The organism is Aeromonas sp. Y311-2 (genome assembly GCF_027706025.1).
Taxonomy (GTDB): domain Bacteria; phylum Pseudomonadota; class Gammaproteobacteria; order Enterobacterales; family Aeromonadaceae; genus Aeromonas; species Aeromonas veronii.
On record NZ_JAPDCL010000014.1, the window covers coordinates 1 to 111,221 of the forward strand.

At 57.0% G+C, this 111,221-nt stretch carries 96 protein-coding genes and 2 pseudogenes; 38 read left to right on the forward strand and 60 right to left on the reverse strand.

All coding sequences use genetic code 11. The features are described 5' to 3' along the window. Positions 1–115: 115 nt before the first annotated feature. The 5 genes from htpX to bioB form a co-directional block, all read right to left on the reverse strand. On the reverse strand, positions 116–988 hold the full coding sequence (gene htpX / locus OKC42_RS13850; protein WP_005337890.1) for a protease HtpX: 873 nt from the start codon (positions 986–988) through the stop codon (positions 116–118). Positions 989–1,101: 113 nt separating this feature from the next. Further along, complete coding sequence (bioD, locus tag OKC42_RS13855) at positions 1,102–1,779, reverse strand: dethiobiotin synthase (protein WP_005337893.1); 678 nt, start codon at positions 1,777–1,779, stop codon at positions 1,102–1,104. A gap of 59 nt (positions 1,780–1,838) precedes the next feature. Next, positions 1,839–2,654, reverse strand: a complete 816-nt coding sequence (gene bioC, locus OKC42_RS13860) for a malonyl-ACP O-methyltransferase BioC (RefSeq protein ID WP_257124643.1) — start codon at positions 2,652–2,654, stop codon at positions 1,839–1,841. Further along, positions 2,647–3,843, reverse strand: coding sequence for an 8-amino-7-oxononanoate synthase (gene bioF, locus OKC42_RS13865; RefSeq protein WP_270657332.1), 1,197 nt, complete (start codon positions 3,841–3,843; stop codon positions 2,647–2,649). The genes bioC and bioF overlap by 8 nt, the downstream gene beginning before the upstream one ends. Beyond that, positions 3,840–4,928, reverse strand: a complete 1,089-nt coding sequence (bioB, locus tag OKC42_RS13870; RefSeq protein ID WP_270657331.1) for a biotin synthase BioB — start codon at positions 4,926–4,928, stop codon at positions 3,840–3,842. The genes bioF and bioB overlap by 4 nt, the downstream gene beginning before the upstream one ends. 193 nt (positions 4,929–5,121) lie before the next feature. Between bioB and bioA the strand changes: the two genes are divergently transcribed. Next, the gene (bioA, locus tag OKC42_RS13875) at positions 5,122–6,396 is read left to right on the forward strand and encodes an adenosylmethionine--8-amino-7-oxononanoate transaminase (protein ID WP_201936832.1); all 1,275 of its coding nucleotides are present in this window, start codon (positions 5,122–5,124) and stop codon (positions 6,394–6,396) included. A 176-nt stretch (positions 6,397–6,572) separates the two neighbouring features. Then, on the forward strand, positions 6,573–7,385 hold the full coding sequence (locus tag OKC42_RS13880) for a HAMP domain-containing protein (protein ID WP_075115475.1): 813 nt from the start codon (positions 6,573–6,575) through the stop codon (positions 7,383–7,385). A gap of 9 nt (positions 7,386–7,394) precedes the next feature. Here OKC42_RS13880 and OKC42_RS13885 read toward each other — a convergent pair whose 3' ends face one another. After that, positions 7,395–7,739: a hypothetical protein gene (locus OKC42_RS13885; RefSeq protein ID WP_005359354.1), complete on the reverse strand. Its 345-nt coding sequence runs from the start codon at positions 7,737–7,739 to the stop codon at positions 7,395–7,397. Positions 7,740–7,939: 200 nt separating this feature from the next. Here OKC42_RS13885 and asnS point away from each other — a divergent pair, with 200 nt between their 5' ends. From asnS to OKC42_RS13905, 4 genes are all read left to right on the forward strand, one after another. After that, a complete protein-coding gene (asnS, locus tag OKC42_RS13890; RefSeq protein WP_058055992.1) occupies positions 7,940–9,340 on the forward strand; it encodes an asparagine--tRNA ligase in 1,401 nt (466 codons plus the stop codon). 110 nt (positions 9,341–9,450) lie between these two features. Then, positions 9,451–10,206 (forward strand): substrate-binding periplasmic protein, encoded by a 756-nt coding sequence (locus tag OKC42_RS13895; RefSeq protein ID WP_270657330.1) that lies wholly within the window; start codon positions 9,451–9,453, stop codon positions 10,204–10,206. Positions 10,207–10,580: 374 nt separating this feature from the next. Further along, the gene (locus OKC42_RS13900) at positions 10,581–11,924 is read left to right on the forward strand and encodes an anaerobic C4-dicarboxylate transporter (RefSeq protein ID WP_005337916.1); all 1,344 of its coding nucleotides are present in this window, start codon (positions 10,581–10,583) and stop codon (positions 11,922–11,924) included. 174 nt (positions 11,925–12,098) lie between these two features. Then, entirely contained in the window at positions 12,099–12,755 is a 657-nt protein-coding gene (locus OKC42_RS13905; protein WP_270657329.1) for an adenine nucleotide alpha hydrolase, read from the forward strand. A 138-nt stretch (positions 12,756–12,893) separates the two neighbouring features. Here OKC42_RS13905 and OKC42_RS13910 read toward each other — a convergent pair whose 3' ends face one another. Both OKC42_RS13910 and dcuC read right to left on the reverse strand, forming a co-directional pair. Further along, complete coding sequence (locus OKC42_RS13910; protein WP_270657328.1) at positions 12,894–14,033, reverse strand: M20 family metallopeptidase; 1,140 nt, start codon at positions 14,031–14,033, stop codon at positions 12,894–12,896. Positions 14,034–14,167: 134 nt separating this feature from the next. Beyond that, positions 14,168–15,544, reverse strand: coding sequence for a C4-dicarboxylate transporter DcuC (gene dcuC / locus OKC42_RS13915; protein ID WP_270657327.1), 1,377 nt, complete (start codon positions 15,542–15,544; stop codon positions 14,168–14,170). Between the two features lie 285 nt (positions 15,545–15,829). Between dcuC and OKC42_RS13920 the strand changes: the two genes are divergently transcribed. The 8 genes from OKC42_RS13920 (at position 15,830) to OKC42_RS13955 (ending at position 23,188) form a co-directional block, all read left to right on the forward strand. Continuing rightward, positions 15,830–16,144 carry a hypothetical protein gene (locus tag OKC42_RS13920; protein ID WP_005337929.1) on the forward strand — a complete coding sequence of 105 codons (315 nt, stop codon included), beginning with the start codon at positions 15,830–15,832 and terminating at the stop codon, positions 16,142–16,144. A gap of 320 nt (positions 16,145–16,464) precedes the next feature. Continuing rightward, positions 16,465–16,815 (forward strand): ArsC family reductase, encoded by a 351-nt coding sequence (locus OKC42_RS13925; protein WP_064341502.1) that lies wholly within the window; start codon positions 16,465–16,467, stop codon positions 16,813–16,815. A 19-nt stretch (positions 16,816–16,834) separates the two neighbouring features. Beyond that, a complete protein-coding gene (gene dapE / locus OKC42_RS13930; protein ID WP_270657326.1) occupies positions 16,835–17,962 on the forward strand; it encodes a succinyl-diaminopimelate desuccinylase in 1,128 nt (375 codons plus the stop codon). Next, positions 17,959–18,648, forward strand: a complete 690-nt coding sequence (locus OKC42_RS13935; protein WP_270657325.1) for a M15 family metallopeptidase — start codon at positions 17,959–17,961, stop codon at positions 18,646–18,648. Before dapE ends, OKC42_RS13935 begins: the two co-directional genes overlap by 4 nt. Further along, the gene (locus OKC42_RS13940) at positions 18,645–18,791 is read left to right on the forward strand and encodes a hypothetical protein (protein WP_005337933.1); all 147 of its coding nucleotides are present in this window, start codon (positions 18,645–18,647) and stop codon (positions 18,789–18,791) included. The genes OKC42_RS13935 and OKC42_RS13940 overlap by 4 nt, the downstream gene beginning before the upstream one ends. A gap of 279 nt (positions 18,792–19,070) precedes the next feature. Further along, positions 19,071–20,798 (forward strand): potassium/proton antiporter, encoded by a 1,728-nt coding sequence (locus tag OKC42_RS13945; RefSeq protein WP_270657324.1) that lies wholly within the window; start codon positions 19,071–19,073, stop codon positions 20,796–20,798. A gap of 43 nt (positions 20,799–20,841) precedes the next feature. Further along, complete coding sequence (locus tag OKC42_RS13950; protein ID WP_257124634.1) at positions 20,842–21,945, forward strand: protein O-GlcNAcase; 1,104 nt, start codon at positions 20,842–20,844, stop codon at positions 21,943–21,945. Between the two features lie 34 nt (positions 21,946–21,979). Continuing rightward, entirely contained in the window at positions 21,980–23,188 is a 1,209-nt protein-coding gene (locus OKC42_RS13955; RefSeq protein WP_270657323.1) for a cation:proton antiporter, read from the forward strand. Positions 23,189–23,281: 93 nt separating this feature from the next. Here OKC42_RS13955 and OKC42_RS13960 read toward each other — a convergent pair whose 3' ends face one another. After that, entirely contained in the window at positions 23,282–23,914 is a 633-nt protein-coding gene (locus OKC42_RS13960; protein ID WP_005344345.1) for a LysE family translocator, read from the reverse strand. A gap of 232 nt (positions 23,915–24,146) precedes the next feature. Between OKC42_RS13960 and OKC42_RS13965 the strand changes: the two genes are divergently transcribed. The 3 genes from OKC42_RS13965 (at position 24,147) to OKC42_RS13975 (ending at position 26,768) form a co-directional block, all read left to right on the forward strand. Further along, positions 24,147–25,769, forward strand: a complete 1,623-nt coding sequence (locus OKC42_RS13965) for a methyl-accepting chemotaxis protein (protein WP_257124632.1) — start codon at positions 24,147–24,149, stop codon at positions 25,767–25,769. Between the two features lie 175 nt (positions 25,770–25,944). Beyond that, positions 25,945–26,475, forward strand: coding sequence for a DUF1523 family protein (locus tag OKC42_RS13970; RefSeq protein ID WP_005350438.1), 531 nt, complete (start codon positions 25,945–25,947; stop codon positions 26,473–26,475). Continuing rightward, positions 26,472–26,768, forward strand: a complete 297-nt coding sequence (locus tag OKC42_RS13975) for a winged helix-turn-helix domain-containing protein (protein WP_139463226.1) — start codon at positions 26,472–26,474, stop codon at positions 26,766–26,768. Before OKC42_RS13970 ends, OKC42_RS13975 begins: the two co-directional genes overlap by 4 nt. A gap of 86 nt (positions 26,769–26,854) precedes the next feature. On the opposite strand, the gene OKC42_RS13980 is transcribed toward OKC42_RS13975, so the two are convergent. Both OKC42_RS13980 and rihA read right to left on the reverse strand, forming a co-directional pair. Continuing rightward, the gene (locus tag OKC42_RS13980; protein WP_179903520.1) at positions 26,855–27,322 is read right to left on the reverse strand and encodes a hypothetical protein; all 468 of its coding nucleotides are present in this window, start codon (positions 27,320–27,322) and stop codon (positions 26,855–26,857) included. Between the two features lie 33 nt (positions 27,323–27,355). Next, on the reverse strand, positions 27,356–28,291 hold the full coding sequence (gene rihA, locus OKC42_RS13985; protein WP_270657322.1) for a pyrimidine-specific ribonucleoside hydrolase RihA: 936 nt from the start codon (positions 28,289–28,291) through the stop codon (positions 27,356–27,358). Positions 28,292–28,513: 222 nt separating this feature from the next. Between rihA and OKC42_RS13990 the strand changes: the two genes are divergently transcribed. After that, positions 28,514–29,242, forward strand: a complete 729-nt coding sequence (locus OKC42_RS13990; RefSeq protein ID WP_263719190.1) for an RluA family pseudouridine synthase — start codon at positions 28,514–28,516, stop codon at positions 29,240–29,242. Positions 29,243–29,396: 154 nt separating this feature from the next. Here OKC42_RS13990 and udp read toward each other — a convergent pair whose 3' ends face one another. Next, entirely contained in the window at positions 29,397–30,152 is a 756-nt protein-coding gene (gene udp / locus OKC42_RS13995) for a uridine phosphorylase (protein WP_005337975.1), read from the reverse strand. Between the two features lie 382 nt (positions 30,153–30,534). Between udp and yiaY the strand changes: the two genes are divergently transcribed. From yiaY to OKC42_RS14010, 3 genes are all read left to right on the forward strand, one after another. Next, the gene (gene yiaY / locus OKC42_RS14000; RefSeq protein ID WP_270657321.1) at positions 30,535–31,686 is read left to right on the forward strand and encodes an L-threonine dehydrogenase; all 1,152 of its coding nucleotides are present in this window, start codon (positions 30,535–30,537) and stop codon (positions 31,684–31,686) included. A 136-nt stretch (positions 31,687–31,822) separates the two neighbouring features. Further along, positions 31,823–32,161, forward strand: coding sequence for an outer membrane protein assembly factor BamE (bamE, locus tag OKC42_RS14005; protein WP_005337980.1), 339 nt, complete (start codon positions 31,823–31,825; stop codon positions 32,159–32,161). 184 nt (positions 32,162–32,345) lie between these two features. Then, the gene (locus OKC42_RS14010) at positions 32,346–32,975 is read left to right on the forward strand and encodes an NAD(P)H-binding protein (protein WP_270657320.1); all 630 of its coding nucleotides are present in this window, start codon (positions 32,346–32,348) and stop codon (positions 32,973–32,975) included. A gap of 133 nt (positions 32,976–33,108) precedes the next feature. Here the strand turns inward: OKC42_RS14010 and OKC42_RS14015 are convergent, their stop codons facing one another. Continuing rightward, positions 33,109–34,803 (reverse strand): pyridoxal phosphate-dependent decarboxylase family protein, encoded by a 1,695-nt coding sequence (locus tag OKC42_RS14015; protein WP_270657319.1) that lies wholly within the window; start codon positions 34,801–34,803, stop codon positions 33,109–33,111. Positions 34,804–35,027: 224 nt separating this feature from the next. After that, on the reverse strand, positions 35,028–36,044 hold the full coding sequence (locus OKC42_RS14020; RefSeq protein ID WP_270657318.1) for a lipoate--protein ligase A: 1,017 nt from the start codon (positions 36,042–36,044) through the stop codon (positions 35,028–35,030). Between the two features lie 430 nt (positions 36,045–36,474). Here OKC42_RS14020 and OKC42_RS14025 point away from each other — a divergent pair, with 430 nt between their 5' ends. Then, positions 36,475–38,937, forward strand: a complete 2,463-nt coding sequence (locus OKC42_RS14025) for a diguanylate cyclase domain-containing protein (protein ID WP_429154439.1) — start codon at positions 36,475–36,477, stop codon at positions 38,935–38,937. Between the two features lie 50 nt (positions 38,938–38,987). Here the strand turns inward: OKC42_RS14025 and OKC42_RS14030 are convergent, their stop codons facing one another. From OKC42_RS14030 to OKC42_RS14070, 9 genes are read right to left on the reverse strand one after another with little or no spacing between them, the layout of a single operon-like run. Then, on the reverse strand, positions 38,988–40,187 hold the full coding sequence (locus tag OKC42_RS14030; RefSeq protein WP_270657317.1) for an ABC transporter permease: 1,200 nt from the start codon (positions 40,185–40,187) through the stop codon (positions 38,988–38,990). Further along, the gene (locus OKC42_RS14035) at positions 40,187–41,401 is read right to left on the reverse strand and encodes an ABC transporter permease (RefSeq protein ID WP_236382151.1); all 1,215 of its coding nucleotides are present in this window, start codon (positions 41,399–41,401) and stop codon (positions 40,187–40,189) included. Before OKC42_RS14035 ends, OKC42_RS14030 begins: the two co-directional genes overlap by 1 nt. Continuing rightward, positions 41,402–42,091 carry an ABC transporter ATP-binding protein gene (locus OKC42_RS14040; RefSeq protein WP_167564744.1) on the reverse strand — a complete coding sequence of 230 codons (690 nt, stop codon included), beginning with the start codon at positions 42,089–42,091 and terminating at the stop codon, positions 41,402–41,404. It abuts the gene before it with no gap. Then, complete coding sequence (locus tag OKC42_RS14045) at positions 42,084–43,223, reverse strand: efflux RND transporter periplasmic adaptor subunit (protein ID WP_270657316.1); 1,140 nt, start codon at positions 43,221–43,223, stop codon at positions 42,084–42,086. Before OKC42_RS14045 ends, OKC42_RS14040 begins: the two co-directional genes overlap by 8 nt. A gap of 27 nt (positions 43,224–43,250) precedes the next feature. Then, positions 43,251–46,415 carry an efflux RND transporter permease subunit gene (locus OKC42_RS14050; RefSeq protein WP_270657315.1) on the reverse strand — a complete coding sequence of 1,055 codons (3,165 nt, stop codon included), beginning with the start codon at positions 46,413–46,415 and terminating at the stop codon, positions 43,251–43,253. Then, positions 46,408–47,448, reverse strand: coding sequence for an efflux RND transporter periplasmic adaptor subunit (locus OKC42_RS14055; RefSeq protein WP_270657344.1), 1,041 nt, complete (start codon positions 47,446–47,448; stop codon positions 46,408–46,410). The genes OKC42_RS14050 and OKC42_RS14055 overlap by 8 nt, the downstream gene beginning before the upstream one ends. 41 nt (positions 47,449–47,489) lie before the next feature. Then, a complete protein-coding gene (locus tag OKC42_RS14060; RefSeq protein ID WP_270657314.1) occupies positions 47,490–47,960 on the reverse strand; it encodes a YeeE/YedE family protein in 471 nt (156 codons plus the stop codon). 13 nt (positions 47,961–47,973) lie between these two features. After that, entirely contained in the window at positions 47,974–48,387 is a 414-nt protein-coding gene (locus OKC42_RS14065) for a YeeE/YedE family protein (RefSeq protein WP_064336897.1), read from the reverse strand. Then, positions 48,387–48,701, reverse strand: coding sequence for an ArsR/SmtB family transcription factor (locus OKC42_RS14070; protein WP_005338008.1), 315 nt, complete (start codon positions 48,699–48,701; stop codon positions 48,387–48,389). The genes OKC42_RS14065 and OKC42_RS14070 overlap by 1 nt, the downstream gene beginning before the upstream one ends. A gap of 88 nt (positions 48,702–48,789) precedes the next feature. Here OKC42_RS14070 and OKC42_RS14075 point away from each other — a divergent pair, with 88 nt between their 5' ends. The 3 genes from OKC42_RS14075 to OKC42_RS14085 all read left to right on the forward strand — a co-directional run bounded on the left by OKC42_RS14075 (position 48,790) and on the right by OKC42_RS14085 (position 50,753). Then, positions 48,790–48,975 carry a YgaP family membrane protein gene (locus OKC42_RS14075; protein WP_201936886.1) on the forward strand — a complete coding sequence of 62 codons (186 nt, stop codon included), beginning with the start codon at positions 48,790–48,792 and terminating at the stop codon, positions 48,973–48,975. Positions 48,976–49,401: 426 nt separating this feature from the next. Continuing rightward, positions 49,402–49,806: a hypothetical protein gene (locus OKC42_RS14080; protein WP_201936887.1), complete on the forward strand. Its 405-nt coding sequence runs from the start codon at positions 49,402–49,404 to the stop codon at positions 49,804–49,806. Positions 49,807–50,024: 218 nt separating this feature from the next. Then, the gene (locus OKC42_RS14085) at positions 50,025–50,753 is read left to right on the forward strand and encodes an MgtC/SapB family protein (RefSeq protein ID WP_201936888.1); all 729 of its coding nucleotides are present in this window, start codon (positions 50,025–50,027) and stop codon (positions 50,751–50,753) included. A 91-nt stretch (positions 50,754–50,844) separates the two neighbouring features. Here OKC42_RS14085 and OKC42_RS14090 read toward each other — a convergent pair whose 3' ends face one another. From OKC42_RS14090 to grpE, 8 genes are all read right to left on the reverse strand, one after another. Next, entirely contained in the window at positions 50,845–51,855 is a 1,011-nt protein-coding gene (locus OKC42_RS14090; RefSeq protein ID WP_064336901.1) for a LacI family DNA-binding transcriptional regulator, read from the reverse strand. A 27-nt stretch (positions 51,856–51,882) separates the two neighbouring features. Then, positions 51,883–53,298 carry a glycoside hydrolase family 32 protein gene (locus OKC42_RS14095; RefSeq protein WP_201936890.1) on the reverse strand — a complete coding sequence of 472 codons (1,416 nt, stop codon included), beginning with the start codon at positions 53,296–53,298 and terminating at the stop codon, positions 51,883–51,885. Further along, complete coding sequence (locus OKC42_RS14100; protein ID WP_042657031.1) at positions 53,298–54,662, reverse strand: sucrose-specific PTS transporter subunit IIBC; 1,365 nt, start codon at positions 54,660–54,662, stop codon at positions 53,298–53,300. The genes OKC42_RS14095 and OKC42_RS14100 overlap by 1 nt, the downstream gene beginning before the upstream one ends. An 83-nt stretch (positions 54,663–54,745) precedes the next feature. After that, a complete protein-coding gene (locus tag OKC42_RS14105; RefSeq protein ID WP_270657313.1) occupies positions 54,746–55,702 on the reverse strand; it encodes an aminoimidazole riboside kinase in 957 nt (318 codons plus the stop codon). Positions 55,703–55,817: 115 nt separating this feature from the next. Continuing rightward, positions 55,818–57,308, reverse strand: a complete 1,491-nt coding sequence (locus OKC42_RS14110; RefSeq protein ID WP_270657312.1) for a carbohydrate porin — start codon at positions 57,306–57,308, stop codon at positions 55,818–55,820. A 264-nt stretch (positions 57,309–57,572) separates the two neighbouring features. After that, positions 57,573–58,715, reverse strand: coding sequence for a molecular chaperone DnaJ (dnaJ, locus tag OKC42_RS14115; protein WP_005338032.1), 1,143 nt, complete (start codon positions 58,713–58,715; stop codon positions 57,573–57,575). A 101-nt stretch (positions 58,716–58,816) separates the two neighbouring features. After that, positions 58,817–60,745, reverse strand: a complete 1,929-nt coding sequence (gene dnaK / locus OKC42_RS14120; RefSeq protein ID WP_005338034.1) for a molecular chaperone DnaK — start codon at positions 60,743–60,745, stop codon at positions 58,817–58,819. Between the two features lie 297 nt (positions 60,746–61,042). Next, on the reverse strand, positions 61,043–61,618 hold the full coding sequence (gene grpE / locus OKC42_RS14125) for a nucleotide exchange factor GrpE (protein ID WP_005338036.1): 576 nt from the start codon (positions 61,616–61,618) through the stop codon (positions 61,043–61,045). Positions 61,619–61,909: 291 nt separating this feature from the next. On the opposite strand from grpE, the gene nadK reads away from it, so the two are divergent. After that, positions 61,910–62,794 (forward strand): NAD(+) kinase, encoded by an 885-nt coding sequence (gene nadK, locus OKC42_RS14130; protein WP_270657311.1) that lies wholly within the window; start codon positions 61,910–61,912, stop codon positions 62,792–62,794. On the opposite strand, the gene OKC42_RS14135 is transcribed toward nadK, so the two are convergent. Beyond that, a complete protein-coding gene (locus tag OKC42_RS14135) occupies positions 62,791–63,723 on the reverse strand; it encodes a LysR substrate-binding domain-containing protein (protein WP_270657310.1) in 933 nt (310 codons plus the stop codon). The genes nadK and OKC42_RS14135 overlap by 4 nt on opposite strands. A gap of 162 nt (positions 63,724–63,885) precedes the next feature. Between OKC42_RS14135 and OKC42_RS14140 the strand changes: the two genes are divergently transcribed. From OKC42_RS14140 to OKC42_RS14165, 6 genes are all read left to right on the forward strand, one after another. Further along, complete coding sequence (locus OKC42_RS14140) at positions 63,886–65,199, forward strand: 6-phospho-beta-glucosidase (RefSeq protein WP_270657309.1); 1,314 nt, start codon at positions 63,886–63,888, stop codon at positions 65,197–65,199. 158 nt (positions 65,200–65,357) lie between these two features. Next, positions 65,358–67,022 carry a DNA repair protein RecN gene (recN, locus tag OKC42_RS14145; RefSeq protein WP_270657308.1) on the forward strand — a complete coding sequence of 555 codons (1,665 nt, stop codon included), beginning with the start codon at positions 65,358–65,360 and terminating at the stop codon, positions 67,020–67,022. Positions 67,023–67,343: 321 nt separating this feature from the next. Then, entirely contained in the window at positions 67,344–68,234 is an 891-nt protein-coding gene (locus OKC42_RS14150; RefSeq protein ID WP_270657306.1) for a manganese-dependent inorganic pyrophosphatase, read from the forward strand. Positions 68,235–68,484: 250 nt separating this feature from the next. Then, a complete protein-coding gene (gene macA / locus OKC42_RS14155; RefSeq protein ID WP_270820096.1) occupies positions 68,485–69,648 on the forward strand; it encodes a macrolide transporter subunit MacA in 1,164 nt (387 codons plus the stop codon). After that, positions 69,645–71,618, forward strand: a complete 1,974-nt coding sequence (locus tag OKC42_RS14160; RefSeq protein ID WP_270820097.1) for a MacB family efflux pump subunit — start codon at positions 69,645–69,647, stop codon at positions 71,616–71,618. Before macA ends, OKC42_RS14160 begins: the two co-directional genes overlap by 4 nt. A gap of 2 nt (positions 71,619–71,620) precedes the next feature. After that, complete coding sequence (locus tag OKC42_RS14165) at positions 71,621–72,985, forward strand: efflux transporter outer membrane subunit (RefSeq protein ID WP_270820099.1); 1,365 nt, start codon at positions 71,621–71,623, stop codon at positions 72,983–72,985. A gap of 537 nt (positions 72,986–73,522) precedes the next feature. Here the strand turns inward: OKC42_RS14165 and OKC42_RS14170 are convergent. The 27 genes and pseudogenes from OKC42_RS14170 to OKC42_RS14300 all read right to left on the reverse strand — a co-directional run bounded on the left by OKC42_RS14170 (position 73,523) and on the right by OKC42_RS14300 (position 106,794). Next, positions 73,523–73,933, reverse strand: coding sequence for an H-NS family histone-like protein (locus OKC42_RS14170; protein WP_100646375.1), 411 nt, complete (start codon positions 73,931–73,933; stop codon positions 73,523–73,525). A 601-nt stretch (positions 73,934–74,534) separates the two neighbouring features. Next, entirely contained in the window at positions 74,535–76,274 is a 1,740-nt protein-coding gene (locus OKC42_RS14175; protein WP_270820128.1) for a PglL family O-oligosaccharyltransferase, read from the reverse strand. Between the two features lie 122 nt (positions 76,275–76,396). After that, on the reverse strand, positions 76,397–78,475 hold the full coding sequence (locus tag OKC42_RS14180; RefSeq protein WP_270820100.1) for a YjbH domain-containing protein: 2,079 nt from the start codon (positions 78,473–78,475) through the stop codon (positions 76,397–76,399). Then, positions 78,472–79,218, reverse strand: coding sequence for a capsule biosynthesis GfcC family protein (locus OKC42_RS14185; protein WP_270820101.1), 747 nt, complete (start codon positions 79,216–79,218; stop codon positions 78,472–78,474). Before OKC42_RS14185 ends, OKC42_RS14180 begins: the two co-directional genes overlap by 4 nt. Next, positions 79,215–79,886, reverse strand: a complete 672-nt coding sequence (locus OKC42_RS14190) for a YjbF family lipoprotein (RefSeq protein WP_270820102.1) — start codon at positions 79,884–79,886, stop codon at positions 79,215–79,217. The genes OKC42_RS14185 and OKC42_RS14190 overlap by 4 nt, the downstream gene beginning before the upstream one ends. A gap of 90 nt (positions 79,887–79,976) precedes the next feature. Beyond that, positions 79,977–80,216 (reverse strand): hypothetical protein, encoded by a 240-nt coding sequence (locus OKC42_RS14195; protein WP_270820103.1) that lies wholly within the window; start codon positions 80,214–80,216, stop codon positions 79,977–79,979. A 93-nt stretch (positions 80,217–80,309) separates the two neighbouring features. After that, complete coding sequence (locus OKC42_RS14200; protein ID WP_270820105.1) at positions 80,310–81,275, reverse strand: Wzz/FepE/Etk N-terminal domain-containing protein; 966 nt, start codon at positions 81,273–81,275, stop codon at positions 80,310–80,312. A 73-nt stretch (positions 81,276–81,348) separates the two neighbouring features. Continuing rightward, positions 81,349–83,922, reverse strand: coding sequence for an SLBB domain-containing protein (locus OKC42_RS14205; protein WP_270820106.1), 2,574 nt, complete (start codon positions 83,920–83,922; stop codon positions 81,349–81,351). Positions 83,923–84,119: 197 nt separating this feature from the next. Then, a pseudogene (locus tag OKC42_RS14210) lies at positions 84,120–85,155 on the reverse strand (IS630 family transposase). Positions 85,156–85,513: 358 nt separating this feature from the next. Next, the gene (locus OKC42_RS14215) at positions 85,514–86,413 is read right to left on the reverse strand and encodes a glycosyltransferase (protein ID WP_270820107.1); all 900 of its coding nucleotides are present in this window, start codon (positions 86,411–86,413) and stop codon (positions 85,514–85,516) included. 30 nt (positions 86,414–86,443) lie between these two features. Next, complete coding sequence (locus OKC42_RS14220) at positions 86,444–87,457, reverse strand: EpsG family protein (protein WP_257686687.1); 1,014 nt, start codon at positions 87,455–87,457, stop codon at positions 86,444–86,446. A gap of 247 nt (positions 87,458–87,704) precedes the next feature. Next, positions 87,705–87,911 carry an integrase core domain-containing protein gene (locus OKC42_RS14225; RefSeq protein ID WP_443111668.1) on the reverse strand — a complete coding sequence of 69 codons (207 nt, stop codon included), beginning with the start codon at positions 87,909–87,911 and terminating at the stop codon, positions 87,705–87,707. 643 nt (positions 87,912–88,554) lie between these two features. After that, the gene (locus tag OKC42_RS14230) at positions 88,555–88,707 is read right to left on the reverse strand and encodes a hypothetical protein (RefSeq protein ID WP_257686689.1); all 153 of its coding nucleotides are present in this window, start codon (positions 88,705–88,707) and stop codon (positions 88,555–88,557) included. A 299-nt stretch (positions 88,708–89,006) separates the two neighbouring features. Further along, a complete protein-coding gene (locus OKC42_RS14235; RefSeq protein WP_257686690.1) occupies positions 89,007–89,924 on the reverse strand; it encodes a glycosyltransferase family 2 protein in 918 nt (305 codons plus the stop codon). A gap of 80 nt (positions 89,925–90,004) precedes the next feature. Further along, positions 90,005–90,865: a glycosyltransferase gene (locus OKC42_RS14240; RefSeq protein ID WP_257686691.1), complete on the reverse strand. Its 861-nt coding sequence runs from the start codon at positions 90,863–90,865 to the stop codon at positions 90,005–90,007. 101 nt (positions 90,866–90,966) lie between these two features. Beyond that, entirely contained in the window at positions 90,967–92,127 is a 1,161-nt protein-coding gene (locus tag OKC42_RS14245; protein WP_270820109.1) for a polysaccharide pyruvyl transferase family protein, read from the reverse strand. A 60-nt stretch (positions 92,128–92,187) separates the two neighbouring features. Then, entirely contained in the window at positions 92,188–93,546 is a 1,359-nt protein-coding gene (locus OKC42_RS14250) for a Coenzyme F420 hydrogenase/dehydrogenase, beta subunit C-terminal domain (RefSeq protein WP_270820110.1), read from the reverse strand. 27 nt (positions 93,547–93,573) lie between these two features. Next, the gene (locus OKC42_RS14255) at positions 93,574–94,587 is read right to left on the reverse strand and encodes a glycosyltransferase family 2 protein (RefSeq protein WP_270820111.1); all 1,014 of its coding nucleotides are present in this window, start codon (positions 94,585–94,587) and stop codon (positions 93,574–93,576) included. Positions 94,588–94,589: 2 nt separating this feature from the next. After that, the gene (locus OKC42_RS14260; RefSeq protein ID WP_270820112.1) at positions 94,590–96,107 is read right to left on the reverse strand and encodes a hypothetical protein; all 1,518 of its coding nucleotides are present in this window, start codon (positions 96,105–96,107) and stop codon (positions 94,590–94,592) included. 44 nt (positions 96,108–96,151) lie between these two features. Beyond that, positions 96,152–96,700 carry a dTDP-4-dehydrorhamnose 3,5-epimerase gene (gene rfbC / locus OKC42_RS14265; RefSeq protein ID WP_270820114.1) on the reverse strand — a complete coding sequence of 183 codons (549 nt, stop codon included), beginning with the start codon at positions 96,698–96,700 and terminating at the stop codon, positions 96,152–96,154. 62 nt (positions 96,701–96,762) lie between these two features. Continuing rightward, positions 96,763–97,641 (reverse strand): glucose-1-phosphate thymidylyltransferase RfbA, encoded by an 879-nt coding sequence (gene rfbA, locus OKC42_RS14270; protein ID WP_270820115.1) that lies wholly within the window; start codon positions 97,639–97,641, stop codon positions 96,763–96,765. A 112-nt stretch (positions 97,642–97,753) separates the two neighbouring features. Next, positions 97,754–98,641 (reverse strand): dTDP-4-dehydrorhamnose reductase, encoded by an 888-nt coding sequence (rfbD, locus tag OKC42_RS14275; protein ID WP_270820116.1) that lies wholly within the window; start codon positions 98,639–98,641, stop codon positions 97,754–97,756. Next, complete coding sequence (rfbB, locus tag OKC42_RS14280; RefSeq protein ID WP_270820117.1) at positions 98,641–99,762, reverse strand: dTDP-glucose 4,6-dehydratase; 1,122 nt, start codon at positions 99,760–99,762, stop codon at positions 98,641–98,643. Before rfbB ends, rfbD begins: the two co-directional genes overlap by 1 nt. A 146-nt stretch (positions 99,763–99,908) precedes the next feature. Continuing rightward, a complete protein-coding gene (locus tag OKC42_RS14285) occupies positions 99,909–101,003 on the reverse strand; it encodes an exopolysaccharide biosynthesis polyprenyl glycosylphosphotransferase (protein ID WP_270820118.1) in 1,095 nt (364 codons plus the stop codon). A 488-nt stretch (positions 101,004–101,491) separates the two neighbouring features. Further along, positions 101,492–102,260: pseudogene (locus OKC42_RS14290) on the reverse strand (IS1595 family transposase). 173 nt (positions 102,261–102,433) lie between these two features. Next, positions 102,434–105,583, reverse strand: coding sequence for an efflux RND transporter permease subunit (locus OKC42_RS14295; RefSeq protein WP_184232417.1), 3,150 nt, complete (start codon positions 105,581–105,583; stop codon positions 102,434–102,436). A 17-nt stretch (positions 105,584–105,600) separates the two neighbouring features. Beyond that, complete coding sequence (locus OKC42_RS14300; RefSeq protein WP_270820122.1) at positions 105,601–106,794, reverse strand: efflux RND transporter periplasmic adaptor subunit; 1,194 nt, start codon at positions 106,792–106,794, stop codon at positions 105,601–105,603. A gap of 140 nt (positions 106,795–106,934) precedes the next feature. Here OKC42_RS14300 and OKC42_RS14305 point away from each other — a divergent pair, with 140 nt between their 5' ends. The 6 genes from OKC42_RS14305 (at position 106,935) to OKC42_RS14330 (ending at position 110,980) form a co-directional block, all read left to right on the forward strand. Further along, a complete protein-coding gene (locus tag OKC42_RS14305) occupies positions 106,935–107,573 on the forward strand; it encodes a TetR family transcriptional regulator (RefSeq protein WP_139732523.1) in 639 nt (212 codons plus the stop codon). Positions 107,574–107,678: 105 nt separating this feature from the next. Further along, on the forward strand, positions 107,679–108,230 hold the full coding sequence (locus tag OKC42_RS14310) for a hypothetical protein (RefSeq protein ID WP_270820123.1): 552 nt from the start codon (positions 107,679–107,681) through the stop codon (positions 108,228–108,230). Positions 108,231–108,422: 192 nt separating this feature from the next. After that, positions 108,423–109,604, forward strand: a complete 1,182-nt coding sequence (locus OKC42_RS14315; protein ID WP_005359180.1) for a dicarboxylate/amino acid:cation symporter — start codon at positions 108,423–108,425, stop codon at positions 109,602–109,604. Positions 109,605–109,829: 225 nt separating this feature from the next. Further along, the gene (locus OKC42_RS14320) at positions 109,830–110,144 is read left to right on the forward strand and encodes a DUF134 domain-containing protein (RefSeq protein WP_005338107.1); all 315 of its coding nucleotides are present in this window, start codon (positions 109,830–109,832) and stop codon (positions 110,142–110,144) included. Beyond that, positions 110,141–110,722: a NifB/NifX family molybdenum-iron cluster-binding protein gene (locus tag OKC42_RS14325; protein WP_270820124.1), complete on the forward strand. Its 582-nt coding sequence runs from the start codon at positions 110,141–110,143 to the stop codon at positions 110,720–110,722. Before OKC42_RS14320 ends, OKC42_RS14325 begins: the two co-directional genes overlap by 4 nt. A 42-nt stretch (positions 110,723–110,764) precedes the next feature. Continuing rightward, positions 110,765–110,980, forward strand: coding sequence for a hypothetical protein (locus OKC42_RS14330; RefSeq protein ID WP_270820125.1), 216 nt, complete (start codon positions 110,765–110,767; stop codon positions 110,978–110,980). A 55-nt stretch (positions 110,981–111,035) separates the two neighbouring features. On the opposite strand, the gene OKC42_RS14335 is transcribed toward OKC42_RS14330, so the two are convergent. After that, on the reverse strand, positions 111,036–111,221 hold a 186-nt coding region (locus OKC42_RS14335; RefSeq protein ID WP_270820127.1), incomplete at its 5' end, for an integrase core domain-containing protein.

Sequence of the window (111,221 nt, forward strand, 5' to 3'; positions counted from 1 at the left end):
GGGTATCCATGATGGTTGACCTCAAGGTGATGGCCTACTTCAAGATTAGCCTTTCAACACGTAATTGGGACAGAGCCTTTTTTATGCGGGGTTATCCCCCGTCATTCAGCATCTATCAACCACGCAGGGCGGCGATGCGCTGCTCGATGGGCGGGTGGCTCATGAACAGCTCGCTCATGGAGCGCTTGCCGTTGATACCAAAGGCCATCATGGAGCCTTCCAGCTGCGGCTCGGCACCGCGGGAGAGGCGCTCAAGGGCGGCAATCATCTTGTCGCGACCGGCCAGCTTGGCGGCACCGGCATCGGCACGGAACTCACGCTGACGGCTGAACCACATGACGATGATGGAGGCCAGAATGCCGAACAGCATCTCCAGCACGAACACGGTGATCATGTAGGCAAAACCGCCGGTACTGCTGCTCTCTTCCTCGTTGTTGGAGCTGAAGAAGTTGCTGATGACGCCAGCCACGATCCGGGCGAAGAACATCACGAAGGTGTTCACTACCCCCTGGATCAGGGTCAGGGTCACCATGTCGCCATTGGCCACGTGGCTCACCTCGTGGGCCAGTACCGCTTCCGCCTCGTCACGGCTCATGCTGTAGAGCAGGCCGGAGGAGACCGCCACCAGCGAATCATCGCGGCGGGCGCCGGTTGCAAAGGCGTTCATCTCGGGAGAGTCGTAGATCCCCACTTCCGGCATCTTGATACCCGCTTCGCGGGCCTGACGGGCCACAGTGCTCACCAGCCAGTGCTCGGTCTCGTTACGGGGTTGCTCGATGACCTGGACGCCATAGCTGCGCTTGGCCATCCACTTGGACATCAGCAAGGAGATAAAGGAACCCCCAAAACCGAACACGGCACAGAACACCAACAGCCCGGAAATGCTGGACTTGTTGATCCCCAGAACCGAGAACAGGATATTGAGTACCACCCCCAGCACCAGCATGACGGCCAGGTTGGTCACCAGGAATAGCATAATTCGCTTCATATAGACTCCTTGTGAAGATAAGGGACATGACCGGGGATCACTCGGGATCCCCACCTGATCATGTTAATGTCGACATTCTAGGGAGATTCGATGAATGTTCGCTGAATATGCCGTCAAAGTAGCGGCGAGATATCGAGACGCCCCTGCAAATCGGCTTCAAGTGGATTGTTTATAAACGGAATTTCGCCGAGGAAGGGAGCTGGCAGCAAGCCCCTCAGGGTGTCCAGATTTTCCTGATAATGGCTCATGGAACCATGGAGCCGATTAATTACCCACCCCGCCACCGGCAGCTGATCATTGCGAATGGCGGCAAAGGTGAGCAACGCATGGTTGAGGCAACCCAGCTTGGCCCCCACTACCATGATCACCGCCATGTTCTCCTGCTTGACCCAGTCCGACAGCAGATGCTTGCGATCGAGCGGCAAATACCAGCCCCCCGCCCCTTCCACTACCGCCAGTTCGGCCCCAGCCTGTTCAATCTTGCGTAGCCCCTCGCTCAACCCCTGCATGGTGATAGGCTGGCGCGCCTCGCTGGCGGCGATGTGGGGCGCAATCGGCGGCTCATAGGCGAACGGATTGACCACCTCATAGGGCAGCGGCAGACTCGCCGCCTCCTGCAACAGAACGGCATCCAGGTTGCGCAGCCCGTCCGGAGTGCGAGCACATCCGGCCGAGACCGGCTTGTAACCCGCGCACTTGATTCCCTGTGCGCTGAATTCGCGCAGCAGGGTGCGCGCCACCAGCGTCTTGCCCACATCGGTATCGGTGCCGGTGATAAAGAATGATTTCATACGGTTCTCTCCTTGGCAGGGCCCGTTGACTACCCTGCACACAATGCGATTCCCGGCGCTCAGCGAGGCTTGCTGAGGCGGCCGAGGCACACCCGATAACTGGCGACCAGCCTGCCATCGGGCTGGCGAAACACCTCATACGCCTGCGCCAGCTGCTGCAATCTGGCGCGACCACTCAGACCGGCCGGGGCGGCACTCCCCTGATTGTCATTGATCTGATTGGCCCCAATCCCCTTGAGATCGCGCAACAACTGCGGCAATTCAAGATAGGCGAGATCCCAGGTGATACAACGCAGCTCGGGAGCAGATACCCCGGCGCTAGCCAGCGCCTGCTCCAATTGTGGCAGGCTGAGGAAGCGATTGACATGGGCGCGACCATCAAGCTGCTGCCAAGCGGCTCGCAACTGCCAGAGCGACTCATCGAGCAGGGTCGAGAAAAAGATCTGGCCGCCCGGTTTGACCACCCGCAGCAACTCGCCAAAAGCCTGGGCCGGACGCTCGCACCACTGCAACGCCAGACTGGAGAAAACCCAGTCGAACGCGCTGTCGGCGAAAGGAAGCTGCTCCGCATCACCGCAGAGCAGGCGGGCGCCGCTGCCACGCAAGGCGGCCTGCGCCAGCATGCCGGGGGCGAGATCCAGCCCCACCAGCTGGTGACAACGGTTCGCCAGCTGGGGCAAGAAAAAGCCGGTGCCGCAGCCCAGATCCAGCCCGCTCACCGTCAGATCAGTGCCAACCAGCCTGTCTGGCATCCATTCCAACAGCGCCTGACCCACCTCCTGTTGAAAGCGGGCGTGGGCATCGTAATGACGAGCGGCGGCGCCAAAACGGCGAGCAAGCTGCGCCTTGTCGACCGTTTGAAAACGCTCAGCCATAGTGAGCCTCCCCAAGCGTTGTAACTGCAGGGCAGACCCCCAAGGCATCGAGCAGGCGCTCCACATCCTGCTCGCGGTGAGCCGCGCTCAGGGTAATGCGCAGCCGGGCCGTACCGACTGGCACCGTTGGCGGGCGGATGGCGCTCACCCAGACGCCGCGTTCCCGCAGCCGTTCTGCCAGTTGCAGGGCAACACTGCTCTCCCCCACCAGCAGCGGCTGGATCGGGGTATCGCTCGCGCCAAGCTGCCAACCCTGATCCTTTGCCCCTTGCCGGAAGCGAGCGATCAGCTGGCCAAGATGGGCGCGGGACTCATCAGCCGCGCGCACCAGTTCGATGCTCTTGCTCACCGCGCAAGCCTGCGCGGCGGGCATATGGGTGCTGTAGACATAGTGGCGAGCGAAGTTGACCAGATACTCCACCAGCTCGCGGCTGCCGCCGACAAAGGCGCCAGCGACGCCAAGCGCCTTGCCAAAGGTGCCCATCTGGATATGCACGTTGGCAGGATTTACTCCCTGCGCCGCCAGGGTGCCGCGCCCCTCAGGCCCCAGCACACCAAGACCGTGGGCATCGTCGATCATCAACCAGTTGCCGCTCTGGGCTGCGAGGGTTGCGAGCTCGCGCCAAGGGGCCTGATCCCCGTCCATGCTGAACACCCCTTCCGAGACAATCAGTCCACGATTGGGCTCAAGCTGCCGTTCAAGGGCCGCCATATCGTTGTGGGCAAAACGCTTCATCTTGCAAGGGAGCTGGCTGCCCATCTCCTGCAAAGAGGCGTGGTTGAGTTTGTCCTGCCACAGCAGGTGTTCCTTGCCAAGCAGGGCTTTGAGCACCGCCTGATTGGCCGAAAAGCCGCAGTTGAACAGCAGTACCGCTTCCACCCCGAGCCACTCGGCCAGGGTCTCCTCAAGCTCTTGGTGGGCACGGCTGTAACCGGTCACCAGCGGTGAGGCGCCGGAGCCCGTGCCATAACGCTCAATCCCCGCGTTGAAGGCAGCCTTGATGGCGCCGTGATCTGCCAGTCCCAGATAGTCGTTGGCGGAAAAATTGAGGTATTCGCGCCCTGCAACCCTGAGCCGCCCGCCACTCGCCCCGTCGGTCGCGATGCGGTTGCGCAGCAGACCCACCTGCTCGCGCTCGGCCAGCGCCGCGCCCAACCCAAAGGGGCCCGTTACTGCAGGGCCGTTCATGACCGCGCAGCCCCTGCACGGGGGCGGGTGGCGTCATAAAACATTTCGGCAGGTTCGCTCTGGCGACTCACCTCGGCCAGCAGCTCCTCTTCTTGAACCTGATCAGGCTTCTGGACCCGTTGGGCGGGACGAATGCCGAGCCGCTTGAACAGCTGCATGTCGCTGTTCTCGTCCGGGTTGGGGGTGGTCAGCAGTTTGCAGCCGTAGAAGATGGAGTTGGCCCCGGCCATAAAACACATGGCCTGCATCTGCTCGTTCATCTTCTCCCGCCCGGCAGAGAGGCGCACATGGGAGGCGGGCATCATGATCCGCGCCACGGCGATGGTGCGGATAAATTCGAACGGATCGAGGTTCTCCTCGTTCTCCAGCGGCGTTCCCTTCACCTTGACCAGCATGTTGATGGGCACACTCTCCGGGTGGCGCGGCAAGTTGGCGAGCGCCATCAAGAGGCCCGCACGGTCTTTGGCCTGCTCGCCCATGCCGACGATGCCGCCAGAGCAGACCTTCATGCCGGCGCTGCGCACATGCTCCAGCGTATCGAGCCGATCCTGATAGGTGCGGGTGGAGATGATCTCGCCGTAGAACTCCGGCGAGGTGTCGAGGTTGTGGTTGTAGTAATCGAGCCCCGCAGCGCCAAGACGGGCGGCCTGATCGGCGGTCAGCATCCCTAGCGTCATGCAGGTCTCCATACCGAGCCCGCGCACCTCCTCAATCATCCGGATGATGTAGGGCATGTCCTTCTCTTTGGGGTTGCGCCAGGCGGCCCCCATGCAAAAGCGTGACGAGCCGTTGGCCTTGGCTTCGCGGGCCCGCTCCAGCACCTTCTCCACCTCCATCAGCCGCTCGGCCTCAAGACCGGTGTGGTAACGGGCGCTCTGGGGGCAGTATTTGCAATCTTCCGGGCAGGCGCCGGTCTTGATGGAGAGCAAAGTACTCACCTGCACTTCATTCGGGTCAAAGTGGGCGCGGTGGACGGTCTGGGCCTGAAACAGCAGATCGTTGAACGGCAGGGCAAACAGGGCCTGAACCTCGGCGAGGGTCCAGTCATGACGAAGGGCGTGACCGCCCGCGGTGAGAGCATTCATACATGGCTTCCGGTTGTTATTAGTGGGATCCTGCGCCCGCCATCTTGGGATGGACGGCCACAAAACCCGCCGCCGGGCCTGCGCGCTCAGGGTGATGCGCAGTGCCAAGTGGCTGAAATTGTTGGCTAGTGTAGAGAGCACGCGTAGACTGTCAACACCGACCAGATCAAACCAATTGACAACAGAACAACAAATGACCAATCAAGAATTCGACCTGCACCACATCTGGCACCCCTATACCTCCCTCACTCACCCCCTACCCTGCTATGAAGTGGTCAGCGCCAAAGGGGTGAAGATCACTCTCAGCGACGGCCGTGAACTGGTGGATGGCATGAGCTCCTGGTGGGCTTGCGTGCACGGCTATCAGGTGCCGGAGTTGGACGCTGCCGCCACCTCCCAGCTCGGCAAGATGTCCCACGTGATGTTTGGCGGCCTCACCCACGCCCCGGCGGTCGAGCTCTGCCGCAAGCTGGTGGAGATCACTCCAAAGGGGCTTGATCGGGTCTTTCTGGCCGATTCCGGCTCGGTGGCAGTGGAAGTGGCGCTGAAGATGGCCCAGCAGTACTGGCACGCCAAGGGAACGCCAAGAGCCAAATTTGTCGCCCTGCGCAGCGGCTATCACGGCGACACCTTTGGCGCCATGAGCGTCTGCGATCCCGATGGCGGTATGCATGAGCTCTACAAGGGATTCCTGCCGGAACACTATTTTGTCGATGCGCCCAGCTGTCGCTTCCACGCCGAGTGGGATGAACAGTGCGTGGTGGAGCTGGCGACACTCATGGCCGATCATCACGAAGAGATCGCCGCCATCGTGCTTGAGCCCATAGTGCAGGGCGCTGGCGGCATGCGCTTCTATCACCCCCGCTACCTGCAGTGGGTGCGCGCCCTGTGCGACGAGTTCGGTGTGCTGCTGATTGCCGACGAGATCGCCACCGGCTTTGGCCGCACCGGCCAGCTGTTTGCTTGCGACTGGGCGGGGATCAGCCCCGACATCATGTGTCTGGGCAAGGCGCTCACTGGCGGCTACCTCACCCTCTCGGCGACCCTGACCACCGAGCATGTTGCCCGCACCATCTGTGACGGCAAGGCGGGGGTCTTTATGCACGGCCCCACCTTTATGGGCAACCCGCTCGCCTGCGCGGTGGCCAACGCCTCTATCGATCTGCTGCTCGCCTCACCGTGGCAGGAGCGAGTGCGCACCATCGAGCATCAGCTGCGTACCGAACTGGTAGAGCTGACCCTGCACCCGGCGGTCGCGGATGTGCGAGTGCTCGGCGCCATCGGGGTGGTGGAGATGAAAGAGCGGGTGGATGTAGCGCGCATCCAGCGCAAGTTTGTCGAACTGGGCGCCTGGATCCGCCCCTTTGGCAAGCTGATCTACCTGATGCCCCCGTTCGTCATCACCCCTGAAGAGCTGCGGGTATTGACCGGCGCCATCCGTCAGGCCATTACCGAAGGCGAGTTTTAAGGCATGCAGCGGGCGGCCATCGCAGCCGCCCGTTTGACTACCCGCATTTGATATATAAAGAGGGCAACTTTATCCACTTCAGTGCAGTTTCACTTGCCGTAATGTGAGCAAAACACCAGACCTGAGGCCCCAAGAGGGGTAAACTGCTGCGGTTTTACCATCAAGAAAGACTGCTCATGCGCCTCTCCATTGCTGCCAAAATCAACTTTTTCCTGCTCTTCATCTTCTCCATGGTACTGGTCTTCTCCGCAGCCTATCAGGCGGTGCGCGAGCGCGATCTCATCCTGACCCTCATCAAGGAGCAGAGCCGCGAGCAGACCGAAGCCTATTTCGACGGCCTCAACATGCTGATGCTGACCGGCAAGATGGATGCCCGCGATACCCTGCGCGGCAAATTTCTCGACCATGCCCATGTGGAGGATGCCCGCATCGTCCGTGGCGACGCGGTGAGCAAACAGTTCGGGCCGGGACGGGAGACCGAACAGGTAAAGGATGAGTTTGATGAGCTGGCTCTGGTGGGCAAAGGGAGTCTGGAGGTGGTGCACAACGGCATGCACAGCCGTCTGGTGGTCACCCGACCGCTGCTGGCCAAGAAGGATTTTCGCGGCACCGACTGCACCAGCTGTCATCTGGTGCCGGAGAACACCGTGCTTGGTGCGGTACGCTTTGACTACTCCCTCGATTCGCTGTTTACCCGGGTCGAGCAGAATATCCTCACCTCGGCGCTGATCCTCACCGGCATCTTCGGGATGGGACTGCTGCTGACCCTCTGGGTCATCCGCACCTGGATCGTGCGCCCTCTCAACCAGTTGACCCGCTCCATGGAAGAGGCCACCGACCTGCACGACTTCGGTCACCGGCTGGAGGGGGATGACGGCGACGAGATTGGCCGGGTGGCGGTGGCCTACAACCAGATGCTCGACAGCGTGGAGCGCCAGCTCGGCAAGCGCACCAAGGCCAGCAGGCAGGAGCCGGATCAGCCCCGCTGAGGCGGGCGCTTAACCGACGTAGTAGAAAAGCAGACTGGCGATCAGCACCAATAGCAGGATGGCCAGATTGACATGCCGGGAGTCATCCTGACGGCGGCTGCGCTTGCGCTCCAGCAGCAACACCGCCAGCGTCAGGGCGCAGCAGCTCCAGAGCCCGTAGACCAGCCAGGGGGTAAGGGCCGGGTCCCAATAATCGCGCACCTCGATCCCGCCATAGACCAGAAAACCGTAGGCAATTTCGGGCCGGGCATAGTGGTAAAGGGAGAGCAGCACGATAAAGCCGCCCCAGCAGAGCATCACCAGCCCCTGCAACACCCGTGTCAGCCAATCTGGCCCATGCCGCCGATCTTTCACCCACCTCTCCTGCGCCCGTGACACTCTTGTTGAGTGAACCATGCCGAAAACCCCACCAGAGTCCGACATTTTTGCTTGTTTATCAAACCCGCGCGGGTAAGATTAACGGCTTAGTCTGCCATGGTGGGCCATCTGTGCCCGGGCCAGACTCCCTAGTGTTGCAAATAGCGCTGCAAGAACAAGCTGGAGACAATATTTCGATGACGCACGCATCCGTAGTAGATGTGCTGGCCGGTAAGTATCCGGTCGGCACCACCCAAACTGTCAAAGGGTGGATCCGGACTCGCCGTGATTCCAAGGCGGGGATCTCATTTTTGGCCATTTCCGATGGCTCCTGTTTCCATCCGGTACAGGCAGTTGTCCCCAATACCCTGGCCAATTACGAGAATGAAGTGCTGCGTCTGACCACTGCCTGCTCCGTGGAAGTGACTGGCGTGGTTGCCGCCTCTCAGGGCAGCGGCCAGGCTTTCGAACTGCAGGCGACCGAGGTGAAAGTAGTCGGCTGGGTCGAAGATCCGGACACCTACCCGATGGCCGCCAAGCGCCACAGCATCGAATACCTGCGTGAACAGGCCCACCTGCGCCCGCGCACCAACATCGTTGGCGCCGTGACCCGCGTTCGTCACTGCCTGGCGCAAGCCATCCACCGCTTCTTCCACGAAGAGGGTTTCCTCTGGGTTGCGACCCCGCTCATCACCGCCTCTGACACCGAAGGTGCCGGCGAGATGTTCCGCGTCTCCACCCTGGACATGGAAAACCTGCCGCGCACCGACGCCGGCAAGGTGGACTACAACGAAGATTTCTTCGGCAAAGAGGCTTTCCTGACCGTATCCGGCCAGCTGAACGCCGAAACCTATGCCTGCGCGCTCTCCAAGGTCTACACCTTCGGCCCGACCTTCCGCGCTGAAAACTCCAACACCAGCCGCCACCTGGCCGAGTTCTGGATGGTTGAGCCGGAAGTGGCCTTCAACGATCTGGAAGATAACGCCGCACTGGCCGAAGCCATGCTGAAGTATGTCTTCAACGCCGTACTGACCGAGCGTCGCGACGATCTGGAGTTCTTCGCCCAGCACGTGGACAAGGATGCCATCGGCCGTCTGGAGCGTTTCGTCTCCTCCGACTTCGCCCAGATCGACTACACCGACGCCATCGAAGTGCTGCAAAAATGCGGCAAGAAGTTCGAGTTCCCGGTCTCCTGGGGTATCGATCTCTCCTCCGAGCATGAGCGCTATCTGGCCGAGGAGCACTTCAAGTCTCCGGTGGTGGTGAAGAACTACCCGAAAGATATCAAAGCCTTCTACATGCGCCTCAACGACGACGGCAAGACCGTTGCCGCGATGGACGTACTGGCACCAGGCATCGGCGAGATCATCGGTGGTTCCCAGCGTGAAGAGCGTCTGGACGTGCTGGATGCCCGCCTGGCCGAGATGGGCCTGAACAAGGAAGATTACTGGTGGTATCGCGACCTGCGTCGCTTCGGTACCGTGCCGCACTCCGGCTTCGGTCTGGGCTTCGAGCGTCTGGTGGTCTACGTGACCGGCATGGGCAACGTCCGCGACGTGATCCCGTTCCCGCGTACTCCGCGTACCGCCGAGTTCTGATCAGCGGCATCTTGCCACTGCACTACAAAAGCCGACCTGTGGGTCGGCTTTTTTATTGTCACCGTTATGGGTGATACTCAGGATCAACCGGCACAAGGAACTCGTCGCCTATGGGATACCGCCTGCTGCTCTCGCTATTGCTGTCCTGCATACCTGTTCAACTGTGGGCCGAGCCCGTTCGTCTGACCACCCTGGAGTGGCCACCCTACACTAGCCAGAGCCTGCCCGATGGCGGCCTCACCGGTCATATCGTCAAACGCGCCTTTGCCGAAGCGGGACTGGAAGTGACGTTCGACTTCTATCCCTGGCAGCGGGCGGTGCGGCTGGCGGCCGACCCGACCCAGCCTTATAGCGGCTATTTTCCCGAGTACCTCTCCGACACCCTGCCGACCCTGTGGCGCAGCTCCCCCAGCGTGGGCGACAGCGTGCTGGGCATGGCGCAGCGTTCAGGCCCCCCCATCCCCTGGCAGCAGCTCACGGATCTCGCCCCCTACCGGATCGGCGTGGTGGAGGGATACGTCAACACCCGTGAATTCGATGCCCTGATGGCCAGCAAGCGCCTCAACACTGCCGCCGTCGATGCAGACCTGCTCAACCTGCGCAAATTGCAGCGCGACCGGCTCGATCTGGCGGTGATCGACCGGGATGTCTTTCACTGGCTCATCAACCATGATCGCAAGCTGAGCAGCGCCGGATTGCAATTTCACCCGAAGATCCTCGAACACAAGAGCCTGCACATCATGTTTCGTCCCGATCAGCAGGCGTTGCAGCAACGGGTGGCGCAGGCCATTGTCAGATTGGATATTGCCAAGCTGAGCGAAGATTATCAGCGCCGCTATCTGCAGCAAGCACCTGCGGCCAAGTGAGCCAACCCGCCGAAGTCAGCCCTTGCTGGCAAAAATAGCCTGAGCGCTTGCTTTTTCATCCTCTTCTGCCGCAATCGAGCCCTTTTTATGCCCCTCCCCTGTAGCCCTGTTGCCGCACTGTGCTGCCACCATGACCACCGGATGGCTTGGCCCCGAGTGATACCACTCGGTGACAAAAATAATGTTTTTGTTAGTACGTGGTTTTTAAGTGGTTTAATCAAAAATTCATCGAGTTATTGAAGTAACTCAATTTTTTCACTTTTTCAGGGGAGCAGAATAGCAACTAACCCTTTTGGGCTAAATAAAACAGACAATGACAATTCATGGTTCAGGCTACCCGCGGCAATATGGGTTGAATCACACGAGGTAACGGAATGATCTTGATGGAATTTTTAGTGGTACTCGGCTGCTTGCTGCTGGGTACCCGCTTTGGGGGCATGGGACTCGGTCTCATCAGTGGTATCGGTCTCTTCCTGCTGACCTTCGTCTTCGGCCTGGTGCCGGGCGAACCGCCTGTTCAGGTAATGCTGACCATTCTGGCGGTGATCGGCTGTGCCGCCACCCTGCAGACTGCCGGTGGCCTCAACCTGATGATGCAAGTGGCCGAGCGTCTGCTGCGCCGTCACCCGCAATACATCACTATCCTGGCGCCGCTCACCACCTGGACCCTCACCTTCCTGTGCGGTACCGGCCACGTGGTCTACACAATGTTCCCCATCATCGCTGACATCGCGCTGCAGAAGAACATCCGTCCCGAGCGCCCGATGGCTGTCGCCTCCGTTGCCTCCCAGATGGCCATCTGCGCCTCCCCGGTCTCCGTTGCCGTGGTCTCCATGGTCTCCATTCTGGCGGCCGGTCACGGTATCGGTCAGGCTTACGGCCTGCTCGACATCCTGATGATCGCCATCCCCTCCTCCCTGACCGGTGTCATCGTGGCTGCCCTGTGGAGCCTGCGTCGCGGCAAGGATCTGGACAAGGACGAAGAGTTCCAGGCCAAGATAAAAGACCCGGAGCAGCGCGCCTTCATCTACGGTGGTGGCGAAACCCTGCTTAACACCAAGTTCCCGAAAGAGGCCTACTGGTCAACCTGGATCTTCTTCGCAGCCATCGCTGCCGTGGTATTGCTCGGCGCTAACGAAGGTCTGCGTCCGGTGTTCACCATCAAGGACAAGACCGGCCCGCTCTCCATGAACCTGGTGATCCAGATGATGATGCTGATCGCCGGTGCCATCATCCTGATGCGCTGCAAGGTCAAGCCGGGCGAGATCGCCAACGGTGCCGTCTTCAAGGCAGGCATGGTCGCCATCTTCTCCGTATTCGGGGTTGCCTGGATGAGTGAGACCTTCTTCCAGGCCCACATGCCGCTGCTCAAAGAGACCCTGGCCCATGTGGTACAGGCCCAGCCCTGGACCTACGCCCTGGTGCTGTTCCTCATCTCCAAGCTGGTAAACAGCCAGGCCGCCGCCCTCACCGCCATCGCCCCCATGGGTCTGGCGCTGGGTGTCGAGCCGAAACTGCTGATCGCCTTCCTGCCGGCCAGCTACGGCTACTTCGTGCTGCCGACCTACCCGAGCGATCTGGCCTGTATCGGTTTCGACCGCTCCGGCACCACCCGCATCGGTAAGTTCATCATCAACCACAGCTTCATCATTCCGGGGCTGATCGGGGTGGTGACCTCCTGCTCGCTGGGCTTTATCCTCACCAGCATCCTGCTCTAATCGCAGCGGCGTTTACCACGCTATTGCAATACAGGCCCCCGCTTCGGGGGCCTGCTTTTTTCCCCGCTCAGTTACCTCAACCACTTCCCCGCCGCCATTTCCGGACACTATGCCTTTACCTCTGCCCCCGCCGCTGGGTAGCATGCCCCCTCGTTCACCACTGGAATCTCATCCATGTCTCGCGTCATCCTGCTCTGGAGCGGTGGCAAAGATGCCATGCTGGCCCTCTGTCATGCCCGCCAAGCGGGCCATCAGCTGGTGGCACTGGCCACCTTTGCGCCGCCAGAGCCCCGATTTCTGGCTCACCCCTTGCCGCTGGTGCGCCGTCAGGCGGAAGCCCTCGGGCTGCCCCATTTGCTGGTCACCATAGAAGCGCCGTTCGAGCAGAGCTATGAGACGGCGCTGAGCCGCTTGCAGCAGGAGTGGAACCTCGACGGGGTGGTGACCGGCGATATCGACAGCGTGGGCGGTGCGCCTAACTGGATCCGCGAACGCTGCCAGCCGCTGGGGCTCACCGTCCACACCCCGCTCTGGCAGCAATCTCGTCAAGCCTTGCTGGCGGATCTGCTGACACGCGGCATCGTCGCCCACCTCTCCTGCGTCGATACCCGGGTGCTGGCTCCCGAGTGGACTGGACGCCCCCTCGATGCCGCCACCCTCGCTGAGTTGCAACAACTGGCCGAGCGCGAAGGCTTCGATGCCAGCGGCGAGCAGGGGGAGTACCACACCATGGTGACTGACGGCCCGGGCTTTGCCGCCCCGCTGCGCCTTGATGGCTGGCTGGTGGCGCGGCAGGATCACCTGGCCTATCTGGCCGAACCGCAGGGGTAACGGCCGCAAGCCATCTGGCCCGCTCACTCAGCGCGCGAAAAATCGAGATAAAAAAACGGGAGGCAACAGCCTCCCGTTTGGATTTGAGCGGACCAGTTTTGAGCGGGCCATGGCGACCCGAACAAGGGATAAACCGGCTTATTTCGCCAGCTTGCCCAGCACCCGCTGCAGCAGGCGGATGCGCGGCTCGATGCTCTCCAGCAGCAGGAACTCCGCCTCCGAGTGGAAACCGCCCCCCATGGGGCCGAAGCCATCGAGGGACGGTACACCTGCGGCTGCTGTGAAGTTGGCATCCGAGCCGCCACCGGCTTCCAGCCAGTTGAAGGGGATCCCCTCCTCCTTGGCTGCCGCCTCCACCAGCGCCATCAGCGCCTCGGTGTCACCACTCGGTCGCATCGCCGGCTTGAAGGTCTGGCGATCCACCTCGACCCGACAACCGGCGAGGAAGGGATTGTTGGCCATAAAGGTGAGCCGGTCGTGCACCGCAGCAGCCTCTTCGTTGCTCCAGAAGCGCAAATCCACGATCGCCTCGGCAAAGTCCGGCACCACGTTGACACCGGTGCCGCCCTGTACCACGCCGACGTTCATGGTGGTGCCCGTGGTCATGTTGACCTGCTCGTTGATGGCCAGTACCCAGTGCGCCAGCTCGGTGATGGCGGAGATCCCCTCGGTCAGGGCCGAACCGGCGTGGGAGGCCTTGCCGTGGAAGGTGATGCGGTACTTGGCATTGCCCTTGCGGGCGCTGATGAGATCCCCATTGGGACGGGCTGCCTCGGCCACCAGCACGCAGCCACTCTGTTTGGCTTTTTTCACCAGCCAATCCTTAGACCAGGGGGAGCCAATCTCTTCGTCGCAGTTGTAGCAGACCAGCACCTTGAGCTTGGCAAGCAATGCCGGATCCATCTCTTTGAGTGCATACCAGATAGAGAGCAGGCCGCTCTTCATGTCCGAGACGCCGGGGCCAAAGGCTTGATTGCCTTCGATTTTCAGCGGGCGCTTGGCCGCCGTCCCCTCGGGGAAGACGGTATCCATGTGGCCGCACAGCATCACGTCGTAGTGATCGGCACCCGGCGCATTGGTGATCTCGAGGCAGGGGCCGCACTCGGCAGCAAACTGGTGGCGAGTCACCTGCCAGCCGATGGCCTCATATTTCTCGGTCATGATGTCGGCCACTTTCGCTACCCCGGCCGGGGTGCGAGTACCGCAATCGAGGTTGATGAGCGGGGCCAAATCGGCCAGATAGTTATCGAGGGAAAACGGGCTCTTTACAACTGTCATTATCTTCTCCATGCAACAATCAGCGTTGATGGCCGATCGTCTATTGCAACAAAGCGACACAGTGAGAAAAAGGCGGGCAGCCATGCCACCCGCCCGACCGGTAAATTCCAAACACCACTACATAACCCACATCACTACATAAACAGCAGATAGTTGAGGGTCAGCGCCGTCACCAGCGCCCCCGCCATCGGCACGCTGGTGCGTTTGACCACGGTAAAGGGCGATACCTTGGCAATCCCCGCACAGGCGATCAGTACCGCTGCGATGGGGGAGACGGTGCGGCCGATACTGGAAGCGAGCTGCATCGGCAGCAGCATGGTCACCGCAGGTACGCCAAACTTGGCCGCCACCGCCGGTGCCAGGGTCGAGAAACTGAGGAACGCCGCGTTGCCGGAGCCCATGATGACCGCCGCTACCATGATCAGCGCCACCATCACCAGGGTCATCAGACCGCTGCCGATACCGGCATTGCTGGCAGAGTGCAGCAGGGTATCGATGGCGCCGATGGCCTTGAGAGATTCGGCAAACAGCTCGGCACAGACGATGAGCGCCACCACGGGGCCAAACACCTTGCCCATGCCATCGAGGAAGCTCGACAGCCCGGCAAACGCGTTACGCACCGAGCGGCTACGCAGCAGCTCGCACAGCATGCCGATAAAGACCGACAGCAGCATGGCCACCTCCACGCTCATCTTGATGTCGCTCACCAGCAGCTTGGAGAAGGTCATCATCAGCACGAAGGGGATGATCGGCAGCAGGGCATACCAGGTAGGCGCCTGCACGCTCTCGGTGCCCTGTTCGTCCAGCTCGGCATGATCGCCGCGATGGAGCGCAGGATCCCAGCCATCCTTGCGATCGCAGTGACGCTGCCAGAAGAAGTGCAGCACCATGGTCACCAGCAGCATGGGGGCCACCAGCCAGATCTGGTAGTCAACAAAATAGCTGGTCGGATCCATGCCGGATTGACCGGCGGAGAAGATGGCGTTGGTCTGGGTCGGGCCAATTTCAAACGCCTGGGAGGTGGCGATGACACCACAGGCGGAGGCCGGGCTGATGCCGAGGTTGCGCATCACCGGATACATGGTGACCATCAACAGCAGGCCAAGGCCGGTAGCGGAGGTAACGAACAGGGAGACGAATACCGCCACCAGATAACAGATGGAGAGCATCAGGTAGCTGGACTGGATGCCTGCCACCGGTTTGACCGCCACTCGCACCAGCGCCTGGGAGGCCCCGATATGGGACATGTAAGTGGCAAAACCCGCCACCGCCATGATGGTGAGGCCGAGGCCCGCCGCGCGGTAGGAGAAGATCCCCTTGAACACTTCGAACAGGTCGAACAGGGCGAAGCCGGTGCTCTTGTCAGCGGGGAGAATGGGGTGCAGCCCCAGCCAGTAGGCCACCGCAAAAATGGCCATGCCCGCCAGCGCCAGCACCGCCTGCGGGTTGTAATCCTTGATAATGCCGTAAACCACGGCCACCAGAACGAGCAAGACGAATAAAAGTTCCAATATTCACTCCTGATAAATTTATCGAAGAGCGAAATCTAGTGATCTGACCACTGTTTGCCTTTGATCCCTATCAATAAAGGTGCCGTCACCGTGATTCATTAGCATAATATGTCGGCCATGTAACAATTTTTCGTTATTTCAACTGCCGGAAAACCTTTATCACCCCATATCCGGGAATTGTGTGACGCGACTCCCCTCTTTTTTGCGTTGGATCAACATATGACGGCGCCGAACTGGCGAAGATGCGCTTCGACATATAGCGACCATTTCGCGCCGGAGAGAGTTATGACAAGCCAAGCCACCGCAGGTGCTTCGACCTGCGACTACAAGCTGTGGGACATCCTCGTCGAGTCTGCAAAGGAACGCACTACCATTCGTTACTCCAAACTGGCCAAGCAGGCCGGGCTGGAGCAGTGCCAGGATGAACTGCGCACCCTGCTGCAACGCATCCGCATGTACTGCACCGAAAACAACCTGCCGATCCTCTCCGCCATCGTGGTGGACGACGTGGGCAAATACACTGGCCTCTCTTCCAGCCTGCCTGATGCTCCCTGGGAACGGGCCCGGGTCTTTGACCATGAGTGGACCACCCTGCACTGATTGAGGTGCTTGATGATGCCGACCAAAACGCGCCCGCTGGCGCGTTTTGGTTATCTGGCGTTTGCCCCCTTCTCTTTTTCTCCTGCAATAGTCGATCTTCTCCCGCAATACCCAACCCCATCGGGCATGCCAGCCCCACTGCTTCTGACCTTGTGCTCAAAATCGCCGTTCAGGTGTGACCAGTTCCGGTAAAACCCGCGAGCCGGACCATCGGCGTTGCCATGGGATTGCCACAATGCCAGAATCGGGCCCTTGCACTCTGTTGATTCGGATTTTCGGGACGCGGCCCACGGCCAGCGCCCACAAGAGAAGGACTCCCCATGGCCATCACCCTCTATGGCATCAAGAACTGCGACACCATCAAGAAAACCCGCAAGTGGCTGGATGAGGCCGGTATCGACTACCGCTTTCACGACCACCGCGCCGACGGCCTGAACCCGGACGATCTGGACAGCTGGTTGGCAAAACTCGGCTGGGAAGCCCTGCTCAATAGTCGCGGCACCACCTTCCGCGCCCTGCCGGATGAGGCCAAACAGGGGCTCGACACCGCCAAGGCGCGCGCCCTGCTGCTGGAGCACCCGGCCATGATCAAGCGCCCGCTGCTCGACCGTGACGGCGAACTGACTCTGGGTTTCAAGGCTGATCACTATCAATCCCTCTTCTCCCGTTAAGGACAACTAAGGACAACTGATGTCGGATGTCATCGCACTGGCCAAGGATCTGATCCGCCGCCCCTCCGTTACCCCCCTCGATGAAGGGTGCCAGACCCTGATGGCGGAGCGCCTCGCCAAGCTCGGGTTTGTCATCGAGCCCATGGTGTTTGAGGACACCACCAACCTCTGGGCCCGTCGTGGCAGCGAGGGGCCGCTGTTCTGCTTCGCCGGTCACACCGACGTGGTGCCCGCCGGGCCGCTGGACAAATGGCACACCCCGCCGTTCGAGCCGACCATCAAGGATGGCGTGCTCTACGGCCGTGGCGCCGCCGACATGAAGGGCTCGCTGGCTGCCATGGTGGTGGCGGTCGAGCGCTTCGTGGCCGAGCATCCGGATCACTCCGGGTCGATCGCCTTTCTCATCACCTCCGATGAGGAGGGGCCCTTTATCAATGGCACCACCCGGGTGATCGACACCCTGGAGGCCCGCAACGAGAAGATCCGCTGGTGCATCGTCGGCGAGCCCTCCTCTACCGCCGTGGTCGGAGATGTAGTGAAAAACGGCCGCCGCGGCTCCATCACCGGCGATCTGCTGGTACGCGGGGTGCAGGGCCATGTCGCCTATCCCCATCTGGCTGACAACCCGATCCACAAGGCGGCGCCAGCGCTGGCGGAACTCGCTGCCACCGTGTGGGATGAGGGCAACGCCTACTTCCCCCCCACCAGCTTCCAGATCGCCAACATCTCGGCCGGCACCGGCGCCTCCAACGTCATTCCGGGCGAGCTGCAGGTGCAGTTCAACTTCCGCTTCAGCACCGAATTGACCGACATGGATATCCGCGAGCGGGTCGAAGCGTTGCTGGATAGACATGGCCTCGATTATCAGCTGAGCTGGACCCTCTCCGGCCAGCCGTTCCTCACCGACACAGGCAAACTGCTGGCGGCGGCAGTCTCTGCCATCGAGGCGGTCAATGGCCAGCAGCCAGCCCTGCTCACCACTGGTGGCACCTCCGACGGGCGCTTTATCGCCCCCACCGGCGCCGAGGTGATTGAGCTCGGTCCCGTCAACGCCACCATTCACAAGGTGAACGAGTGCGTGAAGGCGGACGATCTGGATCTGCTGGCGGACATGTACCAAGGGGTGCTCGAGAGATTGCTGGCATGACGCAGGAACAACTGCTGGGGCTCGACGAGAGCCACCTTATTCTGGTGGGGCGCGGCCCCCATCGTCTAACTGCCGCCACCGCGGCGGCCTTCAACGACATGCAGGTGGCGGCCGCCTATGAGGGGTTCAACCTGCAGGCGGCCTCCAGCTGGCGCAGCTTCGAGCGCCAGCTCGCCATCTGGAATGGCAAGTGGCGCGGCGAACGGCCTCTGCTCGATGCCAACAGCCAGCCCATCGATGCCCTGCAACTAAGCGAGGTGGAGCGGCTGCACGCCATCCTGCGCTGGAGCTCCCTGCCCGGCACCAGCCGTCACCACTGGGGGACCGATCTCGATATCTACGACCCGGACTGCCTGCCCGCCGATACCAAACTGGCACTGGAGCCGTGGGAGTATGAAGCCGGGGGCTGGTTTGCAGATCTCAGCGAGTGGCTCAGCGATCATATGAGCGACTTCGGCTTCTTCCTCCCTTATGCCAAGCCGGTCGGGGCAGAGAGCGGGGTCGCCTACGAGCCCTGGCATATCAGCTTCTCGCTGGAGTCCGATGAGCAGCGGCTCGATCCCGCGGCACTGGCGCTTTGTCTGCAACAGGCGGATATTGAAGGCAAGTCGACCATATTGGCCAACCTTGATGAAATTTTGGCCCGTTATGTCACCACCTGTCCTGACGAAAGGAAAATCCCATGAATCTCTGGCTGTGGATAGGGTTGCCGCTGCTGTTCCTGCTCGGGCTGTTTCTCAATGCCATCAAAGACATGAAACGGCTGGAGAAGCAGTTGCCCAACTACAAGGACAAGATCCGCGAAGTGAAGGATGACGAGGACGACTGAATCCCGCCCCATCCCGTGGGGAGCGCCCTTGTGCTCCCCTCTCCCTCTGCTGTGCCGTTTCACTTTTACCCGCCCTCTCCTCCCTGCGCATCCTGAAATCGACGCTCCTTTGACTCCGCTTTCGTTAACCCCGTCACAGTCAGAATATGGCGCGACCATGCTGAAAAAAGGGATGAAAAATGTAAGAAAGTGCAAATTGATGCACAAATAAGCCACACAAGGGGGGCCTAACTGCATATAATGTGCCTACTTTGCACATTACCAGGAAGGAGTTCGCCCTTGGATGCCGCTACCATCAACAGTTTCTTCTTTGTCGCTGCCCTGTTGGTGGGAGCCAGCGTACTGTTGAGCGCCCTCTCTTCCCGCCTCGGTATTCCCATTCTGGTTATCTTCCTCGCCGTCGGCATGCTGGCCGGTGAGGATGGCCCAGGTGGCATCCACTTCGCTGACTACTCCATCGCCTATCTGGTGGGCAACCTGGCGCTTGCCATCATTCTGCTCGACGGCGGCATGCGCACCCGGGTCTCCTCGTTCCGGGTGGCGCTCTGGCCTGCCTTGTCGCTGGCGACGGTCGGGGTGGCTATCACCACCGGCCTGACGGGGCTCGCCGCTGCCTGGCTGTTTGACCTCAACCTGATGCAGGGGATGCTGATCGGCGCCATCGTCGGCTCCACCGATGCGGCGGCGGTCTTCTCCCTGCTTGGCGGGCGCAGCCTCAACGAGCGGGTGAGCGCGACGCTGGAGATAGAGTCAGGCAGCAACGACCCCATGGCGGTGTTTCTCACCGTCACCCTGATCGAGGTGCTCGCCACCGCCCAGCAAGGGCTGGATGGGGGCTTCCTGCTGCTGCAACTGGTCAAGCAGTTTGGCCTTGGCGCCGGGATTGGCCTTGGCGGCGGCTGGCTGCTGTGGCGCCTCATCAACACCGCCCGCCTGGCGCCGGGGCTCTATCCGCTGCTCACCGTCAGCGGCGGTCTGCTGATCTTCGCCCTCACCACGGCGGTGGGTGGCAGCGGCATTCTCGCCATCTATCTCACCGGTCTGTTGCTCGGTAACCTCGCCCTGCGCAGCCGCAGCACCACATTGTCGGTGCTGGACGGTCTGACCTGGCTCAGCCAAATCGGCATGTTTCTGGTGCTGGGGCTGCTCGCCTCACCCCACAAGCTGCTGCCCATCGCCCTGCCCGCGCTGGCGCTGGCGATGTGGATGATCCTGTTTGCCCGCCCGATGTCGGTCTGGATCGGGCTGCTGCCGTTCAAGAACTTCGCCCCCCGCGAGCGCTGGTTTATCTCCTGGGTTGGCCTGCGCGGCGCGGTGCCCATCATTCTGGCGGTGTTCCCCATGATGGCGGGGCTGCCCAACGCCCAGCTCTACTTCAACGTCGCCTTCTTCGTGGTGCTGGTCTCGCTGATTTTGCAGGGCAGCTCGCTGCCGATGGCCTCAAAACTGGCGCGGGTGGAGGTACCGGCACCACCGTCCCCCATCAACCGCTCGGGGCTCGAGATCGATCTCGACAGCCAGTGGGAGACCTTCGTCTACCAGCTGGGGGAGGAGAAGTGGTGCATCGGCTCGCCACTGCGGGATCTGCAGATGCCCGCCGGCACCCGGATCTGCGCCCTGTTTCGAGGCCGCGAGCTGCTCCACCCCTCGGGCAGTACCTGTCTTCAGGCCGATGACATCCTCTGCGTCATCGGTCACGAACGTGACCTCCCCGCCCTCGGTCAGCTCTTTAGTCAGGCACCGGAGCAAGATCTCGGCCCCCGCTTCTTCGGTGACTTCCTGCTGGAAGCGGCGGCACGGCTGGTGGATCTCGCCCCTCTTTACGGGCTGGATGTGAGCGAGGTGGCGGATCAGACACTGGGCGATTTTATTGCCAGTCAGTTGGGCGATAATCTGGTGGTCGGTGACAACATCGAATGGCAGGGCCTGATCTGGACCGTGGCCGAAATGGACGAGAGCGTGCCGAGCAAGATCGGGGTGCGCTTTCAGGAAGAGGACCCGGTCTGACCGACCGTCCCGTATCAAGTCCCCAGCAAGAAGGGAGAGAGTTATGCCATATCAAAGTTTGCTGTCCGGCCCCCTGCCCCCCGCTGCCAATCTGGGGGTCATTGAAGGCTTTTTTGGCAAGGGATGGAGCTGGCAGGCCCGCGCCCGCTACGCCCAGTGGCTGCCACGCCATGGTTACGGCTTCTATATCTATGCACCGAAAGAGGATGGCTATCTGCGTAAGCACTGGGCCCTCCCCTGGCCCGAGCAGCAGTTGGCCGATCTCGCCGAACTGGCGCGCCAGTGCCGCGCCAACGGACTCGCCTTCGGAGTGGGCTTGAGCCCCATGGGGGCGCACCACGACTACGATCGCAAACGCCCGGCACTGCTTGAGAAAGTGCGCCTCATCGACGAGATGCTCCAGCCCGATATTCTGGCGGTGCTGTTTGACGATATGAAGGGGGATACCCCGGACCTGGCCCGTCACCAGCTCACCATCGCCCACGACATAGCGGCCCACAGCAAGGCAAGCCGCCTCATCTTCTGCCCCAGCTACTACTCGACCGATCCGGTACTGGAGAAGGTGTTTGGCGCCATGCCTCCCCGCTATCTTGAGGAGCTTGGCGAACAGCTCGACCGCCGCTTCGAGATCTTCTGGACCGGCCCCAAGGTCTGCTCGACCGAGTATCCAGCGAGCCACCTCAAGCAGGTGACCGAACTGCTCGGCCGCAAGCCCTTCCTGTGGGACAACTACCCGGTCAACGATGGCAGCAAGGCGAGCAGCTACCTGCACCTGCGCGCCTTCGAGAATCGCCCTGCCGAGCTGGCAGAGCTGGTCTCTGGCCACGCGGTCAACCCGATGAAACAGGCGGCGCTGTCGGCCCTGCCCCTCGCCACCCTGCCAATGAGCTACCGGCTCGGCAAGCAGTACGACCCCGACAAGGCGCTGCATGCCGCCCTCAACGCCACCTGCGGCCCGCAGATCTCGGCGATGATCGAGGCCGACCTGCCGCTGTTTCAGGATCTGGGGCTGGCACAGCTCACCTTCGAGCAGATTGCCGCCCTCAAGGCGCGCTACCTGCCGTTTCGCGACCAATCCTGCGTTGACGAAATCGTGCGCTGGCTGGACGGGGAGTATGTGTTCGACCCCGACTGCCTGACCGACTAACCCCCCCCCCTGCGGGGGGCAGAAAGGAGGTTGTATGGATGCACACCTGCTTTACCAGAATCTGGCGGTGATCGCCGCCTTCTTGCTGATCTACAGCCTGATCGCGGGGCGCTTCGAATCAAAGCTGGTCAACGGCCCCCTGCTCTTTCTGCTGACCGGCTGGCTACTGGGGCCGGGCGGGCTTGAGCTGCTCTCCCTCTCTATCGACAGCGCCGGCATCAAGCTGCTGGCCGAGCTGACGCTGGTCATCGTGCTGTTCAACGATGCCGCCAACACCAACTGGCAGGTATTGCTGGCCAACCGCCAACTCCCCATCCGGCTGCTGCTGATTGGCCTGCCCCTCACCCTGCTCTGTGGCGCCCTGTTTGGCCACTGGATCTTCCCCGACTTGCCACTGCTGGAGATGGCCATCCTCTCCACCATTCTTGCTCCCACCGATGCGGCGCTCGGCAAAGCGGTGGTGAGCAACCCCGCGGTGCCTGCACCGGTGCGTGAAGGGCTCAATCAGGAGAGCGGCCTCAACGACGGCATCTGCGTACCGGTGCTGCTTCTGCTGCTGGCCCTTATCGCCCCCACAGAGCAGCACGCAGGCACCGCCACTCTGGCTATCACCCTGATGCTGGAGGAGATCGGCATTGGCCTGCTGGTCGCCTTTGTGCTGACCAACCTCACCATCCGGCTGTTGAAAATCTCCTATCTCAATGGCTGGCAACTGCCACTCTGGCGTCAGCTCACCATGCCAGGGCTGGCCCTGCTCTGCTTTGCGCTGGCCCAGACTCTGGGGGGCAGCGGCTTTATCGCCGCCTTTGTCGGTGGCCTCTTTATCGGCCACCGCCTCGGCGAGCACAAGCACGCCTATATGGACAGCTGCGAAGGCTACGGCGACCTGCTCTCCGTGGTGATCTGGATGGTGTTTGGCGCGACCCTGATGCCCATTCTGCCGGAGCTGCTGCACTGGCAATACTGGCTCTATGCCATTGCCAGCCTCACCCTGCTGCGGATGGTGCCGGTTTGGCTGAGCCTCATCGGTACCGGCCTCAAGCCGGAGCTCAAGCTCTTTATCGGCTGGTTCGGGCCGCGGGGCCTTGCCAGTATCGTCTTTGCGGTGATGGTGCTGCAAAACGAGCCAGCCCTGATTGGCCAGCGTCCCATCATCGCCACCGTGCTCTGCACCATCATATTGAGCGTCATCCTGCACGGCCTCACCGCCAACCCCTGGGTCGAGCGTTTCAAGCCTCGCTGAGCCACCCAGCGCCACCCTGCGCCACCCGGCGCCCATTAAAAATGCCACCGACCGGTGGCATTTTTCTTGTCTGGTGCGGGTCACTGACAGCTCTTACCCGAGCGCCAGCCAGACTCCCACCCCCAGCATCAGAGTACCGGCGATGCGGTTCATCAGGGTGACGTTGCCGCTCTTGGCGAGGAAGTGGCGCAGGGTGCGGCCACCGCTGGCGTAGAGCAGCAGGCAGGAGAACTCGATGACCAGGATCAGCGCCACCAGCGCGCTGATCTGCGGCGCCATCGGCTTGTCGGCAGAGATAAAGGGGGGCAGCAAGGAGATCATGAAGGCCCACCCTTTGGGGTTGGCGATGGCGGTGACGAAACCCTGCAGCGCCAGCCCCATGGCGCTGGTCTGTTGACCGGCCGAGAGATCCGCCGGAATGGCCATCTTCCCCTTGGCCTGCCACATCTGGATGCCAAGCCACACCAGATAGGCGCCCCCCACATATTTGAAGGCGGCGAAGATCCCCGGATAGTTGAGCATGATAGCTGCCACCCCGATCACCGACAACACCGAGACCAGCCCGACCCCGATCAGCTCCCCCCACATCATATGCAGGGTTCGGCGCACCCCCAGGCTCATCCCCAGCGTCATCGACAGGGTCATGCACATGCCGGGGGTCACCGAGACAAAGAAAAAGGTCGGGATAAACAGAGCCAGAATGGCCGGATCGATCCAGCTGGACACAACACACCTCCATATGACGAGAGCGGGAAATCACGAAAACGGGACAGGATTGACACAACCCAGCCAGTTGTACCACATATTCAGGGGATAAAGCGCCCAACCACCCCCAAATGGCTCCTTTTTCACAAGAAAAAACCTTTTCTTCAGCACATTTCAGCAATAAAAGCCTGTGACAGCTCCTGACGTGCATGTGTAATATGTCGGCTCCTCCAATTCCGGATTAGAGCCATTTATGTCATTGAATAATCTATCAATACGTGTCCAGGTCTTGATACCTTTGCTGCTGGCCAGCCTGCTGATGATGGTGATGATCACCATCAGCAAACAGGGTCTGGATGAAGCCATCAATGACATAGATGAGACGACCCAGACCGTGGTCCAGCACAAGGACGATATTGCCAAACTGATCCACGCCACCTACCGGCTGCGCACCAGCGCCATCTATGGCCTCTACGATGCCAAGCTGTTTGCCGCTCTGCCCGCAAACCTCAACAGCGCCGAGCAGGAGATCAACGCCATCCTCGGCCGTCTGGTGCTCCCCGGTGCCGAGCAGGATAACCGTCAGGTCGCTGCCGCCCTGCAGGCCTACCTCAGCCATACCCGCAGCAACATGCTGCCGCTGCTGGCGCAAAAACATCAGGGTGGCGGCGATCCGGTCGCCTACGAGGCGGCTCGCCTCCATTTCCGCGAGCTGGGTGAACAGCTGATCAAGCAGATCGACAGCATGTCCGCCCACATCAACCAGCTGATCCAGCAAGAGCTGGCCGAAGAGCAGGCCCACTACGACGCCACCCTGCTGCGTACCCTGTTGCTCACCGCCGGTACCCTGCTGGCGGCGCTGATCTGTGGCTGGGTCCTCTCCGGGCGCATCGTCAGCCCCATCGGTCAGTTGCAAGAGGTGATGCACGCCGTGGCGCAAGGGCGCTTCAACGTGCGCGCCAAAGCGGAGGGCAACAACGAGCTGACCCGTCTGGCCAAAGATATCAACCTCACCCTTACCCAGCTCGGCAACACCATCGAGAACCTGACCGGGATCAGCAACAGCGTCGCCTCCGCAGCCACCGAGCTGGCCGCCGTGATGACCCAGTCCGAGGCCAATGCAAAGCAGCAGCACAGCGAGATCGAACAGGTCGCCTCCGCCGTGACCGAACTCTCCAGCACCGCTGACAACGTCAACCACAACGCCGCCATCGCCGATGAGCTGGCGCGGGATGCCAACGGCCGGGTCGAACAGGGGCTCGCCCTCTTTACCGAAAGCATCGCCGCCAACAGCCGGATGGCGGGCAGTCTGGAAGATGCCGCCGCCATCGTGGCTCAGCTCAAATCCCAGTCCGAGCAGATCGGCAAGGTAATTGAAGTGATCCAAGGGATCTCCGAGCAGACCAACCTGCTGGCGCTCAATGCCGCCATCGAAGCGGCCCGTGCCGGTGAAACGGGTCGTGGCTTTGCGGTGGTGGCCGACGAGGTAAGAATGCTGGCGGCCCGTACCCAGGACTCCACCAAGGAGATCCAGGCCATCATCGAGCGGCTGCAGAGCCAGTCCCAATCCGCCAACAACGGCGTACAGGAGACTCTGGAGATCCTCAGCCATAACCAGCGCTTGTCCGCTCAGGTGCAGGATCTGCTAAGCGGCATTACCGGTGCCGTGCGCCAGATCAACGACGCCAACGCCCAGGTCGCCACCGCCGCCGAGGAGCAGTCCTGCGTTACCGCCGACATCAACCGCAACATCACCAATATTCACGAGATCGTGAGCCAGAGCTCCGCCGGCATCAGCCAGAGCGCCAGTGCCAGCAACGAGCTCTCCCAGCTCGCCGAGCAGCAACGCAAGCAGCTGGCCCAATTCCAGCTGTAAGCGCACAAAGTGAACCAGACAAAAAGGCCCGCAAGGGCCTTTCTTGTTGATGGAGCAATGGCTTTGTCTCTGTTTTAAACGCCATTTTTTGGCTTGTGGTGCCATAAGGGGCTGGGCTGCCCTGTCAAATATCGGTATGGTAGAGGCACGTTACTCCCCCTCACGTGAGCACACCATGAGCCTGAGATTCAAGAAACCCGCCTTTATCGCACTGGGGCTCATTGCCCTCATTTCCGCCGCCTGGCTCGACTACTACCTGCCGGAGCACACCATCGCCACAATCACTGGGGTCGAGGTGAAGCGCACCGACAAGGATGGCCCCATCAGCCAGAAAAACCCGGCTGACGGCCCCACCACCGATGTCTACTACATCTACACCGAGCGCCCCGGCGAGAAGATCCGGGTGTTTCGCAATGAAGATACCGAGTGGGGCTGGCCCTTCTACTTCAAGTTCAACGCCGCCGACGTCCAGGCCAAGGCCAAGTCGATGGAGTTCGAGAAACGCCTGGCCATCATCACCTCCTACGGCTGGCGCGTGAACATGTTCTCCATGTTCCCCAACGTCACCAAGATCGAGAGCACAGAGCCTGACGCCTCCACCTGGAGCTTCTTCCGCTGGTTCTGGTTCGGCCTCTGGGCGCTGGTGATGGGCAAGGCAGCCATCGCAACCTGGCGCTACTTCGATCGTCTTGAGGACGAGCTATGAGTGAGCCGAGCAAGACCCGCACCAGCTTCTACCGGCGGCTCTACGTGGCCTGGCTGATCAGCCAAGGCACGGATACGGTGCCCGCCATCATGGAGGCAACCGGCATGCCGCGCCGCACCGCGCAGGATACCCTGACGGCGCTGGCCGAACTCGATATCAACTGCGCCTTCGAGCAGACCGAGGGGGCTCGCCACCTGCAGGGGCACTACCGCATCAGCGACTGGGGCCCCATCAACCCAGCGTGGATCAAGGCTCAACTGCCGCTTATCAAGGAGACGCTGAGCTATCCCTGATCAGGGCGCTAAGCAACAATAAAAAAGAGGGGCCAGCCGACAAGGCTGGCCCCTCTTTTTTCAGGCCGATGGCGTGACAGGCAGCCCTACTCGGGCATGGCCGAATCCTCAAGCTCCCCGTCAGACTCGCCGCGGGTGCAGTCGATGATGGAGCGCTTGGGGTTGTTGGGATCGCGCAAAAGCAGAGGGGCTGAGCCCTCGTCATGCTTCTGCTCGTCACCAAACTCGCTGCCGTAGGCGTTGTGGGTCAACCGGCGGGCATTGGCGATGGGAGTATCGACAAAGAGAGCATGCACTTCGAAGCTGGAAGCGGGCACGATAAAGCCGACCACCGGCAAGCCGTGTAGCTCCTCGTGCACCTTGTACCAGGCAAAGCCGTCGCTCACCTTGTAGGGGGTGTAGTTGGCCAGCTGTAGATTGGCGGCCCTGCCCGTCTCATCCACATAGAGATCGGTAAATTCACAGGTCGCCAGCCCCTGCCACATCCGCTCGAATGGCGTCGCACAGCCTGTCAGTTGCAACCCGGCCAGCAGCACCAAGCCTCTCTTCCACATTCCCCGCCCCTTCTTGCAAAAATGAACCGGCGCTCAGTCAAACGCCCGCAGCCGCGTCACCAGCAGATCGATAAAGCCCGGACGATCCAGCCCCAACAATACCAGCGCATTGGCTGGCTTGCCGGTCAGACCATAACGATCCACCACCGTCATCCCCACGGAATGCACCCCGCTGGTCTCGATATCGACCCGGCACTCAACCCCGTGGAACAGCTCGGGAGCCAGCAACCAGGCAATGGTACAGGGGTCGTGGAGCGGTGCACCAGCAAATCCCCACTTGGGATCCCGATGGTAGATCATGAAAAAGTCGAGCAGCCCGGCCACACACTGGGCTACCGGGTTGGTGATGGCGCGCACCTGCTCGATATCCTCATCCATCACCTGCGCCTCATGGGTCACATCAAGGCCGCACATGGTGATGGGAATGCCCGACTTGAACACCATATCGGCCGCTTCCGGGTCCACATAAATATTGAATTCCGCCGCAGGCGTCCAGTTGCCAGCCCCTGCGGCGCCCCCCATCAGCACGATGCGAGCAATCCTGGGTTTGAGCTCGGGATGTGCCGCCAGCAGCAGGGCGATATTGGTCAGCGGGCCGGTCGGCACCAGAGTCACGGGCTGCGGGCTCTCGCGCAGACATTTGGCCATCAACTCGATCCCCGTCATCCCCTGCGGCGCAAAGGCGGGATCCGGCAGTTTGGGGCCATCGAGGCCCGATTCGCCATGGACGTTGTCGGCGATAATAAGCTCCCGGGCCAGCGGTTTCGGCGCCCCCGCCGCCACCGGAATATCGTCGCGTCCCAGCAAGGTGAGGATGCGCAGGGCATTGTTGAGGGTCTTGTCCTGCGTCTGGTTGCCCGCGCTGGTGGTAACCGCCAGCACCTTCAGTTCAGGGCTGGCCAGCGCCAGAATGAGGGCGATGGCGTCGTCGTGGCCGGGATCACAATCAAGAATAACGGGCAGTGCCATGGAAAGGGTCCTTACAACATAACAGGGAGCCATACCTTAACAAGCAAGCCTCGGATGAACTCGGGAAGGGGTCACAAAACGGGGCCTTGTTGCTGACCTGGGCGGTTTACACGGCACACCGCCTCGCTCAACGCGGCTCATTATCAATAGGTTGCATGGCGTCATCCCGTTCATTTTCCGAGGCTGCGCACCACCCATTCGCCCGGCCGCGCCGGTTCGGGTATGATCGCACCCCGTTTCCAGCCTGTGCCACCTATGTCCGTTATCGTCGACACCTTTATCGCCCCGCCCTGCAGTGCCGCCATCGAGATCCTGTTCGAAGATGAGCACCTGCTGCTCATCAACAAGCCGAGCGGCCTGCTGAGTCTGTCAGGCAAGAACCCGCAGAACCTCGACTCTGTTCACTATCGACTGGTGCAGGATTTCTCAGGCTGCACCTTGGTGCATCGCCTGGATTTTGGCACCTCAGGCATCATGGTGGTCGCCAGAAACAAGGCCATCAATGCCCTGCTCTGCCAGCAGTTCAGCCAGCGGGCGGTGAGCAAAGCCTACAGCGCCCTACTGTGCGGTCATCTGATTGACGACGAAGGGGTTATCGACGCCCCCATCGCCAAGGATCCGGCCCTCTTTCCGCTGATGAAGATCTGCGCCGCCAGCGGCAAACCCGCCCGCTCCCGCTATCAGGTGATTGAGCGGCTGGAGTTGCAGATGCAGGGGCAGACCGTGCCTTTGACCCGGGTACGACTGGTGCCGGAGACCGGCCGCACCCATCAGCTGCGCATCCACAGTCAGTTGCTGGGCCACCCCATCCTCGGCTGCGATCTCTATGGTGGCCTGCTGCCAGCCAGCTGCGAACAGGCGCCGCGGCTGATGCTGCATGCCAGCGAGCTGGATTTTTCTCATCCGATGAGCGGCGAGCCGATGCAGATCCGCTGTGCCGCGCCTTTTTAGGAGCAATCAGTAGAGGCCGTCAGTAGATGGCAATAGACGCGAGTGCGGCGGGAATAGAGAAAGGCGTGACGCGAGAAGAAAAGGGACAAACGGCGGATAAAGATAGGGGCCGTGCTTTCGCAACGGCCCCCACCCCCCACTCTTTGTGGTGCTATCAGATCAGCTTGCGGGCAGCGCCCAGTACGATCTTGATGGCATCAGATTCGGTTTTCGCCATGGTCTCGGCGTTCGGGATTTCCTGCTGGGTACGGTTGACGATAACGCCAGCCACCATACCGGCACGCAGGCCCTGGCTGGAGCACATGGTCAGCAGGGTTGCGGACTCCATCTCATAGTTCAGCACGCCCATGGCTTGCCACTCTTTCATGGAACCCTGGAAACGGCTCACTACGCGGCCGGATACGGTGTCGTAACGCTCCTGACCCGGGTAGAAGGTGTCAGAGGAGGCAGTCACACCGATGTGCAGCTTGGAGCCCATCTCTTTGGCGGTGTTCACCAGCGCAGTGGTGCAGTCGAAGTCGGCAACAGCCGGGAACTCCATCGGAGCAAAGTGCAGGCTGGCACCGTCGAGGCGCACGGAACCGGTGGTCACGATCACGTCACCCACGTTCAGGTGCGGCTGGATGGCGCCAGTGGTACCGATACGCAGGAAGGTGCGGATACCCAGCTGGGCCAGCTCTTCTACCGCGATGGAGGTGGACGGGCCACCGATACCGGTAGAGCAGATGATCACGGCCTTGCCGTCCATCTCGCCGCGCCAGGTAGTGAATTCACGATGGCTAGCCAGGTGCACCGGGTTATCCAACAGCTCTGCGATACGCTTCACGCGCTCGGGGTCACCGGGGACGATCGCCAGGGTGGCGCCTTGCAGATCCGCTTTCTTCAAACCCAAGTGAAATACATCAGACATATTGGACTCCTGGTTGCCCCCTGCCAGCATGGTCAGGGCACAAGTTAAGATGATTCTTTATGATACTTTCAAGCCTTTACCCCCCTCTTCGGGGAGGCGCCAACTATGGTCGAAAGCGCTTTCCAATTCCTTGAAGCGCCTCACACTTCCACGCATTGACAGTGATAAACATTGCGCAAAACGTTTGCTAACTCAATGAAATAATTGACAAACGTTTTTCTGCAAATCGAGTCAGATGCGGGAAGGTCAAGCCTGGTTCAGCGCTTAATTAACGACTCGTGATCGACCCCGTAAAGTTGTAAACAAGATGCTTTTGTATCCCTTTCTAGATGGTAGCCTAGCTCTCAACTACCACTTAATGGCTAACTATAGGAAGTCCATCATGGCTACATTCAAGTTCTATATTCCCGCTATCAACCTGATGGGTGCCGGCTGCCTGCAAGAGGCTGCCGCCGATATCAAGGGTTACGGCTACCGCAAGGCGCTGATCGTCACCGACAAGATCCTCAACCAGATCGGCGTGGTCACCAAGCTCACCACCCTGCTGGCTGAACATGGTATTGAAAGCGCTGTTTTCGATGAGACCAAACCCAACCCCACCACCAGCAACGTCGAAGCGGGTCTGACCATGATCAAGGCCAACGGCTGCGACTGTGTCATCTCGCTGGGTGGCGGCTCGCCCCACGACTGCGCCAAGGGCATCGCGCTGGTGGCCGCCAACGGTGGCAGCATCAAGGATTACGAAGGGGTGGATCGCTCCGCCAAGCCGCAACTGCCGCTTATCGCCATCAACACCACCGCCGGTACCGCCTCCGAGATGACCCGCTTCTGCATCATCACCGACGAAGCGCGCCACGTGAAAATGGCCATCATCGACAAGCACGTTACCCCGCTGATGTCGGTCAACGACCCCGAGCTGATGCTGGCCAAGCCGGCCGGTCTCACCGCCGCCACCGGCATGGATGCCCTGACCCACGCCATCGAGGCCTATGTCTCCACCATCGCCACCCCGGTGACCGATGCCAGCGCCGTGATGGCCATCGAGCTGATTGCCAAGCACCTGCGCACCGCCGTTCATCATGGCGATGACCTGCATGCCCGCGAGCAGATGGCCTACGCCCAGTTCCTGGCCGGCATGGCTTTCAACAACGCAAGCCTGGGCTATGTGCACGCCATGGCCCACCAGCTGGGCGGTTTCTACGACCTGCCCCACGGTGTCTGCAACGCCGTGCTGCTGCCCCACGTTCAGGCGTTCAACGTCCAGGTGAGCGCGGCTCGTCTGAAGGATGTCGCCCGCTACATGGGTGTGGACGTGAGTGCGATGAACGACGAACAGGGCGCCGCCGCTGCCATTGCCGCCATCAAGCAGCTGGCGCTGGATGTGAAGATCCCGGCCGGTCTGGAGCAGCTCGGCGTCAAGGCCGATGACTTCGATACCCTGGCCAGCAACGCCCTGAAAGATGCCTGCGGCTTCACCAACCCGAAACAGGCCAGCCACGAAGAGATCGTCGCCATCTTCCGCGCGGCGATGTAACGGCTGCCGGATTGCCAGAAAGGGTCGCAGTGCGGCCCTTTTTATTGGCTGATGGATCAATGGCTTTTTACTTCCGTGGAGGGAGTCGGTATGATTTGCCGAGCCAAAAAGACTGTATGGATGATCTGAACTCGATATGCGGATGAAACACCTGATTGCCGCGGCTTTGACCGCCCTCACCCTCTCCGGTTGCAGCCTGGTCTATCGTATCGATATTCCCCAGGGCAACTATGTGGAACAAAAACAGGTCGACAAACTGCGCCAGGGGATGACCCGCGAGCAGGTCAGCTATGTGCTGGGGACCCCCATGCTGCGTGACGGCTTTGACCCCAACACCTGGTACTACCTCTATGAATTCCAGCCGGGCCACGGCGACAAGGAGCGCAAAGAGCTCACCGTCACCTTCGCCAACGACAGGCTGACCACAGTGACGGGTGACTTCCCGCTGCCAGCAGCTTTCAATACCCCGCTCTGATATCCCGCAAAACCGGCCTCGCGCCGGTTTTGTTTTATCCAGCCTCCGCACTATCTATCTTGCCCGTTATCCTGTCAGGGGATGTCGTGTCATCTCCTACCATTGCAGCTGCTCGCAAATTGCCTGATGCTGATGAGCAGCCACTATGGCATCAACACCATCGAATGACACAGGGAGAATCCCCATGAGCCGGATCCTGATTGCCGGAGCCAGCGGCCTGATCGGTCGCGAACTGGTGCAGCAACTGCCTGCCGAACATGAACTGACCCTGCTCTGTCGCAAGCCGGGCAAGGAGGCGCACCACTGGCTACCGGTCAATTTTGATGATCTGGCTAGCGTCACCCTCTCCCGCCCGGTGGATATCGCCTTCTGTGCCCTCGGCACCACCCGCAAGGAGGCGGGCTCTGCCGAGGCGTTTCGCCGGGTCGATCTCGACTATGTGATCGCCTTTGCCGATCTGGCCCGCCGCCACGGTTGTCAACGGCTCATCGTGGTCTCGAGCATGGGGGCTAACGCATCTTCCCCGGCTCTCTATCCGCGTACCAAGGGGGAGATGGAGCAGGCCCTGCTGGCCCAATCCTGGCCACGGCTCGCCATCGTGCGCCCCGCCATGCTGCTCGGGGATCGCCAGCCACCGCGCCGCTCCGAGCAGATCTTTCAAGCTATCTATCCGCTGTTTCGGCCGCTGCTGGTGGGCAAACTCGCCCGTTGGCGCGCCATCGAGGCCCAGCAGGTGGCCCGCGCCATGATCGCCCTCTCGAAACTGCCCGCCGGGTGCGAGATTATCGAGAATGAGCAACTGCTGGCCCTCTGAGCACGGCCTTTTCCACCGCTTTCGGATTCAGTCGTGAAAACAGAAGGGCAAGCCAGCCGGCTTGCCCTTCTGTTTATCTGTTGGCGAGGTTCCTAACCACCCTGGCCACTATCAGTGGTCAGGAAGAGTGCCATCAACCGCGAATATGGTCGATAAAGGTGTCGATCTGCTCGCGGGTGCAGGCGGGGTTCATAAAGACCGCCTTCTCTCCGGCGATATAGGAGTACTTGCCGCGGGCGTCATAGTCGGAGTGGGCCACCGCCTCCACCCAGTTGGTGTAGAGCCCCACCTTGCCGCGCCCCTTGAACAAGCTGCGGTGATAGTCAGTGTTGCGCTGCAACCGCGTCTTGTAGGCGGGATCGCTTGAGCGGGCCAGCTCGAAGGCGAATTCGGCTTCCGGATCGCTCACCCACTCGGGGTTGTAGATCTTGAAGCCGACGCTCGGCCCCTGATTCTCCTGCGCCACCAGCTTGACGTTGCCCAGCTGACTCAGGCGATAGCGGAAGTAGTTGGCATTTTGCAGGCAGTGGGCCAGCACGATGCGATACCCCTCCACCCCCATATAGTTAAGGGCCGCATAGGCACCGAACAGGCCGCTCGCGCCGCGGGAGCACTCGATGGTGGATTGCAGGTGGGTCTGGCCCTGAATGTCCCGCTCGAAGTAGGAGAAGTTCTCCGGGTCATTCTCCATCGCCTTGAGGTCATCCCGCTCTTTAATCATTACCAGGCTGGAGGTGTAGGGCACATAGCCCCACTTCTGGAAGTCGACGGTGAAGGAGTCGGCATATTTGAGCTCGGCAAAGCGCGCCACGTTGCGCTCGATCCCCGCCAGGGTGGCGCAGTTGATGGCGAGCGGGTTGGCGGCAAAGTCGTAACCCAGGAAGAAGATCATCGACCAGCCGATGGCGGCATCGACGTGGATATGGGGCTTGACCGCCACCTCGAACTGCTCGCAGAGGCGATTGCGCAGCTCGAACACGGGTTTCACCTGATCCACCCCGAAGGTGTCGGTGGTGCCCATGGTGAGCATGATGGTGGGCACCACGTGTTTCAGGGCAAAACAGGCGGTCAGGGTGCGCTCGAGGTGGTCGAGATCGATGTCGTTGTTCTCCCCCACCTGAATGCGGATAGTCTTGTTCTCGATATCGACCCCGAGCAGGGAGAGGTTGGTGATGTTGGAGTAGTGACCGCCCTGGGAGTTGATGATGCGGTAATCCTGATAGTGGCCGAGCCCCTTGTGCTTGGCTTCTGGCAGGCTTTTGCGAATGCCGAGCAGGTAGCCGTAGAGGTTACAGAAGGTCCCCCCCTGGGTAAAGATGCCGGTGGCCCGCTCGGGGTCATAGCCTGCCAGCAGCGCAATCTGGCGCACCACCTTCTGCTCCAGCTCCTCGGCGACCCCGGCGTATTCGGAGTAGACCAGATTGGGGTTGGCCAGAATGCCCAGCTGGGCACCGTAAATGGCGGGGTCCGCCGACATGGTGATGACGTTCTCGACGCTGGAGGGGTTCTCCCAATCCTTCGATAGAGCAGCGGCAAACAGCAACTCGGCCATCGGCTCGCCCGGGGTGCGCATGGTGGCGGGCACCGGCATGGTCTCGCAGAGATCGGCAAGCCGGGCGCGGCCATCAGGCCAGGCATTCAAACGGGCATCCGGCGCCAGGCCACGGGCCCGAAATTCGTTGAGGGTGGCAAATCCGGGTTCGCGAAAAACGGGCCAGAGATCGGGATTGCGCGAGAAAAAGTTGGCTTTTACTGTGGCGAAACGGGCGGAAAAATCGGGATGGACGGCATTGACGCTTTCGTCTTGCAGATAAACTAAGTCACTCATTTTTATACCATTAGTACAGCAAATGTGCGGCCGTTATACCCCTGTGCCAGCGGGGTAGACAGCGACAATATCTAATGGCCTACCCTACTTTTTGTCATGTATCAGCCATCACAAGGGCTGGCAAAAAGGCGCCTTTGAGGCGCCTCTTTAAATTTCGTGATCTTGCTCCCATCCTGGCTGACAGCGCCCTCACTAACGGACCGCCATCAGTGCAGTGCCCCCCCTCAACGCAGGGAGGCCAACAGCCACCGGGCAAACTCCGCCAGCTCACTCTGCTGCTGCGGAAGGGCCGCCAGCCATGGCTGCAGGCGCGCGGAAACCGCCTCCGGTCGATAGCCGCAACCCGCCAGTTCGGCCGCCAGCAGATCAAACGGGGCCGGCTCCAGAGTATCGCTAAAGAGCTGCGCCCGGGTGATGACCCCTTTCTCCACATCAAAGTGCAGCTCCACCCCGCCCCAGCTGAACCGCTCCTCCAGCAGATGGCTGAACGCCGGGGCATGGCCGTAGTTCCACTCCCAGCTGCGCTGGCGGGCGAAGGTCTCGGCAAAGCCCGGCAGATCCGGCATCTGCTCCGGGGAGATATGCTCGGGCTCAACTCGCGCGCCGTAATGGTGGAAGAAAGCCTCGACCAGCGCCTCGCTCACCTGTTGATGGTCGATCCCCGGTAGCAGTTCGCACAGATTGGCCACCCGGCTGCGCACCGAGGTGATCCCCTTGGCCGCCAGCTTCTTGGGGTCGGGGTTGAGGTAGTTGGCAAGGCGGCCGAGATCGGCGTCCAGCAGCAGGGTGCCGTGGTGGAACCCGCGATCCAGAGTCTCCCGATAGGCCGACCCCGATACCTTGCGCTCTCCGTCCGGGGTGGCCACCAGCAGATCGTTGCGACCGGAGGCAAAGGCCTCGATCCCCAATTGCTTGAGCCCGTCCAGCACGATGGCGGTGGAGACGCTCTTGTCATACTCCGGCTTGCCCGCCATGAAGGTGAAGCAGCTGTTGCCAAGGTCGTGGAACACGGCGCCGCCACCGCTGCTGCGACGCGCCAGGGTCACCCCGTCCTCTTCCATGCGGCGGGTATTGCACTCCTTCCACGGGTTCTGGGCACGACCGATCACCACGGTATTGGCATTGCGCCAGAGGAACAGCACCCGCTGGCCGGGGTCCATCTGGCGGAAGATGCACTCCTCAACGGCCAGATTGAACAGGGGATCGTGAGATTCGGAGACAAGCAGACGCAAGCGGGACATAAAAAGACCTTATCCGGAACTGGGGGCAGCATGATAACACTGACGGGGTACCATCACTGAGCCGTTGCACATTAACCGGTGCGCAGCAGCCGCGACACATTTGCGTCACACCTGACCGCCCCATAAAAGTATCTATTGATATAACGACACAGCTTGACGTGCAACCACGGAAAAAATGCAGTCAAGCCACAATGACAACGATAAAAACGGGAAAAAGTGGCTAGAATGCGACCACTTCGATAGGCCATATGACTCTCTTATTGGTCACATAACTTGCAAAAAAACGGCATGTATCCATCCCGTGTGATGAACGACACAAAAATGACTTTCCAACCCCCCTATACCCTATTGCAAACGCCTTTTCTCCCCTTGCAGGTGACACAAAATTGCTTGAATCTAGCCTAGACATCGCTCCCTAGAGAAACGTTGTATGACGGAGAACGCAGCCCCCCGCCAGCCCCTCAGCTGGTTTATGCCAATGCTGGTCGGTATGGTCATCGCGACCCTGACCTCTCCCCCCGTGCGAGCCGGCGAGCAGGTCATCGTCCAGTTGCCGTGGCAACACCAGTTCCAGTTTGCCGGTTACTACGCGGCCATCGCCAAAGGGTTTTATCGGGAGGCAGGTCTGCATGTCACCCTGCGCGAAGCGGACTCCCGCACCGATGTGGTCAGCGAGGTGATCTCGGGAAAGGCCCAGTTTGGCATCAGCGGCAGTGATCTGCTGCTGGATCGGGCTGCCGGTCGCCCGGTGGTGGTGCTCGCCGCCCTGCTGCAGCACTCGCCGCTGGTTCTGCTCACGCTGGATAGGCCAGATATTCGCAACCCGGCCGATCTGGCCAACAAGCGACTGATGCTGGAGCCTGGCTCCAACGAGCTGTTGACCTACCTTTCCCACCATACCCGCAGCCGCGACTGGGTCACCCTTCCCTACAAACAGGGGATAGAGGCACTGCTGGCGGGCAAGGTGGATGCCATCAGCGCCTACAGCACTACCGAGCCCTTCTATCTGCAACAAAAAGGGATCCCCTATCGGGTCTTCAGTCCGCGCACCATCGACTTCGACTTCTACGGCGACAACCTGTTTACCTCCGAGCGGGAGCTGATCACCCGACAGGATCGGGTCTACGCCTTCCAGCAGGCCAGCCTCAAGGGGTGGCGCTATGCGATGGACCACCCCGAAGAGATGATCAACCTCATCATGGAGCAGTACCCGACCGGGGCTGGCCGTGAACAGCTGGAGTTCGAGGCGCGCGAAACCAGAGAGCTGATGCAGCCCGACCTTATCGAACCTGGCTACATGCAGCAGGAGCGCTGGCTGCAGATCGCCAAAACCTATCTGGAGGCGGGCATGCTCACGGTATTGCCCAACCTCGACCGCTTTATCTACGACCCGGCGCAGGAGCGGCTGCGCCAGCAACGGCAGCTGCTCGACAAGAGCGTGGCGGTGGCCATGCTCATCACCTTTACCCTGATGACCCTGCTCGGCATCTTCTTGCACCTCTATCTGCGCCTGCGCCAGGAGGCGCGGGATCGCCAGCGGCTGACCCGTGAACTGGCCCAGAGCGAGCAACACTACCGCTTCGTGGCGGAGAACAGCGCCGATGTAATCTGGACCATGGATGCAGCCAGCTTGCGCTTTCGCTACGTCAGCCCGGCCATCACGCCTCTGAGCGGCTACGAGGCCCCCGAGCTGTTTGCCCTGCCCCTCAAACAGCTGCTGCCGGATGCCTCAAGGCAACTGCTGCGCGAGGAGATCTCCACCACCCTGGAGGCCTGGCAGCGGGGGGAACATGACCAGACCCGCCGGGTCATTCGCACCCAGCTGCGCCACAAGGATGGCCATCTGGTAGCCACCGAAACCATCACCACCCTCCATGGCAACCACAATGCCCAGCCGGAGGCGATCCTCGGGGTCACCCGGGATATCACCGAGCGGGCAGCGCGAGAGGAGATGATGCTCCGCCTCGCCTTCTACGACCCCCTCACCGGGCTGCCCAACCGCCGCTTGCTGCAGCAACGGCTCAAGGAGCTGATGGAGCAGGAGACGCCCCGTCCGCTGGCATTGATGTTTATCGATCTCGATCACTTCAAGCCGATCAACGACACCTTCGGCCATGAGACCGGGGATATTCTGCTCAATATGGTGGCCGAGCGGATGAGCCACTGCGTGCGCAAACAGGATCTAGTGGCACGGCTGGGGGGCGACGAGTTCGTTATCTTGCTGCCGGAGAGTGGCGACGAAGTGCTGGCGGTGGCCGACAAGCTGCACCAGCAGCTGCGCCATCCGTTCCAGCTGGAGGGACAGGAGCTGCTCATCTCCAGCAGTATCGGGCTGGCGCTCTATCCCGAGCACGGGGAGGATGCCAAAACCCTGATGCACCACGCCGATCAGGCCATGTATCAGGCGAAGAATCGCGGCCGCGGCCGGGTCTGCCTCTATACCGAAGGCCTTGATCCCGAGCAGGGCGCCCTGCTGTGGCAACCCGGCCACGAGTGCGGTCACCCGCGCATCGATGCCGAGCATCGCCAGCTCTTCGTATTGACCAACCGGCTGCTGGAGCGGATGAAAGATCAGCACGAGGATCCGGCCCCGTTTCTGGAGAGTCTGGAGAGCCTGTTCGACATGGCCCGCCATCACTTCGCCTTTGAAGAGCAGATGCTGGCGGAGATCGACTATCGGGAGCTCGTCAGCCACCGTCAGGATCACCAGCGCCTGCTCAACAAAGCAGGCCAGCTGCTGAACGCCGCCAAAGCGGGGACTCTGGGCAACGACGAGTTGCTCAACTTCATCATTCAGGAGCTGGTAGTCGGCCACATGAGTCAGGCGGATCGCCGCTACTTCCCCCTGTTCAGATCTGAGCGCAGCCTGTCGGTTGCGGAGGTGGTCGCCTAGTCCCCCCTGTTCAGACCCGAGCGTAATGCGCCTCTTGCGGAAGGGGCGACCTAATCACCGCGCAGGGCAACTACTGGGTCGAGACGCACTGCCCGCAGCGCAGGAGCGACCCCGGCCAGCAGACCGACCAGGGCGCTGCAACCGAGCGCCAGCAGCAGATAGAGAGGATGGAGGGTAAGCGGCAAGCCAGCCGCCAGCAGGGTGAGCAGCAGCTTGAGCCCGCCGAGCAGGGCCAGCCCCATGGCTCCGCCCAGCAGCGCCAGCACCACGGCTTCGAGCAGGAACAGCAATAGAATGCGGCGCCGCGGACACCCCAGCGCCATCAGCAAGCCCACTTCGGGGATCCGCTCCTGCTGGGCGATGCTCATGATGCTGAAGATGCCGACCGCCCCGATCAGCAGCGAGATAATGCCGAGCCCGCCAACCGCCAGCTTGATGATGGAGAGTATCTTGTCGAGGCTGGTCAGCATGTCCTGCTGGGAGGTGAGGGTGAAATCCTCAGCGCCGTGGCGGGCGATCAGTACTCGCCGGATCTGGGCGGTGATATCGGCCTCCGCCTGCCCGGCGCGATAGATGACGTCGATCTCCTGCAGCCCCTCCTTATTGAACAGCGCCTGGGCGTGAGCGGCGGGCAGATAGATCATGTCATCCAGATCAAAGCCGAGAAATTGCCCTTTGGGGGCCAGCACCCCGGCCACCCGAAAACGGCGATCACCGGCGCGCAGCAGACTGCCCGGCGCATCTCCGCCGGGAAACAGCTCAGCCGCCACCTTGGCCCCCAGCACCGCATAGGCGCGGGGCATGGCACTGTCGTCCGCGGGCAGAAAACGCCCCTGCACCAGGGTGAGTCGCCAGCCGGAGAGCACCGCCGGACCGGTGCCCAGAATGGCGGTGCTGCGGGTGAGCCCGCGGCTGCGTACCTCCCCCTGCCCCTGCACCACAGGGAGCGCCGCCTCTACCCCTGCCAATCTGGCGAGGGCATCGGCATCCTCCAGCAGCAGGGGACGGCTGCTGGAGAGGATGCCGGGCGGGCCGCCTGCGGTTTCGGTCTTGCCCGGGGTCACGGCAATCAACCGGGTGCCAAATTGGGAGAAGCTGTCGAGCAGATAGAGCCTGAGCCCCTCGCCGATGCCGGTGAGCAGGGTCACCGAGGCGATCCCGATGGCAATGCCGAGCGCCGACAGCAGGCTGCGACTGCGCCCCGCCAACAAGGCGCGCCAGAGCCAGAACAGCAGATCGGCGGCGCGCATCAGCCACCACTCCATTGCCCGCTGCGCAGGCTGCTGACCGGATCTTGCCGTGCCGCACGGGAGGCGGGCAGCCAGCTAAAAAACAGCCCGGTCAGCAGGGCCGCCGGTATGGTACAGAAAGTAGCGAGCAGAGGGACCGCCGCCGGAAATCCGGGCCAAATCACTCCGGCGAGGGCAACCAGGGCATAGCCCAACACAGTGCCAAACAGCGCGCCACTGCCGCTCAGCAACAGCGCCTCCCACAAAAACAGCTGGCGGATCTGGCGACTGTCGGCCCCCAGCGCCTTGAGCAGGCCGATCTCGCCGGTGCGCTGGCGGGTGCTGATCAGCGCCAAATTCATCATCATGATGCCGGAGACCAGCAGGCTGATGGCGCCGATGCCGGCAACGGCCAGGGTGAGGGTCGAGAGAATGGTGGAGAAGGTGGCCAGCATGGCGTCGCGGCGCACCACAGTCACATCGAGCACCCCGTGGCGCGCCTGCATCAGCTGCTCCAGTCGCTTGACCAGCGGGGGCACTGCTTGTCCCGCCAGCGGCTGGATCAGCAGCCGAAACAGCCCCTCGGTGTTGAACAGCCGCATGGCGCTACCGACCGGGATCAGCGCGGCCTCGGCCATATCCATCCCCAGATTGCTGCTCTGGCTGGTGAAGACCCCCACCACCCGAAAGCGGCGATTGTCAAAACGCAGCCACTGGCCGACCGGATCGACCTGACCGAACAGCTCACGGGCCACCTTGGCCCCGAGCAGGACGGCCGGCCTGTCCTCTGCGGGATCCCCCGGCAGCCAGCGGCCGGAGAGCAGCTCCAGCCCGTGGGTATCGCGCAGCCCGTTGCTGCTGCCAAGCAGCATGGTCTGGCGCAGCCGCGCCCCCTGTTTGGCCTCGGCAAAGCCCATCACCAGCGGCACCAGCCGCACATTTGGCTGATGCTGGCCAAGGTAGTGCATATCATCGAGAGTGATCTGCCGCAGACTGTTGCCAGTGACCGGCGGCAGCCCGCCGGTGGTCTCCTTGCGGCCCGGGAACATCACCAGCAGATCCTTGCCAAGGGAGCTGAACTGGTCCGCCACATAGCGCCTCGCCCCCTCCCCCAGCGCGGTGAGCAGCAGCACCGAGGTGACGCTCAGACTCACCGCCAGGATCAAGACCAGCGCCCGTGAACGCTGACGCAATAACGCCACGGCGGCAAAGCGGATCACATCGGGGCGCCGCATTCAGCCACCGCCGCTATCAATGTTGATGCGGCCATCGTTCATCAGGATCCGCCTGCCCGCCCGCTCACCGAGGCGCGGATCATGGGTCACCACCACCAGCGTGATCCCCTGCTCCCGGTTGAGCCCCTCCAGCAGGGCAATCACCTCCTCCCCGGAGCGGGAGTCGAGATTGCCGGTGGGCTCGTCGGCCAGAATCAGTCGCGGCGCCATTGCCATGGCCCGGGCGATGGCTACCCGCTGACGCTGACCGCCGGAAAGCTCGGCAGGGCGGTGTCCGGCCCGGTTCTCCAGCCCCAGCTCCCCCAGCAACTGCTGGCTTCGGCGATGGCGCTCGGCGGGGGCGATCCCGCACAGCATCAGCGGCAGCTCGACGTTTTCACGGGCAGTGAGGCGGGAGATAAGGTGAAACGACTGGAACACGAAACCGATGCGATGGCCGCGCAGCTGGGCCAATGCGGGTTCTGACAGGGTGGCGGTGTCCTCCCCACCCAGCCAGTAGCGCCCCTCGTCTGGCCGATCCAGCAGCCCCAACACATTGAGCAGGGTCGATTTGCCGGAGCCCGAGGGGCCCATCACCGCCAGATACTCCCCCTCGGCAACCCGCAGAGAGACGCGATCGAGGGCGGCCACCTCGCTCCCCCCCAGAGTGAAACGACGGCTGACGGCATCAAGGCGAATGAGATCACTCATCCGGCTGCTCCGTGGCGGCGCTGAAAGGGCCCTCCCCGACAATCTGTCCGGGCTGGGCTGCCAGCCGATCACCGGCAGCGAGCCCCTCGGCCACCTCAATCCAGTTCCAGTTCTCCACGCCCCAACGGGGCACCACCCGCACCAGCTTATCCCCTTCCAGCCGCAGCACGCTGCCATCGTCGGCCCGGCTGCTGGCCGCTACCCGCAGCACATCGGTGGCGCGGGTCACCTCGACCTCAAGGTCAGCGCTGTAGCCAATAAGCAGGGGGACATCGGTGGGCAGGGCAGTGAGCGCCGCCTCCACCTCCACGGTGCGGGCCTGCTTCTCCAGCTCCTTCACATAGGGGGCGATGCGGGTGACGGTGGCGGCAAAATCGCGCCCGGGCATGGCATCGAGCAGTACCCGGGCAGACTGGCCCACCTTGAGGCGGGCGGCATCCACCTCATCGATGGGGGCTGAGACATACAGACAGTTATCGTCGATAAGATCGATCACCGGAGGCATGGCCACTCCGGGCGGGGAGGGAGTCATGTATTCGCCCAACTTGCTGTTGACCTCCGCCACCACTCCGGCAAACGGCGCCAGCAAGCGACGCTCGCTCAAGCGAGCCTCCACCTGGGCGACCTGCGCCTCGTCAACCCGCTCCTGCTGGCGGGATGCCTGACAGACATAGCGGCGGGTATCGGCCAGATTCTGGGCCTGCTCGGCGAGGGTGCGAGAGGTGAGGTTTTTGGCCAGCAAAGTGGCCAGCCGATTGGCCTCCCGCTCGTAGTAGGCCGCCTCGCTGCAACGCTCCTCGCGCTGGGTCTTGCCAAGGGCCTGCTGGGCACGGGCACGGGCGAGATCGGCGTGAATATCGTCACTCCAGAGGGTCAGCAGCAGATCTCCCCGGGCTACCCGCTCCCCGGCCTTGACGGCGATCTGCTCCACCACACCGCCACCGGGCAGACTGAGTCCGGCCCGCTGACACGACTTGATGGTGCCGGCCCGGGTGTTGACCACAGTGACCAGTACATCCCCCCGCCCGACCTCAGCCAGCCTGATCGGCGTCGGCTGCGGTCGCCACCACCATGCCACAGCAGCAGCCGCTACCACAGCGCCACTTCCCCACCACAACCAACCTCTCTTCATCGCGCATCCTTTCGCTAGTGACTCCCGTCATGAGCGTCGGGAGAGCAGGGCATAATAGAGCAAGGGTATCACCACCAGGGTGAGCAAAGTGGAGACCAGGATCCCGAAAATCAGGCTGATGGCCAGTCCGTTGAAGATGGGATCATCGAGGATAAACAGGGCTCCGATCATCGCCGCCAACGCCGTCAGCATGATGGGTTTGGCCCGCACCTGCGCCGCTTCGATCACCGCCTGCTCGAACGCCACTCCGGCGCTGCGCTGCTGCTCGATAAAGTCCACCAGCAGGATGCTGTTGCGTACGATGATCCCGGCCAGGGCGATCATCCCGATCATCGAGGTAGCGGTAAACTGGGCTCCCAGCAGGGCGTGGCCCGGCATCACCCCTATGATGGTGAGCGGAATGGGAGCCATGATGATGAGTGGCACCAGATAGGAGCGGAACTGGGCCACCACCAGCAGGTAGATGAGGATCATTCCCACTCCGTAGGCAATCCCCATGTCGCGGAAGGTCTCGTAGGTGATCTTCCACTCCCCGTCCCACAACAGCGCCACCTCCCCCAGCTTGTCGGGCTGCTGCACGTAATACTGGGGCAGATCGATGTCGGCACCGGCGGCAAACATGCCGTAGAGCGGGCTGTCGGTATGGCCACCCATGTCGGCCACCACCATCACCATGGGCTGCATGTTCTTGTGCATGATATAGCTGGGGGCCACCTCATCACGGCGACTCACCAGCTCGGAGACCCGCACCAACTGGCCGCTCTGGCTGCGCACCTTGAGGGCCAGTACGCCCGCCAGATCCCGTTTGTCACCGGGAGCCAGTTCGATGCGGATCGGCACCGGATACTTGGCGCCGTGACCCTGCAGCCAGCTGGCATCCTGATAACCCACCCCGCCATTGAGGGTGTTCACCAGATCCCCGAGATCGACCCCGAGCAGGGCCGCCTTGCTGCGATCCACCACCAGCCGCCACTTGGGCTGCGGGTCGGTCAGATAGATATCCACATCCACCAGATCCGCCGTGGCCACAAAACGGGCCTGTACGGCGCGAGCGGCCGCTTCGCGGGCGGCCTGAGTCGGGCCATAGATCTCGGCAACGATGGGAGACCAGACCGGCGGGCCGGGCGGCACCTCAACGACTTTCAGGTTGCCCCCTGCCGCACTGGCGATGGCCTGCAGCTGTGCCCGAACCGACTGGGCAATCTGATGACTGCTGCGATCCCGCTCATGCTTGTCCACCAGATTGACCTGAATATCCCCCACGTTGGCGCCGCTGCGGATAAAGTAGTGGCGCACCAGCCCGTTGAAATTGATGGGGGCGGCGGTGCCGGCGTAGATCTGGTAATCCTTCACCTCCTCCACCTTGGCAAGCTCCCGCCCGACCGCCAGCAGGGTGCGCTCGGTCTGCTCCAGGGTCGCCCCCTCCGGCATATCGAGCACCAGCTGAAATTCCGACTTGTTGTCAAAGGGGAGCATCTTGAGCACCACCCACTGCACCACCGGCATGGCGGTGGCGGCCCCGACCAGCAGCAACACCACCAGCCAGAGCTTGCGTCTGGCACGCTTGGCGCCATCACCAATCAGGAAAGGGGTCATCAGCCGGTGAAAGAGACCAGCCTTGGCCTCGCCGTGGGCACCGTGCACCTCGCCCTTGAGCAAATGGCTCGCCAGCCAGGGGGAGAAGATAAAGGCCACCAGCAGGGAGATGAGCATCCCCATGCTGGCATTGATGGGAATGGGGCTCATGTAAGGGCCCATCAGCCCGCTGACAAAGGCCATCGGCAGCAGGGCCGCGATGACGGTCAGGGTCGCCAGTATGGTCGGCCCCCCCACCTCGTCTACCGCCCCCGGAATAAGCTCCTTGAGCGACCCCTTGCCCAAACCGCGATGGCGGTGGATGTTCTCCACCACCACGATGGCGTCATCCACCAGAATGCCGATGGAGAAGATCAGCGCAAACAGCGACACCCGGTTGAGGGTAAAGCCCCAGGCCCAGCTGGCGAAGAGAGTCAGCGCCAGGGTGATGACGATGGCAACGCCAACTACCAACGCCTCGCGCCAACCCATGCTCACCAGTACCAGCAGCACCACCGCCGTGGTGGCAAAAATCAGCTTGCCGAGCAGGGTGTTGGATTTGGTCTCGGCGGTAACGCCGTAGTCCCGGGTCACCGTCACCTCGACCCCGGCAGGGATCAGTCGGTTCTGCAAACTTTCGACCCGCACCTCCACCCGCTTGGCCACATCGACCGCATTCTGGCCCGGCTGCTTGCCGATGGCCAGGGTCACCGCCGGATAACTGGCCTGTCCCAGCCCCATCCAGCTGCGCTTGGTCGGGGTATCCTGACCCAGAGAGACCCTGGCCACATCCCCCAGATAGACCGGCTTGCCGTCGTGCAGCCCCACTACCAGTTCTCTAGCCTCCTGCTCACTTTGCAGGAACTGCCCCACCTGCACTTTAATCTCACTGTTGTTCTGCTCGATAGCCTGTGTCGTGCCTACCTGATTGGCGGCCGCCAGTCGCTGGCTCAGTTCGCCCCAGCTGATGCCGTGGGCGCTGAGGGCCGCCGGATCCGGCATCACCCGCAACACGGCACTCTGGCTGCCCAGCGTGTAAATATCGCGGGTACCGGGAATGCGCTTGAGTTCGGTCTCCAGCTCATGGGCGACCCGGGTCAGCTCGGGAGCCCCCAGTTGCTTGCTCCCCTCTTTGCTCCATAAGGTCAAACTGACGATAGGGACATCATCGATCCCCCGGGGTTTTACCAGTGGCTGACCGACCCCGATCCCCTGTGGCAGCCAATCGCGGTTGGACTCGAGCTGGTTGTTGAGATCGACGATGGCCTGCTCGCGGCTCACCCCTACCTTGAACACCACCACCAGCAGGGCGCCATCGGGTTGGGAAAAAGAGTAGAGGGTATCAATGCCCTTTATCTGGGAGACCACCTGCTCGGCAGGGGTGGTAACGAGAGAGGCCACTTCAGCCGGGCTGGCTCCCGGGAAGGGAATATAGACATCGGCGAAGGTGACATCGATCTGCGGCTCCTCCTCCTTGGGGGTCACCAGCACTGCAAACAGACCGAGCAACAGCCCCACCAGCGCCAGCAGCGGCGTGATGGCCGAGCCCTGAAACAGCGCAGCCAGCCGACCGGCAGGCCCCAGCCTCTCCTTGTTGCCGTTCAGCTCGCTACTCATGGGCCACCTCCTGCTGCTGCGCCCAGGCATCGGGGGCCAACTTGTCACCGGCTTGCAGGCCGGCCAGGATCTCGCACTGTCCCTCGACGCAATGGCCGACCCGCACCGGCGTCAGGGCCCAGCCAGCGGGCTGCTGCAGATAGACGCCATTGAATTCCCCTTGCCGCAGCAGGGCGCGATCCGGCACCTGCAACACCTGACGTTCACCCTGCTTGAGCTGCACCTTGAGCCACATGCCGGGCAATACCCCGGCGGTTTGCGGCGGCAAGTCGAGGCGCAACCTGAAGGCGTGGCTCTGGCTGTCGGCATAATTGAAGCGGGTCAGTTTGACCGGGGTAACAAGCTTGCCATCCGGCAGCAGCACCTGCACATCCGCAGGCTCACGAGCCAGCGTCAGGGCGGATTGGGGCAACTCCACCTCCACCCGCAAGGTGTCGAGAGAGAAGCCGGAGAGCAGCGGGGTACCGGGGGCGACAGTCTCCCCCAACTCCACCAGCCGTTTGGTCACTACCCCTGCATAGGGAGCCAGAATGCGGGTATAACCGTAGGCCTCGCGGGCTTGAGTGAGAGCCGCATCGGCAGCGTTCACCTCGGCGCGGGCGGCGCGATCCGTCGCCTGGGCATTATCGAGCTGGGCGCGGGTGATCACCCCCTTGGCAATCAGCGCCTGAAAGCGGGCGAGCTGGCGCTCGGCTTCCACTTGCTGGGCCTGCGCCCGCGCCAGCCGCGCCTCGGCCCCCGTGACGGCGGCAAACTGCTCTTTGCCGCTGATCTCCAGCAGCGGTTGCCCCGCCTGCACCTGATCGTTCACATCCACCAGCATGCGGGAGACCCGGCCGCTGGTCTGGGCCGCCACCGTCCCCTGATTGATGGCACTGACGGTGCCATCCAGCGTCAGCCAGTCGGTCACCGGCTGTGGCACCACTGTCAACAAGGGCTCTGGCTCCCCGTCCGCGGCAAAGGCCCGGGGGGATGTCATGGCCTGCGATGTCATCACCAACAAGGTGATCCCCAGCAACCGGATCTTTTCCATCATTACTCTCCTTCCCTGGCGTAATCTGTCACTTCACGGGATCAGGCGGTATGGGACTGGCGCACCTTATCCACTCCCCGAGCTGGCGCCTTGGTCAGCACCCTGGCCAGCCCTCTGTCAAACAGCAAGATCCCGGCCACCATGGCCGCTATAAACAACATTATCATGGGCTGCCCGCTGGAAATGAGACTCAGAGCAGGCCCTGGGCAGATACCGACCAATCCCCAGCCGATACCAAACAGCGCGGCCCCGCCGATCAGCCTGCGCTCCAGCTGAGGGGCTGGTACGGCGGCGATGGGCTCCCCCAGCACACTCTGGCGACGGGGTTTCACCAGCAGAAAATAACCCGGCATAAAGACCAGCAGGGCGCCCCCCATCACGAAGGCAAGGCTGGGATCCCAGGCCCCGGCTAGATCGAGAAAACCGGTGACCCGGGCGGGATCCATCATGCCGGAGATGGCCATCCCCAGTCCGAACAACACACCCGCAAACAAACTTGTCAGCAACTTCATGGCGATCAGCCCCTTACAGCAGATGATGAGTGACGAAGACGGTGATAAAGCCTGCCGCCATAAAGGTGAGGGTGGCGACGATGGAGCGCAGGGAGAGCCGCCCCATGCCACAGATGCCGTGGCCGCTGGTGCAGCCATTGCCAAGACGGGTACCGACCCCGACCAGCAGACCGGCCAGTAGCACAACGGGCCAGCCGGGCAGCGTGGTGAATGCGGGCATGCGGGCCCAACCCAGAGTCAGCGCCAACCAGGCGCCCGCCCCGAGCCCCAGCAGAAATAGCACCCGCCACGGCGCACGGTGTTGCAGCGCACCGGCCAGAATGCCGCTGATCCCGGCCACCCGGCCGTTGAACAACATCAGGATCAGGGCCGACAGCCCCGCCAGCATGCCGCCGCCCAAAGAGAGCAGCCATTGGCTTTCCATCATCAAGATTCCTTATTTTCCGAGTGACAAAAATGGGTTTGCAGCGCCCCCAACACATCGGCGGCCGCCTCGCTCACCAGCGAGTAGTAGATCTGCTGGGAGACCTTGCGCGAACGGATAAGGCCGTAGCGCTTCAATACCGAAAGTTGCTGGGAGAAGGCCGACTGCCCAAGTTGGCTATGGGCCAGCAGCTCCCCGACCCCCTTCTCCCCCTCCACCAGCTGGCAGAGCACCATCAGGCGTTCGGGATGAGCCAACGCCTTGAGCAGGGAGGCGGCGGCTGTCGCATGTCTGTTCATCTCGTCGAATTGGCTCATAAGAGTAAATTAGCAATTGCTGATATTTGTTCTATTGTATAAAACAACACTAAATTAGCAACATCTAAAGTAGATGAGGAGAAAGACCATGACTGTAGATAACGGAGTCAGAATCGTCGCGGGTTGCATGTTGCTGCTCTCGCTGATCCTTACCAGCTGGGTTCATCCGGGCTTTGTCTGGTTGAGTGCCTTTGTCGGGGTCAACCTGATCCAGAGCGCATTCACCGGTTTCTGTCCGGCCGCCATGCTCCTCAAGCGCCTGGGGCTGAAGTAACAGGTCGCGCAAGACAGGGGCGGTCCTGCTAGCGGGGCGTCATCGCGCGGCGATGGCTATCGTCGCTCCCTGATGCTTATGGAGGTAGCCAGTCGGCCCCGTTATTGACAAACTTGTATCTAAATGTTGCTGGAAGGTCGATAAGGCTTTACCTCACCGCTCTGGATGAGTACCATTTTGCCGTTCTTAACACAGCGGAGACCATCAGTGGGCAACTCATCAAGTGACAGTTGTAGACCGACCCTCATCGTCGGTACCAAGGTCGCGAGCTAGCCGCAGGTCTTTCTCTGCCGCAACTCGCAACCCTGCGAGAAGCGGAAATCCACTCCCCTCTTCTCCCTTTTTACACTTGACGTCTGGCAACCAGAGGCCAATCGCCACGGTCGCCATGCCTGCATAGTTTCTGCTTCCCACAAGGAGGCTGCTATGCGTTTTATCTCAATCAAACCGGCTGCGGATCGCGCGGTCGCAACAGGTTCTGTTGCTACCCAGGCTCACCCCCTGTTGAGCCGGCTCGGCCGTGGCATGCTGCCACGCTGGCTGGGCGGCAAACAGCGTCAGCACCACTACCGGCTGCAGATCCGCTGTGAGGATCGCGCCGATATGGAGCAGGTGCTGGATATGGTGAACCACACGTTGCAACCGGCCGGGCTGCAACCGATGCAATCAATGAAGCCGGGTCGCGGCGGCGGGCGTGAGCTGGTGCTCAACCTGCAGTGCACCCCGCCCCAGCGACGCTATCTGGTGCAGTTCGTTCATCAGGTCGGATTAGCACATCCGGTACGCTGGCAACTGCGCCCGCGCATCGACTGCGCTCCCGAACTCAACTGACCGCACACCTGCGTTAACCACTGTGAAAGGGGCCAGCCACGCTGGCCCCGCTTGTTGCGTCCTCTCCGAGCGTCAGGGCATCTGATGATGCTCGCGCCCCGGGACGCCGCGTTTTTGTTTTTCTGCTGGCCATCCGCGCAATCATCTCCTGATCCATCCGCCTCCCGGCGTTTCATCATGGATTGCGCCAAGCCAGCGCTTATCAGAAGGAGTACGCCATGAAGATGTGGCAACAAATTGACATGATCTCCCTGCTCGACACCCTGGCCAGCCTGTTGCTCGCCTTTGTGCTTGGCAGTCTGGTCGGGCTGGAGCGCCAATACCGCCAACGTACCGCGGGCCTGCGCACCAACGTGCTGGTCGCCGTGGGGGCCGCCCTGTTCGTCAGTCTGGCCCAGCGCATCTATGACCTGCACGGCGGCAACTACAACGTGGTCCATGTGGTGGCCTATATCGTCTCCGGCATCGGCTTTCTCGGCGCTGGCGTCATCATGCGCGAATCGGGCAATATCCGCGGCATCAACACCGCCGCCACTCTCTGGGGAGTGGCCGCCGTCGGCGCCGCCTGTGGTGCAGGACTGGCCATGGAGGCAATTCTGGGCGCCCTGTTCGTGCTGGCCGCCAACACTCTGCTGCGACCGCTGGTCAATCAGATCAACCGTCGCCCGGTGGACAATCTGGATACCGAAGTGACCTACAAGGTGACGGCCCTGACCCCGCGCGAGCATCAAAAAGAGGTGCTGCACTGGCTGGAAGAGATGCTGGAGCAGGCCAACTACCCCTTGAGCGAACTCGATATCGAGCCGTTTGGCGCGGGGGATCTGGAGATCTCGGCGGTGCTGCTGGCTACCTCCATCGATGGCGACGAGCTGGATGCCCTGATGCAAAAGCTGGCCATCCACCCTCATATCAAGCAGGTGTTCTGGCGCACCAGTACCACCGATTGAGCCGTTGGTCAGAGGAACGAACCATCCGCCCGCAGCAAAAAGCCCCGCCAGCAATGGCGGGGCTTTCTCATATGGGATGGGCGAAGAGTGGCTAGCGGCGGCTGCGCCAGCGCACCCTGGGGGTGATCACCTGGGCAGTCTGCGCCGGGGGATTGCCCGCAATCAGTTGCTGCATCAGCTCGAAAGCGGCGAGAGCCAGCGCCGGACAATCCTGCGCCACCGAGTCGATGCGCATGGGAATGCAGTCGAGCAGGTCATGATCATCGAAGGTACACAGGCGCATCCCTGTCTCCATCAGCCCCGCCTCATTGAGGTAGCGCAGTACCCCTTCCAGCAGTGTAAAAGAGGCGGTAAAGAGCCCCCTGGGAGGCGCTCCCAGCTCGGCCACCAGCTCGGCCATCAGCTGATAACCGGAGCTCGGCTGATAGTCGCGATGACGCACCCGGGCTACATCGGCTTCAAAACCGGCGCGATGGAGCCCCAGCTCATAGCCCGCCAGCCGGTGACGACTGGGGGAGAGATCCAGCAGGCCGCCGAAGTAGTAGATCTCCTCGCCGCACTCGCTGGCCATGTCCCGCACCAGCTCGGCGGTGGCCTTGCAGGCATCGGAGATCACCATGGGCAGGCGCGACTCGCCAATATGGCGGTCGAGCTGCACCACCGGCAGGCGGTCGTGAATGCGGGCATAGATGTCATCGCTGTGGCCGCTGGAGGCGACAATCAGCCCATCCACCTGGCGGCTGATGAGGTTATCCACCACCCGCTGCTCGAGGGCGGGATCATCCTCGGAGCAGGCGATCAGCAGCTGGATGCCCGCCTCCCGGCAGTGCGCCTCGAGGGCACGGGCAATGCGGGCAAAACCGAAGTTGGTGAGATCGGGGATCACCAGCCCCCAGGTGTAGCTGCGGGTCTCGCGCAGGGAGCGGGCATGAAAGCTCGGCAGGTAGTGACACTCCTCCGCCACCGCCTGAATGCGCTTGCGGGTATCGTCGGCAATCCGGTACTCCGCACTCTTCCCGTTGAGCACCAGACTGGCGGTCGCCTTGGACACCCCCGCCAGTTCGGCGATCTGGGCAATCGTGATCCGTTTCTTCTTCTCCACCTGGCCTCCCGGCTGACTAGAACCGGGCTATTGTACTAAGCACGCCGACAGCGGCCAGTGATTGAGGCAAATTTTGCAGCCATCATCGCCGTTACCTGATGAAAGTTGCGGCTTCTCCCCGGGGAAGTAGCGCGCCGACAGGGTGTGGCGACCCTCATCGATGAAACACTCCAGACTGGAGCGATCGCACAGCACGGTGATCCGCCCGCCAGCCCATGGGCTGCTGCGAGTCTCCCACGCCCCGCTCTGCCAGTTCTGGCGCCGCAAGGTGATGCGCCCCGGCTGCCACACCAGCTCGGCCACGGCGCCGAACCAGAGACTCCCCTCACCGCAGAGCCCCATATCGAGCCAGGCCGAGTCGATGGCCAGCCCCGGAAACTCGCCAAGCGTCCCCTCGAAGCGGGTCTGCTCTCCCTTCAATGCCGCCAGCTCCGCCACCGGCCGCTGGCAGAGCCACTCATCCTGCCAGAACAGCTCCCGCGGGCAGCTCATCTGGTGGATCCAGCCATAGGGGATGGTGGGCTGGCTCATCTCGTTCGCCTCCGGCAGACCCAGCCAGCCAAACAGCAAGCGCCGACCCTGGCTATCCAGAGTGGTCTGGGGGGCATAGAACTCAAAGCCCCGGTCCAGCTCGTGGAAAGCCCCGTGCTCGAAGCGCTCGCCGTCGAAATCTCCCGCCAGCCAGCCGCACTGGTAGAGGTTGCGATAATCCTCGCCCACCGGGGCAATCCCCTGCGGGCAGCTGATCAGCACATGGCGATCGACCAGCGGGAAGAGATCCGGGCACTCCCACATATAGCCAAACTCACCCAGCCCCCCTCGCCCGCTACCGGCGATGGGACCCACCCACTGCCAGCTTTGCAGGGTTTCGCCGCGATAGAGCAGCACTTCCCCCTTGTCGCCCAGAGTGCGAGCCCCCAGCACCATCAGCCACTGCTGGCCGTCGTGCCACACCTTGGGATCGCGCACATGGCCGCTGTAGCCTGCGGGCAGATCCAGCACAGGCCCCAGCTTGGCAAAACCGGCCTCACCGTCGGCGCGGGCCAGACACTGATAAGCGGTACGACTGCCATCCGGGTATTTGACATTGCCGGTGTAGATAAGAGTCAGGCGCCCCTGCTCGTCGCTCACCGCCGAGCCCGAATAGCAGCCGTGGCTCTCATAGGCTTCGGTGGGCAACAGCGCCACCGGCTCGTGCTGCCAATGCAGCAGATCGGTGGAGGTGACATGGCCCCAGCCCTTGTTGCGGTGCTCGCAGCCGAGCGGATTCCACTGGTAGAAGAGGTGGTAGCGCCCGTCGTGCTCGATAAAACCGTTGGGATCGTTAAGCAGCCCCACCGGGGCTGCCAGATGCCAGCGGGGCCGATGGGGATCGGCCGCCGCCTTGAGCTGTCCGGCCAGCAGCGACCGGACAATCTGGTTGAGAAGATCGCTTTCCTTCATCACTCCACCTTGTACTTGAGCAGGTAGGAAGCGGCGAAAGCGGCGCCAAAGGCGATCACCAGCCCGATGATGTAATGAATAAGGCTCATGGGCTGGACGATGGCCATGCCGGGAATACCGGTCAGCCCCACCGCCGTCATCCCCACCTTGGCCGCCACCACGTAGGCACCGCCGCAGGCCCCGCCAAACAGACCGGCGAGGAAGGGTTTGATGTAACGCAGGTTCACCCCGAAGATCGCCGCTTCCGTGATACCCAGCAGGCAGGACATGGCAGCCGGCACGGTAATCGCCTTGATCTTCACGTCGCGGGTCTTGAAGTAGACCGCGAGGCAAGCCCCACCCTGTGCCACGTTGGCCATGGCCCAGATGGGCAGCAGGAAATTGACGCCAATTTGCGGATTGGCCAACAACCCCGCCTCGATGGCGTGGAAGCTATGATGGATGCCGGTGATGACGATCAGCGAGTAAGTGCCGCCAAATACCAGCCCCGCCAGCCAGCCCGCCTGCTCATAGAGGGCGCTCAGACCGAACGAGATGCCATCCCCCAGCACCCGACCCGCCGGGCCGATAAAAAGCAGCGCTACAAAGCCGGTGATGATGACGGTGAGAAACGGCGTGAGGATCAGATCCAGCGCATCCGGAATGCGCTTGCGCAGCTGTTTCTCCAGATGGGACATAAACCAGACCGCCAGCAGCACCGGGAAGACGGTGCCCTGATAGCCGATCATCGCCACATCCAGCCCGAAGAAGTCCATGGTCTTGAAACCACCGGCCACGCCCCAGGCGTTGGTCAGCGCCGGGTGGGTGAGGATGCCGCCGAGGGTCGCCCCGAGGTACGGATTGCCGCCAAACTCCCGCGCCGCCGTAAAGCCGATGAGGATCGGCAATATGATAAAGGCCGCCGAGCTGAACATGTCGAGCATCACAAACAGGGCGCTGTCGGCATTGACCCAACCGTAGGTGCGCACCATGCCGAGCAGCCCCATCAGCAGGCCCGAGGCGACGATGGCCGGAATGATCGGCACGAAGATGTTGGAGAGGGTTCGCGCCAACCGCTGGGCCACGTTGAGCTTGGCCGCCGCCATGTCGGTCAGCTCCGCCTTGCTGGCGGTGCCGGTACCGGTCAGCGCCACGAACTCCGCATAGACCTTGTTGACCAGACCGGTGCCGAAGATCACCTGAATTTGGCCCGCGTTGCTAAAGCACCCCTTGACCCCCTCCAGCTTGTCGATGGCGGCCTTGTTTACCTTGCTGTCATCGGCCAGCACCAACCGCAGCCGGGTGGCGCAGTGGGCTGCGCTGACGATATTCTCCTTGCCCCCGAGCAGGGGCACCAGATCCTTGGCTATCGCACTGATATTCATATTCTTCCTCTTATGACCCGCCACGCTGGCGGGCCCTTGTCACATGAGAGTAGGGGCTGTCGAGCCGAGCTTCTAGCCTCAGCTCAACAGCCGCTTGCGCTTGATCGCAAAAAGGCATCCAGTTCGGAGCGGGTCGGCAGCGCCGTCATCGCCCCCTTGGCGGTGGTGGCGAGCGCCCCGCAACCGTGGGCCTGAGCCAGGATGGCGGGTAGCTCGGCCAGAGTCGGCAGCGACGAGCGCCCGGCCAGCGCCGCCAGCAGACCGGCGACGAAGGCATCCCCCGCCCCCGTGGTGTCGATGGGCGTTACTTTCTGCCCCACCCACTCCAGCAACTCGCCATCAAGGCGAGCCACCACCCCGGCCGCCCCTCTGGTCACCAGCACCAGCGCCGGGCCAGAGAGAGTGGCGAGCCCGGCGGCCAGTTCATCCTCGCCACTCAGCAGTTGCAGCTCCTCGATGGAGAGCTTGACCACATCCGCCTGTGTAATTGCCTGACGCACCAGCGGCAGCATCTCGGCCGGGTTGCCCCACACCTCGGGGCGCAGGTTGGGGTCGAAGCAGACCCGCCCGCCTGCCGCCTTGATGTCCGCCATGGCCTGCAGGCAGCTGGTGCGCACCGGCTCGTTGGCGAGCGCGATGGAGCAGGTCAGCAACCACTGACCGGCATCGAAGTGGGGCAACTCATCTGGGGTGAGGAACTGGTCGGCACTGGGGCGCACCATAAAGGTGAAGCTGCGCTCCCCCTCATCATCCAGTGCCACCAGCACGGTAGAGGTGCGATGGTCAGGATCGAGCCGTAGCGCACCGATATCCACCCCCTCCCCGCTCAGGGTGTCGGCCATAAAGCGGCCGAACGGGTCAGCACCAACCCGGCCGATAAAGGCCGCATCGCCACCCAGCCGTGCCACACCAACCGCCACATTGGCGGGCGCACCACCCGGACACTTGAGGTAGTTCAACGCCCCTTCCGGGATCAAGTCCACCACCGCATCCCCCATTACCCACACTCGATTCGTCACCTTGCTACTCCACTGCTGCATCGGATCCACGGTCAAACCCGAACTCTGTTCTGTTGGCTGGCATTATCAGCTAAACCGTTTTAGCCAACCAACAGATCTCGGCACCGGCTGCCATTTTTGTGATCGGGATAACGAACTAGAACCAGGTTTCCATCTGTAAGCCAAAGTTCCACTCGCCACCGGCGGTGAAGTTGCTCTGGCCCATGGCATCGTCGCTGGCGTAGTTGTCGAGCTCGGAGGACCAGTCCATCCAGCTGGCGAACACCCGCAGCTCGGGACGTTCGAAGAAACCGGCGGTCTGCGCCTTGAAGGTGGGGGCGAAGGTGAGCTTGGTGAAGTTGCCGTTCACCGCCTGGCGTCCCTTGTAACCCTTGGGGTCGAGATCCATGTACTGCCAGGCCGCCTCGTAGACCAGCTCGACGTTCTGGCTCAGCACCTGCGCCACCCGGGTATTGAAGGTGAGCCAGCGGTACTCGTCCCCTTTCACGTAGCGATCCTGACTCTGCTCGGCTAGCAGGGCCGGGGCAAAACGCCAGCGCGAGTTGAGATCGGTGGCGCCAAACACGGCGACCCGCACTGCATCGGCGTCCGGCAACAGCTCGCTGTCAGAGCCCAGCCCCTTGACCTCGGCCCCCAGCCCATGACCGTACAGCACCGCCGCCTTGGCAAAACCGGGGTTGATGCCAAAGAAGCTCTCGCCGTGGTAGGCCAGCAGGGTGTGTGCCCCCTTGTCCGCCGCCTCGCTGCCCGCCCCCTTGTCATTGATGCGGGCATCATTGTCCTTGGCCGAGAGACCGTTCACCATCCATTGCCAGTTGCCGACGCGGTTGTTCATGGTGAGGATGTAGCTCTCGATATCGGAAAGACCGCTGGCGCTGATGTCGCCGTAATCGCGGCCATAGAGGGAGAAGTTGGCCTTCCAGCTATCGGCCAGCTGCACGTCGTAGACACCGCCGCCGGTACCGGCCAGGAACACCACGTCGGAATCGAGCCAGTGGATGTCGAAGTTGTCCCGATCAAAGCGCTTACCCGCCCACAGCACCGCATTCTTGAAGGGGCCGTCGAAGCTCGCCAGATTGCCGATCTCGGCAAACACCTGACGGGTATTGAGGCTCGAATCGCTGGCGGTCCAGTCGTTGCTGGTCTCCACCCCGTCAGCCAGCATCAGCTTGTAGCGGGCCCAGCTGCCATCCTCGAAGGTCTGGGTTTTCAGCAGGTTGGCCTCCATGTAGGTGTCATCCTCGTTGCCAAGACGACCGACAGCCCCGCCCACCGAACCGGCTGGCGTGATGTAGGGGCCGCCGCGCCCACCGTTGCCATTGCTGTTGACCAACAGGCCCGAGCGAGCGTAAGCGTGAAACTCGAAACCTTGGGCACCGGCGGTCTTCTCATCCACCTTCTGGCTGCGGTTGTCGGCCACCTGCGCCTGCTCACTCGCCGCGCTCGCCTTCACTTCCGCCTGACTGGCACGGCTCTCTGCTGCCTCGGCTCTCGCTTCAGCCGCCTGTACCCGCGCCTCCAGCGCCGCCAGACGGGCCTCGATACCGCCATCCGCCGCCCACAGCGGGTTGCTCATCCCCAATCCCAGCGCTACCGCCAGCGCCAACTTGCTCTTGAACATCATCATCTTCCTCACCTGTCATCTGTAGCCCGAACGGGCGCTGTTGTTATCGACAGCCAGAGCATAGCTAAACCGCTTTAGCCAACTCAATACAGCAACTAAACCGTTTCAGCAATAGTGTGAGCGGGATAACATTTGTACAGCAGGAATTGGCGGGAGTTGTGAGGAGGATCCCTCATCAGGATCCACTCAATAGGGCGGACCCTGGCTAAACGGCGGGCAAAAAAAGAGCCGGCACAAGGCCGGCTCTGTTTATTCGGGTCGCTGAAATCAGCTGGTCAGATCGTCGAAGAAGCGTTTCACCCCTTCGAAAAAGCCTTCCGATTTCGGCTTGTGGGTCTTGGCAGCGGCGCCGCTGAAGGATTCGTCCAGCTGGCGCAGCAGCTCTTTCTGCTGCTCGGTGAGGTTGACCGGCGTCTCGATCACCACCTTGCACATCAGGTCCCCTACCTGGCCGGAGCGTACTGACTTCACGCCCTTGCCGCGCATGCGGAACATCTTGCCGGTCTGGGTCTCCGGAGTGACCTTGAGCTTGACGCGGCCATCCAGGGTCGGTACTTCAATCTCGCCACCCAGCGCAGCTGCGGTGAAGCTGATGGGCACTTCGCAGTAGAGGTTGTTGCCGTCACGCACGAAGATCTCGTGCTCTTTGACGTGCACCTGTACGTAGAGATCCCCTGCCGGTGCCCCTGCTTCCCCCGCTTCCCCTTCGCCGGAGAGACGGATGCGATCGCCGGTATCGACGCCCGCCGGAATTTTCACCGACAGGGTCTTGGTGCGCTGGTAGCGACCTTCACCGTGGCACTTGCGGCACGGATCCTTGATGATCTTGCCGCGACCGTGACAGTGCGGACATGCCTGCTGCACCGCGAAGAAGCCCTGACGCATCTGCACCTGGCCGGAGCCGTGGCAGGTCGGGCAGGTCTGGGCACTGCTGCCGGTGTGGGCACCGGAGCCGTTACAGACTTCACAGTGAACCAGGGTCGGCACCTTGATCTCCTTGGAGACCCCGCGTACCGCCTCTTCCAGCGTCAGCTCCATGGTGTAACGCAGGTCGGAGCCACGGGCCGGGCCACGACGGGCACCACCACGGCCACCGCCGAAGATGTCACCGAATACGTCACCAAACATGTCGGCGAAGTCGGCACCGCCGCCAAAGCCACCGTGGCCACCGCCACCCTGGCTCGGGTCGACACCGGCATGGCCGTACTGGTCGTAACGGGCACGCAGGTTGGCATCGGTCAGGACCTCGTAGGCTTCCTTGACCTCTTTGAACTTCTCTTCGGATGCGGCATCACCCTGGTTACGATCCGGGTGATACTTCATGGCCAGGCGCTTGTACGCCTTCTTGATCTCGCGATCGTCGGCATCTTTCGCCACACCCAGTACTTCGTAGAAATCGCGCTTCGACATACTCATCCTGTGGTTACGCAGACGGGCGTTGGTTACCCAACGCCCGTGAATTCATTGACCAAGCCGATGGGCGAAGCGGACTTCGCCCATCTGGGTAGGGCTTACTTCTTGTCGTCTTTCACTTCTTCGAACTCGGCGTCGACTACGTCGTCGTCAGCCTTGGCAGAAGAGGAGGACTGACCGGCATCAGCACCGGCTGCACCCTGGGCCTGAGCCTGCTGCTGGGCAATTTCCATCAGCTTCTGGGACGCTTCCAGCAGAGCCTGCTGTTTGGCTTCGATAGCAGCCTTGTCGTCACCCTTGATGGCCGCTTCCAGCTCGCTCAGAGCAGCTTCGATCTTGGTCTTGTCGTCGGCAGGCAGGGCTTCACCGGCTTCGGTGATCTGCTTGCGTACGGAGTGGACCAGACCATCAGCCTGGTTGCGAGCCTGTACCAGCTCTTCAAACTTCTTGTCCTCGGCCGCGTTGGCTTCGGCTTCGCGTACCATGCGCTCGATCTCGTCATCAGACAGACCAGAGGAGGCCTGGATGGTGATCTTCTGCTCTTTGTTGGTCTCTTTGTCTTTTGCAGAGACGTGCAGGATACCGTTGGCATCGATGTCGAAGGTCACTTCGATCTGCGGCAGACCGCGCGGTGCCGGACGGATGCCTTCCAGGTTGAACTGGCCCAGAGACTTGTTGTCGCTGGCGCGCTTGCGCTCACCCTGCAGCACGTGAATGGTCACGGCAGACTGGTTGTCTTCGGCAGTCGAGAACACCTGGGACTTCTTGGTCGGGATGGTGGTGTTCTTCTCGATCAGCGCAGTCATCACGCTACCCATGGTTTCGATACCCAGGGAGAGCGGGGTGACGTCCAGCAGCAGTACGTCGGTCTTGTCACCGGACAGTACGGCGCCCTGGATGGCAGCACCCATGGCCACGGCTTCGTCCGGGTTGACGTCTTTACGCGGCTCTTTGCCAAAGAACTCGGCAACGGTCTTCTGAACCAGCGGCATACGGGTCTGACCACCAACCAAAATTACGTCGTCGATCTCGCCAACAGCCAGACCGGAGTCTTTCAGGGCGACACGAACCGGCTCCAGAGAGTCCTTCACCATGTCTTCTACCAGGGATTCCAGCTTGGCGCGGGTCACCTTGATGTTCATGTGCTTCGGACCGGTGGCATCTGCAGTGATGTACGGCAGGTTGACGTCGGTCTGCTGGGCAGAAGAGAGCTCGATCTTGGCTTTCTCGGCGGCATCTTTCAGACGCTGCAGAGCCAGCTGGTCGTTACGCAGGTCGATGCCTTGCTCACGCTTGAACTCGTCTACCAGATAGTTGATGACGCGGTTATCGAAGTCTTCACCACCCAGGTGGGTGTTACCGTTGGTCGCCAGTACTTCGAAGGTGGTTTCGCCTTCAACTTCGTCGATCTCGATGATGGAGATATCGAAAGTACCGCCCCCCAGGTCATATACGGCAACCTTGCGCTCGCCTTTGACCTTGTTCACGCCGTAAGCGAATGCAGCAGCAGTCGGTTCGTTGATGATGCGTTTTACATCCAGACCGGCGATGCGACCGGCATCCTTGGTAGCCTGACGCTGGGCGTCGTTGAAGTAGGCTGGAACAGTGATAACGGCTTCGGTTACCGGCTCGCCCAGGTAGTCTTCGGCGGTCTTCTTCATCTTTTTCAGCACTTCGGCAGAGATCTGCGGCGGTGCCATTTTCTTGCCCTTCACTTCAACCCAGGCGTCGCCGTTGTCAGCTTTGGCGATGGCGTACGGCATGATTTTCAGGTCACGCTGCACTTCTTCATCTTCAAAACGACGACCGATCAGACGCTTGATGGCGAACAGGGTGTTTTTCGGGTTGGTGATGGCCTGACGCTTGGCCGGCTGACCAACCAGGATCTCGCCATCATCGGCATAGGCAATGATGGACGGAGTAGTACGATCGCCTTCTGCGTTCTCGATCACGCGAGCAGTGTCGCCATCCAGAATAGCGACGCAGGAGTTGGTAGTACCCAGGTCAATACCGATGATTTTACCCATTTGACGAATCTCCAAATACTTTGAATAAACTGGCGAGGAACTCGCCTTAATGCGTTAACGGCTAGGTGGGGGCTGCCAATCTGGCTTTCAAGCTCCCGGCATCAAATTTTTTGTGCCGCCGCGGCCTTGCTACCTATATGGGGTCGCCAGACGCAGCTTCAAGCCCCAACCCTAAAAAACCACACCCTTTGTCATGGTTGCGCGGTCACGTTGAGCCGTAAACCGGGCAAGATGAACAGGTGCTGCACTGCGAAACAAAAAGCCCGCCACAGGGCGGGCTCGGGCACCCACAGCCAATCAGTCGACCGCTTTGGCGATCATCACCATGGCCGGACGGATCACCCGACCGTTGAGGTCATAGCCCTTCTGCATCACTGCAATGACGGTGTTCGGGGCCACATCGGCACTCGGCACCATGCTCATCGCCTGATGGGCGTTGGGGTCAAACGGCTGGTTGATCGGGTCGAGCGCCACCAGACCAAACTTGGCCACACCGCTCTGCATGGATTTCAGGGTCAGCTCGACACCTTCGATCATCGGCTTGAGGGCTTCGTTCTCCTTGTCGGCCAGTTCGATGGCACGCTCAAGGTTGTCCAGCACCGGCAGCAGTTCGTTGGCGAACTTCTCCAAAGCAAACTTGTGCGCCTTCTCCACATCCAGCTCGGTACGACGGCGCAGGTTCTCCATCTCGGCGGCGGTACGCAGGGCGCGTTCACGCTCTTCCGCCGCTTTTTGGATGGCGGTTTCCAGCTGCGCTTCCAGTTCGGCAATGCGGGCCTGCTCGGCTGTCACTTCACTGTCTACATCGGTCGGCTCGACTGGCTGGGCTTCCACTTGCTCCATCGCTTCAACCTTTTGCTCTTCGTGGTTCATGACATCTCCAATTCCGGGGTTACTTATGAGGGCCCTGACGTCTGGTTGAGCGACCGGACGACAACAGACCGACTATGTTGGCGCTATTATGGGGATGCATCCCCGGCTTTCAAGGGGTAAAGGGCAATCAGGGTTGCTGAATAGCAGCAACCGTCGGTTTATCCGGGTTACCGCTCACCGTTTAACCAGTAGCCTCAAGGGGATAGCCAGCCCCGTCACACGGGAGAGCGTCACAAGCGGAGCAAAGCACTGTATACTGGCCCGCAATACCCATCCCAGATCTGACTGACTATGGATTCTCCGTTCAAAACCATCGCCCTGATTGGCAAACCCCACCATGAGGGGGCCAACCAGACGCTGACCGGCCTGCATCAATACCTGACCGCCCGCGGCTTTAGGGTACTGGTGGAGAGCCGGGTCGCCCAGACCCTGAGCATCCTCGATGAAAACGTGATGGATCTGGTACAACTGGGCCAGCAGGCCGATCTCGCCATCGTGGTCGGCGGTGACGGCAACATGCTGGGGGCGGCACGGGTGCTGTCGCGCTTCGATGTGGCAGTGATCGGGGTCAACCGGGGTAACCTCGGCTTTCTGACCGACCTCTCGCCGCAAGATTATCTATTGCCACTGGAGCAGGTGCTCTCCGGTCACTACAAGAGCGAACACCGCTTCCTGCTGGAAGCCTCGGTCTATCGCCACGGCGAGCGCAAATCGAGCAATCTGGCGGTCAACGAAGCCGTACTGCACCCGGGCAAGATCGCCCACATGATCGAGTTCGAGGTCTATATCGATGGCAGCTTCATGTATAGCCAGCGCTCGGACGGCATCATAGTGGCCACCCCGACCGGCTCCACCGCCTATTCATTGTCGGCCGGTGGTCCCATCCTCACCCCCAAGCTCAACGCCATCACGCTGGTGCCCATGTTCCCGCACACCCTGAGCAGCCGTCCCATCGTGCTGGATGCCGACAGTGAAGTGCGACTGCTGGTCTCGCCAGAGAATCAGGATGACGCCATGCAGGTGAGCTGTGACGGTCAGGTGACGCTGGCGGTACACCCGGGGGACGAGATCCTCATCAAAAAGAGCCACCACCAGCTCCATCTGGTGCATCCCCTCGACTACAGCTACTTCCATGTGCTGCGCAACAAGCTCGGCTGGGGTAGCAAGCTGTTTTAAAGAACCGGTTCAGGGCCTGACTGGCTGAGCGCCACCTCGCTGCGCAGCCAGTCGCTAAAGGCGCGAAAGCGCGGTCGCTCGCGGTTCTCCCGCGGCGAAATCAGCTCGTAATTGCGCCCGGCTGGCACCCGCGGGCCACCCACTGCCACCAGCGAGCCCTGCGCCAGCAAGCTGCACACCAGCACCTCCCGCCCCATTGCGACGCCCATGCCGCCCTGCGCCGCCTGCAGCGCCATCTGATAGTGATTGAAGCCGTAGTGACGCTGTTCATAGGGCAGAGCCATGGCCGCGCCCTCGCACCAGTGGCGCCACTCCGAGAAGAGCTGCTGCACATCAGTCGATTCGGAGGCGTGGATAAAACAGGCCTCCGCCAGCCGGGCCGGATCCGCCAGCAATCCCAGCCGCTCGGCATATTCGGGAGAACAGACGGGCACCAGTTGCTCTTCCATCAACAGCTCCCGGTGCAGATCACTGCAACGGGTGGCGCCGTAGTAGATGGCCAGATCCACCCGCTCCTCGTTGAAATCCACTGCCCCCGCCCGTACCCGCATCATGACGTTCAGCCCGGGCCAGCGCTGCTGGAAACGGGGCAACCTTGGCATCAGCCAGTTGAGCCCCAGGGTAGGCGCAACCCCCACGTGGAGCGTCCCCCGCAGATCCTGAGCCCGGATATCCTCGATCTCCTCGTTGATCTGGCGCAGGGAGTGGCTCAGGGTCGCCAACAGTCTCGCCCCCTCCTCCGTCAACGCCAGCTTGCGGGTCAGGCGAATAAACAGGCGAAACCCCAGTAGCCCTTCCAGATGACGAATACGGTGGCTGATGGCCCCCTGGGTGAGGTTCATCTCCTCGGCGGCGCGGGTGAAACTGAGATGACGGGCCGTGCTCTCGAAGGTGTGCAGCAGGGCTAGGGTGTTCTGTTGTACCAGCATGGATAACCTCGTGATCACGATCGTTACGGTGCAGGGCATTAGTATGCCACTTCCACTTATGGATGAAACTGGCTAATCCATAGTGCCCCTTATTTCGTTTGTCTGGCCATCCACGCCCCTCTTTAATAGGTGCAACCCCTATCCCTGTTCATGAGGTGGACAATGAAAAACGGACTCAAGATTGTGGTCATCGGTGCTGGCTCCAGCTATACCCCGGAGCTGATTGAAGGGCTGATCCAGCGTCAGCACGAGTTGCCAATGCGCGAACTCTGGTTGGTCGACATCGACGATGGCCGCGAGAAGATGGCGATCATCGCTGCCCTCACCCGCCGCATGCTGGCCAAAGCCGGGCTGGCGGTACGGGTTGAAACCCGGCTCGATCGGGAAGAGGCACTGCAAGGCGCCGACTACGTCTGCTCCCAGTTTCGCGCCGGCTGTCTGGAAGCCCGCATCAGCGATGAGCGGATCTCGTTGAAATATGGTCTGATCGGTCAGGAGACCAATGGACTGGGCGGCTTTGCCAACGCTTGCCGAACCATCCCCATCGCCTTGCAGATCGCCGCCGACATGGAACGCCTCTGCCCCGATGCCTGGCTGCTCAACTTCACCAATCCGTCAGGCATGGTGACCGAAGCGGTATTGCGTCACAGCAAGATCAAAGCGGTAGGGCTGTGCAACGTGCCGGTGATCATGCAAAAAGGGGTCGCTACCCTGCTGGAGACCCAGAATGAGCAGGAGTTCATCATGCAGGTGGCCGGGCTCAACCACTTCATCTTCGTACGCCAGATCCAGCATCAGGGCCAGGACCGACTCGGCGACGTGATTGCCCGGCTCGCGCAAGGGCAGGATCCGCTGGTGCCGCGCAATATTCCCCCCTTTGCCTGGCCCAAGGACCTGCTGGCCAATCTGGGCATGATCCCCTGTGCCTATCTGCGCTACTACTACATGAGCGACGACATCCTCAAGCAGGAGCTCGGTGAGGCCAATGGCGAAGGTACCCGGGGCGAGGTGGTCAAGGTCATCGAGCAACAGCTGTTCGATCTCTATCGCAACCCGGATCTCGCCGAGAAGCCCAAGGCGCTGGAAGGACGCGGCGGCCAATACTATTCGGAAGCCGCATGCGAGCTGATGAGCGCCATCCACAACGACAAGCGCATCATCATGCACGTCAACACCCGCAACAATGGCGCCATCAACGGTCTGCCGGATGAGTGCGCGGTGGAGGTCAGCTCCCTTATCACCAAGTCAGGCCCGCTGCCGCTCAACGTGGCCCCCTTCCCGCAAGACACCCTGCGCCTGCTGCAGTTGATGAAAGAGTTCGAGCAGCTCACCATCGAGGCCGCCATCACCGGCAACCGCCACGCAGCCTGGCGTGCCCTGGTGCTCAACCCGCTCATCACCAGTGGCAGTCGGCTGGAGCAGGCACTGGACGAGGTGATCGCCGCCCATCCGGATCTGATGTCAGCCTTCCACTGAGCGGCGTCACGCCTCTCATCGCCCCCTCTCGGTCCTGTACGGGTCACCACTCTGGTGGCCCGTTTTCGCTTAAAAATGGTGGCCACCTCTTTACTGTATATAAGACCAGTATATACTGGATGCATACACAGTAATGTTGACCTATACAGGATGAGACCATGCTGACCCAGCTGACCGTCAACAACTTCGCCATCGTCAAGTTTCTCGAACTCGATCTGCAAGCGGGCATGACCTGCATTACCGGGGAGACCGGTGCCGGTAAATCCATCGCCATCGACGCCCTCGGCCTCTGTCTTGGAGAGCGGGCCGAAGCAGGCATGGTGCGACCCGATAGCGATAAAAGCGAGGTCAGCGCCCGCTTCCTGCTCGACAACAACCCGGCCGCCCGCGCCTGGCTCGCCACCAACGAGCTGGAAAACGAAGGTGAGTGTATCGTCCGGCGAGTCATCTCCGCCGAGGGGCGTTCACGCAGCTATATCAACGGCGTGCCTGTCCCCCTCACCCAGCTCAAGAATCTGGGCCAGCTGCTGGTCAACGTGCACGGTCAACATGCCCACCAGATGCTGCTAAAACCCGACTACCAGCTCGCCCTGCTCGACGGCTATGCCGGTCACCATCTGCTGCTCGACGAGGTGCGCCAGCACTATCAGCAGTGGCGCCAACTGCAAAACGAGTTGAACCGGCTCAAGGCCGAGCAGCAGCAGCGGGAAGCCCGCCGCCAGCTGATCGAGTACCAGGTGCAGGAGCTGGACGAATTTGCCCTGCAACCAGGGGAGTTCGAAGAGATAGAAGAGGAGCACCAGCGTCTCGCCAACGGCACAGAACTGATGCAAGAGTGCGGGGCTTGCCTCGATCTGCTCTATGACAACGAAGAGACCACTATCGCAGGGCTGCTGCAATCAGCCGTCGATCGGGCCGAGGGGCTGGTCAGCATGGATAGCCGCCTCACCCCGGTACTGGAGATGCTGAACGAAGCCCTGATCGGGGTGCAGGAGAGTCACAGCGAACTGCGCAGCTATCTCGATCGGCTGGAGCTGGATCCCGAGCGTTTCAACGAGCTGGAGGCCCGTCTCTCCAAGGCGATCAATCTGGCTCGCAAGCACCACGTCAAACCGGCAGACCTGGCCCTGCACCATCAGGAGCTGGCCTCGGATCTCGCTCGCCTCAACTCCGATGAGGAGCGGTTAGAGGGGATGGAAGATGAGCTGGCCGATGCCCGTCAGGCTTTTGTGCAGGCCGCCGAAGCCCTGAGCCACAGTCGCCAGCGTTACGCCCAGGAGCTGGGCGCCAAAGTGACCAGCAGCATGCACGAACTGGCGATGCCCGATGGCCGCTTTGCCATCGAGGTGCGCCCCGATGCCCAGAGCAGCCTCTCTCCGCTGGGTATAGATCGGGTGGAATTTATGGTCACCACCAACCCAGGCCAACCGATCCAGCCGCTTGGCAAGGTGGCCTCCGGCGGTGAGCTGTCGCGCATCAGCCTCGCCATCGTGGTGATCAGCGCCCGCAAGATCTCCACTCCGACCCTGATTTTCGATGAGGTGGATGTGGGGATCAGCGGTCCGACTGCCGCTGTGGTAGGTCGCCTGCTACGCCAGCTCGGGGAGTCCACTCAGGTGATGGTGGTCACTCACTTGCCTCAGGTGGCAGGCAACGGCCACCAGCATATGGTGGTGAGCAAGCATACCGATGGCAAAACCACCGAAACCCAAATGAGTGCCCTTGATGAGACAGCCCGTCTCAACGAGCTGGCACGCCTGCTCGGTGGCGACCAGATCACCGATAACACATTGGCCAATGCCCGCGAGCTGCTGCGTCGCTGAATCAGGCAATAAAGCCCATTTGCAGCGATGGCGACTGATAACGCTGACAGAACATGCTGACTGCACAGGCACGAACGAGTGCCATAGCCTGCACAGTCAGCAATAGCCAATAGCCAATAGCCAATAGCCAATAGCCAATAGCCAATAGCCAATAGCCAACTGTGAGAACCGAACTCGCGTCAGGATTACCGACCCAGATCAATAAAATGGCGAGTTAGGCGAAGCTGGCAGCAACATGGGCGTGGATCCGGTTGCCTTCATGTGGCGGATTTCGCATAGTGTTGCCCCCCTTTATGGGTATCCAATTGTGAGGCTTTGTCTATGATCCACGTTTTTGGTCACAAGAATCCTGATAGCGACAGTATCTGCAGTGCGCTGGTTATCACCGACTGGCTCAATGGCCAGGGCCGTCAGGCCACCCCATGGCGTCTGGGTGACCTGCGCACCGAAACCCGTTTTATTCTGGAGCAGGCTGGCGTCAGCGAACCCGAGTTGCTGACCAAAGATCTGACCGGTGAAGATGTCTGGCTGGTGGATTTCAGTGATCTGGAACAGGGCCCTGCCACACTGGCACAAGCCAATGTACTGGGCCTGGTGGATCACCACCGTCTCGGCACTCTGGTCACCCAGTCTCCGCTGGATGCCTGGATCCGGGCCGTCGGCTGCACCTGCACCATCGCCTTCGACCTGCTGAGCCAGCAAGACACTGTGACCCGCAGCCAGGCTCGCCTGATGCTGGGTGCCATCATGAGCGATACCCTCTGTCTCACCTCGCCGACCACCACCGAGCAGGACAAGATCGCCTGTGAGCGTCTGGCACCACTGGCCGAAGTATCGCTGGCCGAATTCGGCCAACAGCTGCTGATGGCGAAAACCGACCTGAGCGGCCTGACCCCAGCTCAACTGCTGCAGCAGGATGAGAAGGCATTCCAGGCCGAAGGTCTGAACTTCATCATGAGCCAGATTGAAGTGGGCAGCGAACAACAGCTTGCCGACCAGATCGAAACTCTGCAGCAAGAGATGGCGCACCGTGTTGAAAGCGAAGGGCTCGACTTCTTCGTGCTGATGGTGACTGACCTGACGGCCGCAGCCAGCCGTATCTACTTTACCGAGCACACCAAAGTACCGGCCGAGTCCAGCTACCACCCGGGCTTTGTCAGCCGCAAGAAGCAGGGTCTGCCCTGGGTTATGGATCTGCTGGCCAAGGCCTAATCCTCCCTCGCCATCACCTATTCCAAAGCCCTGCCTCTGCGCAGGGCTTTTTCATCGCCACCGCAAGCGGCACTCCCTATCCTCTTGCTGACCATCTTGCTCACCACTGCGGTCTCTCGTTTACTCCTTTCACGGCTTATTGATAGTTAACGCCATAACTTTGCTTACATATTTGCGGCTGTTATTTATCAGGGCTTTGCTGCAGGATAATCGCCGCGCACAACCTTTTCCGTTTCCATTCAGGTGATCGATGAACATAACCCCCAAGCAGAGAACCCTGGCCATCACCATGCTGATCGCCGTGGTGCTCCTCGGCTGGCTGCTCTGGCCCAGTCAACCACCCAAGGCGATGCTGACCGCTCAGGTGACCCGCGAGGATATTGCCCAGACCGTACTGGCCAGTGGCGTGCTGCAGGCCGTGGAGCAGGTGGATGTGGGGGCCCAGGTATCCGGTCAGGTTACCAAGCTGGCCGTCGAGGCAGGTGATCAGGTCAAACAGGGAGACCTGCTGGCCGAGATCGATCCCCTGATTGCCCAGAACAACCTCAAGACGGCCGAGGCGGAACTTGCCAGCAACCGCGCCCAGCTCAAGATCAAGCAAGCGCAACTCAAACAGAACGAGCTCGCCTGGCGGCGCCAGCAACAGATGTTCAAGCAGGAGGCGAGCTCACGGGCCGATCTGGAGAGTGCCGAGGCACTGCTGGCGGTCACCCGCGCCGAACTGCAAAACAGCCAGGCCAATATCGACAACGCCCTGATCAAGGTTGATCGGGCCAAGACCGAGCTGGGCTACACCAAGATCCTGGCGCCGATGGATGGCACCGTCATCAGCATTGTGACCCGTCAGGGCCAGACCCTGGCGGCCAGCCAGACGGTGCCGACCGTACTCAAGCTGGCTAACCTCGAGACCATGACGGTCAAGGCGCAGATCTCCGAAGCCGATGTCACCAAGGTCAAAGCCGGCATGCCGGTCTATTTCACCCTGATTGGCGATCCGGACACCCGCTATCAGGGTACGCTTCGCGCCGTGGAGTTAGCGCCTACCAACATCAACGATCAGGCTAGCACAGGCACCACCACCAACAATGCGGCCGTTTACTACTACGCCCTGTTCGATGTGCCCAATCCCGACCATACCCTGCGGGTCGCAATGACCACCCAGGTGACCATAGTGCTCGGCGAGCGCAAGCAGGTGCTCACTGTGCCGCAAACCGCCCTCGGCAAGTCGTTGGGTGACAACGAGTATGAAGTCACCGTGATCAAGGAAGATGAGACGACCGAAACCCGCCATATCAAGACCGGTATGAAGGACGAGATCCGCATTGAGGTGATCAGCGGGCTGAGCGAGAAGGAGGAGGTGCAGCTCAATCACGGAGCCCCCGCCGACAATGATGAGATGGCGGTGATGCTATGAGTGAGCCCCTGAACCAGCTGCCGTTGATCCAGCTGAAAGGGGTCGAGCGACGCTACCAGAGCGGCGACAGCGAAGTCACCGTGCTCCACCCTCTTGACCTCACCATCTCGGCAGGAGAGATGATCGCCATTGTCGGTGCGTCCGGCTCCGGCAAGTCGACCCTGATGAACCTGCTGGGTTGTCTCGATAGCCCGAGCAGCGGCCAGTATCTGTTTCGCGGTCAGGACACCGCCACCATGGATGCGTTGGCGCTGGCCCGGCTGCGCTGCCACCACTTCGGTTTTATCTTTCAGCGCTACCACCTGCTGCCCCATCTCGATGCCGCCGCCAACGTGGAGATCCCAGCCGTCTATGCCGGCACCAGCCGTCCGGATCGCCAGGCGCGCGCGCGTCAGCTGCTGGGCAGACTGGGACTGCGCGATCGCAGTCACCACACCCCGGGTCAGCTTTCCGGCGGTCAGCAGCAGCGGGTCAGTATCGCCCGAGCGCTGGCCAATGGCGGCGAAGTGATCCTCGCCGATGAACCGACCGGCGCACTGGATAGCCAGAGCGGCAAGGAGGTGATGGCGATCCTCAAGGAGCTGCACGCTCAGGGCCACACCATCATTCTGGTCACCCACGATATGAACGTGGCCAGCCATGCCGACCGGATCATCACTCTCAAGGATGGTCGGATTGAACAAGATAGCGGCCCCTGCCAAACGGCCGTGTTGGCTCCAGCCACCGCCACAGCCCCTCAAAAAATAGTGCCCACTAAAGGTGCCATGGGTCACGACTGGGATCGTTATCGGGAAGCGGGACGGATGGCGATCCATGCCATGCTCGCCCACCGGATGCGCACCTTCCTCACCATGCTCGGCATCATCATCGGCATCGCCGCCGTGGTGAGCGTGGTCGCTCTTGGCCAGGGGGCGCGCGCCAAGGTGATCGACCAGATCAATGCGATGGGCACCAACACCATCGAAATCTTCCCGGGTAAAGGATGGGGCGATGAGAAGATGGCCAGCATCCAGACCCTCAACAAGGGGGATCTCGATGCACTGCTGGGGCAACCCTATCTTGCGGGCGCCAGCCCCGAGATCGGCAGCTCCGGCCAGTTGCGCTATCGCAACAAGACCAACAGCGGCAACGTGACCGGGGTCGGTAACGACTATTTCAAAGTAAAGGGGATGACGCTGGTCAGTGGTCGCTTACTGGAGTGGCAAGATATCCAGCAGCGTGCCGCCGTCGCCGTGGTGGACAAGAAGAGTATCACCAGCCTGCTTGGCAAGGAGGAGCCGGTCGGCAAGGTGGTACTGGTCGGCACCTTGCCGGTGCGGATTGTCGGTGTGGTTTCGCAGGAGACCGGCTTTGGCCCCACCAGCCAGTCAGTCAATATCTGGCTGCCCTACAGCGCGGTGATGAGTCGCCTCATCTCGCAGCACCACTTCAGCCAGATCACCATCCGGGTCAAAGACGGGGTACAACCGGCACTGGCCGAGCAGGCGGTGATCGAGCTGATCACCAAGCGCCATGGGGTGAAGGATTTCTTCACCTTCAGTAGCGACAGCATCATCAAATCGGTAGAGAAAACCACCGCCACCATGACCCTGATGGTCTCGGCCATCGCGGTGATCTCGCTGATCGTCGGCGGGGTGGGCGTGATGAACATCATGCTGGTGTCGGTGGTGGAGCGCACCCGCGAGATCGGCATTCGCATGGCCGTGGGCGCACGCCAGTCGGATATCCTGCAGCAATTTCTGATTGAAGCTGTGATGGTGAGCCTGCTGGGGGGGATCTTCGGCGTCGGCCTCTCGCTCGGTATTGGCGCGCTCTTTTCACTGCTGGTGGACTCCATCAAGATGCAGTTCTCGCTCTTCTCCATCCTGATGGCCTTTGGCTGCTCGTCACTCATCGGGATCCTGTTTGGTTACCTGCCGGCACGCAATGCGGCGCGGCTCGACCCTGTTGTCGCACTGGCGAGGGAATAACAATGCACAAACTCTCCTGGCTGGCTCTCTGCATGGCCCTCAGCGGCTGCAGTCAGCACAGCACCTATCAAAGACCCGAGCTGGCGATCGCCCCCACATGGCAACAAGCAGAGGGCACCCAACTGGCTACGCAGGCTGGCCCCTGGTGGCGGAAATTTCATGATCCCCAACTCGACAAATTGGTCGACGCGGTACTGGCCGCCAACCCGGACATGCATGTGGCGGCCCTCAAGCTCAAAAGCGCCCGACTGGGCGCCGAGCAGGCCGATACCAACCTCACCCCCTCGGTCAATGGCACTATCGCCGCCAGTGGCAACAAGGATCTGAAAACCGGCAAAGACACCAACAGTCTGGGCCCCTCGCTGAGCCTCAGTTACGAAGTGGATTTGTGGGGCAAGCTTGCCTCGGTGCGAGATCAGGCAAGCTGGGAAGCGGCGGCAAGCGAACAGGACCTCGCCAGCGCCCGACTACTGCTGATCGGCAATACCCTGGAGCAGTATTGGCAGCTCGGCTATCTCGGCTCAGCCATCACCCTTGGGGAACAGCAGCTGGCCAACCAGACCCGTACCGAGCAGCTGACCCAGACCAAATACCAGGCTGGCGCCATTACCCGACTCGATCTGGCGCAGGCACGCCAGCAACTGGCAGGCAAGCAGGCTGAGCTGGCCTCACTTAAAGCGCAGCAGGAGCAGGCTCGCAATGCCCTGCGTCTGTTGCTGGGCCGCAGCAGCGGGCCACTGGAGTATGCACCCGCGTCCCTTGCAAAGCAGACCATTCCTGAACTTGCGGTGGGTATTCCAGCCGATGTGCTGGCTCGCCGCCCCGATGTCAAAGCGGCCGAATTGCGGCTGCGCAAGACGCTGGCAAAGGGGGACGAGATCCGCACCAGCTTCTACCCCAGCCTGACCCTGACCGGCAGTGCCAGCACCGCATCCGATAGATTGGCGCAGGTGCTGCAAAATCCGGTAGGTACGCTGGGAGCCAGCCTCGCCCTCCCCTTCCTTGAATACAACCGCACCCAGCTTGCCATCGAAAGCTCAGAGCTGGATTACCAGATCGCTGAAACCGAGTTTCGCAAACAGCTCTACACCGCACTGGTGGAGGTGGAAGACAATCTGGCCGCACGCCACTATGGCCAGCAGCGACTCGATTATCTGCAGGAGCAGCTGAGTTATGCCCGGGAGGCCGAACGACTGGCCAAGGCTCGCTTCCAGGCAGGTGCGACCGGCGTGCAAGCCTGGCTTGATGAGCAGAACCGGCTGTGGGATGCCCAGCAGAGCCTGCTGGCCCAGCAAAAAGAGCAGCTCACCACCACTGCCAAAATCTATCGCGCCCTGGGTGGCAGCGATAGCGTGGCGCCCCGATAACGCCTCCCCCCAATATTCCCCACTCTGCCTGTAGAGTGGGGAATACCATCGCCATCAACCGCACCGAATTCCCTCTCCCACATTGCAGCCGAACTTCATTGCCCATCATCAGGGGCAGTTATGGCAGCGCAGCTAATTACATGCATCGGTGACCCAGAAAATCCCGGCCATACTTTGCGACTCTCTCTATCCCTCACGCTCCCTGAACGGAGATAACGATTACCGGATATTCCATCAGCAGAGAGCTTGGCTCTTGCCGAGCGGCGCTCCGTGAATCATGAGAGACATATCCGAAGCGCATATCTGCACAACGCATACAAATAGCGATATCACGCAGTTAATCCTGCACGACAAAATTAATCGCAAACAACGAGTGATATTGAGAAAAGGAACAGTGTGGTGACACGACGGAAAAAAGGATACAAGCGAGAATGTAGATAACAGTGGGGCGAAAGGGCGGATTGGATAACCACGAGTGACAAGACAAAAAATAATGCCGCCCAAGGGCGGCATTATTCAATCTCTGAACCTGACGAATTAGATCAGGAAATCGTTCAGGTCTTTACCCAGTGCTACTTGAGCAGCAATGGCTTTCGGCATACGGCCTTGACCGGTCCAGGTTTTTTCCTGGCCATCTTCTTCGTACTTGTATTTAGCCGGACGCGGAGCGCGCTTGCTCTTGGCAGCGCCAGTCGCAGTAGCCGGAGCAGCTGCAGTCGCCAGCAGCTCGCGAGGATCAATACCAGCCTGCTGCAGCATTTCGGTGAATTCATTCAGCTTGCGCTGACGCTCTTCCTGTTCAGCACGCTCCTGTTCAACAGAATCGGCGCGCTCTTGGTAAACCAGGTCAAACTTCTCTTTAGCTTCCAGCAGTTGCTCAAACGGCAGCTCACGAATAGCCGCACGCAGACTGCGAATGTTCAGCAGAACTTTCAGAAACTCGTTCATTATTTCCTCACAAAAAGTCGGTTACAGGGATACCGTTTCAGAATAGCATGGACAATTCCCGACAACATACAGTTTTTCTATATTAGCGTTCTTTTTTTCTTAATTTTCACCAGCAAGATCGAATGCCGGTCACTATCAATAACAAACAAGCTCGAATGCCGATCATTTGGGTAGTGAGGCGATTACCGTCTTGTGTTCAAGAAAAGTCGGTATTTCAAGACTCATTAATTTCCAGTTCAGTATCCAATAGACTAACGCTGAGATCCGCTATATAAGCCTTGAGCGCACATCTCTACCATACGTTCAACATCATGTGACAAGCCTGTTCCTATCCGTGTAGCAATGAACAAGCCTAGCTCCCGTCCCGTTTGCCCGATGACGATCGGCATGTCCCAATTGACCATCAATGTATGCAACGCCATCAATAAAATCACATGTTAATCAATAGGTTGAAATCACTGAGTCACATTTCAATGTATACATCCGTTTGGCAGATGTATACACCAGAAAACAGACTGTTCAGATGCTGGTAATCCAGAACGCACGCAATAAAAAAGCCAGCCATTGTTAATTGGCTGGCTTTCTACGTAGCCAAATAGCACTATTTATTTTTGGTTATATTCTTGTCTGATTGATCAACACCGGTCATCACTGCCTGTGAAGCCGCCCCCGTTAAAAGGGGCTCGGTTGGATAAAGCTTAAGTGCTGCTGCCCGCATCGCATTAGCTTCATCTGTACGGCCCAATGCATTAAGCGCGATCACCATATTGGCGTATATGTTGGCACGTGGTGTATGGCGTACGAATGCCTGCCCCCACTCCAGATAAGCTTCCAGTTCAGTCTTGTTGCTTGTCTGCAAGCCCACCATCAGACGAACCGAGTTCACATCAAACTCGACTCGGGTCAACCAGGCCATGGGATTGATGATATCAAGTAGCAAGGTCGGCTCTTTATACCCACCTCTTTCGTACTTGGTGACTACCCATGCGGTGTGAATTGCCGTGAGCATAAAGGGCACTACCAGCAGCGGAATAGCAATCGCCATAAATCGCAGTAACAACCAAGGGCGGCACTCCATATCCCACCATGATGAGCGACCATGACTCGCCAGGTTGGTCTCTTCAATTTCGGTATCGATGATATAAATCAGCGTCAGCAACAACCACCACAACACGATTGCATGGTAGAGAGGATATTCCGTCTGGGTGTGAAGCAATATCGGGGTAACCAGGGCAAGCAGCCCCATGGCATTAACCCAACGCACACACGCCAGACGCCATAATAATGCGCCTCCCATGATCACCATACCTACTATGGGTGCAATGCCCCCCTCAACAGCCCAATAGAGAAACTCGTTATGAGGGTGGTCGAGATTGTACTCAATCTGCACCATAGATGGATTCAGCGCTTTATCGGCCATGTAGTGATGAAGAAAAACAGATTCAAAACTACCGTATCCCCAACCACTCCATGGAGCCTGAGCAATCAGTTTTGCCGCGTAAGGCCAGTAAATAAAGCGCATACCACCGGACTGATAGATCTCTAATCCGCGTTTTGCTCCAGCCAGCCAATATTGTGATAACAGGCCAATCGCTACAGCCAAAATAACCAGACCCAATATCCGCCATAACAGCCGCTGCCGATAAAGCTGAGGCATCAGTAAAAACAGTGCTAGCAGACCGCCTAATTGCCCCACTCGGGATTGCAAAACAACGAGCAGCAGTGTTGCAGATAGAATGACGCCATAGCACAGCGCCATCAGCAAGCGACCACCCTCTCTACGCAACTCCAACCAGATGGCAAGGGCGATACCGGTCGCCATAAACGTTGCCATCACGTTTGGCTGTTGAAAGATCCCGTAAGGGCGATTTGCCTTGGTGTCATAACCAATCCAGTTACCTGGCGTCAACAGGTAGAACTGCACCAGGCCCAGCACTGCCTCCATCGCGATCGCAATCAGGATGAGATAGAGCAAGCGATCACGCTGCGCCTTATCAAAGCGCCATTCATAGAGTCCAAACAAAAACAGCAGGCCAGCAAAAAGTCCCAGCAATCGAGGAATGGCATAATCCTTGAGTGCAAAACCTGGATAGAACATCGGCAACAGTAGCAAGAGTGCCCCTATCCATAAGCCCGCGTGTAATGGAGAAAAGAGCAGACGCTGGCGTAACGTTACTTGCCACAATCCCAATCCAATAGTCAGCGAGGCAAACACCCATCCCCATGCGTTAAAGGGCAGATACAGCCCTGCCCCTCCCGGGTTGTGCATAAAAAAGTGCATGCCTAACAACCAATAAGCGATAAAGAGTACGCCAAACACACCATTTATGTTTTTAATCATCATGCATTCCTAGCATAATTTCTGCAGATTGCCATATATCTTGGGTAGGTAATAAAAGGGCGAGCAGTTTACAACTGCTCGCCCTGTTTGATGAAAAAAGATCGGCTCTATGCAACTTTTGATTACTGCAACTCTGTCAAACCGTAAAGACCATTCTTGCGACTCAACATCTGGCCTCCATCCCGTGTCAAAGGAACCCATCCAATGCTTCCTTTAGCGGTTGTTGGCTTGAGCAGCATTAGATCAAAAGGTATCGTGACATAAATTCCTTTGGTAAAGCTACCTTCACCATACTCGTCTGCAGAGACATTGGTAAATGTTGCATACCCCCCCAAGATAACGCCCGAATCAAACCGCTTGGAGAAATCGAATGTAGCACCTTTGTCCCCAGCCAAATACTGACCCACGGAAACTTTGGCTGTGACATTACTCATGAATGGTAACTGCCAATATGCAGTAACATGCCCGGTCATTACATCGTAATCAGCCATTTTCAGGGTGTTGTTCCAGTCTCGCTGTTTCACCCAGTTTGCATCAACACCAATAGCCCAAGTCTTACCATATGGACGATAAAGCACCTCACTCCCGACACCGGCATACATCATCTCCAAATATCCGCCATAAGCTTGCCCGTACCAATCTTGAGCAAGTGGTTGCATATGGGTTAACTGCAAGTTGTTGAGTAATACATTAGAGGAATCTACATACTCACGAATCCACGTCCGAACTCGTGGTAAGGCAGCGCCATCTGGAGGAGGAGCTTTATAATTGAACTCGTCGTAGTTATTCATCAGATTTACAAACAGCGTACCCTGCAAGCTGTTGTTTTCATTTATACGCCAATCAGCATTGGCATTAATGCCTAGCTGATACATATAAAAAGACTCAGCACCACCAAAAGACTGCGTCAGATCTGGATCAAAAGAGTATGAAAAAGCTTTGCGCTCAGATGCATAGATGGACTTCCCATAGGTTTTCCCTGCAGCCTGTATCGTCGATTTTTCATGCTGTTCTTCTCCCAATACCTGTACCACATTTGCACGACGAACAGATGGAAGATCGATGCGGGTCTCTTGTAAATGGAAGTTCGCTTTACGTTCAACAACATTCAGCTCATCGACCGTACCCGGCAAATAATTTGCAGCTAACAAAGAGGTTCTCTTCATCGCCTCGCTCTCATCGCGATACTTGCTCTGCGTACCGATAACCGTCACAGTATTGGTCGTTGTATAAAACTCAGTATCTTGCCAACCAGCATTCTCTTTCAAATCGGCGGTTAACGCTTGCCACTTCACGTCAGTCATAGTGGCAGGAACTTGGTCAGGCTGATAAATGGGTCTGGGCTGGTCAATATGTGCTGGTTTCAGCTCATTAAAGTTAGTCCGAAAAGTTACCCCCCACATCAAGGTGTTTCCTCTCTGCCAGCTGAGATGACTATCCAGATTTTCAAACACACGGTACACAGCCCCTATATTCCAAGGTGAGTCTTGAGATATATGGCCAGCGAACTCTTTACTATAATCATTGCCATCATATTCCAGCTTCAACCTAAGTGGCTGCCATGGTGTTTGATATTCAATACCACCGAAGAGTGCTGCTGGCCCATGAAACAAACTATCAAACTCAAACTTACCACCGCTACCGGTGAAGCTATTATTTCTTTGACACCAGCTATCCTTATACTCACAAAACGGGTTTTTAATATTACCACTTTCGGCCATATTTCCCCAGCCGATACCGATCGTAAAATCAAATGGACCATAGCGTTTGCTAGCTGTCATAAACTCACTATCAAAGAGACCGGTCCCCATTAAATCTCTAAAGCCCACGGAAACCTGTGGCAGATAGTTAGATTCTTGCCAGAGACGGAACTTGAAATCCATCGCTTTGTCTTTATAGGTTTGATCACCACTAAAATCTTCGTACGGACTATACTTTCTTGTTCTTACGTCAGTGTATCTTAGTGTCGCCTCAAACCAATCAAATGGCTGCGCAGAGATAGACCATCGACGATATTGGTCATTATCAACATAGTTAGCACTGAACTCACCTGTTTTGGCCATTCGTGCGGTAGGCATTTGAAGCAGACCTGCACCACCGAAATCACCTTGTGAAGGACCATAAGGATCAATAACAGACTCTGCAGCACACACAGCCCCTGAAACAAAGATCGCAATATATTTCAATTTAGGCAGCATCATTCTGGTACTCGATTAGCAAGCAGATTGGCAATACGAATATTGATATCTTTATATTGCTCTGGAAGGATTTGGGGATCAAAACCGACAAAGAGCGTAGCACCCGCCATAGGTTCACGATGCAGTTTATTCCAATTCGCAACAGGAACCCGGCTGATAGAACCGTCAGGCTGGATCAGGAATGCTTCATGCTTCGCAGCGCCAGCCAACAAGCGGTAATCCTGCCAATAGCTTGCCAAACTGGCACCAGGCTGAAGCGGCTGTTTACTGCGACCGTTAATCAGTCCCACGAAGTAGATAAAATCGGGCCTTGAAGCAAGGAAAAGTGTGTACTGCCCTTTTAATAGTGGATTACCATGCGGGTCAACTCTGGACTTGGCAGGGTCTAATGCGATTGACAAACGGCCACTGACAGGAATTTTATCCAGCTCTTGTAGTAACTGCTGGGTTGACTGGATCAATACGCCTTTGTCACCCTCTCGCATCCAAAATACCTGGAGTGCTTTAAGATCCTTGAGCAATTGTTCTTTAGTCGCCTGAAATGCTGCTATGGTCTTTGCGTTCGCTATTTGTGCAGTACGCCAATAGATATCATCTGGCAATTGAACATTAAATAACAGATCTGAAAGTCTGGCACCATCATGCAATTCAATCTTCGCAGTAGCATGACGCTCAAAAATTACGTTTACATCAGCTTGAGCCAAAGCAAAAAATGGCATGAGACCGATCGTCAGGTATCTTTTCATAATGCGTACGGCTTTAATATTGTCATTTCAATCACCGGTAAGTCCGGCCCCAATTGCTGCTGGCTTTTTAATACTCGGCCTGTACTAGGTTCAAACCAATAGTAATTATGCCAAGAATTATGGCCTTGGCCGAAACTAACCAATTCGTCAATCAACATAACATCATGTGATTTATCCAGGATTAGCAACTTTTCCGGTACAGCGGATATAAACTTAGCTTGCATATTATATCCACTCACATAGTCGGATTCCCACTCAGCATTATACTGCCAATATATAGCATCGAGATTCAAAACATCATCAGGTGCATTTGCAATTTGTTGTAATGGATCGGGCCAAGATGATGCCACTAAATAGAGATCATTTTCCAAACCCACTGTCTTGTACAGTCGACCTGATTTGGTAACAAAAAGCTTATTATCAGAGCTCACCCAGCTCAATGAACCGTCAGGATCTGCAAAAGCAAGCACTACCAAAGCCTGTGGGTTATCACCCACTCGCAGATACGCGCTGGCATAAGGCAATTTACGCACTTTTTCAGTCGTGACCTCCACATCATCCACCCCTAAAAGGGCATAACGGAGCGTTGCATAGGTATCAGAACTGGTGCTAGAGCAACCACTCAAGAGTAACAATCCCAAAGGGATAAAAAAACGAAGAGAAGACATAGACGGGTCACTCAGTGGAATTGGGAAATAATTGCAAAGTGACAAAAATAAGGCTGCCTATGTGGCAGCCTTATTACAATACAGAACAACTTACTTGGTAGCAGTAGTTGTGTTAGTGCTTGTACTGGTGGAGTCGTCATTTGCCTCTGAAATAACAACCGCTGCCAGTACGGCAGCACCGACACCGACAGCAACCAAAGTAGTGGTACCAACAGCCGCAGTGCCCGCTATGCCAGTGGAACCAGCTACAGTCCCTGTTGCTTCTTCAGCAGCAAAAGCATTTGAAGAGAGAACCAACAAAGCAGCCAGAGCCAACGCTGATTTTTTCATTACTCGTTTCCTTGTTTAAACATGACTTAAAGTACTAACAGGATATCGTGAAACAGACCAATAAACCAGAGCAAGTCGCTCAGATGAGCCCTCTTATCTGTTACGAAGTGTACGCCCCATTGCATGACGTACCAGCACGATCATAACGCCTAACATGCCACCAAGCAAAGTCCCCAATACGGCTATCAACGCTCGTTTAGGTTTCGCTTTTTCCTCAGCTACCACAGCTGGATCCAGAGTTTTAAACACATACTCTTGATTCACTTCCGTCAACATCAAGGTTTTGGTCTGATCCTCGATCAGTTGGTAGAACACCTTCTGCATATCTGCGACTGGGGTTTTTTCAAGTTGTGCCTTGAGATAGCTAATGTTACGTGTCGCATCAGATTGATCCCGCAACTTCATGGCCTCATTGAGATCAGCTACCAACCAGTCAACCCACTGCTTTGCAGACTCAGGAGAGTAGTACTCCACGGCCACCGTAACCAACCCTGATTTTGCATCCTGACTAATACTGGCAACATCGCGAAATGCCTTAACCAGCTCCCAATCCGTTGGTTCAACGGACTTGCCTAGAGGAACCTCACGCATCCACTTTTTGCTAGTGACATCGTATATGTCTTCATCAATCACTAATTCACCAGTCAGCTTGTCTGCTTTGGCGACGGCCATCAAAGGCACTTCCAACTGATGTTGGCGGATAAAGTGACTTAGGAATTGGCGGGATTTCCCAATTTCGACCGCAATCGCCGTTTTGTCCGAACCACCACCACTGAGATTCACTCCTGCCAAACTGGCAAGACCACCAAATTGGGCAGCCATGGCGGCAAGCCCCCCCCCTTGCTGCTCCGCTGATGGTGCAAGCAAGGCCTCTGAGCGATAGATATTTGGCAGTGATATTGCAAAAATGACGGCTATTACCGCACCAACCAAGGTACTGACAACTATCCACCACTTACCACGCCAAAGCGCCGCGAACAGTTCACGCAAATCAATCTCATCTTCCCCCGCTCCATTCATTGCTATTGGCAAGGGAGGGTGTTCATTTAGTTGAGTCATAACAAACCGGACCTCAAAAGAGTCAGGTGGTATTCACCACCTGACTGCATGGGTTATCAAATAAACGATCCCATTACTTGATTGCATTCCACGCAACACCCAGTTGATAGAGGATCTGGGTTGCAGAGGTCATAATGCTCAGGTTATCCAGATAATCAGAATCAACAGGTACCACGATCGTATCACCCGGCTCCAGGCTCTTGCGACCACCAAACCAGCTATCACCTGGCAGCATCACGCTACCATTGGCCTTTATCACGTAGATACGGTCAGTATCAGCCTGCTTCTTGGTTCCCCCGGCACGACTCAAGTAATCACTAACACTCAGGTTGCCATCGTAAACGTGAGAGGAAGGGAACTGCACCATTCCCTGAATAGAGACCACATTTTGTAACGCGGGCACATAAAGCTTGTCGCCATCTTGCAGCATCACATCAGCCTGCTTGTCGCCAGACAAGATCGCCGGCATATCGATAGTCATACGACCAACAGCCTTGCTGTTTTCCAGCTGATTAACTACCGTCATCGCTTCGGCAGGTGAGCTAGTATAGTTTGCAATACTGGATTGACGACGTAGGGTCATGGTCGCAATCTCTTGCTTTAGTTCATCACGCAGCAAAGAGATGCGTTCTGCTTCCTGTTTACGCAGCGCTTCACGGGCAAAGACTGCGCCATTCGGATTGGCATAGGGGGTAATACCACCGACACGCTGGATCAAATCCTGCAAACTTTCTCCACGACGGACCGTATAGGTTCCCGGATACCTCACCTCACCAAACACCTGTACGGTAGCTTCTTCACGCCACTGAGGATGAGGCAACACGTTCAAGCTGTCTTTTGATTGCACCAACGGCGAACCGGTTACCCGATTTGCAGTTGCCAAATCCAGACGCTGATTTTCAATTGCAATATCATTCCCACGCTCACTCACGCGAGATAACTCAATCACATTCGCCTGTTCGTTAAACCCGCCCGCAGCCATGATTAAATCATGGGTACGACTATAAGGCGTCAAGGGATAGACCCCCGGATATTTAACCTCACCACGAACTTCAGCAATCTGTACCGGTTTACCTTGTGCTGCTTGTGCTTTCAAACGCTCAATAACCGGAGCGAGCAACGCTTGACGAGAGGCACCGACCATCGCTTCAGTCTTGGTCGTGTTAGACACACTAGCCAAAGTCATCTTATCTTCTTTAGCCAGTTGAGCACGACTAACATCGGCACCTGTACTGTCGTCTACCGCATTGGCTTGCTGATCAATACGTTGGTTAGCCTGATTGTCGATACTTGTCGAAGAGCTCTGAGTGCTCGCCAGCTGCTTCAGCCGGTCGGTTGCATCATTGCTAAAAATAAGCACCTGATCCCGCGGCTGCAAACGAATGTCATCTGCCCCACCCGGCATTTGCAACACTCGGCCCAGATTGAATTGCAGCACCTCGATATTACGTTGGGCATCGACCTCACGAACAACCAGGGCATAATTCAAGTCTGTGACCGAAGTCAGATCGCGGTCGGCACTTTGCAACACACGACTGATCCGCATTCCCGGCTGAAAGCTGAAGACGCCTTCACGAACCACGGCACCTTTTACCACGATCGCTTGGCTATATTCGGTACTGCTCGGCTTGACCGTGACCTTGTCACCATCACGCACGACAAACTGACGATCATGCTGATTTGACAAGTTCAGGTTAAATACCCGCATACCAGTTTCACCATAGCGATTCACCGAAACCTCTTTCAGCGCAGCGGCTTTCATCCCTCCCGCAAGTCCCAGAACATTGGCTAGAGCGGCTGGACCACTCAGCTCGTAAATAGCTGGGCGTTTTACCAGACCATCAATACTGATCTCGCTCCCTTTCGCAGGGATAAACACCGTATCACCGGATCGCAGACGGATATCCTGGCTGGTGTCGCCCCAGACCAACATTTTGTAGAGGTCAACATCGATCACTTTTTGCCCTGCACGCTTGACCTGGATTTTACGCAGAGACCCCACAGTATCGATACCACCGGCAGCCTGCAGAGCCTGGGTCACGGTAGCCATACCATTGACGTTATAGGCGCCGGGGCGATAGGCATCTCCCATTACAAAAACTTGCATGGTACGCAGCGCGCCAAAACTGATAAACGCCTCTACACCAATTTTTTGCTCTTTGATCCGGTTTTCCAATTCACTGCGCAGTTGCTGAAAAGTTTGACCACTTGCAGCAATGGGACCGAGGGATGGGAAATCGATAAAACCTTCACGCCCAATGGCCAGCGTATAATTTGCATTCTCTTTGCCATAGAGCTGAACCCGGATCTCGTCACCCGGTCCCATCACATAGTCATCAGCAACAGGCATATCAACAACTGGTGCATCAGTTAAAGGCTCACCGGCAAACACGTTATAGCCAAAGGGTTGTAACTCCCCCTCTTGTGCGACACCAGCCAAGAGAGGACGCTGGGATGCTTGGCTATAATCGACTTCACGTGGCGCAGCAACAGGCGCTGTATTGACTGGGGTCACACTGCTTTTAGTCGATGAGCTCCCCAACTGAGAGGGGTCAATACCATATTGTGCTGCCAACGCCTGCTGCTGGGCAGGAGACAGCTGTTTAAATTTGGCCATCATATCTGGCGTCACTTGTGGTGCGGCCATCAACGGCCACCCCAGAAATGCCAGTGATAGCAGCCACCCTAGTTGCTTCATTTTTGTAAAACCCACCTAATATTAATAAAAATCGACCAAAAAATGCCCCAGAACAGAATGGGGCTGCACAGATATTCACTATTTTGCCAGTTTCTGCGCGACATAGCTAATTGCGATGGCTACCTAAATAACTGATCCCGATAGTGCTACACCTCCGCTGTGGCATAGCCATTCCCCGGGAAAGGAGACACGGTATCCATGAAGTGTTTCACTCGGGGCAGCAGGCTGGCCATTCCTCTACATTGATGATTGCGCGTGATGGTTTCATGTAACTTGTGCCACAGCCGTTCTATGTGATTAACCCAAGGGCTGTAAACTGGCTGGAACACCAAGCAGAACTTGGGGTTCTTCTTCAACCATCACTCGGTCTGTTTGCTTTCGTGAATGATGTAGTTATCGAGGATCAGCGTGATGGTTTTGGCTCGTCGGTAGTGGCGACGCAGCTTTTCCAGCATGGCGATAAACAGCGATGAGTTTTTCTTTATCCCACTGACGTAAAGCACTCTTCCGTTGCCTGCATGGAGAACGCCTGCCAGGTAATGTTTGGCATTCTGTCCCGGTGTGACAACCCGCTTTTGCTGCGCTCTGAACATCCAGTCGGCCCCTAATTTGGGATTGAGGTCTATATCGACTTCATCCTCATAAAACACCGGATTATCGGCATCACAGCGGGCCAGTGCCGCGTCGATATCCGCCATTTTCTCCTGATAGGCTAGTGGATCTTTTATCCGCAAGGTTGGCACGGGCCTGCGCCAGACAATGCCCATACGAGGTAACCATCGGCGGAGCGTGGAGGCTGCCATGTTGAGGCCTGTTTAACCGATTGATTTTGATAGCCAATAGTTCGGTACACCAGCGGCTGCGCTGATAGCCAAAATCTTGCGGAGAAAACTGCATGAGCAGCACCAGTAAGGTGACAATCTTGGCGACAGGTAGGACCGGGGCACGGCCTGCCGGTAAGGCTTCTAGAGCCCCCACACCTTCATCCCGATACCACCGAAGCCAACGGCCGATGGTCGAGCGAGCCGCGCCGGTAAGGTGATGAACATCAGTGATCGTGCGTCCTTCATGTAACAGCAAGATGGCCATCAAGCGACGAGCATGCCCTTTATCACGGGTGGCATGGATGATTTTGTGAATGCGGCGGCGCTGTGGCCGTGGCAGGGGTGGTAGGATAGGCATCAACTCAGTCCTTTGGGTGTGGCTTGTTTTGTTTGGCGACTAATGAGATCGCACAAACTGGACTGAGTTCCCTTCCTCCAGTGATCTACTATTCGGAACAGCTATTTAGCCATCCCGAAAAACAATGCCGAGATGAAGAACCGAAAGACCGTGCCTAACTGGTCACACCAACACACAACCCCACAGTGGCTAGGGATCGCAGCCGGGGTTTGCAACAACCACTCGACCAACCGCCAGGTGGGGCCAACGTTATTGTTGATGGGCCCGGCCTTATCGGTCGAGCCCAACACAACAGTTTCGTCACTGCTTGGCAAGTATTCACAAAACAAATTTATAAAATCGAACCGTATATATTTAACTAAAATATATTTAAGACCAACACTAACGCAAGAGCAATTCGATCTCTTAATCTACGTCGTAATTTATCGACATTCAGCAACAAAAAAAGATTGCCAAGGTATCCATTATTGATACCTCGTTTAAAAATTGGTGTTTCTTGTAACCCTAAATGTTCAATTATTTTTACAACCTGATTACGATACCATTTATTTTTGATTAACTTTAAACGCTTCTGGGCGGCAGCTAAACTGTTGTTCGTTCCGACCTGATTGTTAGCATGCTGACGATAACGCATCATGGGTTCTGGGTCTATGTACCAACTGTAGCCACGACAGCGTGCGAACGCATAAAGCAACCAGTCATGTAATGCAATATCTTCACCAACTTGCTGATATCGTTCTAGCAACCATGCTTTAAAATCAATAGCGACTTCACGCTTAAATACATAGGTACAACCCGGGCCGGCGGCTTCAAATAAAAAATCCCATTTCCTCTGCGGTTGCGCTTTATCAATCAATACTTCACGACCATCTTCCCAGAAAGCGGTAACATTCGAAGAATAACAATCATACTGCTGCAATTTTTCAATTGCTCTGGGCAACTTATTCTCATGCCAGATATCATCTTGGTCACAAAAAGCAATATAGTCATAGCAAATTAGATCTGTATCTTTCAATAGTCGGTAGAAATTTTTGCCTGCTCCTCCATATCGATCACCATAGGGCAGAATACTGACTCTAGTATCTATGGTTGCATAACGGTTGCATATTTCCAACGTTGCATCATTACTTACATCTACACTTAAAGATAACTCTAAATCAACTTCACATCGCGTATACAAGATGGAATCTATCTGAGTTTGCAACCATTTTTGACCATTATAGGCCGCAAGCAAGATAACTAAGCTTTTTGATCTCATAAAACTCACATTATTACTTAATAGATGTTTTTAGTTAAAACTAAGAAGTTGAATTGTCCTGTAAATATTATAGGCCATATATAAAACAAAAAAAAACAAAGGTATCGGTGCTGGTTTAAACCTTGTAAATACGAATGGAATTATAATAACCAAGGGAAATAGTAAATAACTCGACATCCTGTAGGCAAACACCTCTATAAATGAAAATGAAAAAAGTATAAAGACACCAACACTAAGCCATTTAGCAGATAAAATTATTATAGGCCTAACATAAACACCTTGATTTTTATGGAAAAATAGATAAACCAAAGTAAAATAAGTCAGTATTATAAAGACTATATTACCAATATTTATCGGACTAGCTTCTTCCATTTTCCCAGCGTTAGCCAAATCGTAGTATAATTCGACCTTGTATCTCAAAAAGCCAGGCAGATATGATGAAGAAAATAAAAAAAATTCATTCAAAATATTAAGGTACATCACAGCGATGCCAATGATCGGTAAGAATGTGTATAGAATCACATCTTTAAAATTTAAACTGGGCCTAATGAAGTATAAAAACACAAAAAAAATTGCTGAGGCATGAAACATTGTTGCAAAGAAAATTTTAGCCAAGAAAAACTTTACTTTATTATTAATGACATCATGCATGGACCAAAAAACAAATGCAGTAGCAACACCCGCTCTAATTTGAGTCATTTCATGAATTATATAAAAAAAACTTATATAAACAATAAAACTTAAAAATGGGAAAGGAGATATTTTATTTATTACCAGATACTTTATAAACACCCCGGTAATAGCATAAATAAAAAAAAATGGCGTTGACATACCATAAAAAAAATTGAGATTCAACTGTTGAATAAGCCAGAATGTTGGTTCCTTGGAGAACCAATTTATAGTATGAAACTGAGTAAGCAACTCAGTTTCATACATAATCGAGTCTCGGTCAAGACCAACAGGTCGCAAGCCGGCAAGAAAAATTAGCAAAATAGCTACAAAAAGCAACCCAAACTGGTTACTTTTATTTAAATTAATCTTCACTTAAATACCTTTTTAGTTTCTTGGATATCCACTCGATATTAATGCAAAAGGTCATTATGTTGCCCCCCCCCCCCCCCAAAAAAAATAGTCAATGTCATACTTTGACTTGCTGCGTTTAACTTGACCTTTCTCGCCAAACCTCCAACTTAGAATGTAATTGCGATTCGATAGCCATGGTAGAATCTGATCCATGCTGGAGAAGAAAATTGCTTTGTGGATCTGTAATGACCTAGTAGTTTCTGCACAACTAAGCGACCTCGGCATAGGCCTGAGCCGGTGTTTTCATTTTCAGCGCCTGATGGGGACGCTTCTGATTGTAAAACTGGCTCCAGTCGCCAATCACTCTGCTGGCATACTGTAACGTCTCGAACTGCTGTCGGTGCGCACATTGCTCTTTCAGTGTGCGGATCACCCACTTAATCATGCCGTTTTTTTCTGGCGTATATAGCGTAATGAACTCCTGTTATACCCATAGCTTTGACCAGTGCTGTTGTAGTCGCGACTGATAAACACCAAGCCATTATCGCTGCGCAACAAGAACTGTGTGGTTACCTGCACCAAGCATTCGAACCGGGTTCTCAACGCCTGCACCAATGCCGTCTCAGCTATCTTGGATTTACTACTACGCGATACATGCCAGCAAAGCAACTCGCTGCTGTGACAGCCAACAAACACCAGCCATCACGCCCAGCCCAGATCCGACATAAGTTTAGTCGCACAATACTGGTTAGGCGCCAATGCATGGATCCGCGGTCGAAACCCAACCTGACGTTTACGGACTTGATACCCTTGAGTCGAAATATGCGCTGTACCGTGTTCTTGTTAAAGCCCAACAGTGCCGCCACAGTCCGATTACCGAATGATGGGTTCTCCTTGATCATGGCCTTGATAGGCGTGACCAGATGTGCCTGAACCTTGGGCGTCGCTTTGACGCTTCGGTAATACCAAATGCGTCGCAGCAAGCCAAACCAACGACAGATTTTACTGACAGAGACCTCGATCCCCTCGGCGCACAATCCCAGCTGAACATCTGCGACTATCTGTCGTCCTCACCCAGTAAGGAGACCAACTTTTCTGGCATGTAGCTCCAGCATGGCTTAGCCATAGGCCTCCTGGAGCTCTTTGAGCTGTTTCTCGTACTGCTCGCGGATATTCAACGGCATGGCGCGCAAAGCGTTTTCCATGCCACGCTTGGTATCATCGACCCATTTTTTAATTTTGGAGGGGGCTAAATCGAGGGAGCGAGCCACCTCAGATACGCTGGCCTACGCTGGATAATGTTCATGATCAACGCGGTCTTGCGTTTGGTGATCCAACATTTGATTTCTTCGTCCATCATGATGCTCATGTCTGTGATCACCACTTATTATGACCTGAGCAGGATTTCAGTGGGTCATTACAGATCTGATGGCGTTTACTGCTGAATTTAGCGTCACCAAAGGTGAGTTGATGGCACATAGTGAGCCCTATTTAATGATTCCAGATTACAAATATGAGATCATATCAGGAACTGGTTCGCACCTTCCCTAGTCAATATTAAATTTAAATATCAGACAAAAAAACCTTTTCCTAGCTTGCCAATAAGCCCATCCCAAACTGCTCTATTGAGCAACACAAATGAATAAATCTTTCGCTTGGAGAAAAGAGAGTAAAAAAATATATATTGCGGAATTTTAATTAAAAAGGAAAATTTTAATTCAGGCCTTATCTTTTTTGACTTTAGTAAATGAGTTGCATTTCTCACAATAAAGTAGTTTCTAAAATCTGAATGTAAATTTATCTTCCTTCCAAATACGCTCACATACTCATCACCGATGCTATGGTTCATAACCACAGAAGGCACCATATATGATTTAAATCCATAATATGAACAACGTTCACCCCACTCAATATCGACCCAATCTATAAACAAATCATCATCCATGAATCCAACTTCTTGTAAAACGGACGTCCTGATTAATGACCCTGATGCTATTATATAATCACACTGAACAGGCTGGTTTGAATTTACATCTATTTTAATACGATTAACCTTAACACTTTTTTGTTGGATGGCATCAGCAACTTCACCCGTTTTTTCATCTTTGAACGCAGGCCCAACTGCAGCAACTTTATGACCATCATTGATTAATTTCAATTCATTGGACTTCAGTTTTTCAATGAAACCATTTGGCAATTCACTATCTTGATCTAATAACAAAACATGCTCATATTTATTGTCAATCGCATATTGAATACCTATATTTTGTGCGGAGGCTATTCCTTTATTTTCACCTAAGTCAAAATATATTGGATTTAGCAAAAGTTTATCACAGAATGTCAAAACTGAATGTTTAACGGTCGTTGGTGTGTTATCCACAATGCAAATATCTTTGGATTGACCTTGTAGACTCACTAACAACCTTGACAGTAATGTGTCATCAGGATGGAACAAAATAATTATCGGCAGGACGTCTTTGTCATACATTAGGATAGCTCATTTTTTAGAGTTTACAGTTAATTAATTCTCATGAGAATGCAGTGTTAAAACATATGTGTATTTATTAATTAAAATCCGTGGCCATCAAGTTTAACTCTTGCCTTAAATAAAAAATATTTAAAAAGAAAAAACAACCTACGAAGAACCCATATGCGTCTAATATTGTTGGAAAATAGTTTATAAAATAAAGAATATCTTTTATCTGCCATATCCAATATTGTTTCTTTTACACTACCCCCAAATAGTGTAAAACAAAGCACCTTGCTATTAACTTGTGTTTTGTTTACATTAATTTGACTACTACTGCTGTAGTGATGCCAACCTAAATGCTCAACTACAATATCCTTAGGTGTTCGGCATGAATATAACTCAGGCCTTAAGTACCTCATGTGATCGGGATAAAAATAGCCCGAATCTTCGATAGACCAATCAAAACGAAAAATAGTTGCGGTGGTATCAACAAATGATACATATAAGTTATCTATTTTATGTTTCTCTGAATAAAGGCTCTGCTCTTGTTCTAATATTGAGATAAGCTCTTTATTTTCCTGTAAATAATCCCAAGACAATGAAATACCTAACTTTCCTATGGCGACATTTTTTTCTAACTGTTGAATTAAATAGGAAAGCCAACATGGTCTTGCTTTGCAATCACTAAAGTTGATATCCGCATCCGTAAGAAAAAAATACTTACTATTATGTATGCTTTTAATCTTTCTAATGGTCTTATTTAAACCTAAAACCCAAAGATTATTTTTATTTAAAACCAATTCTATATTGTTAAAGCGTGCTTTCAAGTCGTTTAAAATAGCGTGATGCCCAGGTGAGTCAGAGTCATTGTCAATGATATAGATAGTAACAGGAATGGTCACTGTATTAATTATTGACTCAACACATTGTTTTAAGAAATGGCCATCGTTACGTGTCATAACGAGTACCGGTAGCGTGGGAGATACTGAACTCATAATTTTTTACAGACCCTACTTTTAGTTTAAAGCGCTAAATTTTTAAAAAATTATGCATGTCAAAATTAATGATCTTGGTGAAAGTAAAGTGCATCTTTCAAAAATGCCAGTGAACCAATACGCAGTTCGGCGAGTCTGGTGTTAACGTTGTGATAATTGATGGGTTGACACCCGGCAAAGAATGAAGAAAGTGATTGTTGCTCATCACATAAACGCCCTTCAATCCCTAAACTTAACAGCAGACTTTGCAAACGAGCGAGACCTCGCTCTTTATTGGCAAAGCAGATGAATTCTTTATTGAATAAAATAGCCAAGCATACACAGTGAAACGAATCTGTGACCACAAACTTACTGTCACGAATTTTGGCTAACCAGTCTGCGACGGGGATATAACGATAACCAGCCTCACTCATTTGGTAGTAGATATCTTCTGTCGGTACTTGCAGAATATCCCCAATATGTTTAATAGCGCTAATGAATGTGGTATCAACATCCAGTTTGTAATAAACCACATTTTCATTTTGCTTACTAACACCAGCCTTTGCTATCACGCGTTCAAAAAACTCCACCCCATTTAACAAGGTCGGATCGAGCACATGTTGTGCTGTGACACCAAAAGTATCACGACAAATAGTCACACCTGATTGTTCACGTACCGAGATGGCATTAAATTTTGCGATGGCAGCACGAACACGATCACTCAGGGCCGCGTCAACTGTTTCTTCCCACTTATCTACCCCGAAACTGGCCGCATAGGAAATGCGCGTAACAGAATCCGGCAAGAAGGTCAGAAAATAAGCGTCTATATCTTGCTGCTTATTCACAAACATATTTGGCCGCCAAACCTGATCGCTACCCACCACAACTGATTTATAGGTAGTGTCTATCGCTTTCAACTGCTGTGCATGGGTGTAGGTTTGTTCACTACGTGCCACCCAGGTGGATCTAAACTGCTCAAAGACCTCACTACCCAGCACGGCAGGTTTAATGTACATCTTTTTACCCAGCATGCGCTTGATCAGTGACTTAACACCCAACGCCGCGAGCACTGTGACCAATAATTGCCGTAACGTCTTTTTTTGTGCAATCTTTTGCGGGATAAAGTCAATATGTTCAGGTAAATAGCCTAGCTGGGTAATCACATCGGCCAATGCCGCTGCTTGTAATACCGCTCCGTAATTATGGTCTGAGTAGTGAAAGTTTAACAATCCAATTTTTTTATTCAAAGCTTAAATCTCATTTGTAATTATAAATAACCACTTTGCTACAAACTTAGATGACTAAATTCATATGAGTTTATTAATACGCCGTAAAATAGCACGTTGATAATGATTAAGCTTTGTCAAAAGCTTTAGCCAAAATAAATGCTTTTTCATTTTATTATCAAAGCTTGAAGATAACTTTTCTGAATGCCAAATTTCTAGACTCTTACGGCGCGAATTCATGCGCATTGATTGGATCAACATCAATAATGGAGATCTTAATTTGGTATTAAATCTTTTTATTGGAATCGCACTTTTATCTGTTCTGCTGTGTTTTATCCGATAGGACAAACCATCATGTCGATGATTATAACTACCTTGCTGTGAGGCCAAAAATCTATTTTTAGCCAATTCTTCTATAACTAAAGCACCATTTATCATGCCAGATTTAATAATGTCATCTGCGAGTGCAGAACGAGTGACCAGTACATTATGCCCGCGACCGTCACGAACATATGGCTCTAACCAAGCATCACCAACAGATAAGTCTGCTAGTTCCGTTGTCACATCATCACAAAAATCACACGCATTGGCTTTAAATAAACCAGTACCCCACATATCGCCAACATTACGCATTTTAATGGTTTGCTGGTTATTATTTTTATCTAAGCAACCATATGCATAATCTGCAGCGGTACTATTATGATCTTTTATTCTAAATTCTGGTTTAGTAAATTCGTTTACAGCGACACCAGTGCGACTTGCCAAATACTCCGCAAAAAAGGCACTTTTTACGCCACCACAGATAATGCCGATTAAGAATCCAATTTTATCGTTAAAGACTGGATCGTAAACTTGAGCTAGGCGTATAGCTTTAATGAAGCAAGCAACACCAACAATAGCAACTTTACCATCTAGCTTAGTAATGTCTTTCAGCACATCAGCAAGCGTGACTGGGTAATACTTTGTCTTGGCTGCACTGACTAATTCATCAATTGAACTACTTACTGTGTATTGATAATGCTCTGAGTTAGAACCCGCTTTTACCGAGATGACATGCTGAATCTCACCGCGGCGCATTAACTCAGTCAACGTATAAGTGGCAATACCACCCGAAGATGATGTTAGTCGATGCTCAACAGAGTAACCAGCATAGGTATTTATATAACGACCAATTTTATTATGATGTTTATCTGCTTGAGTTAAAAATAGTGCCGCAATTTCATTTTCAGTCTTTACTTTATCATCAGGCTTGGGATTAAACGGGCAAACCTTTATGCAATCATCATCACAATCATATGTATCACTAACGTTAGCTGTGTAAAAACCAAATTGATTCATCTTCATCTGTATCGCGCCGGTTCTAGATTGTGCGGCGCACAATCCACAACCAATGCACATATCATTATCAACCACTGCTTTAATCATTAAATTACCGTTCATTTACCAATACCCGAAAATAAAAATTGATCATTTTACTAGAAGTCGCCTTATTATAATAATTAATTCTAAAATCTTATTGGCGAGTGAAAAATTCATCAAGCGATACTTAATGATATTCCGCACTGGAACATGGCAATTATTTTTTAAAAGACTTTCGTAAATATAGCAAGCATCATTTTGTCTTTTAAAAGAAACAGCCACACCGAGTTTAATTAGCTGATATTTTTCACGTATATCTATTTTATATTTGTTTTTTATATCGCTATTTATTAACATGCCTTCTAGCGTACTCAAAATTGTTCGTTCATATGCTTCATTTTTTGCAACAATTTGCTCATAAGTTGAATACTGGCCACGTGAATGTGAATTGGCACGAACCAAAACAGAATACAGGTTGCGCTTAATTGTTATACATTTTCGATTATACAATAGTGGCAGCATTAATTGCCAATTTTGCCCTGCATTCTTTTCGGTATAAATAGTTAAAGAGGGTAACACCTCACGTAACTGGGCAACCTTTGCCATATAGTTACCAGGGACAAACCAAAATCCATTTTGAGCAAATAAACAATCTTCAAATAGCTCTGTTTTTTTAGCATTATTTGAATTAACAGTAAATTCACCGACTCGCTTTAATGTGACTTCATCTAATAAATTGCAGTGACAGCGAGCCATGCTGGTCTTCTCATCACTGGCCTCTAGCACTTGCACTAACTGAGTAATAGCTGATTCAACAGCATAAAAATCATCACTATCAGGCCATACAAGATAATCACCGGTCATCCATTGTAATCCTTTATTGATCGCAACTGATTGACCTGAATTATCTTGATAAAGATACGTTAATTGATAACCTTTGGCTGAAAAACGTGGGATATAAGACTTAATAACTTCAGCTGAATCATCGGTCGAGCCATCATCGATCACACACATTTCAATGCATGGGTAATCTTGCATCAGCACAGAGTCTAATAACCGATGGATAAACTGCTCGCCATTAAAGCAAGGCGTAATTACACTGACTTTTTTATTTAAATTCATGGCTAACGCTTTATCTTATTTAAAATGAAATTATTGATAGTTTTTCGCTGTGTGCTGTCTATTGCAAAATAATAGACAGCAATAATCGTTGTTAAAATTGATACTAGAGACACCAAACACAATCGGTAAAAACTTGGCTCAAATTGCTGCATGCAAAGCCAAGCCACTGCGACAACTAAAAGTGTACAACCAGCACAGGGCAGTATGACTTTGTTTATGAAGCTCAGAAATGAAAAGTTTGGCAGCAATAAATTCAGCGTCCAAGCATTAGACAACATGCCAATAATAACCATTGCAATATTAACTTGGTAGGCGATTTGTGCTGGGTAATCGTAGAAATATGCAACGTAAGTGATGGGTACCACAAGCAAGTAGAGTGAACCATTAATTAAGCTAGGTCTTTTGATATGCCCTGTGGCATGGATTGCACTGACAATGACCGATGATATATTAGCAATAAAATTAAAAATCAATGTATATTGACAAAATAATACTGCATAATCAGGAACACTTCCTAACCACAGTGACAAAACATAATCCATCTCCAGTATTAGTGGCAATGAAATCATTAATAATATGAAAAATGTAAACTTCGCTGTGTTTAGTACTAAAAATGACGTTCGCAAGTAATCACCACTTGCATAGCTTTTTACAATTTGTGGTCTAACTGCAGCTAAAGCACTAGCAGCAAATGACATAACAGCACCTTGCACCTGCATGGCAATGCCGCTGGCCGCATTAAGCAATGCGCCAAAAAAAAGATTGAGCAGTATATTAACACCTTGCGTACGGGCTAACACGCTGGCGTTACCATAGAGATCCCAACCAGAAAAACTTAACATTCTTTTGACTAGGTTGTTATTTACTGTGGGATTAAAATGACTTACGTCAAATTTATTCATCACGTAACATAGATTGCCAATAAAAATAATACATGACGCCACAAAGACTAACGTTGCATAGGTGATTAATCGGTCTCCCCCCAGGATGCTTAAGCTATAAACAATACCAAGTTTTAGTAAAACTGAAACTATATCTAAATAGGCGAAAGCTTTGAAGTGTTCATATGAGACAATCATTGCCGAATATGGTACTTGCAACACTGCCATGCATGCGGTTAATAATGAAAGACCATATACCCACTTCGCAGCCTCTAGCCGTGTGGCATCAATATTTAAGTATTCAAATACTACGCTATAGCCTAAACCCGCTCCGGCTAGCAAAACTAAGACTGTAATTAATAAATGAATAATCAAAGCTGAGGTGAAAACTGTCTGTATATCTCCCTTCTGGCCTATCTCAAAATTAAAGAATCGTGAGGTAGCTGTACCCATCGATGCATTTAAGAACGAGAACATGGCAACAACTCCACCCACCACGCTGTAGATGCCAAAATCTTCAACACCCAATTCTTGCAATACTACGCGTGACGTGTAGAGAGAAACAAAAAGACTAAAAAACATTCTGAAATACATAAAAAGCGTATTACTAAGAATTTTTTTATTATTTTCTACGCTCAATGGTCAACCTTTATTTATTGGTGAGGATATTTTAAATTTTAAAATTAATCGAACACTTTAGCTAATCGCAAGCTAACCGCCTCTTCATCTTTCTTCGAGAGACTGACTTCACCTTCAATCGGCCACTCAATCCCTATTTGCGGATCATCCCAACGAATAGCCCCTTCACTCTGCGGTGCATAGTAATTGGTGGTCTTATACAAAAACTCCGCAGTCTCACTCAAGGTGACAAACCCATGAGCAAACCCTTCTGGGATCCAAAGTTGACGTTTATTTTCCGCAGAGAGGTGCACGCCCACCCACTGACCGAAGGTCGGTGAGCTTTTGCGGATATCTACCGCCACATCAAACACTTCACCTGCAACACAACGCACCAGCTTGCCCTGGGCATGGGGAGGTAATTGATAGTGCAAGCCACGCAATACCCCTTTCGACGATTTGGAGTGATTATCCTGCACAAAAGTCACCGGATACCCTACGGCCTCTTCAAACGACTTGTGGTTGAAACTCTCAAAGAAAAAACCACGCTCATCACCAAATACCTTTGGCTCAAAAATAAGCACGTCAGGAATCGCTGTCTTGATTACATTCATCTATCTATCCACACTTAATTCAATCGTTATGAGGTGAGAAAATTCCCTCCCCCCATATCACATCAGGCTTTGGCAACCATTCTTAATAAATATTGTCCATACGCATTTTTTGCCAGCGGTGCTGCAAGTTCACGGACCTGGTCGGCATTGATAAACTTCTGACGATAGGCAATCTCTTCCGGACAAGCGACTTTCAACCCTTGGCGCGTCTCGATGGTCTGAATAAAGTTGCTCGCTTCAATCAGGCTTTCATGAGTACCGGTATCAAGCCAGGCATAACCACGGCCCATCATGGCCACTGACAGATTGCCTTGCTCCAGGTAGATACGGTTTACATCAGTGATCTCCAGCTCACCACGGGACGACGGCTTCAGGCTCTTGGCGATATCAACCACGCTGTTGTCGTAGAAATAGAGACCGGTGACCGCATAGTTGCTCTTGGGCTCCAACGGTTTCTCTTCCAGAGAGATCGCGGTACCCTCTTTATCAAATTCCACCACCCCATAACGCTCAGGATCGTGCACGTGGTAAGCAAAGACGGTAGCGCCGCTCTCTTTGGCAGCTGCCGCCGCCAACTGCTTCTGTAGGTCGTGGCCGTAGAAGATGTTGTCACCCAGCACCAGCGCACAGGGGTCTGACCCGATAAACTCTTCACCCAAAATAAAGGCTTGTGCCAACCCGTCCGGACTTGGTTGGACCTTGTATTGCAAGTTCAGGCCCCACTGGCTGCCATCACCCAGCAGTTGCTCAAAGCGGGGAGTATCTTGCGGCGTGCTGATGATCAAAATATCGCGAATCCCCGCCAGCATCAGAGTGCTGAGCGGATAGTAGATCATCGGCTTGTCATAGATGGGCAGCAGCTGCTTGCTCACTGCCATGGTCACCGGATAGAGACGGGTGCCAGAGCCACCGGCCAGAATAATGCCTTTACGTTTGGTCATGATGCTTGTTTCTTATTTTTAAATTGCAAAAGAAAAGGGTGGCTTGCGGCCACACCTTTCTGTTTTATCCCTGCCAGCCAGAGAGGCGTTCAACACATCTCTGGCCAGTGATTTACTTGCCGAGGATCTCGGTCAACATCCGCTCCACACCGACGGTCCAGTCCGGCAGCACCAGATCGAAGGTGCGCTGGAATTTGCCGGTATCAAGGCGGGAGTTATGGGGGCGTTTGGCCGGAGTCGGGAAGGCGCTGGTCGGCACTGCATTGAGTTGTGTCACCGCCAGTTCAACGCCGGCTTCTCTGGCTTTGGCAAACACCAGCTGGGCGTAGTCAAACCATGTTGTTGTACCAGAGGCAATCAGATGGTACAGCCCGGCGACCTCGGGTTTACTCTGCGCAACACGGATCGCATGAGCGGTGCAATCGGCCAGCAACTCGGCACCGGTCGGAGCGCCGAACTGGTCATTGATGACTGACATCTCGCTACGCTCTTTGCCAAAGCGCAGCATGGTCTTGGCAAAGTTGGCACCGCGGGCGGCATAGACCCAGCTGGTGCGGAAGATCAGGTGACGAGCGCAGAGAGCGGCGCCTTGCTCACCCGCCAGCTTGGTTTCACCGTAGACGTTAAGCGGTGCAGTTGCATCGGTTTCCACCCAGGGGCGCTCACCGCTGCCATCGAACACATAGTCGGTGGAGTAATGCACCAACCAGGCACCCAATGCTTCCGCTTCTTTGGCGATCGCCGCTACACTGGTCGCGTTGAGCAGCTCGGCAAACTCCCGCTCGCTCTCCGCCTTGTCGACTGCGGTATGGGCCGCGGCGTTGACAATCACGTCCGGCTTGACCAGACGTACCGTATCGGCCACCCCTGCCGGGTTGCTGAAATCGCCACAATAATCGGTGGAGTCAAAATCAACGGCAGTGATGCGCCCGAGCGGGGCCAGTGCACGCTGCAGCTCCCAGCCTACCTGGCCGTTTTTGCCAAACAGCAGGATATGCATCAGGCACGCTCCCCGTAATTCTGCTCAATCCAAGACTGGTAGGCACCGCTCTTGACGTTGCTGACCCACTGCTGGTTATCCAGATACCACTGTACAGTTTTGCGAATACCGGATTCAAAGGTCTCTTGCGGGTGCCAATCCAGCTCGGCGCTCATCTTGGTCGCATCGATGGCATAGCGGCGATCGTGACCGGGTCGGTCGGCCACATAGGTGATTTGATCGCGGTAGCTTCTCCCCTCACCCCGCCCCTCTCCCTCAAGGGGCGAGGGTGACAGAGGTACCATCTCGTCCAGCAAATCGCAGATAGTGTGGACCACCTCCAGATTCTGCTTCTCGTTGTGACCGCCGATGTTGTAGGTCTCACCGATGACACCTGTGGTGACCACGGTATAAAGTGCGCGGGCGTGATCTTCCACATAGAGCCAGTCACGGATCTGGTCACCCTTGCCGTACACCGGCAGCGGCTTGCCATCCAGCGCGTTAAGAATGACCAGCGGGATCAGCTTCTCGGGGAAGTGGTAAGGGCCGTAGTTGTTGGAGCAGTTGGTGACGATGGTGGGCAGACCGTAGGTGCGGCGCCAGGCGCGCACCAGATGGTCGCTGGAAGCCTTGGAGGCAGAATAGGGGCTGCTGGGGGCGTAGGGGGTCGTTTCGGTAAAGAGTGGCAATGGCTCACCGGCAGCCACTTCATCCGGATGGGGCAGATCACCATACACCTCATCGGTGGAGATATGGTGGAAGCGGAAGGCCGCCTTGCGCACCTCATCCAGGCCATTCCAGTAGGCGCGAGCCGCTTCCAGCAACATATAGGTGCCAACGATATTGGTCTCGATAAAGTCAGCCGGGCCTGTGATGGAGCGGTCAACATGGCTCTCGGCGGCCAGATGCATCACGGCATCCGGCTGGTGCAGGGCAAACACCCGATCCAGCTCGGCACGGTTGCAGATATCCACCTGCTCAAACGCATAACGCTCGCTTGTCGATACATCGGCCAGGGATTCCAGATTGCCGGCATAGGTGAGTTTATCGAGATTGATAACAGAATCTTGGGTATCACGGATGATATGGCGCACCACGGCAGAGCCGATAAAGCCTGCGCCACCGGTAACAAGTATTTTCATTTTATCATGCCAAATTAAAATATTTATATAAGGAAAGCCTGATGTAAAAAGTTAATGCTAAAAAGGAGAAAGTAGCATCATCCAGTTAACAGGCAGGACCAATTGAAAATTTAAATAGAACTGACTTATGTAACGAATATAAAAAATTATCGCCCCATACCAAAGAGTACTGTTTTCACAGTAAGTAAAAGCACTTTAATATCTAACCAAAGATTTTGGTGTTTTATATAGTAAATATCATACTTGTGTTTCCAGACAGCATCCTCAATAGATGCGCCATAAGGATAACTTACTTGAGCAAGTCCAGTTATCCCTGGTTTTACAGCATGACGAAAACGATAGTAAGGAATCACAACTTCTAATTCCTTTATAAAAACCTCTCGTTCTGGTCTAGGTCCAACGAGTGACATCTCATTCTTAAATACATTAATCAGCTGCGGGAGCTCATCTATTCGTGTTTTCCTAATGAACGCACCAATTCGCGTAACACGCACATCATTTTTTCTTGCCCACTGGGCGCCATTTTTTTCAGCGTCATTTCGCATAGAACGAAACTTGATAACGTCAAATTCACTATTGAACTGACCAACACGCGCTTGACGATAAAAAATGGGACCTGGAGACTCTAACTTGATTGCTATAGCAGTTAAAACACAGATAGGTATAGCAATCAACGCGAGAGCACTAGCAGCAATCAAGTCAAGCCCTCGCTTAACTATGCGATTAAAGGCACTAGAAAGAATAGAAAATGCCTTCATGTGCAAAAAATAACCACTATGCAATAATTCTACTTCTGTCAGACCAAAACGACGATCAATGTAACTCACCAAGGGCTCGACATAAGCACCACACTCTGTCGCCCTAACCAACATGGCAGAAATATCACCTGGTAGAGTATTACTCTTGTAATGAACAAGAGTTTTCCCTCTTAAATCATTGAGTACATTCTCATTAAAGTACAGAGTTAAACCATGCTTTGACAAAACCTTCATAACAAGAGGTTCATCATCCACATTACAGTAAACGTACAGCTCATTCGTCTTAACATGCTCTTTTTTAAACTCATCGATGACTCGGTTTACATCAATGGGAACATATTGAGAGCAAGGTTGAGTAGTTTTATCACAAGCGACAGAACTTTGCTCCATGATTGAGTCTTGCTCAACGGCTGTATTTTTCATGTGTATCCGCATCCAAGTTGTGCAAAAAAAATCTACTGTTATCCAATCAGGCATTGTCATGTACATCCTTATGCAATACCTGCGCCATAACAGATGGCTGTTAGCGTAGTGACAACAGATGGTGCAAAAAAAGATATACATTATAAGCAACATATAGTCGAGGATGAGGAGGACGCATAGAACACTCTTTTTCTAGAAAAGAGAATGGCTACCGCCCCTGGGTTACAGCCCCCAGTTTGCTGCTTTTAACCTGATTGTGCTTGCTGTTGGCCATCATGTCCTCCAGCATTGTTATGATTGTTGATGCATGACCATACAGTTCTTTTTTGCGTCATGACGCCAATAAAAGTTGTGCATAGAAAAATATCGCATCGTACGAACCCGATAGATCTAAGATCTTATCTCTATTCCGACAAAACTGCACACAAAAAAATGTTTCAACCTCTCGTTTTTAACCAAGATTCGATAGAAAACCAGAAGAGCTGTATGACCCCACCAAAAACGCGATTAAAAGTCAACCTAACATAACCGATTGGGACAAAAAATGGCTATGTCCCAATTACGTGTTGCATGGGGTACCCCAGCGCTTCATGCAAACACGCTTTGATATTTACGCCCCTTCCGTAACGCTCCAGCATTCTACGCCAACCTAGGTAATTCTTCAGGTAGTGCGTCGCCACGCCATGGAACCGCTCCATCCACTCTTTCAATCGATGGTGATACCCGTTCACGTGTTGAATGTGATACACACCGACCGCCCGTTCGCCTTGGCGATTGTGCACCACTTGATGGGTTACGCTCTGCGCTTAGCTGAAACTGGCATACACACCCGCACCATCGCTACACAGCACAGCATCCGGTGACACCCGCGGCTTCAAAACCGCGATGACCGCCTCGGCATTTATCTTCTCCAGCTGAAAATCCACATGGTGGCTTGACGGATTGCCATTGCGCGCAAGAAACGATGACGCCAGAGGAACGCGGTGTTTTGCTGACCCCGCAAGGCAGCGCTGCCTGACGGACAGTCAGTCCTTCGATGAGGGCTTGCGCGTAGTCTTCCCAGCATTGTGCTTGGTGCAACCGGGCCAGAGGCGTTTTGGTCAGAACGGTGTTGGTGCGCAGACACAATTTCAACGGTAGCGACGCCCCCCCCCAAGGCACCAGTTGGGCGACATCGGCCTGACAATGTGGGCAGCCGCTGCATGCCGGTAACTGAGTATTAAGTGAGATAATGGTGTGGAGTGCAGTGAGCTCCTGCTGAGCAACCCTGTGCCGGCACAGGGTTAACTTGGGAAAGAAGGAGAAAGGCTGGAGTATGCATGATGGTAGGCCTCAAGCTGATGGCCTACTTCAAGATTAGCCTTTCAACACGTAAGCGGGACAGCGCCAAAAAATGGGGCAACCATGTTGGTTGCCCCATTTGTATTGCCAGTCAGATTTGGTCTGACACTATCTTCTGGTAGTACAGTTAACTGAGGAAAACACAGCCATCAGTCATGTTTTGACTCATGGGCATGGGTCAGACGCGCTTCTTTGCTGCTGTGTTTGGTGAAATAGCGCATCACCAACACAAAGAAGAGCGGTACGAAGAAGATGGCTAGCACGGTGGCGCTGATCATTCCCCCCATCACGCCGGTACCGATGGCATTACGGCTGCTGGCACCTGCGCCGGAGCTGATCACCAGCGGCAGCACCCCGAGGATAAAGGCGAGCGAGGTCATCAGGATCGGACGCAGACGCAGGCGTGCAGCCTCCACCACGGCTTCACCCAAGCCCATCCCCTTGTCGTAGAGCTCTTTGGCAAATTCCACGATCAAAATCGCGTTCTTAGCCGACAGACCTATGGTAGTGAGCAGGCCGACCTGGAAGTAGACGTCGTTCTCCAGCCCGCGCAGGGTGGCAGCCACAATGGCCCCCAGTACCCCGAGCGGCACCACCAGCATCACCGAGAACGGAATGCTCCAGCTCTCGTAGAGGGCTGCCAGACAGAGGAACACCACCAACAAGGAGATGGCGTAGAGCGCTGGTGCCTGTGAACCGGCCTGCCGCTCCTGGAAGGAGAGCCCGGTCCACTCGATACCCACTCCTTCCGGTAGCTGTTTCACCATCTGCTCGATGGCGGCCATCGCATCACCGGTACTCTTGCCAGGCGCCGCCTCACCGACGATCTCCATCGCCGGCACGCCGTTGTAACGCTCCAGACGCGGCGAGCCGAAGCTCCACTCGGTGCTGGCAAAGGCGGAGAAGGGCACCATCTGACCAGCACTGTTGCGCACATACCAGAGTTTCAGATCTTCCGGGTTCATCCGGAAGGGGGCATCCGCCTGCATATAGACCTTCTTGATCCGGCCACGGTCAACGAAGTCATTGACGTAGGAAGAGCCCCAAGCGGTAGCCAGGGTGTTGTTGATATCCGCGATGGATAGCCCCTGCGCCAGCGCCTTCTCGTAGTCGATCTTGATATCGAGCTGCGGCGTATCTTCCATCCCGTTCGGACGTACCCGTACCAGAGTGGGATCCTGCGCCGCCATGCCGAGCAGCTGGTTGCGTGCCGCCATCAGCTTGTCGTGACCGATACCGCCGCGATCCTGCAGGAAGAAGTCAAAACCGGTCGCCGTACCTAGCTCCGGGATAGGAGGCAGGTTAAAGGCGAACACTTGCGCTTCCTTGATGCTGAACAGATAGCCCATGGCGCGGCCGATAATGGCATTGGCGCTGCGATCCGGGCTCTTGCGCTCGCTCCAGTCCTTGAGCTTGATAAAGGCCATCCCCGCGTTCTGGCCACTACCGGCGAAGCTGAAGCCAGATACGGTCAGTACGGAGTCAACGTTATCCTTCTCGTTTTTCAGGAAGTAGTCGCGCATGTCCGCCAGCACCACCTCGGTACGCTGCTTGGTGGCCCCCACCGGCAGTTGCACCATGGACATGATGACCCCCTGATCCTCTTCCGGCAGGAAGGAGGTAGGCATCCGCATAAACAGCACAGCCAGCACCGCCAGCATGGCGCCGTAGATCAGGCTGTAGCGCACGCCCTGCTTGATCACCTTGCGCACGCCGCTCTGATAGCGATTGGTCCCCGCATCAAAGGCGCGGTTGAACCAGCCAAAGAAGCCGCGCTTGGCACCAAACTCGCCATGTTTCATCGGCTTGAGCAGGGTGGCACAAAGGGCCGGTGTCAGGATCAACGCCACCAGCACCGACAGCACCATGGCCGAGACGATGGTCAATGAGAACTGGCGATAGATGGCACCGGTCGAGCCGCCGAAGAAGGCCATCGGCACGAACACGGCGGAGAGCACCAGGGCAATCCCCACCAGCGCGCCGGTGATCTGGGTCATCGACTTGCGGGTCGCTTCCAGCGGGGAGAGATCCTCCTCGCTCATCAGCCGCTCCACGTTCTCCACCACCACGATGGCGTCATCCACCAGCAGGCCGATGGCCAGCACCATACCGAACATGGTGAGAGTGTTGATGGAGAAGCCGAACGCCGCCATCACCCCGAAGGTACCGAGCAGCACCACAGGCACGGCAATGGTCGGGATCAGGGTGGCGCGGAAGTTCTGCAGGAACAGATACATGACGCAGAACACCAGGAAGATCGCCTCGATCAGGGTCTGCACCACCTCCTCGATGGAGATCTTCACAAACGGCGTGGTGTCGTAGGGGTAGACGATCTCCATGTTGGCCGGGAAGTAATCCGACAGCTCATTGAGCTTGGCACGCACCTTCTCGGCGGTATCCAGCGCGTTGGCGCCGGTAGCCAGTTTGATGGCGACCGCGGCGGTGGACTGGCCGTTGTAGAGCGCATCGGCGTCATAGCTTTCGCCCGCCAGCTCGACCCGGGCCACATCTTTCAGCCGCACCTTGGAGCCATCCTGATTCACCCGCAGCAGGATATCGTTGAACTGCTCCACGGTAGAGAGACGAGTCTGCCCCATGATAGTCGCAGTGAACTGCTGATCTTCCACCGACGGTGTGCCACCCAGCTTGCCGAAGGCCACCTGGGCGTTCTGCGCCTTGATGGCTGCCTGCACATCACCCGGAGTCATCTGCACTCGGTTGAGTTTGTTGGGATCGAGCCAGACCCGCATGGAGTACTGGCTGCCGAACAAGGTGATATCCCCTACCCCGTCCAGACGACTCAGAGGCTCCTTGATATTGGAGACCACATAATCCGCCAGATCGTCGTTGTTCATCGAGCCATCGCTGGAGATGAAGGCCGCGACCATCAGGAAGCTGCTGGAGGTCTTCTGTACCCGGATCCCCTGCTGCTGAACTTCTTGCGGCAGCAGCGACATCGCTTGCTGCAGCTTGTTCTGCACCTGCACCTGGGCAATATCGGGATCTGTCCCCGGCTGGAAGGTGAGGGTCACCGACACCCGCCCCGCGGAGTCAGACTGGGAGGACATGTAGAGCAGGTGATCCAGCCCGGTCATGTTCTGTTCGATGATCTGGGTCACCGAGTCTTCCACCGTTTTGGCGGATGCACCCGGATAGCTGGCAGAAATACCGACAGCTGGCGGCGCAATGCTCGGATACTGGGCGACCGGCAATTTGATGATGGCCAGGCTACCCGCCAGCATGATCACCAGCGCGATCACCCAGGCAAAAATGGGTCTGTCTATAAAAAATCGAGCCATGAAGCGACTACTCCATCCTACTTGTTGGCCGGGGTGTTGGACGCAGCTTGAGCAGACGGCGCATCAGCACCCTGCTCGGCGGGATTGACCACGGCGCCCGGTCGTACTTTCTGCAAGCCAGCCACGATCACCCGCTCGCCGGAGGTGAGCCCTGACTCCACCACCCAGTTGCTGCCGACGACCCGGCTCAGCTGCACGTTGCGCAGCTCCACCTTGTTGTCAGCGGTTACCACCATCACGGTGGCGCCGCCATTGGGGGTGCGAGTCACGGCAGTTTGCGGCACCAGCAGCCCTTGCGCCCGCTCACCCTCTTGCAGGGTCGCGCGCATGAACATGCCGGGCAGCAGCAGCTGGTGAGGGTTGGGCACAATCACCCGCAGGGTCACCATGCCGGAGGTCTCATCCACGGTCACATCAGAGAACTGCAGCGAGCCCTCTTCGCCATAAGTGGAGCCATCTTCCAGCTGGAAGGTCACCTTGGCCCCCTTCTGCTCGTCCTGGGTCAACTTGCCCTCGGCGACCAGTCGCTTGAGGCGCAGCAGATCGGCGGTGGACTGACGCACATCCACATACATGGGATCAAGCTGCTGAATGGCAGTCAAGCTATCAGCCTGCTGGGCAGTCACCAGCGCCCCCTCGGTCACCGCGGATTTACCGATACGACCGCTGATGGGGGCGGTGATGCGGGTGTAACCGAGATTGATCTCGGCAGTGCGCAGGGCCGCCTTGCTCGCCATGATCTCGGCCTTGGCCTGCTTCCAGCTGGCGTCGGCGTCGTCATAGTCCTGACGGCTGATGGATTTGACCTTGAGCAGCTCCTGATAGCGCTGCGCCTTGAGGCGGGCACTCTGCTCGTTGGCCTCGGCCTTGGCCAGATTGGCTTTGGCGCTGGCAACTGCCGCCTGATAGACAGCCGGATCGATCTGATAGAGCAGATCGCCCGCCTTCACATCGCTCCCCTCGGTAAAGAGGCGCTTGAGGATGATGCCGCTCACCTGCGGACGCACTTCGGCCACCCGCAACGGGGCGCTGCGGCCGGTCAACTCGGTGGTCAACATCAGCGGACCGCTCTGCAGGGTCACCACGTTGACCGCCGCGGAGGGCATGCCGCCCTGTCCCTGGGGGGCGCCCCCCTTGTCACCACAACCTGCCAGCAAGCCTGTAGCCAGCAAGGCAAGACCAACTGAACGAGCAAGAATATGTTTATGCATGAAACACCTGAGCCTTTGCCAGTCAATGAACAATCAGGGCCGCATGGGCCCTGTTGGTAAATAGTCGAAAGATGAGGCAATATACATACATTCATAAATGTATGTAAGTGACTTTTTGCTTGCATAAGGCACAAATTTCGATGGCCAGACGAACCAAAGAAGAGGCGCAGCAAACCCGCTGCCACATCATGAGCACGGCGCTGGATCTGTTCTGCTCTCAGGGCCTGGCCAAGACCAGCCTGACCGACATCGCCAGGGCGGCAGACCTGACCCGCGGGGCCATCTATTGGCACTTCAAGAACAAGGATGAACTCTTCATTTCGCTCTGGCAGGAACTCTGTAGCCCCCTCGCCCACCAGCTCGATGCCTGCCTCAATCCAGATGAGCCAGATCCGCTCGGGCAACTGCGCCTCTTCTTCGAAGGGGTGCTCCGCAGCTTCATTCACAATCCGGCCCAGCGGCAGATGTTCACCATACTGTTCAATCTCGAATCGCTGGAGGGGGAAGCCATCTCACTGCGCGAGCATATCCGCAGCCAGTCCGCCAACTTCTTTCGAGACCTGGAGACCACCCTGGCCAACGCGGTACGGCGGGGCCAACTGCCCGCCAACCTCAACCTGCAGCGCGCCGCCACCCTGCTCCACTGCACTCTGGATGGCTACATCATCAACTGGCTCCACTTTCCGGGGCGGATCGACCTGCAGGGCGAATCCGCCTTCCTGATAGAGAGCATGTTCACCATGCTGGCCCAGCCCCACGGGCCTGCCTGCGGCCGCTAACCGGCTTCGGCAACTCCCACCCATCCAAATCGGGGCCTGACCGCGCGCTTTGGCAGTCAGGCCCCGATTTGTTACCCTGTGCGCCCCCTGCTTGAGGTAACCCCTGTGCCACACTCTGACGCCATCCCCGCTTCCCGGCCATTGAACGACCAGCACGCCCGCGCTCGGGCTGCCTTTGTGGCGCGTCTCAAACCCGGTGCTCACCTGCTCAATGGTCAATGCGGTACGGGGGAGGATCTCTGCTGGCTGCGTGCGGAAGGGTATGTGGTCACCGCCTGTGAAGCGGTACTGGTCGACGCCAAAGTCGCCTCACAGCAATCCGGACAAGCTGTGCGGGTCTGCCCGCTGGCGAAGATGCACTCGGTGCTCCCTTACGATGGCATCTGGCTAAGCCGCCCGCTTGATGGCGACGCGGCCACCCTTGTTCCCCTGTTGCAACAGCTGGCGACCCTGCTCAAAGCGGGCGCTCCGCTCTGCTTCCCCCTGCCCCCAAGCGGCAAGATAAGTCACCATCAGCTACAGCAACTGGTCACCACATCCGGGATAGCACTGCAACTGGCGCCGATGGAAGCCGTATCAGCCAGTACGTCAGATTCCTCAAGTCAACACGCCACCCAGTACGCCATGTTGCTGCGTGGCGATCATCAGGCCACCTAACGGGCTAATTCATCACGGATTTTCCCGTTCAACGCCAAGCCGACAGCTAGTCGGCGATCTTGGCTTTCGACAATATTTAACTCGGCGTTAACGCAGAAAAGGCAGACATAACACGGCTTACGTGTTAAAAAGTGTGATTAATATCAAATTTTAATAACAAAACAGACAATACAACCAACTCCGGATTTCCTTATGAAACTTGTCCTGAAACTCATTGCTGGCATCCTTGCCGGTCTCTTGCTCGGTCTCTACGCCCCTGAGTGGGTGGCGCGCGTGCTGTTTACGGCCAAGACAGTGATAGGTCAGCTCATCACCTTCACCATTCCGCTCATCATTCTGTTCTTTATCATGAGCGGCATCGCCAGCCTGCCGAAAAACTCCGGCAAGCTGCTGGGCAAAACCGTGGCCCTCTCCTACTGCTCCACCATTCTGGCGGGGCTGTTCGCCTTTACCGTGGCGAGCCACCTGATCCCGCAGTTCACCACCGCCGCCGAGCCCACCACGGCCACGGCTATCAAGCTCGCCTCCTACGTCAATCTGGAGATCCCGCCGCTGTTTGGCGTGATGTCGGCACTGGCCGCCGCCTTCGTGTTCGGCATTGGCATCAGCGCCACCCAGGCCACCGATCTGCGCCGGGTCGCCGATCAGGGTCGTGACATCATCGACCGCCTGCTGGCCAAGGTGATCATCCCGCTGCTGCCGTTCTATATCGCCGGGGTCTTTGTCGAAATGACAGTAGAAGGCACCGTGTTCGCTACCCTGAAAACCTTCGGCGTAGTGCTGGTGATGGCCATCCTGATGCACTGGATCTGGCTCTCCGTACTGTTCGTGGGTACCGGTCTGGCCCTTGGCCGCTCACCGGCCCAGCTCATCAAGAACATGCTGCCCGCCTACTTTACCGCGCTGGGGACCATGTCGAGCGCCGCCACCATTCCGGTAGCTCTGCAATCGAGCAAGAACAACGGCGTGAGCGACGGTATCGCCAACTTCACCGTGCCGCTGTGTGCCACCATTCACCTCTGTGGCTCCACCATTACCCTGGTCACCTGTGCCACCGCGGTGATGTTCCTCTCCGAGCATCTGGCCATTCCGGGCATCGAGACCATGCTCCCCTTCATCATGATGCTGGGGGTGATCATGATCGCCGCCCCGGGCGCGCCGGGTGGTGGCGTGATGTCGGCGCTGGGCCTGCTCACCTCCATGCTCGGTTTCGGTGAAGCCTCCATCGCCCTGATGATCGCCCTCTATCTGGCGCAGGACAGCTTCGGCACCGCCTGCAACGTAACCGGTGACGGCGTGATCGCCCTGTGGGCGGATCGCTTCGCCAACGGTAGCGAGAGCGCAGCCCCCGTGGCCGAGGCCGAACAGGCGTAAGCTCGCCGGGATAGCTCGACCATCCTCTGCAAAACCGCAGGCCCGAACCATGTTCGGGCCTGCGTCGTTTCTGCCACCTTCACAGTGTTTGTACGTATTCCTCCTCCCCCTCTTTACCCCCCCCTCTGCCGTAAACAGCACTGGCGCAGCTCTCTACACCCGACAAAATTATTGGCATATGCCACATATGAGCGTATAAATTGCTTATGCCAATTAGGAGCCACCATGCCAAGACCCAAGATTGCCCGCCAGATCTGTGGCCGCCCCGCCAACAGCTGCTTCAAACCCAACGGCCGCCCCATGCATCAGCTGGAACAGGTCACGCTGGCCCCTGACGAGTTCGAGGCACTGCGCCTCGTCGACCTTCAAGGAATGCAGCAGCAGGAGGCCGCCCTGGTGATGGGGGTTTCCCGCCAGACCCTGGCCAATATCCTGAAAAAAGGGCGCTACAAGGTGGTGGAGTGTCTGAGTCTGGGCAAGGCATTGATGATGCAACCCGCCGAGCCCGACCACCCAACCAGTGGAGAAGAGCCGACATGAATGCTGTCACAACCATGACCACCAACCCCAGCAACAGCGCCCTGATGCTGAGTCAGGGGTTGCTGGCTGGCCACTTTACCCGTGCCGAGCAACTGCAAATTCTTAACCCCGAAGGGAACGTTATCGCCACCCTGGCCAACCCGGCCGCCGCCGAAGGCTGCCACGGCAAGCAAGCGCTGCTCGACGCCCTTGCCCATCATCAGGTGGGTCAGGTGGTGGTGCGCAATATCGGCGAACGAATGCTGGGGCGCCTGCTGGCGGCCAATATCCGGGTGCTGCAGTGTCGCTCTGCCCGCCTGCCGCTGCCCGCGCTGCTAGCCCCCACCAATTTGCAACCTCTTACCGAGGCCAGTCAGGGCCGTCCGTCTCGCCGTCATCAGAGCAAGGCGACTATCCGTGCCATCCAGCCCGTCGGCACAGGCCACAGCCATGCGAATTGTCACGGTGATTGCAACAGTGGCTCCAATCACTGTTGCGCCAGTAGTGGCCATCAGGCAGAGAGCTCACGACAAGGCCATACTTGTTGCCACGGCAGTGAAGGCGCCAACCAGCAGGGCGGTTGCTGCCATCATCACTGATGCCATCGCCATGCATGTCATCACCATCAAGGAGAAGAGATCATGTCCATCTGGTTGTTGAGCCTGCTCGCCTCGTTCGTGCTGATCCTGGCCATGGGTACCATCATCTGGTGGCGCCAATATCAGCTTGCCCAGAAGCGGGAAGATAAAGAGGTGCGTCCCTGTGGCTGCTCCAGCGCCTGCGCGGATCACCTCTATCAGATCAGTGAGCCGGCGCCCAAAAAACAACCTGACTGCACACGCCATAACCGCAGATAGAAGGTCGGCAAAAAAAGGGCGCATGAAATAGAAAATGTCTAGTCCTGAAATAGGTTTACACATTTTCAACTAGCATTTCTCTACTCAGACCCCCCCTATGTACCGCATCGGGGGTTCTGTATTTCAACGCATGATGCGGCCGCTCCGCGTTGTAAATATCCACTGCTTCACGCACCATTTCCCGCGCTTGCGTCAAATCCTGCGGGCTTTGCAACAATAACTCTCCTTTCAAAATCCCGTT

Coding starts and splice junctions, on each gene's coding strand:
- htpX (WP_005337890.1), bottom strand. CDS start 988: ATGAAGCGAATTATGCTATTCCTGGTGACCAACCTGGCCGTCATGCTG.
- bioD (WP_005337893.1), bottom strand. CDS start 1,779: ATGAAATCATTCTTTATCACCGGCACCGATACCGATGTGGGCAAGACG.
- bioC (WP_257124643.1), bottom strand. CDS start 2,654: ATGGCTGAGCGTTTTCAAACGGTCGACAAGGCGCAGCTTGCTCGCCGT.
- bioF (WP_270657332.1), bottom strand. CDS start 3,843: ATGAACGGCCCTGCAGTAACGGGCCCCTTTGGGTTGGGCGCGGCGCTG.
- bioB (WP_270657331.1), bottom strand. CDS start 4,928: ATGAATGCTCTCACCGCGGGCGGTCACGCCCTTCGTCATGACTGGACC.
- bioA (WP_201936832.1), top strand. CDS start 5,122: ATGACCAATCAAGAATTCGACCTGCACCACATCTGGCACCCCTATACC.
- OKC42_RS13880 (WP_075115475.1), top strand. CDS start 6,573: ATGCGCCTCTCCATTGCTGCCAAAATCAACTTTTTCCTGCTCTTCATC.
- asnS (WP_058055992.1), top strand. CDS start 7,940: ATGACGCACGCATCCGTAGTAGATGTGCTGGCCGGTAAGTATCCGGTC.
- OKC42_RS13895 (WP_270657330.1), top strand. CDS start 9,451: ATGGGATACCGCCTGCTGCTCTCGCTATTGCTGTCCTGCATACCTGTT.
- OKC42_RS13900 (WP_005337916.1), top strand. CDS start 10,581: ATGATCTTGATGGAATTTTTAGTGGTACTCGGCTGCTTGCTGCTGGGT.
- OKC42_RS13905 (WP_270657329.1), top strand. CDS start 12,099: ATGTCTCGCGTCATCCTGCTCTGGAGCGGTGGCAAAGATGCCATGCTG.
- OKC42_RS13910 (WP_270657328.1), bottom strand. CDS start 14,033: ATGACAGTTGTAAAGAGCCCGTTTTCCCTCGATAACTATCTGGCCGAT.
- OKC42_RS13920 (WP_005337929.1), top strand. CDS start 15,830: ATGACAAGCCAAGCCACCGCAGGTGCTTCGACCTGCGACTACAAGCTG.
- OKC42_RS13925 (WP_064341502.1), top strand. CDS start 16,465: ATGGCCATCACCCTCTATGGCATCAAGAACTGCGACACCATCAAGAAA.
- dapE (WP_270657326.1), top strand. CDS start 16,835: ATGTCGGATGTCATCGCACTGGCCAAGGATCTGATCCGCCGCCCCTCC.
- OKC42_RS13935 (WP_270657325.1), top strand. CDS start 17,959: ATGACGCAGGAACAACTGCTGGGGCTCGACGAGAGCCACCTTATTCTG.
- OKC42_RS13940 (WP_005337933.1), top strand. CDS start 18,645: ATGAATCTCTGGCTGTGGATAGGGTTGCCGCTGCTGTTCCTGCTCGGG.
- OKC42_RS13950 (WP_257124634.1), top strand. CDS start 20,842: ATGCCATATCAAAGTTTGCTGTCCGGCCCCCTGCCCCCCGCTGCCAAT.
- OKC42_RS13955 (WP_270657323.1), top strand. CDS start 21,980: ATGGATGCACACCTGCTTTACCAGAATCTGGCGGTGATCGCCGCCTTC.
- OKC42_RS13965 (WP_257124632.1), top strand. CDS start 24,147: ATGTCATTGAATAATCTATCAATACGTGTCCAGGTCTTGATACCTTTG.
- OKC42_RS13970 (WP_005350438.1), top strand. CDS start 25,945: ATGAGCCTGAGATTCAAGAAACCCGCCTTTATCGCACTGGGGCTCATT.
- OKC42_RS13975 (WP_139463226.1), top strand. CDS start 26,472: ATGAGTGAGCCGAGCAAGACCCGCACCAGCTTCTACCGGCGGCTCTAC.
- OKC42_RS13980 (WP_179903520.1), bottom strand. CDS start 27,322: ATGTGGAAGAGAGGCTTGGTGCTGCTGGCCGGGTTGCAACTGACAGGC.
- rihA (WP_270657322.1), bottom strand. CDS start 28,291: ATGGCACTGCCCGTTATTCTTGATTGTGATCCCGGCCACGACGACGCC.
- OKC42_RS13990 (WP_263719190.1), top strand. CDS start 28,514: ATGATCGCACCCCGTTTCCAGCCTGTGCCACCTATGTCCGTTATCGTC.
- udp (WP_005337975.1), bottom strand. CDS start 30,152: ATGTCTGATGTATTTCACTTGGGTTTGAAGAAAGCGGATCTGCAAGGC.
- yiaY (WP_270657321.1), top strand. CDS start 30,535: ATGGCTACATTCAAGTTCTATATTCCCGCTATCAACCTGATGGGTGCC.
- bamE (WP_005337980.1), top strand. CDS start 31,823: ATGCGGATGAAACACCTGATTGCCGCGGCTTTGACCGCCCTCACCCTC.
- OKC42_RS14010 (WP_270657320.1), top strand. CDS start 32,346: ATGAGCCGGATCCTGATTGCCGGAGCCAGCGGCCTGATCGGTCGCGAA.
- OKC42_RS14015 (WP_270657319.1), bottom strand. CDS start 34,803: ATGAGTGACTTAGTTTATCTGCAAGACGAAAGCGTCAATGCCGTCCAT.
- OKC42_RS14020 (WP_270657318.1), bottom strand. CDS start 36,044: ATGTCCCGCTTGCGTCTGCTTGTCTCCGAATCTCACGATCCCCTGTTC.
- OKC42_RS14025 (WP_429154439.1), top strand. CDS start 36,475: ATGACGGAGAACGCAGCCCCCCGCCAGCCCCTCAGCTGGTTTATGCCA.
- OKC42_RS14030 (WP_270657317.1), bottom strand. CDS start 40,187: ATGCGCGCCGCCGATCTGCTGTTCTGGCTCTGGCGCGCCTTGTTGGCG.
- OKC42_RS14035 (WP_236382151.1), bottom strand. CDS start 41,401: ATGCGGCGCCCCGATGTGATCCGCTTTGCCGCCGTGGCGTTATTGCGT.
- OKC42_RS14040 (WP_167564744.1), bottom strand. CDS start 42,091: ATGAGTGATCTCATTCGCCTTGATGCCGTCAGCCGTCGTTTCACTCTG.
- OKC42_RS14045 (WP_270657316.1), bottom strand. CDS start 43,223: ATGAAGAGAGGTTGGTTGTGGTGGGGAAGTGGCGCTGTGGTAGCGGCT.
- OKC42_RS14050 (WP_270657315.1), bottom strand. CDS start 46,415: ATGAGTAGCGAGCTGAACGGCAACAAGGAGAGGCTGGGGCCTGCCGGT.
- OKC42_RS14055 (WP_270657344.1), bottom strand. CDS start 47,448: ATGGAAAAGATCCGGTTGCTGGGGATCACCTTGTTGGTGATGACATCG.
- OKC42_RS14060 (WP_270657314.1), bottom strand. CDS start 47,960: ATGAAGTTGCTGACAAGTTTGTTTGCGGGTGTGTTGTTCGGACTGGGG.
- OKC42_RS14065 (WP_064336897.1), bottom strand. CDS start 48,387: ATGATGGAAAGCCAATGGCTGCTCTCTTTGGGCGGCGGCATGCTGGCG.
- OKC42_RS14070 (WP_005338008.1), bottom strand. CDS start 48,701: ATGAGCCAATTCGACGAGATGAACAGACATGCGACAGCCGCCGCCTCC.
- OKC42_RS14075 (WP_201936886.1), top strand. CDS start 48,790: ATGACTGTAGATAACGGAGTCAGAATCGTCGCGGGTTGCATGTTGCTG.
- OKC42_RS14080 (WP_201936887.1), top strand. CDS start 49,402: ATGCGTTTTATCTCAATCAAACCGGCTGCGGATCGCGCGGTCGCAACA.
- OKC42_RS14085 (WP_201936888.1), top strand. CDS start 50,025: ATGAAGATGTGGCAACAAATTGACATGATCTCCCTGCTCGACACCCTG.
- OKC42_RS14095 (WP_201936890.1), bottom strand. CDS start 53,298: ATGAAGGAAAGCGATCTTCTCAACCAGATTGTCCGGTCGCTGCTGGCC.
- OKC42_RS14100 (WP_042657031.1), bottom strand. CDS start 54,662: ATGAATATCAGTGCGATAGCCAAGGATCTGGTGCCCCTGCTCGGGGGC.
- OKC42_RS14105 (WP_270657313.1), bottom strand. CDS start 55,702: ATGCAGCAGTGGAGTAGCAAGGTGACGAATCGAGTGTGGGTAATGGGG.
- OKC42_RS14110 (WP_270657312.1), bottom strand. CDS start 57,308: ATGATGATGTTCAAGAGCAAGTTGGCGCTGGCGGTAGCGCTGGGATTG.
- dnaJ (WP_005338032.1), bottom strand. CDS start 58,715: ATGTCGAAGCGCGATTTCTACGAAGTACTGGGTGTGGCGAAAGATGCC.
- dnaK (WP_005338034.1), bottom strand. CDS start 60,745: ATGGGTAAAATCATCGGTATTGACCTGGGTACTACCAACTCCTGCGTC.
- grpE (WP_005338036.1), bottom strand. CDS start 61,618: ATGAACCACGAAGAGCAAAAGGTTGAAGCGATGGAGCAAGTGGAAGCC.
- nadK (WP_270657311.1), top strand. CDS start 61,910: ATGGATTCTCCGTTCAAAACCATCGCCCTGATTGGCAAACCCCACCAT.
- OKC42_RS14135 (WP_270657310.1), bottom strand. CDS start 63,723: ATGCTGGTACAACAGAACACCCTAGCCCTGCTGCACACCTTCGAGAGC.
- OKC42_RS14140 (WP_270657309.1), top strand. CDS start 63,886: ATGAAAAACGGACTCAAGATTGTGGTCATCGGTGCTGGCTCCAGCTAT.
- recN (WP_270657308.1), top strand. CDS start 65,358: ATGCTGACCCAGCTGACCGTCAACAACTTCGCCATCGTCAAGTTTCTC.
- OKC42_RS14150 (WP_270657306.1), top strand. CDS start 67,344: ATGATCCACGTTTTTGGTCACAAGAATCCTGATAGCGACAGTATCTGC.
- macA (WP_270820096.1), top strand. CDS start 68,485: ATGAACATAACCCCCAAGCAGAGAACCCTGGCCATCACCATGCTGATC.
- OKC42_RS14160 (WP_270820097.1), top strand. CDS start 69,645: ATGAGTGAGCCCCTGAACCAGCTGCCGTTGATCCAGCTGAAAGGGGTC.
- OKC42_RS14165 (WP_270820099.1), top strand. CDS start 71,621: ATGCACAAACTCTCCTGGCTGGCTCTCTGCATGGCCCTCAGCGGCTGC.
- OKC42_RS14170 (WP_100646375.1), bottom strand. CDS start 73,933: ATGAACGAGTTTCTGAAAGTTCTGCTGAACATTCGCAGTCTGCGTGCG.
- OKC42_RS14175 (WP_270820128.1), bottom strand. CDS start 76,274: ATGATTAAAAACATAAATGGTGTGTTTGGCGTACTCTTTATCGCTTAT.
- OKC42_RS14180 (WP_270820100.1), bottom strand. CDS start 78,475: ATGATGCTGCCTAAATTGAAATATATTGCGATCTTTGTTTCAGGGGCT.
- OKC42_RS14185 (WP_270820101.1), bottom strand. CDS start 79,218: ATGAAAAGATACCTGACGATCGGTCTCATGCCATTTTTTGCTTTGGCT.
- OKC42_RS14190 (WP_270820102.1), bottom strand. CDS start 79,886: ATGTCTTCTCTTCGTTTTTTTATCCCTTTGGGATTGTTACTCTTGAGT.
- OKC42_RS14195 (WP_270820103.1), bottom strand. CDS start 80,216: ATGAAAAAATCAGCGTTGGCTCTGGCTGCTTTGTTGGTTCTCTCTTCA.
- OKC42_RS14200 (WP_270820105.1), bottom strand. CDS start 81,275: ATGACTCAACTAAATGAACACCCTCCCTTGCCAATAGCAATGAATGGA.
- OKC42_RS14205 (WP_270820106.1), bottom strand. CDS start 83,922: ATGGCCGCACCACAAGTGACGCCAGATATGATGGCCAAATTTAAACAG.
- OKC42_RS14215 (WP_270820107.1), bottom strand. CDS start 86,413: ATGAGATCAAAAAGCTTAGTTATCTTGCTTGCGGCCTATAATGGTCAA.
- OKC42_RS14235 (WP_257686690.1), bottom strand. CDS start 89,924: ATGTATGACAAAGACGTCCTGCCGATAATTATTTTGTTCCATCCTGAT.
- OKC42_RS14240 (WP_257686691.1), bottom strand. CDS start 90,865: ATGACACGTAACGATGGCCATTTCTTAAAACAATGTGTTGAGTCAATA.
- OKC42_RS14250 (WP_270820110.1), bottom strand. CDS start 93,546: ATGAACGGTAATTTAATGATTAAAGCAGTGGTTGATAATGATATGTGC.
- OKC42_RS14255 (WP_270820111.1), bottom strand. CDS start 94,587: ATGAATTTAAATAAAAAAGTCAGTGTAATTACGCCTTGCTTTAATGGC.
- rfbC (WP_270820114.1), bottom strand. CDS start 96,700: ATGAATGTAATCAAGACAGCGATTCCTGACGTGCTTATTTTTGAGCCA.
- rfbA (WP_270820115.1), bottom strand. CDS start 97,641: ATGACCAAACGTAAAGGCATTATTCTGGCCGGTGGCTCTGGCACCCGT.
- rfbD (WP_270820116.1), bottom strand. CDS start 98,641: ATGCATATCCTGCTGTTTGGCAAAAACGGCCAGGTAGGCTGGGAGCTG.
- rfbB (WP_270820117.1), bottom strand. CDS start 99,762: ATGAAAATACTTGTTACCGGTGGCGCAGGCTTTATCGGCTCTGCCGTG.
- OKC42_RS14285 (WP_270820118.1), bottom strand. CDS start 101,003: ATGACAATGCCTGATTGGATAACAGTAGATTTTTTTTGCACAACTTGG.
- OKC42_RS14295 (WP_184232417.1), bottom strand. CDS start 105,583: ATGGCTCGATTTTTTATAGACAGACCCATTTTTGCCTGGGTGATCGCG.
- OKC42_RS14300 (WP_270820122.1), bottom strand. CDS start 106,794: ATGCATAAACATATTCTTGCTCGTTCAGTTGGTCTTGCCTTGCTGGCT.
- OKC42_RS14305 (WP_139732523.1), top strand. CDS start 106,935: ATGGCCAGACGAACCAAAGAAGAGGCGCAGCAAACCCGCTGCCACATC.
- OKC42_RS14315 (WP_005359180.1), top strand. CDS start 108,423: ATGAAACTTGTCCTGAAACTCATTGCTGGCATCCTTGCCGGTCTCTTG.
- OKC42_RS14320 (WP_005338107.1), top strand. CDS start 109,830: ATGCCAAGACCCAAGATTGCCCGCCAGATCTGTGGCCGCCCCGCCAAC.
- OKC42_RS14325 (WP_270820124.1), top strand. CDS start 110,141: ATGAATGCTGTCACAACCATGACCACCAACCCCAGCAACAGCGCCCTG.
- OKC42_RS14330 (WP_270820125.1), top strand. CDS start 110,765: ATGTCCATCTGGTTGTTGAGCCTGCTCGCCTCGTTCGTGCTGATCCTG.